General features: G+C 64.3%; 112 protein-coding genes and 1 riboswitch (1 of these 113 only partly in view). Of the genes, 60 read left to right on the plus strand and 52 right to left on the minus strand.

Annotated features, from left to right (window positions below):
- Positions 1–229: 229 nt before the first annotated feature.
- A complete protein-coding gene (locus P9236_RS19945; protein ID WP_278076204.1) occupies positions 230–706 on the minus strand; it encodes a DUF1772 domain-containing protein in 477 nt (158 codons plus the stop codon).
- Positions 707–830: 124 nt separating this feature from the next.
- Here P9236_RS19945 and P9236_RS19950 point away from each other — a divergent pair, with 124 nt between their 5' ends.
- Complete coding sequence (locus tag P9236_RS19950) at positions 831–1,472, plus strand: TetR/AcrR family transcriptional regulator (RefSeq protein ID WP_278076205.1); 642 nt, start codon at positions 831–833, stop codon at positions 1,470–1,472.
- A 182-nt stretch (positions 1,473–1,654) separates the two neighbouring features.
- Here P9236_RS19950 and rpmE read toward each other — a convergent pair whose 3' ends face one another.
- Entirely contained in the window at positions 1,655–1,876 is a 222-nt protein-coding gene (rpmE, locus tag P9236_RS19955) for a 50S ribosomal protein L31 (protein ID WP_040974396.1), read from the minus strand.
- Positions 1,877–2,082: 206 nt separating this feature from the next.
- Here rpmE and P9236_RS19960 point away from each other — a divergent pair, with 206 nt between their 5' ends.
- Entirely contained in the window at positions 2,083–3,885 is a 1,803-nt protein-coding gene (locus P9236_RS19960) for an ABC transporter transmembrane domain-containing protein (RefSeq protein WP_278076206.1), read from the plus strand.
- A 36-nt stretch (positions 3,886–3,921) separates the two neighbouring features.
- On the opposite strand, the gene P9236_RS19965 is transcribed toward P9236_RS19960, so the two are convergent.
- Positions 3,922–5,406 (minus strand): carboxypeptidase M32, encoded by a 1,485-nt coding sequence (locus P9236_RS19965; protein WP_278076208.1) that lies wholly within the window; start codon positions 5,404–5,406, stop codon positions 3,922–3,924.
- Between the two features lie 146 nt (positions 5,407–5,552).
- On the opposite strand from P9236_RS19965, the gene P9236_RS19970 reads away from it, so the two are divergent.
- Positions 5,553–5,906, plus strand: coding sequence for a DUF1304 domain-containing protein (locus P9236_RS19970; RefSeq protein WP_278076209.1), 354 nt, complete (start codon positions 5,553–5,555; stop codon positions 5,904–5,906).
- A 229-nt stretch (positions 5,907–6,135) separates the two neighbouring features.
- Here P9236_RS19970 and P9236_RS19975 read toward each other — a convergent pair whose 3' ends face one another.
- The 9 genes from P9236_RS19975 to P9236_RS20015 form a co-directional block, all read right to left on the minus strand.
- Positions 6,136–6,528, minus strand: coding sequence for a hypothetical protein (locus P9236_RS19975; protein ID WP_278076210.1), 393 nt, complete (start codon positions 6,526–6,528; stop codon positions 6,136–6,138).
- A 256-nt stretch (positions 6,529–6,784) separates the two neighbouring features.
- Complete coding sequence (locus tag P9236_RS19980; protein WP_278076211.1) at positions 6,785–7,813, minus strand: peptidoglycan -binding protein; 1,029 nt, start codon at positions 7,811–7,813, stop codon at positions 6,785–6,787.
- Position 7,814: 1 nt separating this feature from the next.
- Entirely contained in the window at positions 7,815–8,834 is a 1,020-nt protein-coding gene (locus P9236_RS19985; protein WP_278076212.1) for a MotA/TolQ/ExbB proton channel family protein, read from the minus strand.
- A gap of 185 nt (positions 8,835–9,019) precedes the next feature.
- Positions 9,020–9,712, minus strand: coding sequence for a hemolysin III family protein (locus tag P9236_RS19990; RefSeq protein WP_278076213.1), 693 nt, complete (start codon positions 9,710–9,712; stop codon positions 9,020–9,022).
- Between the two features lie 163 nt (positions 9,713–9,875).
- Positions 9,876–10,676, minus strand: a complete 801-nt coding sequence (locus P9236_RS19995) for an inositol monophosphatase family protein (RefSeq protein WP_278076214.1) — start codon at positions 10,674–10,676, stop codon at positions 9,876–9,878.
- A gap of 25 nt (positions 10,677–10,701) precedes the next feature.
- Complete coding sequence (gene efp / locus P9236_RS20000; RefSeq protein ID WP_278076216.1) at positions 10,702–11,268, minus strand: elongation factor P; 567 nt, start codon at positions 11,266–11,268, stop codon at positions 10,702–10,704.
- Positions 11,269–11,396: 128 nt separating this feature from the next.
- On the minus strand, positions 11,397–12,554 hold the full coding sequence (locus P9236_RS20005; protein WP_278076217.1) for a sel1 repeat family protein: 1,158 nt from the start codon (positions 12,552–12,554) through the stop codon (positions 11,397–11,399).
- Position 12,555: 1 nt separating this feature from the next.
- Complete coding sequence (locus P9236_RS20010) at positions 12,556–13,203, minus strand: thiamine phosphate synthase (protein ID WP_278076218.1); 648 nt, start codon at positions 13,201–13,203, stop codon at positions 12,556–12,558.
- 347 nt (positions 13,204–13,550) lie between these two features.
- A complete protein-coding gene (locus P9236_RS20015) occupies positions 13,551–14,009 on the minus strand; it encodes a GNAT family N-acetyltransferase (RefSeq protein ID WP_278076219.1) in 459 nt (152 codons plus the stop codon).
- 191 nt (positions 14,010–14,200) lie between these two features.
- Here P9236_RS20015 and P9236_RS20020 point away from each other — a divergent pair, with 191 nt between their 5' ends.
- Positions 14,201–14,971 carry a sulfite exporter TauE/SafE family protein gene (locus P9236_RS20020; RefSeq protein WP_278076220.1) on the plus strand — a complete coding sequence of 257 codons (771 nt, stop codon included), beginning with the start codon at positions 14,201–14,203 and terminating at the stop codon, positions 14,969–14,971.
- A gap of 41 nt (positions 14,972–15,012) precedes the next feature.
- On the opposite strand, the gene P9236_RS20025 is transcribed toward P9236_RS20020, so the two are convergent.
- Positions 15,013–15,564, minus strand: a complete 552-nt coding sequence (locus tag P9236_RS20025) for a DUF2269 family protein (protein ID WP_347405197.1) — start codon at positions 15,562–15,564, stop codon at positions 15,013–15,015.
- Between the two features lie 254 nt (positions 15,565–15,818).
- Here P9236_RS20025 and P9236_RS20030 point away from each other — a divergent pair, with 254 nt between their 5' ends.
- The 8 genes from P9236_RS20030 to P9236_RS20065 all read left to right on the plus strand — a co-directional run bounded on the left by P9236_RS20030 (position 15,819) and on the right by P9236_RS20065 (position 21,168).
- Positions 15,819–16,196 (plus strand): hypothetical protein, encoded by a 378-nt coding sequence (locus P9236_RS20030; RefSeq protein ID WP_278076222.1) that lies wholly within the window; start codon positions 15,819–15,821, stop codon positions 16,194–16,196.
- Between the two features lie 369 nt (positions 16,197–16,565).
- Entirely contained in the window at positions 16,566–17,096 is a 531-nt protein-coding gene (locus P9236_RS20035) for a DUF1465 family protein (protein ID WP_278076223.1), read from the plus strand.
- 97 nt (positions 17,097–17,193) lie between these two features.
- Positions 17,194–17,703 carry a crossover junction endodeoxyribonuclease RuvC gene (gene ruvC / locus P9236_RS20040; RefSeq protein WP_278076224.1) on the plus strand — a complete coding sequence of 170 codons (510 nt, stop codon included), beginning with the start codon at positions 17,194–17,196 and terminating at the stop codon, positions 17,701–17,703.
- A gap of 55 nt (positions 17,704–17,758) precedes the next feature.
- Positions 17,759–18,028 carry an AbrB/MazE/SpoVT family DNA-binding domain-containing protein gene (locus tag P9236_RS20045; RefSeq protein WP_278076225.1) on the plus strand — a complete coding sequence of 90 codons (270 nt, stop codon included), beginning with the start codon at positions 17,759–17,761 and terminating at the stop codon, positions 18,026–18,028.
- Positions 18,006–18,425 (plus strand): type II toxin-antitoxin system VapC family toxin, encoded by a 420-nt coding sequence (locus P9236_RS20050; RefSeq protein ID WP_278076226.1) that lies wholly within the window; start codon positions 18,006–18,008, stop codon positions 18,423–18,425. The genes P9236_RS20045 and P9236_RS20050 overlap by 23 nt, the downstream gene beginning before the upstream one ends.
- 10 nt (positions 18,426–18,435) lie before the next feature.
- Positions 18,436–19,056: a Holliday junction branch migration protein RuvA gene (gene ruvA / locus P9236_RS20055; protein WP_278076228.1), complete on the plus strand. Its 621-nt coding sequence runs from the start codon at positions 18,436–18,438 to the stop codon at positions 19,054–19,056.
- A 43-nt stretch (positions 19,057–19,099) separates the two neighbouring features.
- Positions 19,100–20,137, plus strand: a complete 1,038-nt coding sequence (gene ruvB / locus P9236_RS20060) for a Holliday junction branch migration DNA helicase RuvB (RefSeq protein WP_278076229.1) — start codon at positions 19,100–19,102, stop codon at positions 20,135–20,137.
- A 128-nt stretch (positions 20,138–20,265) separates the two neighbouring features.
- On the plus strand, positions 20,266–21,168 hold the full coding sequence (locus P9236_RS20065) for a metallophosphoesterase (protein ID WP_278076230.1): 903 nt from the start codon (positions 20,266–20,268) through the stop codon (positions 21,166–21,168).
- A 56-nt stretch (positions 21,169–21,224) separates the two neighbouring features.
- On the opposite strand, the gene P9236_RS20070 is transcribed toward P9236_RS20065, so the two are convergent.
- Positions 21,225–21,578: a hypothetical protein gene (locus P9236_RS20070; protein WP_278076231.1), complete on the minus strand. Its 354-nt coding sequence runs from the start codon at positions 21,576–21,578 to the stop codon at positions 21,225–21,227.
- A gap of 100 nt (positions 21,579–21,678) precedes the next feature.
- Between P9236_RS20070 and ybgC the strand changes: the two genes are divergently transcribed.
- From ybgC to ftsH, 10 genes are all read left to right on the plus strand, one after another.
- Positions 21,679–22,152 (plus strand): tol-pal system-associated acyl-CoA thioesterase, encoded by a 474-nt coding sequence (gene ybgC, locus P9236_RS20075; protein ID WP_278076232.1) that lies wholly within the window; start codon positions 21,679–21,681, stop codon positions 22,150–22,152.
- 308 nt (positions 22,153–22,460) lie between these two features.
- Positions 22,461–23,171 carry a protein TolQ gene (gene tolQ / locus P9236_RS20080; protein ID WP_278076233.1) on the plus strand — a complete coding sequence of 237 codons (711 nt, stop codon included), beginning with the start codon at positions 22,461–22,463 and terminating at the stop codon, positions 23,169–23,171.
- A 9-nt stretch (positions 23,172–23,180) separates the two neighbouring features.
- A complete protein-coding gene (gene tolR, locus P9236_RS20085; protein WP_278076234.1) occupies positions 23,181–23,642 on the plus strand; it encodes a protein TolR in 462 nt (153 codons plus the stop codon).
- Positions 23,643–23,650: 8 nt separating this feature from the next.
- Entirely contained in the window at positions 23,651–24,805 is a 1,155-nt protein-coding gene (locus P9236_RS20090; protein ID WP_278076235.1) for a cell envelope integrity protein TolA, read from the plus strand.
- A gap of 79 nt (positions 24,806–24,884) precedes the next feature.
- Positions 24,885–26,165, plus strand: a complete 1,281-nt coding sequence (tolB, locus tag P9236_RS20095) for a Tol-Pal system beta propeller repeat protein TolB (RefSeq protein WP_278076395.1) — start codon at positions 24,885–24,887, stop codon at positions 26,163–26,165.
- Between the two features lie 37 nt (positions 26,166–26,202).
- The gene (locus tag P9236_RS20100) at positions 26,203–26,580 is read left to right on the plus strand and encodes a four helix bundle protein (RefSeq protein ID WP_278076236.1); all 378 of its coding nucleotides are present in this window, start codon (positions 26,203–26,205) and stop codon (positions 26,578–26,580) included.
- A gap of 223 nt (positions 26,581–26,803) precedes the next feature.
- Positions 26,804–27,310: a peptidoglycan-associated lipoprotein Pal gene (gene pal, locus P9236_RS20105; protein ID WP_095804685.1), complete on the plus strand. Its 507-nt coding sequence runs from the start codon at positions 26,804–26,806 to the stop codon at positions 27,308–27,310.
- A 190-nt stretch (positions 27,311–27,500) separates the two neighbouring features.
- Positions 27,501–28,652 (plus strand): tol-pal system protein YbgF, encoded by a 1,152-nt coding sequence (gene ybgF, locus P9236_RS20110; protein WP_278076237.1) that lies wholly within the window; start codon positions 27,501–27,503, stop codon positions 28,650–28,652.
- Between the two features lie 52 nt (positions 28,653–28,704).
- Entirely contained in the window at positions 28,705–30,084 is a 1,380-nt protein-coding gene (gene tilS / locus P9236_RS20115) for a tRNA lysidine(34) synthetase TilS (protein ID WP_278076238.1), read from the plus strand.
- 105 nt (positions 30,085–30,189) lie between these two features.
- Positions 30,190–32,124, plus strand: a complete 1,935-nt coding sequence (gene ftsH / locus P9236_RS20120; RefSeq protein WP_278076239.1) for an ATP-dependent zinc metalloprotease FtsH — start codon at positions 30,190–30,192, stop codon at positions 32,122–32,124.
- 555 nt (positions 32,125–32,679) lie between these two features.
- On the opposite strand, the gene P9236_RS20125 is transcribed toward ftsH, so the two are convergent.
- Positions 32,680–33,528 carry a hypothetical protein gene (locus tag P9236_RS20125; protein ID WP_278076240.1) on the minus strand — a complete coding sequence of 283 codons (849 nt, stop codon included), beginning with the start codon at positions 33,526–33,528 and terminating at the stop codon, positions 32,680–32,682.
- Positions 33,529–33,895: 367 nt separating this feature from the next.
- Here P9236_RS20125 and glmM point away from each other — a divergent pair, with 367 nt between their 5' ends.
- From glmM to serA, 5 genes are all read left to right on the plus strand, one after another.
- Positions 33,896–35,248 carry a phosphoglucosamine mutase gene (gene glmM, locus P9236_RS20130; protein WP_278076241.1) on the plus strand — a complete coding sequence of 451 codons (1,353 nt, stop codon included), beginning with the start codon at positions 33,896–33,898 and terminating at the stop codon, positions 35,246–35,248.
- Positions 35,249–35,457: 209 nt separating this feature from the next.
- Positions 35,458–36,276, plus strand: a complete 819-nt coding sequence (locus P9236_RS20135) for an outer membrane protein (protein WP_278076243.1) — start codon at positions 35,458–35,460, stop codon at positions 36,274–36,276.
- Positions 36,277–36,484: 208 nt separating this feature from the next.
- Entirely contained in the window at positions 36,485–37,360 is an 876-nt protein-coding gene (locus P9236_RS20140; RefSeq protein ID WP_278076244.1) for an outer membrane beta-barrel protein, read from the plus strand.
- 195 nt (positions 37,361–37,555) lie between these two features.
- Positions 37,556–38,731 (plus strand): phosphoserine transaminase, encoded by a 1,176-nt coding sequence (locus P9236_RS20145; protein WP_278076245.1) that lies wholly within the window; start codon positions 37,556–37,558, stop codon positions 38,729–38,731.
- Between the two features lie 66 nt (positions 38,732–38,797).
- Entirely contained in the window at positions 38,798–40,399 is a 1,602-nt protein-coding gene (gene serA, locus P9236_RS20150; RefSeq protein WP_278076246.1) for a phosphoglycerate dehydrogenase, read from the plus strand.
- Positions 40,400–40,605: 206 nt separating this feature from the next.
- Here serA and P9236_RS20155 read toward each other — a convergent pair whose 3' ends face one another.
- The gene (locus P9236_RS20155) at positions 40,606–41,538 is read right to left on the minus strand and encodes a DMT family transporter (protein ID WP_278076247.1); all 933 of its coding nucleotides are present in this window, start codon (positions 41,536–41,538) and stop codon (positions 40,606–40,608) included.
- 261 nt (positions 41,539–41,799) lie between these two features.
- Between P9236_RS20155 and P9236_RS20160 the strand changes: the two genes are divergently transcribed.
- Positions 41,800–43,098 (plus strand): adenylosuccinate synthase, encoded by a 1,299-nt coding sequence (locus tag P9236_RS20160; protein WP_278076248.1) that lies wholly within the window; start codon positions 41,800–41,802, stop codon positions 43,096–43,098.
- A 68-nt stretch (positions 43,099–43,166) separates the two neighbouring features.
- Complete coding sequence (locus tag P9236_RS20165; protein WP_278076249.1) at positions 43,167–44,975, plus strand: hypothetical protein; 1,809 nt, start codon at positions 43,167–43,169, stop codon at positions 44,973–44,975.
- A gap of 17 nt (positions 44,976–44,992) precedes the next feature.
- On the opposite strand, the gene P9236_RS20170 is transcribed toward P9236_RS20165, so the two are convergent.
- The 4 genes from P9236_RS20170 to P9236_RS20185 form a co-directional block, all read right to left on the minus strand.
- Positions 44,993–45,295: a CcdB family protein gene (locus P9236_RS20170; protein ID WP_278076250.1), complete on the minus strand. Its 303-nt coding sequence runs from the start codon at positions 45,293–45,295 to the stop codon at positions 44,993–44,995.
- A complete protein-coding gene (locus P9236_RS20175; RefSeq protein ID WP_278076251.1) occupies positions 45,295–45,537 on the minus strand; it encodes a type II toxin-antitoxin system CcdA family antitoxin in 243 nt (80 codons plus the stop codon). Before P9236_RS20175 ends, P9236_RS20170 begins: the two co-directional genes overlap by 1 nt.
- Before the next feature lie 72 nt (positions 45,538–45,609).
- Entirely contained in the window at positions 45,610–47,430 is a 1,821-nt protein-coding gene (locus P9236_RS20180) for an ABC-F family ATP-binding cassette domain-containing protein (protein WP_278076252.1), read from the minus strand.
- 1 nt (position 47,431) lies between these two features.
- Complete coding sequence (locus tag P9236_RS20185; RefSeq protein WP_278076253.1) at positions 47,432–48,076, minus strand: thiamine diphosphokinase; 645 nt, start codon at positions 48,074–48,076, stop codon at positions 47,432–47,434.
- A gap of 134 nt (positions 48,077–48,210) precedes the next feature.
- Positions 48,211–48,325: riboswitch (TPP riboswitch) on the plus strand.
- 43 nt (positions 48,326–48,368) lie between these two features.
- On the opposite strand from P9236_RS20185, the gene thiB reads away from it, so the two are divergent.
- From thiB to P9236_RS20205, 4 genes are all read left to right on the plus strand, one after another.
- Positions 48,369–49,379 (plus strand): thiamine ABC transporter substrate binding subunit, encoded by a 1,011-nt coding sequence (gene thiB, locus P9236_RS20190; RefSeq protein ID WP_278076254.1) that lies wholly within the window; start codon positions 48,369–48,371, stop codon positions 49,377–49,379.
- A 291-nt stretch (positions 49,380–49,670) separates the two neighbouring features.
- Entirely contained in the window at positions 49,671–51,248 is a 1,578-nt protein-coding gene (gene thiP, locus P9236_RS20195; protein WP_278076396.1) for a thiamine/thiamine pyrophosphate ABC transporter permease, read from the plus strand.
- A complete protein-coding gene (gene thiQ, locus P9236_RS20200; protein WP_278076255.1) occupies positions 51,245–52,030 on the plus strand; it encodes a thiamine ABC transporter ATP-binding protein in 786 nt (261 codons plus the stop codon). Before thiP ends, thiQ begins: the two co-directional genes overlap by 4 nt.
- Positions 52,031–52,183: 153 nt before the next feature.
- Positions 52,184–53,653 carry a M48 family metalloprotease gene (locus P9236_RS20205; RefSeq protein ID WP_278076256.1) on the plus strand — a complete coding sequence of 490 codons (1,470 nt, stop codon included), beginning with the start codon at positions 52,184–52,186 and terminating at the stop codon, positions 53,651–53,653.
- Positions 53,654–53,751: 98 nt separating this feature from the next.
- Here P9236_RS20205 and P9236_RS20210 read toward each other — a convergent pair whose 3' ends face one another.
- Positions 53,752–56,064, minus strand: coding sequence for a caspase family protein (locus tag P9236_RS20210; RefSeq protein WP_278076257.1), 2,313 nt, complete (start codon positions 56,062–56,064; stop codon positions 53,752–53,754).
- Positions 56,065–56,234: 170 nt separating this feature from the next.
- Positions 56,235–57,098, minus strand: a complete 864-nt coding sequence (locus tag P9236_RS20215) for an RNA polymerase factor sigma-32 (protein ID WP_278076258.1) — start codon at positions 57,096–57,098, stop codon at positions 56,235–56,237.
- A 307-nt stretch (positions 57,099–57,405) separates the two neighbouring features.
- Here P9236_RS20215 and P9236_RS20220 point away from each other — a divergent pair, with 307 nt between their 5' ends.
- From P9236_RS20220 to P9236_RS20230, 3 genes are all read left to right on the plus strand, one after another.
- Positions 57,406–58,179: an amino acid ABC transporter substrate-binding protein gene (locus tag P9236_RS20220; protein WP_278076259.1), complete on the plus strand. Its 774-nt coding sequence runs from the start codon at positions 57,406–57,408 to the stop codon at positions 58,177–58,179.
- A 122-nt stretch (positions 58,180–58,301) separates the two neighbouring features.
- Entirely contained in the window at positions 58,302–58,982 is a 681-nt protein-coding gene (locus P9236_RS20225) for an ABC transporter permease subunit (protein ID WP_278076260.1), read from the plus strand.
- Positions 58,979–59,773 carry an amino acid ABC transporter ATP-binding protein gene (locus tag P9236_RS20230; protein WP_278076261.1) on the plus strand — a complete coding sequence of 265 codons (795 nt, stop codon included), beginning with the start codon at positions 58,979–58,981 and terminating at the stop codon, positions 59,771–59,773. The genes P9236_RS20225 and P9236_RS20230 overlap by 4 nt, the downstream gene beginning before the upstream one ends.
- Before the next feature lie 260 nt (positions 59,774–60,033).
- Here P9236_RS20230 and P9236_RS20235 read toward each other — a convergent pair whose 3' ends face one another.
- The 6 genes from P9236_RS20235 to P9236_RS20260 form a co-directional block, all read right to left on the minus strand.
- On the minus strand, positions 60,034–60,615 hold the full coding sequence (locus tag P9236_RS20235) for a CarD family transcriptional regulator (protein WP_040974338.1): 582 nt from the start codon (positions 60,613–60,615) through the stop codon (positions 60,034–60,036).
- A 371-nt stretch (positions 60,616–60,986) separates the two neighbouring features.
- Positions 60,987–61,325: a ferredoxin FdxA gene (gene fdxA, locus P9236_RS20240; RefSeq protein ID WP_278076262.1), complete on the minus strand. Its 339-nt coding sequence runs from the start codon at positions 61,323–61,325 to the stop codon at positions 60,987–60,989.
- Positions 61,326–61,474: 149 nt separating this feature from the next.
- Complete coding sequence (locus P9236_RS20245) at positions 61,475–61,861, minus strand: RNA-binding S4 domain-containing protein (protein WP_278076263.1); 387 nt, start codon at positions 61,859–61,861, stop codon at positions 61,475–61,477.
- 70 nt (positions 61,862–61,931) lie between these two features.
- Positions 61,932–65,285, minus strand: coding sequence for a helicase-related protein (locus tag P9236_RS20250; protein ID WP_278076264.1), 3,354 nt, complete (start codon positions 65,283–65,285; stop codon positions 61,932–61,934).
- Positions 65,286–65,987: 702 nt separating this feature from the next.
- On the minus strand, positions 65,988–66,710 hold the full coding sequence (locus P9236_RS20255; RefSeq protein WP_278076265.1) for a beta-ketoacyl-ACP reductase: 723 nt from the start codon (positions 66,708–66,710) through the stop codon (positions 65,988–65,990).
- A gap of 94 nt (positions 66,711–66,804) precedes the next feature.
- On the minus strand, positions 66,805–67,992 hold the full coding sequence (locus tag P9236_RS20260) for an acetyl-CoA C-acetyltransferase (RefSeq protein ID WP_278076266.1): 1,188 nt from the start codon (positions 67,990–67,992) through the stop codon (positions 66,805–66,807).
- Between the two features lie 305 nt (positions 67,993–68,297).
- On the opposite strand from P9236_RS20260, the gene phaR reads away from it, so the two are divergent.
- Positions 68,298–68,891, plus strand: a complete 594-nt coding sequence (phaR, locus tag P9236_RS20265; protein WP_278076267.1) for a polyhydroxyalkanoate synthesis repressor PhaR — start codon at positions 68,298–68,300, stop codon at positions 68,889–68,891.
- Positions 68,892–68,902: 11 nt separating this feature from the next.
- Here phaR and P9236_RS20270 read toward each other — a convergent pair whose 3' ends face one another.
- Entirely contained in the window at positions 68,903–70,048 is a 1,146-nt protein-coding gene (locus P9236_RS20270) for a citrate synthase (protein ID WP_278076268.1), read from the minus strand.
- An 89-nt stretch (positions 70,049–70,137) separates the two neighbouring features.
- Between P9236_RS20270 and P9236_RS20275 the strand changes: the two genes are divergently transcribed.
- The 6 genes from P9236_RS20275 to P9236_RS20300 all read left to right on the plus strand — a co-directional run bounded on the left by P9236_RS20275 (position 70,138) and on the right by P9236_RS20300 (position 79,142).
- On the plus strand, positions 70,138–71,223 hold the full coding sequence (locus tag P9236_RS20275) for a citrate synthase/methylcitrate synthase (protein ID WP_278076269.1): 1,086 nt from the start codon (positions 70,138–70,140) through the stop codon (positions 71,221–71,223).
- A gap of 201 nt (positions 71,224–71,424) precedes the next feature.
- Positions 71,425–72,555 (plus strand): patatin-like phospholipase family protein, encoded by a 1,131-nt coding sequence (locus P9236_RS20280; RefSeq protein WP_278076270.1) that lies wholly within the window; start codon positions 71,425–71,427, stop codon positions 72,553–72,555.
- A gap of 123 nt (positions 72,556–72,678) precedes the next feature.
- Positions 72,679–74,094, plus strand: a complete 1,416-nt coding sequence (locus P9236_RS20285; protein WP_278076271.1) for a coniferyl aldehyde dehydrogenase — start codon at positions 72,679–72,681, stop codon at positions 74,092–74,094.
- A gap of 366 nt (positions 74,095–74,460) precedes the next feature.
- Positions 74,461–75,633: an efflux RND transporter periplasmic adaptor subunit gene (locus P9236_RS20290; protein ID WP_278076272.1), complete on the plus strand. Its 1,173-nt coding sequence runs from the start codon at positions 74,461–74,463 to the stop codon at positions 75,631–75,633.
- Positions 75,634–75,711: 78 nt separating this feature from the next.
- A complete protein-coding gene (locus P9236_RS20295; RefSeq protein WP_278076273.1) occupies positions 75,712–78,888 on the plus strand; it encodes an efflux RND transporter permease subunit in 3,177 nt (1,058 codons plus the stop codon).
- Between the two features lie 95 nt (positions 78,889–78,983).
- Positions 78,984–79,142: a DUF3309 family protein gene (locus P9236_RS20300; protein WP_071094864.1), complete on the plus strand. Its 159-nt coding sequence runs from the start codon at positions 78,984–78,986 to the stop codon at positions 79,140–79,142.
- Between the two features lie 62 nt (positions 79,143–79,204).
- On the opposite strand, the gene P9236_RS20305 is transcribed toward P9236_RS20300, so the two are convergent.
- Complete coding sequence (locus P9236_RS20305; RefSeq protein WP_278076274.1) at positions 79,205–80,161, minus strand: SDR family oxidoreductase; 957 nt, start codon at positions 80,159–80,161, stop codon at positions 79,205–79,207.
- 96 nt (positions 80,162–80,257) lie between these two features.
- On the opposite strand from P9236_RS20305, the gene P9236_RS20310 reads away from it, so the two are divergent.
- Positions 80,258–81,151, plus strand: a complete 894-nt coding sequence (locus tag P9236_RS20310) for a LysR family transcriptional regulator (protein ID WP_278076275.1) — start codon at positions 80,258–80,260, stop codon at positions 81,149–81,151.
- A gap of 61 nt (positions 81,152–81,212) precedes the next feature.
- Here the strand turns inward: P9236_RS20310 and P9236_RS20315 are convergent, their stop codons facing one another.
- The gene (locus P9236_RS20315; protein ID WP_278076276.1) at positions 81,213–82,421 is read right to left on the minus strand and encodes an MFS transporter; all 1,209 of its coding nucleotides are present in this window, start codon (positions 82,419–82,421) and stop codon (positions 81,213–81,215) included.
- 175 nt (positions 82,422–82,596) lie between these two features.
- Between P9236_RS20315 and P9236_RS20320 the strand changes: the two genes are divergently transcribed.
- A complete protein-coding gene (locus tag P9236_RS20320; RefSeq protein WP_278076277.1) occupies positions 82,597–83,190 on the plus strand; it encodes a hypothetical protein in 594 nt (197 codons plus the stop codon).
- Between the two features lie 28 nt (positions 83,191–83,218).
- Here the strand turns inward: P9236_RS20320 and P9236_RS20325 are convergent, their stop codons facing one another.
- Complete coding sequence (locus tag P9236_RS20325) at positions 83,219–83,527, minus strand: DUF1244 domain-containing protein (protein ID WP_278076278.1); 309 nt, start codon at positions 83,525–83,527, stop codon at positions 83,219–83,221.
- Between the two features lie 134 nt (positions 83,528–83,661).
- Positions 83,662–84,459 carry an N-formylglutamate amidohydrolase gene (locus tag P9236_RS20330; protein ID WP_278076279.1) on the minus strand — a complete coding sequence of 266 codons (798 nt, stop codon included), beginning with the start codon at positions 84,457–84,459 and terminating at the stop codon, positions 83,662–83,664.
- 247 nt (positions 84,460–84,706) lie between these two features.
- On the opposite strand from P9236_RS20330, the gene P9236_RS20335 reads away from it, so the two are divergent.
- Both P9236_RS20335 and pyk read left to right on the plus strand, forming a co-directional pair.
- On the plus strand, positions 84,707–85,195 hold the full coding sequence (locus P9236_RS20335) for a DUF1036 domain-containing protein (protein WP_278076397.1): 489 nt from the start codon (positions 84,707–84,709) through the stop codon (positions 85,193–85,195).
- On the plus strand, positions 85,192–86,619 hold the full coding sequence (pyk, locus tag P9236_RS20340) for a pyruvate kinase (protein WP_278076280.1): 1,428 nt from the start codon (positions 85,192–85,194) through the stop codon (positions 86,617–86,619). The genes P9236_RS20335 and pyk overlap by 4 nt, the downstream gene beginning before the upstream one ends.
- Positions 86,620–86,644: 25 nt before the next feature.
- On the opposite strand, the gene P9236_RS20345 is transcribed toward pyk, so the two are convergent.
- From P9236_RS20345 to ykgO, 3 genes are all read right to left on the minus strand, one after another.
- A complete protein-coding gene (locus P9236_RS20345; RefSeq protein WP_278076281.1) occupies positions 86,645–87,712 on the minus strand; it encodes an alpha/beta hydrolase in 1,068 nt (355 codons plus the stop codon).
- A gap of 81 nt (positions 87,713–87,793) precedes the next feature.
- Positions 87,794–88,426, minus strand: a complete 633-nt coding sequence (locus P9236_RS20350) for a hypothetical protein (protein ID WP_278076282.1) — start codon at positions 88,424–88,426, stop codon at positions 87,794–87,796.
- A gap of 123 nt (positions 88,427–88,549) precedes the next feature.
- On the minus strand, positions 88,550–88,675 hold the full coding sequence (ykgO, locus tag P9236_RS20355) for a type B 50S ribosomal protein L36 (protein WP_040974291.1): 126 nt from the start codon (positions 88,673–88,675) through the stop codon (positions 88,550–88,552).
- Between the two features lie 243 nt (positions 88,676–88,918).
- On the opposite strand from ykgO, the gene P9236_RS20360 reads away from it, so the two are divergent.
- Positions 88,919–89,341, plus strand: a complete 423-nt coding sequence (locus tag P9236_RS20360; RefSeq protein WP_278076283.1) for a lysozyme inhibitor LprI family protein — start codon at positions 88,919–88,921, stop codon at positions 89,339–89,341.
- Positions 89,342–89,527: 186 nt separating this feature from the next.
- Here the strand turns inward: P9236_RS20360 and P9236_RS20365 are convergent, their stop codons facing one another.
- The 8 genes from P9236_RS20365 to P9236_RS20400 all read right to left on the minus strand — a co-directional run bounded on the left by P9236_RS20365 (position 89,528) and on the right by P9236_RS20400 (position 96,005).
- Positions 89,528–90,598, minus strand: a complete 1,071-nt coding sequence (locus P9236_RS20365; protein ID WP_278076284.1) for a 5-(carboxyamino)imidazole ribonucleotide synthase — start codon at positions 90,596–90,598, stop codon at positions 89,528–89,530.
- The gene (gene purE / locus P9236_RS20370; RefSeq protein WP_278076285.1) at positions 90,595–91,092 is read right to left on the minus strand and encodes a 5-(carboxyamino)imidazole ribonucleotide mutase; all 498 of its coding nucleotides are present in this window, start codon (positions 91,090–91,092) and stop codon (positions 90,595–90,597) included. Before purE ends, P9236_RS20365 begins: the two co-directional genes overlap by 4 nt.
- 91 nt (positions 91,093–91,183) lie before the next feature.
- Positions 91,184–92,389: an aminotransferase class V-fold PLP-dependent enzyme gene (locus P9236_RS20375; RefSeq protein ID WP_278076287.1), complete on the minus strand. Its 1,206-nt coding sequence runs from the start codon at positions 92,387–92,389 to the stop codon at positions 91,184–91,186.
- Between the two features lie 17 nt (positions 92,390–92,406).
- Positions 92,407–92,868: a RidA family protein gene (locus P9236_RS20380; RefSeq protein ID WP_278076288.1), complete on the minus strand. Its 462-nt coding sequence runs from the start codon at positions 92,866–92,868 to the stop codon at positions 92,407–92,409.
- A gap of 68 nt (positions 92,869–92,936) precedes the next feature.
- Positions 92,937–93,731, minus strand: coding sequence for an amino acid ABC transporter ATP-binding protein (locus P9236_RS20385; protein ID WP_278076289.1), 795 nt, complete (start codon positions 93,729–93,731; stop codon positions 92,937–92,939).
- A 4-nt stretch (positions 93,732–93,735) separates the two neighbouring features.
- Entirely contained in the window at positions 93,736–94,386 is a 651-nt protein-coding gene (locus P9236_RS20390) for an amino acid ABC transporter permease (RefSeq protein WP_278076290.1), read from the minus strand.
- Positions 94,386–95,051 carry an amino acid ABC transporter permease gene (locus tag P9236_RS20395; RefSeq protein ID WP_278076292.1) on the minus strand — a complete coding sequence of 222 codons (666 nt, stop codon included), beginning with the start codon at positions 95,049–95,051 and terminating at the stop codon, positions 94,386–94,388. Before P9236_RS20395 ends, P9236_RS20390 begins: the two co-directional genes overlap by 1 nt.
- Positions 95,052–95,174: 123 nt before the next feature.
- Positions 95,175–96,005 carry a transporter substrate-binding domain-containing protein gene (locus P9236_RS20400; protein WP_278076293.1) on the minus strand — a complete coding sequence of 277 codons (831 nt, stop codon included), beginning with the start codon at positions 96,003–96,005 and terminating at the stop codon, positions 95,175–95,177.
- Between the two features lie 164 nt (positions 96,006–96,169).
- Here P9236_RS20400 and P9236_RS20405 point away from each other — a divergent pair, with 164 nt between their 5' ends.
- A complete protein-coding gene (locus P9236_RS20405) occupies positions 96,170–96,970 on the plus strand; it encodes an IclR family transcriptional regulator (RefSeq protein ID WP_278076294.1) in 801 nt (266 codons plus the stop codon).
- Positions 96,971–97,096: 126 nt separating this feature from the next.
- Here P9236_RS20405 and P9236_RS20410 read toward each other — a convergent pair whose 3' ends face one another.
- Positions 97,097–97,300 carry a DUF465 domain-containing protein gene (locus P9236_RS20410; protein ID WP_040974304.1) on the minus strand — a complete coding sequence of 68 codons (204 nt, stop codon included), beginning with the start codon at positions 97,298–97,300 and terminating at the stop codon, positions 97,097–97,099.
- Positions 97,301–97,536: 236 nt separating this feature from the next.
- Here P9236_RS20410 and P9236_RS20415 point away from each other — a divergent pair, with 236 nt between their 5' ends.
- The 3 genes from P9236_RS20415 (at position 97,537) to P9236_RS20425 (ending at position 100,088) form a co-directional block, all read left to right on the plus strand.
- Entirely contained in the window at positions 97,537–97,716 is a 180-nt protein-coding gene (locus P9236_RS20415; protein WP_126087177.1) for a YdcH family protein, read from the plus strand.
- A gap of 256 nt (positions 97,717–97,972) precedes the next feature.
- Positions 97,973–99,223, plus strand: coding sequence for a flavodoxin-dependent (E)-4-hydroxy-3-methylbut-2-enyl-diphosphate synthase (gene ispG / locus P9236_RS20420; RefSeq protein ID WP_278076295.1), 1,251 nt, complete (start codon positions 97,973–97,975; stop codon positions 99,221–99,223).
- 4 nt (positions 99,224–99,227) lie between these two features.
- Positions 99,228–100,088, plus strand: a complete 861-nt coding sequence (locus P9236_RS20425; protein WP_278076296.1) for a lytic transglycosylase domain-containing protein — start codon at positions 99,228–99,230, stop codon at positions 100,086–100,088.
- An 82-nt stretch (positions 100,089–100,170) separates the two neighbouring features.
- Here P9236_RS20425 and P9236_RS20430 read toward each other — a convergent pair whose 3' ends face one another.
- Together P9236_RS20430 and P9236_RS20435 are read right to left on the minus strand one after the other, a co-directional pair.
- On the minus strand, positions 100,171–102,504 hold the full coding sequence (locus tag P9236_RS20430) for a response regulator (protein ID WP_278076297.1): 2,334 nt from the start codon (positions 102,502–102,504) through the stop codon (positions 100,171–100,173).
- 100 nt (positions 102,505–102,604) lie between these two features.
- On the minus strand, positions 102,605–103,270 hold the full coding sequence (locus P9236_RS20435) for an HXXEE domain-containing protein (protein ID WP_278076298.1): 666 nt from the start codon (positions 103,268–103,270) through the stop codon (positions 102,605–102,607).
- Between the two features lie 171 nt (positions 103,271–103,441).
- Here P9236_RS20435 and P9236_RS20440 point away from each other — a divergent pair, with 171 nt between their 5' ends.
- On the plus strand, positions 103,442–104,416 hold the full coding sequence (locus P9236_RS20440; protein ID WP_278076299.1) for an alpha/beta hydrolase: 975 nt from the start codon (positions 103,442–103,444) through the stop codon (positions 104,414–104,416).
- A 75-nt stretch (positions 104,417–104,491) separates the two neighbouring features.
- Here the strand turns inward: P9236_RS20440 and P9236_RS20445 are convergent, their stop codons facing one another.
- Both P9236_RS20445 and P9236_RS20450 read right to left on the minus strand, forming a co-directional pair.
- Complete coding sequence (locus tag P9236_RS20445) at positions 104,492–104,710, minus strand: 4-oxalocrotonate tautomerase family protein (protein ID WP_278076300.1); 219 nt, start codon at positions 104,708–104,710, stop codon at positions 104,492–104,494.
- Positions 104,711–104,917: 207 nt separating this feature from the next.
- Complete coding sequence (locus P9236_RS20450) at positions 104,918–105,835, minus strand: polyprenyl synthetase family protein (RefSeq protein ID WP_278076301.1); 918 nt, start codon at positions 105,833–105,835, stop codon at positions 104,918–104,920.
- 128 nt (positions 105,836–105,963) lie between these two features.
- Here P9236_RS20450 and P9236_RS20455 point away from each other — a divergent pair, with 128 nt between their 5' ends.
- From P9236_RS20455 to P9236_RS20465, 3 genes are all read left to right on the plus strand, one after another.
- Positions 105,964–106,671 carry a transglycosylase domain-containing protein gene (locus P9236_RS20455; RefSeq protein ID WP_278076398.1) on the plus strand — a complete coding sequence of 236 codons (708 nt, stop codon included), beginning with the start codon at positions 105,964–105,966 and terminating at the stop codon, positions 106,669–106,671.
- Between the two features lie 154 nt (positions 106,672–106,825).
- On the plus strand, positions 106,826–107,008 hold the full coding sequence (rpmF, locus tag P9236_RS20460; RefSeq protein ID WP_006203806.1) for a 50S ribosomal protein L32: 183 nt from the start codon (positions 106,826–106,828) through the stop codon (positions 107,006–107,008).
- A 237-nt stretch (positions 107,009–107,245) separates the two neighbouring features.
- A complete protein-coding gene (locus tag P9236_RS20465) occupies positions 107,246–107,647 on the plus strand; it encodes a hypothetical protein (protein WP_278076302.1) in 402 nt (133 codons plus the stop codon).
- 124 nt (positions 107,648–107,771) lie between these two features.
- Here P9236_RS20465 and P9236_RS20470 read toward each other — a convergent pair whose 3' ends face one another.
- Complete coding sequence (locus tag P9236_RS20470) at positions 107,772–108,290, minus strand: helix-turn-helix domain-containing protein (RefSeq protein ID WP_278076303.1); 519 nt, start codon at positions 108,288–108,290, stop codon at positions 107,772–107,774.
- 99 nt (positions 108,291–108,389) lie between these two features.
- Between P9236_RS20470 and P9236_RS20475 the strand changes: the two genes are divergently transcribed.
- The 4 genes from P9236_RS20475 (at position 108,390) to P9236_RS20490 (ending at position 110,919) form a co-directional block, all read left to right on the plus strand.
- Complete coding sequence (locus P9236_RS20475) at positions 108,390–109,214, plus strand: alpha/beta hydrolase (protein WP_278076304.1); 825 nt, start codon at positions 108,390–108,392, stop codon at positions 109,212–109,214.
- Positions 109,215–109,429: 215 nt separating this feature from the next.
- Positions 109,430–110,101 (plus strand): glutathione S-transferase family protein, encoded by a 672-nt coding sequence (locus P9236_RS20480; RefSeq protein ID WP_278076305.1) that lies wholly within the window; start codon positions 109,430–109,432, stop codon positions 110,099–110,101.
- 6 nt (positions 110,102–110,107) lie between these two features.
- The gene (locus tag P9236_RS20485; protein ID WP_278076306.1) at positions 110,108–110,443 is read left to right on the plus strand and encodes a metalloregulator ArsR/SmtB family transcription factor; all 336 of its coding nucleotides are present in this window, start codon (positions 110,108–110,110) and stop codon (positions 110,441–110,443) included.
- 11 nt (positions 110,444–110,454) lie between these two features.
- On the plus strand, positions 110,455–110,919 hold the full coding sequence (locus P9236_RS20490) for an SRPBCC family protein (RefSeq protein ID WP_278076307.1): 465 nt from the start codon (positions 110,455–110,457) through the stop codon (positions 110,917–110,919).
- Between the two features lie 228 nt (positions 110,920–111,147).
- On the opposite strand, the gene P9236_RS20495 is transcribed toward P9236_RS20490, so the two are convergent.
- Positions 111,148–111,435 (minus strand): metalloregulator ArsR/SmtB family transcription factor, encoded by a 288-nt coding sequence (locus P9236_RS20495; RefSeq protein WP_278076308.1) that lies wholly within the window; start codon positions 111,433–111,435, stop codon positions 111,148–111,150.
- Between the two features lie 31 nt (positions 111,436–111,466).
- Positions 111,467–112,599, minus strand: the 3' portion of a protein-coding gene (locus P9236_RS20500) for an MFS transporter (protein ID WP_278076309.1). Its footprint extends 115 nt past the window's final position; only the last 1,133 of its 1,248 coding nucleotides appear in the window; its start codon lies beyond the right edge, outside the window; it ends in the stop codon at positions 111,467–111,469.

Consider the following 112,599-nt stretch of genomic DNA (forward strand, 5'->3'; position numbering starts at 1 on the left):
TCGCAGCCGCCGCCCAGAACATGAAAAAGATCGCTATCAGCCTCTGGCCGAAGCCCAAACCAGCCCTCGCATGAGGCGCTATCTGCCTCGGCAGCCTCCTGACATCTAATCCCGACACCGATTTGCCAAGCTCAATCAACCCCCAAAACAAAACCCCGCCGAAAATCGACGGGGTTCGTCAACAGTCTGACCCCGCCTGAGGCGGGGTTTTTGCATTTGGGGGCTACGTTCAAAGCATTGCCAAAATGAAGCAAGCCATCGCCACGATCGCGGTGACCGTGCGGACATGGTTCCACATCACCCATTGGCTCAGATGGTTCGCCCACACGGCGGCGCCGTTGGCGTTTTCCGGATCGACGGCAGCGAGCGCATCGTTGAGCGGCACGTTGAAGACCATGGTCACGATCGGGTTGCCGACGAGATAGATCACGGCGCCGGCAAGCAGCCAGTACGAGCCGGACTGGCTCCAGCCCAAGAACACGGCGGCAATCAACACCAGGCAGATGAAGCCGGTGCCGAACAGTGCCGTCATGAAGGTCGGCGTGATCACCGTGACGTTGATCGAATTCATCGCGGCGATGCCGCTTGGGACTGGCAGCCGGGCAAGCGCCGCCATGACGAAATTCGAGAATGCGAAGAAGACGCCGCCAACAACGCCGGATCCGATCGCGGCAATGAAGGTGAGGGTGGGAAGAAATTTCATCATGTCGGTTGCTCCAGATTTGTCGAGGGTTGCGATAAAACATGAGTAATTCTCACATTTGCAAAATGTGATAAACCCTCATATCTTGCGCGTCAAGCCAGTTTCGAAAAACCGTCCGGAGTGAGTCATGGATGACAAAGTCGCCGCGAAGACCGACCAGGGTGCCATCGCTTCGCCGCGCCGGTCGCCGAGCCAGCAGCGCAGTCGCGAGCGGGTCGAGCGCATGCTTGCCGCCGCCTCGGCGCTGATCGCCGAGCAGGGCAGCGACGCCATGCGCATGGGTGAGGTGGCGGAAAGGGCGGGAGTGTCGATCGGCTCGCTCTACCAGTTCTTTCCGGACAAGCGGGCGATCGTCTGGGCGCTTGCCGAGCGCTACACCGCCGAAAGCCAGGCCTGCATCGCGGCGGCGCTGAAGGATGTCGGCGACGCCGAAGGGCTCAGCCAAGCGTTTTCGAAACTGGTCGACATTTACTACCGCCTGTTCCTGGCCGAGCCGGTGATGCGCGACATCTGGTCGGGCACGCAGGCCGACAAGGCGCTGCGCGAGCTCGAGCTCGCCGACAGCCGCGCCAATGCCGAATTTTTGGTGGCGGTGCTGAAGCGGCTCAGGCCCAATGCCGATCCGGTCGAGCTGGAGACGACCGCCTTCCTCGTCTGGCAAATGGGCGAAACCGCCATGCGGCTGGCGATCTCCGTCGATCGGGAAGAAGGCGACAGGCTGGTTGCGGCCTACAAGCGCATGGCGCTGAGGGAACTGTTGGCTGAATAGGATCTTCCCACTCTCCCCCTCGTGGGGAGAGTCGCTGTGAAACAGCGGGGAGGGGGCGGGCGCCAGACCCCCACCCGGACCTTCGGTCCTACCTCTCCACAAGGGGAAGGTAGGGCAGGCGAATGCAACAAAAAACCCGCCGCGAAGGCGGGTTTTTGATCTGCGACAAAGCGGAGATGAGCTTAGAGGCCGAAACCTTCGAAGCGCTTCTTGAACTTGGACAGGCGGCCGCCGCGGTCGAGCAGGGTCTGCTGGCCGCCGGTCCAAGCCGGATGCGTGGTCGGGTCGATGTCGAGGTTCATCGTGTCACCTTCCTTGCCCCAGGTCGAACGGGTCAGGTATTCGGTGCCATCGGTCATGACGACCTTTATGGTGTGGTAGTCGGGATGGATATCGGCCTTCATTGTCGTGTTTCCTGGCTGCCGGCGCTGGTGACGGGCCTATGGCCTGCGTCGATGCGCCCCCTTTCAAAACTCGAAGCCGCAGCTAATGAAAAGCCACGGCTTCTAAAACGGTCGGCGAGCCTATACATCAGCCGGAATTGAATCACAAGGCCGCGGCAAGCGCATATATTGAAGCGATGGCCGGCAAGTGGCCAGAGGAAACGCTCATGGCGGATATCGGTGTCAGTGGAGACGAGCGCAGGCGCTCGATCCGGCCGCTCAGAAGCCTTTTTCCCTATGTCGCCCGCTACAGGAAACTGGCGATCGGCGCCATCATCTCGCTGATCGTAGCGGCAGCGACGACGCTGGCGCTGCCGATGGCCGTGCGGCGCATGATCGATCACGGCTTCCAGGCGGCCGGCTCCACCTTCATCGCCGAGTATTTCGCGGCGCTGGTTCTTATGGCGGCGCTGCTCGCGGCAGCCTCGGCCAGTCGCTACTATTTCGTCATCACGCTCGGCGAGCGCGTCGTCGCCGACATCCGCCGCGACGTCTTTTCCCATGTGACCACGCTTTCGCCGGCCTTTTTCGATCGCGCCCAGTCGGGCGAGATCGTGTCGCGGCTTGCCGCCGACACGACACAAGTAAAGTCGGCGGTCGGCGCCACGGCTTCCGTGGCGCTGCGCAACCTCATCCTTGGCCTCGGCGCCGTGGCGATGATGGTGTTCACCAGCCCAAAACTCTCCGGCCTCGTCATCGCCGCCATTCCGCTGATCGTGCTGCCGCTGGTCGCCTTCGGCCGTTCGGTGCGGCGCAAGTCGCGGCTGGCGCAGGATACGCTGGCCGAAGCCACCGCCTATGCCAGCGAGCAGATCGGCGCCGTGCGCACGCTGCAGGCCTTCACCAACGAGAAGCTGGTCACCGGACGCTTCTCGGCCGCCGTGGAGGCTGCCTTCGAGGCGGCGCGCACCTCGGTCTTCGCGCGCTCCTTCCTAACCTTCTTCGCCATCTTCATGATCTTTTCCTCGGTGGTGGCGGTGCTCTGGTTCGGCTCGCGCGACGTGCTTGCCGGCACGATGTCGGCCGGCACGCTCGGCCAGTTCCTGCTCTATTCGGTGTTCGCCGCCGGCGCGCTCGGCGCGCTGTCGGAAGTGTGGAGCGAGTTGTCGCAGGCGGCGGGCGCCGCCGAGCGGCTGACGGAGATCCTCGCCGAGAAACCTGCGATCCTGCCGCCCGTCGATCCGCAGCCGCTGCCTGCCAAGGCCAAGGGCGCGATCAGCTTCGACGACGTCTTCTTCTCCTATCCGGCGCGGCCGGACCGGGCAGCGGTGCATGGCCTGAGCTTCCAGGTGAAGCCGGGCGAAACGGTTGCGATCGTCGGACCGTCGGGCGCGGGAAAAAGCACCGTCTTCTCGCTGATCCTGCGCTTCTACGATCCCGAAAGCGGCCGCATCGTCATCGACGGCGTCGACGTGCGCGAGGCCGATCCGGCAGCAATCCGCGAGCGGATCGCCATCGTGCCGCAGGACGTCACCATCTTCGCGGCAAGTGCGGGCGACAATATCGGCTTCGGCCGGCCGGGCGCCAGCGTCGCCGAGATCGAGGCGGCTGCAAAAGCCGCCCTTGCCGACGAATTCATCGGCAAGCTCGAAAGGGGCTATGACAGCCAGGTCGGCGAGCGCGGCGTGACCTTGTCGGGCGGCCAGCGCCAGCGCATCGCGATCGCCCGCGCCATCCTGCGCGACGCGCCGATCCTCCTGCTCGACGAGGCGACCTCGGCGCTCGACGCCGAAAGCGAGACGCTGGTGCAGACGGCGCTCGAGCGGCTGATGCGCGGCCGCACCACCATCGTCATCGCCCACCGGCTGGCGACGGTGCTCAAGGCCGATCGGATCCTCGTCATGGAAGGCGGACGCATCGTCGAGGAAGGCACGCACCAAAGCCTCGTCGCCAAGGGCGGCACCTATGCGCGGCTCGCCAAGCTGCAGTTCGAGACCGGAGCCAGCGCTTTCAGGGGCGCGGCGGAGTAGCCACGCCCAAAGTCGCCGCTTGCAAGCCGGTGCGCGTCAGTCGCCGTAGCGCCTGCGCAGATGCTCGCTGAAGTAGGCGGCGTTGAGCCTCTCGCCGGTGGCGCGCTCGAGCAGTTCCGGCGTCGACCAGCGCGAGCCCTGCGACCAGATCCTGTCCCGCCGCCACTCGTTGATCGCGCTGAAGTCGCCTTTGGCGAGATCCTGGTCCGCGGACGGGCGCTCCCTGGTCAGAGCCGCCCATTGCTGCGCCGCCATCATGGCGCCAAGCGTGTAGGATGGGAAATAGCCGAAGGCTGCACCAGGCCAGTGGACGTCCTGCATCGGTCCGTCGGCCGGGTTATCGATGGTCGACAGTCCGAGATAGTCGCGCATCTTGGCGTCCCATGCCTCGGGCAGGTCGGCGGCTTCCAGCCGGCCGGAAACAAGCTCCTGCTCGAGCTCGTAGCGCAGGATGACATGCAGCGGATAGGTGACCTCGTCGGCGTCGACGCGTATCAGGCCGCGTTCGACATGGTGGACATGCGGCAGGATGTCGTCGAGCGACCAGGCTTCGCCGAGATGCTTTTCGACCACCGGCAAGGCCCAGCGCCAGAAGGCGGGATTGCGGCCGATCTGCTTCTCGACGAACAGGCTCTGGCTCTCGTGCACGGCCATGCCGCGCGCCTTGCCGAGCGGCCAGTGCGACCAGGTCTTCGGCAGGTTCTGCTCATAGAGGGCGTGGCCGGTCTCGTGCAGCACACCCATCAGCGCCGACAGGAAATCCGAGGTCTTGTAGCGGGTGGTGATGCGCACATCGGTCGGCACGCCGCCACAGAAGGGATGGTGCGACACCGACAGCGAGCCGTGGGTGAGGTCGAAGCCGACCGCCGCCATCATAGCAAGGCCGAGCTCGCGCTGCCGCTCGACGGCGTAGCTGCCGGAGAGCGGTTTTAGCGGATGCTTCGCCAGCCGCGCGTCCTGCACGGCCAGCGCATGCGGCAGGAAGTCCCGCAGGAAGGCCTTCAGCTCGGCAAACACCGGCGTGATGTCGGCGGCGCGATTGCCGGGGTCGTACTGCTCCATCAGCGCATCATAGGGGGCGAGGCCGAGCGCGTCGGCGCGTAGCGCCGCCTCTTCCCGCACCAGCGCCACCACCCCTTCCAGCGCCGGCAGGAAGCCTGCCCAGTCGTTCTTGGCGCGCAGGTCGCGCCAGAGCTGCTCGGAGCGCATGCGCGCCGTCGTCTGGCGCTCGACGAATTCGACCGGCAGGCAGGTGAGATTGGTGTATTGCCGGCGCAGCTCCCGCACCGCCGCGTGCTGCTCGTCGTTCAGCGGCTCGGCTTCGGCGGCGGCGATCCAGTCGCCGATCTCCGGCGCGGTCGCCTGGGCATGCAGCATGCCGGCAAGCGCCGACATGGCCTCGGCGCGCTTCTCACCGCCGCCGACCGCCATGTGGGTCGCCTCGTCGGCGCCGAGGATGGCCAGCGCATGCTCCAGCGCTTCGAGCTTGTGGCCGAGTTGATCGAGTTTTTGGAAGGACATGATGGATTCCGGCTCAGATTGGCTGGCGCGAAAAGATACCAACGCGTCGAGCTTGGCAACCCTGGTCGGCCGGCGGCTGAGCCGCCGGTCTTGTCTTGGGACGGCGCTGCGTGATCAATGCCGGGAATAAACGACTGGAGGGGACAATGGCCGGCAATATACTGACCGGGCTGGTAGCGCTGATCCACTGCTATATCGTCTATCTGGAGATGGTGCTGTGGGATACGCCGCGCGGCCACAAGACTTTCAAGCTGACGCCTGAATTCGCCAGCGCGTCCAAGGTGCTTGCCGCCAACCAGGGCCTCTATAACGGTTTTCTCGCGGCCGGCCTGATCTGGGGCCTCTATCTCGGCGTCGCCGGGTTTCCGATCAAGATCTTCTTCCTGCTTTGCGTCGCCATAGCCGGCCTTTACGGCGCGGCGACCGTCGGCCGGAAGATCCTGCTCATCCAGACGGTGCCGGCGGTGCTTGCCATCATGGCGCTTTGGCTAGGCCTCTGATCAACAAAGGACGTGAGCCAAAAAAGCGCCCTCGGGGCCAGGTCCCTCGGGCGCCAGATGGTCCCTTCCTCGAATGCTTGCCCCGTGTTCTGGCGCAATTCCGGACGTAAAACCGCTTTGCAATTTTTCCGGAATTGCTCAGCCGTTCAGATGGTGGCCGCCGTCGGCGCCCCGGGCGCCGAAAGACGCCCGGGGCCTTGAGCCGGAACTCACCGCAAATGGATGGAATTCACCCGTTCGGATAGTAGCCGCCGTCCGCGCCGTCGCCAATAAGCGGGCTGCTGCCGGTGGCGTTGCGCAGGCTCTGGCTCACGTCATCGAGTTGCGCCGCCAGTTGCTGGTACTGCGTGGCCGGTATCGCGCCATGTCCCGCGGCAGCCTCTCTTTGGGCGACGCGGCTGATGTGAGCGGCACGCATGTGAAGGCTGCGCGCCTCTGCCGGCTTGATCTTGTCCATCTGCCTCGCCGCCGTGATGCCTTGATCCACGCTCTGCGCCTGGTCGATGAGGCCCGCCGTGCGGGGGGTGTAGAAGCCGGCCGATGCGGCATAAGCGCCGGCAAACGGAACAGCGACGAGAAGTGCGGCGAGCGCCGCGGTCCTGGGTATCTTGAAAGAGCGCATGGCTGCGTCTCCCTCTAGCTTGGGGAAGGCAGCGCCGGAACGACCTGCCTTCCGGCCCGGGCCGTCCGGTTCCGTCGCGTCGCGATGTGGGAGGCACCGCCGGCGGTCCCCGGCCCCATAGCATACCTAGGAGCGGCACCTGGCAAAGTGGAATTAAAAAACGGTAATCTTTTGCGGGCTTGTCATGCCTGCACCTTACCCTAAAAAGTCGCATTCAGGCGCAACGTCCGGCGCGGACGGATTGCGAGCGAGCGCTTCAGCGTTCGGTGAGCTTCAGCTCGATACGGCGGTTCTTGCTGCGTGCCTCGTCCGTATCGGAGGGATCGAGCGGCTGGAATTCGCCGAAGCCGGCGGCGACCAGCCGGTTGGCCGGAACGCCGTTCTCGATCAGGAACTTCACCACCGAGGTCGCGCGCGCCGTCGAGAGCTCCCAGTTATCGTGATAGCGGCCGGTGCCGGACAGCGGCTTGTTGTCGGTATGGCCGTCGACGCGCAGCACCCAGCTGATCTCGGGCGGGATTTCCTTCTGCAGTTCGATGATTGCGTCTGCGAGCTTCTTCATCTCGACCTTGCCGGCATCGTTGATCACGTCGGAGCCGGTGGGAAACAGCACCTCCGACTGGAAGACGAAGCGGTCGCCGACGATGCGGATGTTCTCGCGGTCGGCGAGGATCTCGCGCAGCCGGCCGAAGAAATCGGAGCGGTAGCGATTGAGCTCTTGGACGCGCTGCGCAAGCGCCACGTTCAGGCGGCGGCCGAGATCGGCGATCTTGGTGTTGGACTCGCGGTCGCGCTGCTCGGAGACGTTGAGCGCGTCCTCGAGCGCTGCGATCTGCTTGCGCAGCGCTGCGATCTGCTGGTTGAGGATCTCGACCTGGCTCAGCGCCTGCTGGCTGATCTGGCGCTGGTTGCTGAGCTCGCCGGACAATGCTTCCGCGCGCTTGTTGGCGGCGTCACCGGCGCCGGCGCCTTGGTCCAGCAATTGCTGAAGCCGGCTCTTTTCCGCTTCCGCCGCCGACAGCGAGGCCTGCAGGTTGGCGAGCGTGTCTTCCTTGTCCTGGCTGTTCGAGCGCTCCAGCGCGAGCAACTGCGTCAGCTCGTTAATCTGCGAGTTGAGGCGGTTGAGCACCGTGTCCTTGCCGGAAATCTCGCGACTGAGCAGGAACTGCGCCAGCACGAACACCGTGAGCAGGAACATGATCGCCAGCAGCAGCGTCGACAGAGCGTCGACGAAACCCGGCCAATAGTCGATGCGGCGATCGGCGCGCCGTCTTGCCAGCGCCACGTCAGTGGACCCCTTGCTTCTTCAGCGCGTCGGCGATCTTTTCCAGCGTGTTGCGCATGGCCTTCTGCTCGTCGGACTGCGCCTCGACCCAGTCGCGCATGATCTGCTGCTCGGAGCGCATGTTCTTGACCAGGCCGGAAATGCCGTCGGCGAGGTTGGCCATCGCGGTGGCGACGCGCGGGTTGGAACCGCCGCCATTCTCCTGCAGGCTGCGCAGCCTTTCCGACAGCAGCCTGATTTCTTCCGACGGCTCGGCGCGGGCCTGATCGGAGACGACGATGTCGGACGACAGGTCGGTGACCGACGAGAGCCAGTTCTCGAGCTCGGTGTAGAAGCGGGTCTGGGCGCGGCCGGCCTGCAGGTCGAGGAAGCCGAGCACCAGCGAGCCGGAGAGGCCGAACAGCGAGGACGAGAAGGCCGTGCCCATGCCCGCAAGCGGCGCCGACAAGCCCTGCTTCAGCGCATCGAGCACGGCAGCGGCGTCGCCGCTGCCGGGGTCGAGCGCCTCGATGGTTTCGCGGATCGAGGCAATTGTGTTGAGCAGGCCCCAGAAGGTGCCGAGCAGGCCGAGGAACACCAACAGGCCGACGAGATAGCGCGATGTGTCGCGGCTTTCGTCGAGGCGGGTGGCGATGGAATCGAGCATGGTGCGCATCGAGCTCGTCGAGAAGGCGATCGTCGACGAGCGGCCGATCATCGCTTTCATCGGCGCCAAAAGCACCGGCTCGGTGGTCTCGGAGCCAGCGCGGAAGGAATTGACCCAGCGCACTTCACGGAACAGCCGACCGACCTGGACGAAGGCAAGCAGAATGCCGACGGCAAGCACGCCGATGATCAGGCCGTTGAGGCCGGGATTGCTGGAGAAGGCGGTCGAGATCTGGCGGGTGAGGATGGCGGCGATGAAGGCGACGATGATCAGGAAGATCACCATGGTGAGCAGGAAGACCTGCGGGCTCGATAGCTTGTGCGGATCGTAGACCAGGACATCCGAGCGCCTGCCGAAGGATCTGAGAAAAGCCATCCGTGCCCCGTTTCCGATGCCACCGCCGCAAATTTGTCGCGACTCTAAACGGAATTGTGACCAAATTGAATGGCGCTTGGCAATATCGCCGCCGCCGCCTCGTTTTGGCGCAATTCCGGACGGAAGGCCACGGCGAAGGCGCCGGACCTAACCGCTTCACACTTTTCCTGGAATTGCTCTTGTTCTCAGAACCGGCTGATGACCAGGCAGTCGACCATGGCGGCCAGGTGCAGCCCGGCGCCGGTGACGACGAAGCCGTGCCAGACGGCATTGTGGAAGCGCAGGCCTTTCCAGGCGAAGAAGATGACGCCCAGGGAATAGACGATGCCGCCGGCAACCAGCAACACGATGGAGGCCGTCGGCAGCGTCGCGACCAGCGGCCTGGCGAGCACGACGCCGCTCCAGCCGATGGCGAGATAGAAGACGATCGCCAGCCGGTCGTAGCGGCCCGGCAGGAACATCTTGATGGCGATGCCCATCGCCGCCGCGGCCCAGACAACGACAATCATCGGCAGGGCGAGCGACGTGGCTTTGAGCTGGGCGAGGAAAGGCGTGTAGGTGGCGGCGATCAAGAGATAGATCGCGGCGTGATCGAAGCGGCGCAATATCCATTTCGCCGGCCACGATATCGGCCACAGATTGTAGGCCAGCGACACCGAAAGCACGGTAAGCAGGGACACCACATAGAAGATCGCGGCGACATATTCCCCAGGACCGGAGTGAAAGGCGGCTAAAGCCAGGAAGGCCGAGCCGGCAGCGATCGCCAGCACGATGCCGACGGCATGGACGATGCCGTCGGCGATCATCTCGGCGCGCGAGTAGTGCCAGCGGCCCACGAAGGGGATTTCGATCTGGGTTTGTGGCCGCGCGTCGTTCATGAATGATCCCGGAGCCCCTCATCTGGGCGATCGCGGATCAGTATTTCAAGGTTCGGTGGCGGTTTTGCGACTACTGCGCCGCGCGTCGTTTCGACGCGCAAAGGACGCTGTACACCTGATTTCGAACGTAGGCGCTTCGCCCCGCAGCGCCTTTCGCCACCCATCAACGCGCTGGGAGCGGCTTCTTCACCGTCTTGAGCAGAGTGCGCTGGATGAGCTCGTTGCCGGCGACGATTCCGCCGGTGTCGAGCATGTCCTGTCCGCCGTCCATGTCGGAGACGAACCCGCCTGCCTCGCGCACCAGCAGCATGCCGGCGGCGATGTCCCAGGACGAGAGGCCGGTCTCCCAGAAGCCGTCCATGCGGCCGGCCGCGACATAGGCGAGGTCGAGCGCGGCTGAGCCGAGCCGGCGGACGCCGGAGACTTCGGCCATGACGTTGCGCAGCTCAATCAGGAAATTGCCGTGCTGGCCGCGCCCGAGATGCGGCACGCCGCAGCCGATCACGGCATCGGTGAGCTTGGCACGCCCGGCGACGCGCAGCCGGCGGTCGTTCATGAAGGCGCCGCCGCCGCGCTCGGCGGTATAGAGCTCGTCCATCGCCGGGTTGTAGACGACGCCGGCGACGATCTGGCCCTGGCGCTCCAGCGCGATCGACACCGAGAAAAGCGGGATGCCGTGCAGGAAATTGGTGGTGCCGTCGAGCGGGTCGACGATCCAGCGATGCTGGCCGTCCTCGCCCTCGATGGCGCCGCGCTCCTCCATCAGGAAGGCATAGCCCGGCCTCGCCTTGGACAGCTCGGCAAAGACGATCTCTTCCGCCTTGCGGTCGGCCTGGCTGACATAATCGCCGGGTCCCTTCATCGAGACCTGCAGGTTCTGCACCTCGCCGAAATCGCGCGACAGGGACCGGCCGGCCTTCATCGCGGCCTGGACCATGACATTGAGGAGAGCGGAACGCGCCATTCTTTATCTTCCTGTATTGACCGTTTTACTCCGCGCGGCGCACGTAAGTGATTTCGTTGGTGTCGACGATGATGCGCTCGCCGGCCGAGATGAAAGGCGGCACCAGCACGCGGACGCCGTTTTCCAGCACCGCCGGCTTGTAGGAGGAGGCAGCCGTCTGGCCCTTCACCACCGGGTCGGCTTCGGTGATGGTCAGCGTCACCTGGTCGGGTAGCGAGATGCCGATCGGCCGTTCCTCATAGAGCTGCACCGTCACCATCATTCCGTCCTGCAGGAAGGCGGCACGCTCGCCGACGAAATCCTTCGCCAGTTCGAGCTGCTCGTAGCTCTCGGTATCCATGAACACCAGCGCGTCGCCCTGCTCGTAGAGGAAGGAGAAATCCTTCAGATCGAGCCGGATCTGCTCGACGGTCTCGGCCGAGCGGAAGCGCTCGTTGAGCTTGGTGCCGTTGATCAGGTTCTTCAGCTCGACCTGGTTGTAGGCGCCGCCCTTGCCCGGCTTGACGGTGTTGGTCTTGACCGCGACCCACAGGCCGCCATCATGCTCGATGACATAGCCGGGACGGATTTCGCTGCCACTGATCTTGGCCATGATGAACTGATCCGGAATGAGATTTTTTCGCGCGGAGCGCGCTTTGGCGCCTCCAAGACCACAAATCGTCCGGAGAGGCAAGGGAGAGCGGAAAGCGGGGTACGGAGCCGGCTGCGGCGATAAAGGCCTCAGGGGAGCCGATTTGCCTTCTGCAGCGCCTGCTTGGTCTGATCGTCGTCGAGGCCTTGCAGGAAATCGTCCATCTCAGGGTCGATCAGCCCGGCGCGGCGGGCGACGATATACCAGGCGCCGGCCAGGATCAGGTCCGGGTCGGTACCGATGCCGCCCATGTAGAGCTTGGCGAGGCGGTTCTGGGCGGCGACGTTGCCGCCCTCGGCCGCGCGCTTCATCCAGGCAAAGCCCGACTTCAGGTCGCGCTCGCCGCCGCGCCCCTGGATCATCCAGGCGGCGAGATCGAGTTGCGCGGTGTCGTAGTTCTGCCGGGCGGCCTGAGCCAAAAGGATGCGTGCCTTCGCGTCGTCGCGCGGTTTGCCGCCGGCACCGTTGGCGTAGATTTGCGCCATCGCATATTCGGCGTCGGCAAGGCCGGTGCTTGCGGCGCGCTCATAATAGACGGCGGCCTTGGCGATGCCGGCATCGCCCGGGTCCTGCTGGATGAGCAATTGCGCGAAGTTGAACTGCGCCAGGCGGTTGCCTGCCTCGGCGGCAGCCTGCATCAGCGCATAGGCTTCCTTGACGTCCTTCTTCACATAGCGGCCGTCGAGAAGCATCAGCGCATACTGGAACTGCGCCTCCGGCACGCCCTGCTCGGCGGCAAGCCCATACCATTTCGCGGCCTCGGCGGCGTTGAGCGGCACGCCCAGCCCGCGCGACAGGATTTCGGCGACCAGCGTCTGGGCCGCGGGGTCGCCGTTCTTGGCCCGGACCATGGCGAGGTTGTAGGCGGTCTTGTACAGCCCGCGCTGGAAGGCGCCGTAGGCGGCATCCGGCGGCTTTGCGCCGAAGCGATCGGGATTGACGCTGTCGGCCGACGGCGGTTGAAGCGTCGCCGGCTGCGGCAGTGGCGTTTCGATCGGCTTGCCGGTATGGGCCGTATTCGGTGCGCTTGTGTTGGGCACGCCTATGTTAGGGGCGTCTGCATTGGGAACGCCTGCACTGGGAGCGCTTGTATTCGGCGTGCCCGTGTCCGGTTTGCTTGTCTGCGGCGTGCTCGTGTCCGGTCTGGGCTGCGGCACCGGCACGGTCTCGGCGCCTGCCGCCGCGGCCGCCTGGACCGTCAGCGCGGCGGCAGCCAAAGCCGCGAAGGGAAGCCGAGACCAGCGCACGTCAATCCTCGAAGCGCGGCGCGGTTTCGTCGAGCAGCGCGTTGGCGGCGGCGACCGCCGCGCGCGGATCGAGCCCGTCGGCAAAGACGGCGCTGGAGAGCGCCACGAACTCGGCCCCGGTGGCCGCTACCGTTTCCACCGAGGCGAGCTTGGACCCTGCCATCACGATGCAGGGGATCTGGATCATCTGCGCCCACCATTCGCCGAGCGAAAGATTGCGCGGATGCGGCTCCGGCTTGTTGTCGTAACCGAAGCGGCCGAAAAACATGTAGTCGGGCCGCTCCTCGCCGAGCTCCAGCGCCTCGTCGCGGGTCTTGGCGCCGCCGGCGCCAACCATCATCTTGTCCGCCAAGCGCTCGATCGTCTCGGCGAGCTCCCGGCGGTTTGTCTCGACATGGATGCCATCTGCGTGAACGCGGCCGGCGATGCGGCTGTCGCCGGCGATGACAACCGCAATGCCGGCGGCTTGGGCGACCGGCACGATCTTCTCGGCGAGGGCCTGGAAGGTGGCATCGTCCATGCCGTTGTCGGGCAGGATCAGCGAGGCGATATCGCCGCCGTCGAAGGCCGCGCAGATGTGCTCGGCCGTCGCGAGCGGCGGCGCGATGAGCACGATACGGCAGCGGTTGGGCGGCGTTAAATCGTTCATTGGTCTTCGATCCCGGTTTTCGCCTATGCCGGGCGAAGATGGTTGCATTGCGGCATAAAGCAATGCGTCCGGCTTGAACAGGAGGCGGGCGAATATAGCCGCCGAAATGCATCGGCGCGGCGGCGGCTTGCGCCAGTCTTCGGGGACTCACGTAGGCTGCCACGATTTCAGATGTAGCCGAGTTTCTCGGCCGCGAAATCACCCTGCGACGGCTCTTCGCCGATGTGTGCGTCGTCGACGCAAGCAGCAGGAGCAAGCGACAATGGTGCTGGCTAATCCGGATATCAGCATCACGCGATTCTCCGCGCCGCCTGTTCAGGCGCGGCGATGACAGGCTTTGCGGCGGATTAGAGGTCCAGCTTGTAGCCGATGTGGCTCGCCTTGAAGCCGAGCCGTTCGTAGAAGCGATGAGCGTCGAGCCGGCTCTTGTTGGTCGTCAGCTGGACGACCCTGCAGCCGCGTTCGCGACATTTCTGGATCGCCCATTCCAGCAGGCGCTGCCCGAGCCTTTCGCCGCGTCGGTTCGCCGAGACGCGCACCGCCTCGATCTGGCCGCGCCAGGCGCCCTGCGACGACAGCCCTGCGAGAAAGCTGATCTGCAGCGTGCCGACGACATCGGCGCCGTCCGTCATCACCGCGAGCAGCTGGTTCGGGTCGCTGTCGACCGCCGCGAAGGCATCCTGATAGGCTTGCGCCAAGGGCATGCCGGTGTCCTCCCGAGCGCGGCCAAGCATGTCATCGGCAAGCAAGGCGACGATCGCCGGGAGGTCGGCTTGCTGTGCGCGGCGGATCCGGACTTCGCTCATCGTCAAACCTCGTGCTGGACCGGCGACCTTATGCATGGCTTCGAGCTTCCCGCAAACTGGAAGGACCGGGTTACGGACAGGTGATCGTGCTGATCGGCTGCCGCGGGGCGCATCGGCTATCGCGATCTCCCGCATTGTGGTCTATTGCGGTCTCTCGCCATCTTCCAGCCGCCCTCGTCTCCGGTCATCCCATGTCAGGCCTGCTCAGCGATCCCTGGTTCTATGCCGCCGCCATTCCGGCGGTCATCCTCGTCGGCCTGTCGAAGGGCGGCTTCGGCGGCGCCGTGGGTTTCGTCGGCGTGCCTTTGATGGCGCTGACCATGCCGCCGGTGCAGGCCGCGGCCATCCTATTGCCGATCCTTTGCCTGATGGACGTCGTCTCGGTATGGACATGGTGGGGCGTTTACGACCGCAAGATGCTGGTCGACATGATGCCGGGCGCCGTCATCGGCATCGGCGTCGGCTGGCTGACGGCGGCCCTGGTCACCGAGGAGATGGTGCGGCTGATCGTCGGCGCGGTCGCGCTGATCTTCGTCCTGCGCTGGCTCTATCTGCAGTTCCGCCACGGCGCCGATCACGCGGCCGAGCCGAACCGGATCGCCGCGGCCTTCTGGGGCACCGTCGCCGGCTTCACCAGCTTCGTCGCTCATGTCGGCGGCCCGCCCTTCCAGGTCTATGCGCTGCCGATTCGGCTCGATCCGAAGGTGCTGTCGGGGACGGCGGCGATCTTCTTCGCCGCCACCAACGCACTGAAGCTCATCCCTTATTTCGCGCTCGGCCAGTTCGACAGCACCAACCTCATCGCCTCTTTTGTGCTGATGCCGCTGGCGCCGCTCGCCACCATCGCCGGTGCATGGCTGGTGCGCCGCATGCGCCCTGAGGTGTTTTATCCGTTCACCTATGCGACGGTGGCCGTGGTGGCGGTCAAGCTGCTCTGGGACGGTATCGCCGGCCTGATGTGAGATGGACGGGGCGGCTGATCAGCCGCTCCGCCATAGCTATGTCAGGCCGCGCTCGGCACCAATTGGCGGCTGCCGCCAAGGGCGAGCGCTGCGCCGGCCGCTACCACCACCGCCATGCCGGCGAGGATGCCGATGTCGTGCAGCGTAGGCTTCAGCACCATGTCGGCGATGATCACCAGCATCACCGCATAATCGAAACGCGCCCAGTTCATCATGCGCTGGCCGATGGCGAGAACCGCCGGCGTCACGCCTTCCTTGGCGACCATGGCGCCCATCCGCTCGCCGGTCGGCTTGAAGATCAGCATGCCGATCGAAAAGGTCGTGGCGTAGCCGGCAAGGCCGATGATGATCCACAGATCGGAAAAGCCGACCCAGAAGCCGCACATGACGAGGCCGAAGATCAAAGTGAGCATCGACATCGGCGCGAAGAAGCGGCCGCCGAGTTCACCGCTGGCCCGCATCGCCTGCAGCTTGTCCTCGGTGTTGCCGGCACGCTCGGCAAGCATGCCGAGCAGGAACAGAACGAAGCCGCCGCCGACCCACAAAATGGCCGAGACGACGTGGAGGAATTTGACGATCGAGTACCAGTCCATGATGTGCTCCTGGATGTCTTTCTTGATTTGCGACGGCATCGGTTTTGCGCCGGCCGTCCAGAGGAGCGCGGGTTTTGCGCGGGGAGTGTTTCGGAACGATGTCGCGAAAAACGGACATCTGTATCATCTGGAACTTGGAGCGGTTGGCCGCGACATCATCCGGAAACATCGCCAGGGCATCGACGCCGGGACCGGCGCGGAATCGTCTGACGATCGATTCGGTTCAGCACCGCAACAGCCATTGGAGAGGATCAATGCAAGGGGTAGCCCGAAACTTCTTTACGCTCGCCATCATCTATTCGCTTTGCGGAATGGCGCTTGGCATCCACATGGCGATCAGCCAGGACCATGGCCAGATGCCGACCCATGCTCACACGATGGTGGCCGGCTGGCTCATGTCGGCAGTGTTCGCGTTCTTCTATCACCTGTTCCCGGCCGTCGCGCATAAGAGGCTCGCGGCGATCCATTTCTGGCTGACCGCGATCAGCGGCATCGGCCTGCTCGTCGGCCTTTACACCCTGCTTGCCGGCAATCCGGCGATCGAACCGTTGCTCGGCATATCCTCGCTCGCGTTCTACGCCGGCATGCTGCTGTTCGCCTTCATAGCGTTGCCCGCGATCTGGAGAAGCTGAGGAGCCTGGCCCCGGGACGTCCCGTTCCGGCACAGGAGCGTCCGTTCGGTCAAAAAATCCGTCCGGCGTTAAGGCTTCATTAAGCTTTACAGGCGTTTACTGAGACCATCCAGTTTTTCTGGATTCTTACCGAGTGGTTGGAGCCACTTTGTTTGACGCCTCCCTGTTAAACTCCTGAGAGCCGCCTTATCCGCGGCTCTTTTTTTGTCCGCCGGTGGCCGGCGGGGCGTGGTCCGGCGTTAACCGTTTGTTAAACATGCGCTTGCCTTCACGGGCATCGAAGCGCATTTTCAAGCCTCAGTCGTTTAAGGGTGCAGGACGTATCGGCAAGGATGCCGAATCGGCTTGCGGCAGTGCAGGGGCGTATCGATGACCGAGCCTTCGAAGGGCAGCGCGAAAACCATAAAGCTCGCGGAACGCCGGGTTTTCTCCCAATCTTTCAAGCCGCTTTACCAGGAGGGCATGGGCCTGGTCGAACAGGCGGCCGAATATCTCGACGGCAAGGGCAGGCTCGAAGCCAAGAAGCTGTCGCGCACGGCGGCAACGCTCTACGCGGCCGAATCGATGCGTCTCACCACAAGGCTGATGCAGGTCGCATCCTGGCTGCTTCTGCAGCGGGCGGCGAATTCGGGCGAGATGACCCGCGACCAGGTCGCCTCGGAGAAATCCAAGGTGCGGCTCGACACCGCTTCGGCGCATGACGAGGCGCTGGGCTGGAACGAGCTGCCCAAGGAATTCTTGGACCTGGTGAGCCGATCGCTTCGTCTGCAGGCGCTGGTAAAGCGCATGGACGAGGAGATCTACGGCGGCGCCATGAACGACACGCCGGCCGCGGGCCGCCGCGCCAACCCCGTCTCCGATCAGATCAGTCTGCTCAACACGGCCTTCGCCCGCGGCTGACAGGCCGCTTTGATAGTTCGACCTGTCCCTGCACAGGCTGTTTCTGGTTTGTTCACAATTCGCTGGCATCGCCCTACGCCGAGGTTAGACTTGGCGCATGGGGGAAGCGATTCGCATCATCGGCATCGATCCGGGACTGAGGCGCACCGGCTGGGGCATCGTCGAAAGCCTCGGCAATTGCTTGCGCTTCGTCGCATCCGGCACCGTGCGCTCCGACGACAAGGCGCCGCTCGCGACAAGGCTCTGCCAGTTGCATGACGGGCTGGCCGAGGTGCTGCATCAGGCCATGCCGCACGAGGCCGCGGTCGAGCAGACTTTCGTCAACAAGGATGCGACGGCGACGCTGAAGCTCGGCCAGGCGCGCGGCATCGCCATGCTGGTGCCGGCGCGCGCCGGGCTGGTGGTCGCCGAATATGCTCCCAATGCGGTGAAGAAGGCGGTGATCGGCGTCGGCCACGGCGAAAAGAAGCAGATCCACATGATGGTCAAGGTGCTGATGCCCAAGGCTGTGTTCGAAACCGACGACGCCGCCGATGCTTTGGCCATCGCCATATGCCATGCTCACCACCGCCAGAGCGTCGCCTATCGGATGGCGATTGCCGGATAGCGTGTTCTTGACTTGTTCTCGTCGGCGTAGTAAGTAATACCTGAGAGGTATTACCATGCGCGTGACCACCAAGGGACAAGTCACAATTCCGAAGCAGATCAGGGATCACCTGGGTATTGGCCCTGGCTCCGAAGTGGAATTCGTCGCCACGGACGACGGGGCCTGGCTCGTCGCCGTCAATGAAAACCTGTCCGAGGAGGAAGCCTCCCGCAAATTCAGGGAGGTTCTCGATAGAATGGAAGGGACCCTGGATCTGGGCGGTATGACGACCGACGAATACATGGAATGGTTGAGGGGTCCGCGTGAAAATCTCGACGTTGGTTGACACCAATGTGCTGATCGATGTCTGGGGGCCAGGCGGACCCTCGACGGAATGGTCGGCCAAGGCCATCGCCTCCTGTCGGCGCGTGGGAGCATTGGTGGTCAACACGATCGTCTGGTCCGAGCTTGCCCCGCTGATCACGACGGAGGCGCAGCTTAAAAGAGCGACCGACATGCTTGAGATCGACCGCGAGCCTGTATCGTGGGAAGCGGCTTTTGCGGCCGGTGTCGCGCATTTCCGTTACCGCCGAGCAGGCGGTGTTCGGGAACGGACGCTGCCCGACTTTTTCATTGGCGCTCATGCGGCTGTTGCCGGGCACCGTCTTTTGACACGCGACCCCGCTCGTTACCGCAGCTATTTTCCTGATCTCGAAATCATCTCTCCGGAAACGCACCCATGAAAGCCAGGACATGATCGGCAAGCTGAAAGGCACGCTCGATGAGATCGACGAGGACTCCTGCCTCGTCGACGTTCATGGCGTTGGCTATGTCGCCCATTGCTCGGCGCGCACGCTGGCATCGCTACCGTCGCCCGGCGAGGCGGTGGTGCTGTTCATCGAGACCTATGTGCGCGAGGACATGATCCGGCTCTATGGCTTCCAGACCGCGCTGGAGCGCGAATGGTTCCGCCTCCTGATGAACAATGTGCAGGGCGTCGGCGCCAAGGTGGCGCTTGCGGTGCTGTCGACGCTGGCGCCGGCCGACCTCGCCAACGCGATCGCGCTGCGCGACATCGCCATGGTCTCCCGTGCGCCCGGAGTCGGCAAGAAGGTCGCCGAGCGCATCGTCACCGAATTGCGCACCAAGGCCCCGGCCTATGCCGGCGCCGCGACCGGCACGATCGGCCTCAAGCAGGAGCTCGGCGAAGGTGTCGCGGCGGCGCCGATCACGGATGCCGTCTCGGCGCTGGTCAATCTCGGCTATTCGCGCGACATCGCCGCCAATGCGGTTTCGGCGGCGCTGAAGTCTGCCGGCGAGGGGGCGGACGCCTCGAAGCTCATCCGCTTCGGATTGAAGGAGCTGGCGCGGTGAGGGAGTGCTTGTCCCGCCTGCGGCCATATGCAAGGAAGGCGGCATGAGCCTCTCGCCCCGCCTCATTGCCCCGGACAAGCGCGGCGAGGATGCCGACCAGACCCTGCGGCCGCAGTCGCTGGACGAATTCGTCGGCCAGGCGGCGGTGCGCGCCAACCTCAAAGTCTTCGTCGATGCCGCCAAGAGCCGGGGCGAGGCGCTCGACCATGTACTATTCGTCGGCCCGCCCGGCCTCGGCAAGACGACGCTGGCGCAGATCATGGCGCGCGAGCTCGGCGTCAATTTCCGCTCGACCTCGGGTCCGGTCATTGCCAAGGCCGGGGATCTCGCGGCGCTGCTCACCAATCTCGAGGAGCGCGACGTGCTCTTCATCGACGAGATCCATCGGCTCAACCCGGCAGTGGAGGAAATCCTCTATCCGGCGATGGAGGATTTCCAGCTCGACCTGATCATCGGCGAAGGGCCTGCCGCGCGCTCGGTCAAGATCGACCTCGCCCGCTTCACGCTGGTCGCCGCCACAACCCGGCTCGGGCTTTTGACCAACCCGCTGCGCGATCGTTTCGGCATCCCGGTCAGGCTCAATTTCTACACGGTCGAGGAACTCGAGCAGATCGTGCGTCGCGGTGCCCGCATTCTCTCGATGCCGCTCGGCGACGATGGCGCGCTGGAGATCGCGCGCCGCGCCCGCGGCACGCCGCGCATTGCCGGACGGCTCCTGCGCCGGGTGCGCGATTTCGCCTCCGTCGCCGGAAACGGCCATGTCGACAAACGCATCGCCGACGAGGCACTGACCAGGCTCGAAGTCGACGGGCTCGGGCTCGACGCGCTCGATCGCCGGTATCTTTCGATGATCGCCCGCAACTTCGGCGGCGGGCCGGTCGGGATCGAGACGATCGCCGCCGGGCTCTCCGAGCCGCGCGACGCCATCGAGGACATCATCGAGCCCTATCTCATCCAGCAGGGCTTCATCCAGCGAACGCCGCGCGGCCGCGTGCTGACCGCCAATGCCTGGCGGCATCTCGGCCTCGAAGCACCCAAGGACCTCGCGCAGCAGCAGATCAGCCTGTTCCAGGAAGAGTAACGGAGATTTGTTTGGCCGGGCGTTTGTGCGGGCTTGTCTGCGCGAAAACTGCTCGCTTCGGCCAAGCTGAAGGCGCAATCGCCGGCTCTAACGCCACTCCTGTTCAACGGAACGGGCACCGCCAGTCGATGATCACCAGACGTGGCTTCCTGCGGCTTGTCGGCGGCTCGTTCCTGTCGATGGTGTCGCTCAGCGCCTATGCGGTCGGCATCGAGCCGATCCTGCTTACCCATGTGAAGTGCTATGCCCTGACACCGGCACATTGGCCGGCGGGGCTCAAGCTTCGCGTGGTGGCTTTGGCCGACATCCATGCCTGCCGGCCCTGGATGACGCCGGAGCGGATCGCCGCGCTCGCGGCGGAGGCCAATGCGCTGCAGCCCGATCTCATCGTGCTGCTCGGCGACTATACGGCCGGAACCCGCCTGGTGACTGGCTGGGTTCGAGTTGCGGAATGGGCTGAGGCTTTGTCCGGGCTCGAGGCGCCGCTCGGCGTGTTCTCAATCCTCGGCAATCATGACTGGTGGACGGATATCCGGGCGCAACGTCCGGAAGCCGGTCCAACTCAGTCGCGCCAGGCGCTCGAACATGTCGGCATTCCCGTGCTGGAGAACGATGTCGTGCGGCTGGAGAAAGACGGGCAGGGCTTTTGGATCGCAGGGCTCGCCGATCAGCTTGCGCTGCTGCCGAACAAAGCCAAGGCCCGCTACGGCTTCCAAGGCTTCGACGATCTCGATGGCACCTTGGCCAAGGTGGGAAACAGCGAGCCGATCATACTGCTTGCGCACGAACCCGACATTTTCACCAAGGTGCCATGGCGGGTTTCGCTGACGCTGTCGGGCCACACCCATGGCGGGCAGGTGCGGCTGTTCGGCTATTCGCCTGTCGTGCCCTCCGCCTATGGCAACCGCTTCGCCTACGGCCACGTCGTGGAAAACGATCGCAACCTGATCGTGTCGGGCGGGCTCGGCTTCAGCATCATGCCGGTGCGTTTCGGCGTGCGGCCGGAGATCCTGCAGATCGATTTGGGTTAGTGCCAGATTTTCGCAATTCCGGGCGGAAAACCGCCGCGCACTTTTCCTGGAATTGCTCAGCGAAGCGATCTGACCGCGTCCATCACATTAGGCTCGGCCTTGTCGCCGTCGAAGGCGTCGACGATGCCGAAGGCGCCGCCATAGCCCCATACCGACCAGGAAAAGCCATGCGCCTCGGCGCGCGCAATCAGCGTCTTGAGGTCATCCGCTTTCAGGAACTTGCGCCATTCCGGATAGGACAGGATGGCGCTCGGGTCGTTCCATTTCTCCTCGCCGGTCCAGGTCGTCCACTGGTCGAGGTTGAGGCCGCGCTTCATGGAGAACGTCGCCGCCTCGGCGGGCATCGCCAGGGTGGCAAGCGCCAGCAGCACCGCCATCAAGGTCTTGATCATCGCGCCCAACAGTGCCATCCGGTTTCCCGCGCCATGCGCGCCGCCCTGAGCCGCCAAGCAGTCCGGGATGGGCGCGCGAACGAACAGGTGCCCGTTCGGGCCTGAAAGGGAAAGCGCGATGGACGATCATGGTGAATCGGCGGCACTCAGCGCCGGCCTTTCAGGGGCGCTGACGGAATCCGGCCATCGCCTGATGGCCCGGGTCTACTATGCCGACACCGACTTCTCCGGCGTCGTCTACCATGCGCGCTACCTCGAGTTCCTCGAACGGGGCCGTTCGGATTATCTCAGGCTCGCCGGTGTCCATCACACCGAGCTTTTGGACGGCAAGCATGGCGAACGCATCGTCTGGGTGGTGCGGCGCATGGAGATCGACTTCCGCTCGCCGGCCCGCATGGACGACATCCTCACCATCGAGACGCGCACCGAGGACATTTCCGGAGCCCGCATCTTCATGGCGCAGCAACTGAAGCGCGGCGGCCAGGTGCTGGTCGAGGCAAAGGTCGAAGCGGCGATCATCGGCGAGAACGGCCGACCGCGCAGATTTCCGAAGGAATGGATTGCCGCCTTTATGCCGAAAGCGAGCGATTGACCTCACCTCGCGCCGGCCTCGCCTTGGGGCATAGCCGGCCGCGTCCAGGCATGGCGCCGGCCGGTCAGGCGCGGCAATGCGCCGCGCTTCATATCCTAACCCATCCTTAACCATAACGGTTCATGAAGGAATTGGTGAAGTTTGGCGCAATTCGTGCGCCTTCCTTTCACCAATATTTGCCCTGAAAAGGCCGCGAAACGGTGCATTCGGGGCTTGTCCCGCAAGCTTCAAGCTTCGCGCGATCGGACCAAAGGGATGCCCATGGGCCAGCCGCCAGCGATGCCCGGAAAATTCTTAAGGACGTAGCCATGGAAAACATCGCACTCGCCGACCCGGGCGCGCATTTGTCGATATGGGCCCTGTTCATGCAGGCCAGTTGGGTGGTCAAGCTGGTCATGATCGGCTTGCTCTGCGCCTCGATCTGGACCTGGGCAATCATCATCGACAAGCTCGTCGCCTACAGCCGCATGCGGCTGGCGCTCAACCGCTTCGAACAGGTGTTCTGGTCGGGACAGTCGCTCGAAGAGCTCTATCGCACGCTCGCCGATCGCAAGACCACCGGCATGGGCGCGATCTTCGTCGCCGCCATGCGCGAATGGAAGAAGAGCTTCGAGAAGGGCGCGAAATCGCCGCTGGCGCTGCAGACCCGCATCGACAAGGCGATGGACCTGGCGCTGACCCGCGAAATGGAAAGGCTGGAGGGCCGGCTCGGCTTCCTCGCCACGACGGGCTCGGCCGCGCCCTTCATCGGCCTGTTCGGCACCGTCATCGGCATCATGACCTCGTTCCAGGCGATCGCAGCTTCGAAGAACACCAGCTTGTCGGTCGTGGCGCCTGGTATCGCTGAGGCGCTGCTGGCGACGGCCATTGGCCTGCTCGCGGCCATTCCCGCCGTCATCGCCTACAACAAGCTGTCATCGGATGCGAACAAGCTCGCGGTGCGCATGGAAGGGTTCTCGGACGAGTTCTCTGCCATACTCTCGCGCCAAATCGATGAAAAAGTCGCGCAGAAGGCCTGAGGAACGATCATGGGGATGTCTACTGCTAGCGCAGGTGGCATAGGGCGAGGCGGACGCGGCCACAGGCGGCGTGGACGCCATCATGGCCTGATGTCGGAAATCAACGTCACGCCGATGGTCGACGTGATGCTGGTGCTTTTGATCATCTTCATGGTCGCGGCGCCGCTGTTGACCGTCGGCGTTCCGATCGACCTGCCCGACACGCAGGCCAAGGCGCTGAATGTCGACACGCAGCCGATCACCGTGTCGATCAACGCGACCGGCCAGATCTACCTGCAGGAAACCGAGATCCCGATCGAGGAACTGGTGGCGAAGCTGCAGGCGATCTCGAAGACCGGCTACGACGAGCGCATCTTCATCCGCGGCGACAAGTCGACCGACTACGGCACCGCAATGAAGGTCATGGCCCGCATTTCGGCGGCCGGCTACAAGAACATCGGCCTGGTTTCGCTGCAGGAACAGGACCAATAGACACGAAGATGAGGACCGGCCTCACCACATCGGTCATCTTGCATGCCGTGGCGCTAGCCTTCGGGCTGTTCACGCTGTCCTCGCCGCCCGCCATGCCGGCCGCCGACGTGGAGTCGGTGGCGGTCGACATCGTGCCGATGGAAGCTGTCGCTCAGACGCTGCAGGGCGACAAGAAAGCGGTCATGCATGAGAAGCCGGCGCCGCTGCCGACCAAGCGCCCCGACATCGTCCCCGATGCCCAGAAGGTCGGCGAAAACACCGTCGACACCGAAAAACCGGTGACCGACGAGGCCAAGCCGAAGCCGGTCGAGAAAACGTCCGCACCGCCGCCGGCGCCGACGCCGACCGAGAAGCCGGCCGCCGAGGACGTGCCGAAGCCGCAGGAGAAGCCGAAGCCGGTGCCGGCGACCGAAGTGGCGCCGACCCCGGCCCCCAAGCAAGAGGTCAAGCCCGAGCCGGTCAAGCAGCCGGATCCCAAGCCGACGCCGGCCAAGGAACCCACGCCTTCGCCGCCGAAGGAAACGACCGCCGCCATCCAGAAGGAAGAGGTGAAGCCCGACGCCGTCGCCGAAGCGATCGCCAAGGAACAGCCGGCCGACGAGGCCAAGCTTCCGGACTCTGCCCCGGCACCGGAAGCGCGACCGAAGCCGCAGCCAGCTCCCGCCGAGAGCGCCAAGGCGCCGGAACGCAAGGATGCGGAAAAGCCGGTCAAGGAGGCCTCCTCCAAGCCGAAGTCTGATGAGAAGCAATTCAACGCTGACGAGATTTCCGCGCTGCTCGACAAGCAGAAGCCGTCCGGCGGCGGCGCCAAGCGCTCGACACAGCAGTCATCGCTCGGCGGCGAAAAGGACCAGGGCCAGAAGCTCTCCAAGTCGGAGCAGGGGGCCTTGGAATCTCAGCTCGGCGGCTGTTGGACATTGCCCGTGGGCTTGGAGGGCTCGGAGAACTTTGTCGTCGTGGTTAGGTTCAATCTCGACACCAACGGCAAGCTCGACGGCCGTCCATCGGTCGAAAAGTCGAGCGGTAACCGGCAGTTCGACGAAAGCGCCGTTCGCGCGGTTCAAAAATGCGACGTGGCCGGCCTGCAGGTTCCCGCCGGCAAGCAGGACATCTGGAACGACATCCGGGTCACGTTCGATCCACGGGAGATGCTCGGCCTCTAGGCCTTGCGTCTGAACCATCAAAGAAGAGAAGCGAGAAGACATGAGATCTTTCCTCAAGCCGCTCCTGACGATTGCAGCCATGGCGCTGGGCATGACGGCCGCCGCCACCTTGCCGGCCTGGGCCCTCGTCGAGCTCAACGTCAACAAGGGCAATGTCGAGCCGCTGCCGATCGCCATCACGGATTTCCAGTCCAACGATGCGCTCGGAGCCCAGATCACGGAAATCGTCACCGCCGACCTGAAGCGCTCCGGCCTGTTCGCGCCGATCGACAAGAGCGCCTTCATCGAGAAAATCTCGGGTCCGGACGCCACGCCGCGCTTCGACGACTGGAAGGTGATCAATGCGCAGGCGCTGGTCACCGGCAGCGTCGGCAAGGAGGCCGACGGCCGCATCCGCGCCCAATACCGGCTTTGGGACACTTTTGCCGGCCAGCAGATGGCCGGCGAACAGTTCTTCGCCAATGACGCCAACACCAGGCGGGTCGCCCATATCATCGCCGACGCGATCTATGAACGGTTGACCGGCGAAAAGGGCTATTTCGATACCCGCGTGGTCTTCGTCGACGAATCCGGCGCCAAGAACGCGCGCAAGAAGCGTCTCGCCATCATGGACCAGGACGGCGCCAACGTGCGCTATTTGTCGGACGGTCGCTCCATCGTGCTGACGCCGCGCTTCTCGCCGAACCGGCAGGAAATCACCTACATGTCCTACGAGAGTGGGCAGCCGAAGGTCTATCTGCTGCAGATCGAGACCGGGCAGCGCGAGCTGGTCGGTAACTTCCCCGGCATGACGTTCGCGCCGCGCTTCTCGCCGGACGGCCAAAAGGTGATCATGAGCCTGCTGCGCGACGACGGCAACTCCAATATCTTCGCCATGGATCTGAGAAGCCGCACGACGACGCGGCTCACCAATTCGGTCGCCATCGACACTTCGCCGTCCTATTCGCCGGACGGCTCGCAGATCGTCTTCACCTCCGACCGCGGCGGCGGCAGCGGCCGGTCGCAGATCTACGTCATGGGCGCGGACGGCTCCAACCCGCACCGCATCTCGTTCGGCGACGGGGTCTATTCCACGCCGGTATGGTCGCCGCGCGGCGATCTCATCGCTTTCACCAAGCAGAGCGGCGGCGAGTTCCAGATCGGCGTCATGAAGACCGACGGTTCGGGCGAGCGCATCCTTTCCTCCGGCTTCCAGCAGGAAGGGCCGACCTGGGCGCCGAACGGCCGCGTGCTGATGTTCTTCCGCGACTCGGCCGGCGGGCCGAAGCTGGTTACGGTCGATCTCACCGGCCGCAACGAACAGCAGATTCCGACGTCGAACTTCGCCTCGGATCCGGCGTGGTCGCCGCTTCTCGAGTAGGGGAACTGAGGAATTGAGGAACTGAAGAACTGGGGAAATGGAGAAGCCGGAGCGTTACATCGAGCGCGCGAGGGACCTAGAGGTCTACAAGCGCGCCTACGCCGTTTCTCTTGAAGTGCATAGAGCGACGCTTGCGTTTCCGAAAATCGAACAGTACGCGCTAGCCGATCAATTGCGTCGGTCGAGCAAAGCGATCTGCGCGAATCTAGCTGAGGGATTTGCCAAGCAGAGTCACTCCAAGGCTGAATTTGCTCGCTTTGTTTCGATGGCGATTGGATCGTGCAGCGAAGTGGAGACGTGGATATCATACGCGTTCGACCTTCAATACATCACGCAGGTCCAGCTCGACTCGTGGCGGCAATCCTACGCCAAGGTGCACGGGATGCTTGTGAACCTCAGAGAGAAGCTGACCTAATTTCTTTTCGTCAGTTCCTCAGTTCTTCAGTTCCTCAATTCCCCGTTTTTTCATGTTTTGGCCAAATTTCCGCCTACGGTGCGCGCGCATCGTGGCGCCGCCAAAAAACGGCCGAGGACGGCGGCCGAAACCAAATATTAACCGTGTTTCTTGAATGCCGGTTAACCCAAACGTGGTTACTGGGTGATCAACGAAATCACTCGAATGCTAAGGAGAGGGCGGCATGGGCCGTATCGCAGCACTTACCAGAAATCCGGCGATGATCGCGTTGGTGGCGGCTCTCGCCATCACCGGTTGCGCCTCGAAGAAGACCCCGAATAGCGCGGCCGATCTCGGCCTGAACGGCGCCGGCGCGGCCACGCCCGGCTCGGCGCAGGACTTCACCGTCAACATCGGCGACCGCATCTTCTTCGACACCGACTCCTCGTCGATCCGCGCCGACGCGCAGACGACGCTTTCGCGCCAGGCGCAGTGGCTCAACCAGTACAGGCAGTATGCCATCGTCATCGAAGGCCATGCCGACGAGCGCGGCACGCGCGAATACAATCTGGCGCTGGGCGCCCGCCGCGCCGCGGCCACCCGCGATTTCCTGGTTTCCAAGGGCGTCGCGGCCAATCGCCTGAAGACGATTTCCTACGGCAAGGAACGCCCCGTCGCCGTCTGCGACGACATCTCCTGCTGGTCGCAGAACCGCCGCGCCGTCACCACCCTTTCGGGCGCCGGCTCCTGAGGCGCCGCCGGGCGGCAAAAATACAACATCGGGAAACGAAAGGCGGCCCCAGGGCCGCCTTTTTCATATGCGACAGCCTGAAACAAAATTTGGCCGAAGTCTCGCGTCCTGCTATGAGCGCGAGGGCGCTTCCTCCCATCCCGATTTGGAAAGGCGCATCAGGCCAACAGATTTCACGGCGAGAGACATAATGCATTTCAGAACGGTCCTGAGCGGCACGCTTGCGCTGCTGCTTGTATCAAGCATTCCAGGCGTCGCCGCCCCGGCAGACAGCGGGCAATCCTCCGATAGCGGGTTCACCTTCCACCTGCCGACGCTCGGCATCTTCGGCGACAAGAAGAAGCCTGAGCAGGCGCAGATGGCGCAGCAGGACAGCGCCGGCATGACCGGCCTGGAAGATCAGCTGCGTCAGATGAACGGCAAGATCGAGGAGCTCAATTTTCAGATCCTGCAAATGCAGGAGCAGATGCGTAAGCAGCAGGAAGACAACGAGTTTCGCTTCCAGCAGCTCGAAGGCGGCTCGCAGGGCGCCAAGCCCACGGGCCAGAAAAAGTCCGAGGCCACGCCGCAGGACGGCAACACCGGCAACGGCAACACGAATATGGGCGATGCGGGTACCGGCAACGGTGGCGCCGATACCGGCGTCGCCACGGCCCCGGCGACGCAGGCTCCGGCCGACACGGCTGCGCAAGGCGGCAGCGGCAAGAGTGTCGGCGAGGTCATCGTCGAGTCGCAAACCGGCGACCCGGGCAAGGTGATCACCGGCGCGCCGCCGAAGACCTTCGGCACCATCACGGTCGACAAGAACGGCAATGTCGTCAACGCCGAATCCGACCCGCAGGCGGGCTCGCAAACGGCAGCTCCTCCAGCCACGGCAAACGCGCCCTCCGCGGAGGCCGGCACCAAGAGCGGCAAGGGCAAGTCCGGCGGCATGGTGATGGCATCACTGCCCTCGACCAACGATCCGGACGAGCTCTACCGCAACTCCTACCAATTCATCCTGTCGGGCGACTATCCCACCGCCGAGCAGGGTTTCCGCGATCATATTTCCCGCTTCCCCAAGGACGCCAAGGCGGCGGATGCGCATTACTGGCTGGGCGAATCCCTGCTTGGCCAGCAGAAATACCGCGACGCGGCGGAGGTCTTCCTTGGCGCCAGCAAGGAATATCCGAAGGCCAAGAAGGCGCCCGACATGCTGCTGAAGCTCGGCGTGTCGCTGGTCGGCCTCAAGCAGAACGATGTGGCCTGCGCCACCTTCAACGAGATCGGCAAACGCTATCCGGATGTTTCGGGCACGCTCAAGGAGCGCATCAAGCAGGAGAAGGCACTGGCGTCGTGCTAGCTGTTCTCCTACACGTCCCAAACTCGGGACTGGTTCTGGGCGACATGCACTGATGCTCGATATCGAGCCTGATCTTTCGGACCGCCTTTTCTCAGACTTCGACTTTTCCAACGGCGCCGTTGCAGCCGTGTCCGGCGGCAGCGACTCGACCGCCCTTCTCCTTCTCCTCAAGCACCATCTCGGGCGAACCCTTCCCGCGGCAAAGTTGCTGGCGGTGACGATCGATCATGCGTTGAGACCAAATTCGGCGGCGGAAGCGCAAGCCGTGGCCCGGCTCTGCGCCGAGCACGGGATCGCGCATCGCACGCTCGTCTGGTCCGGCCGCAAGCCGTCGACCGGCCTGCCCGCCGCCGCGCGCGAGGCGCGCTACCGACTGCTGGCGGAGGCGGCCAAAGCGGAAGGCATCCGCGTGGTGGTAACCGGCCACACCGCCGACGACCAGGCAGAGACCGTGCTGATGCGGCAAGTTCGCGATCGAGGGACGCACGACGACCGCGGCCTCGCCGGCATGGCGCCCGCCACGCTCTACGACTGGCGCATATGGATCGCCCGCCCGCTGCTCGGCACGCGTCGCGCGGCATTGCGCGAGATGCTGAAGCGTCGCGGCATCGGCTGGACCGAGGATCCGACCAATGCCGACCAGCGTTTCGAGCGGCCGCGCATGCGCATCTCGCTTGCAGGCGGCGATGGCGAGGTGCGCTTCGAGCAGGCGATAGCAAAAGCCGGGCAGGCGGCCGCCGAACGCGCGGAACTCGGCCGCCGCGCCGCCGTGCTGATCGGGGCCTTTGCCAGCAGGCCGGCTTCAGGGCTCATCCGTCTCGACCGCGCTTTCGCCGATGACGAAGACGGCGAAGCGGCCCACTATGCGCTGCGCATCCTGCTCGCCACGGTCGGCGGCGTCTCGTTCCTCGCCGACGAGGCGCGTTGCCGGGCGCTTTTCGAGCGTCTGCGGTCCGGGACGCTTTGCGCCACATTGTCGCGGACTGTGGTCGATGCGCGCCGCACCGGCATTTTCCTTCACCGCGAGGCGCGCAATCTGCCCGCCGCCGTTCCTGCGCAAGACCAGGCCCTCTGGGACGGCCGGCGCAGGATCACATTGAGCGACAGACCGGGCGGGTTGGTGATCGCGCCCGTGGGGGCCGTCGCCGCCAGACGATCAGCCCCGGAAGGCGACGTTCCGGCAAGCCTGATGCGCAGGGCGTTGGCGGCAGAACCCGCGCTCTGGCGCGACGGCGAACGCCTTGATTCCGCTGGCGGCGGTGGCGCGCCGCCGCCGATGGCAACCGTCCCCGTGGTGTCGCCTTTCGCCAGCTTCCTGCCGTCCTTCGATCTCAAGCCCGCCGCGGTGGTCGCCAAGCTCATCGGCGCGCCGCCGCTGCCGCCATTGCCTTTTCGCGGCCAAGATCGCGACGCAGCATGGGCGAAAGCTTAACCGAGGCATGCTGTTATGCTTGGCAAGGGGAGGCGCTCTCCCTATGTTAGGCCCAAGCTTCCTTCACCATCGTGGGTCCGCATGCGGACGCCAACAGGACAATAGATGAATCCGAATTATCGCAACCTCGCGCTCTGGGCGATCATAGCGGTCCTGCTCATCGCTTTGTTCAATCTTTTCCAGACGCCGCAGACGCGCGGCGCCTCGAGCGAGATTGCCTATTCGCAGTTCCTGCAGGATGTCTCGGCTGGCCGGGTCAAGAGCGTGACCATCGCCGGCGCCCGCATCTCGGGCAACTACACGGACAACGCCAACGGCTTCCAGACCTATTCGCCGGGCGATCCGTCGCTGGTCTCGAGGCTGCAGGACAAGAACGTCACCATCAACGCGCGGCCTGAAACCGACGGCTCCAACTCGCTGTTCGGCTATCTGATCTCGTGGCTGCCGATGATCCTGATCCTCGGCGTGTGGATCTTCTTCATGCGCCAGATGCAGTCCGGTTCCGGCCGCGCCATGGGCTTCGGCAAGTCGAAGGCGAAGCTTCTGACCGAGGCACATGGCCGCGTCACCTTCCAGGACGTCGCCGGCGTCGACGAGGCCAAGGAGGATCTGGAGGAGATCGTCGAGTTCCTGCGCGATCCGCAGAAGTTCCAGCGGCTCGGCGGCAAGATCCCGCGCGGCGTGCTTCTGGTCGGCCCGCCCGGCACCGGCAAGACGCTGCTCGCCCGCTCGGTTGCCGGCGAAGCCAACGTGCCGTTCTTCACCATCTCCGGCTCGGACTTCGTCGAGATGTTCGTCGGCGTCGGCGCATCCCGTGTGCGCGACATGTTCGACCAGGCCAAGAAGAACGCGCCCTGCATCATCTTCATCGACGAAATCGACGCGGTCGGCCGTCATCGCGGCGCCGGCCTCGGCGGCGGCAATGACGAGCGCGAGCAGACGCTGAACCAGCTGCTGGTCGAGATGGACGGCTTCGAGTCCAACGAAAGCATCATCCTGATCGCTGCCACCAACCGGCCCGACGTGCTCGACCCGGCGCTGCTCAGGCCAGGCCGCTTCGATCGCCAGGTGGTGGTGCCCAACCCCGACATCGTCGGGCGCGAGAAGATCCTCAAGGTGCATGTGCGCAACGTTCCGCTGGCGCCCAACGTCGATCTCAAGGTCATCGCGCGCGGCACGCCGGGCTTCTCCGGCGCCGACCTGATGAACCTCGTCAACGAATCCGCGCTGATGGCGGCGCGCCGCAACAAGCGGCTCGTCACCATGGCCGAGTTCGAGGACGCCAAGGACAAGATCATGATGGGCGCCGAGCGCCGCTCGTCGGCCATGACGCAGGCCGAGAAGGAGCTGACCGCCTATCACGAGGCCGGTCACGCCATCCTGGCCCTCAACGTGCCGACGGCCGATCCGCTGCACAAGGCGACCATCATCCCGCGTGGTCGCGCGCTGGGCATGGTCATGCAGCTGCCGGAAGGCGACCGCTACTCGATGAGCTACAAATACATGATCTCCAGGCTGGCGATCATGATGGGCGGCCGCGTCGCCGAGGAGTTCAAGTTCGGCAAGGAGAACATTACCTCCGGTGCCTCCTCCGACATCGAGCAGGCGACCAAGCTGGCGCGCGCCATGGTCACGCGCTGGGGCTTCTCCGACAAGCTCGGCCATGTCGCCTATGGCGACAACCAGGAAGAGGTCTTCCTCGGCCATTCCGTGGCGCGCCAGCAAAACATCTCGGAAGAGACGGCGCAGATCATCGACGCCGAGGTGCGCCGGCTGATCGACGACGCCTACTCCACCGCCAAGACCGTGCTGACCAAGAAGAAGAAGGACTGGATCGCGCTCGCCGAAGGGCTGCTCGAATACGAGACGCTGACCGGCGACGAGATCAAGCAGCTGATCGCCGGCCACAAGCCCGCCCGCGACCTTGGCGACGACACCCCGCCCAGCCGCGGCTCGGCCGTGCCGAAGGCCGGTACCGGCGGCCGCCGCAAGAAGGGCCCAGAGCCCGAGGGCGGCATGGAGCCGCAGCCGCAGGGGTGAGGTTCGGAAGGACAAAAACACTTCAAAACGCCGCGGATCTCCGCGGCGTTTTGCTTTTGGGGAATCCAGGCGGGTTGCCGACCTTCCCACGACCTGAAGGTACAACGTTGGCGATTGGCGAAAGTCGGCGTCACGGCCGATCTCCCCCCCTTGTGGGCCTTGTGGGGGAGATGCCCGGCAGGGCAGAGGGGGGCGCTGTCCCGCGGCCTGTCAAGTCTTGAGTTCCTCGCCTGCTGAAGCGCGGGGAGGGGTGCCGCGAAGGGACCGGAGAGGGGCCGTGCGGTAATTCCCTTCTCGGTCTGTGCTTCACAATTGGAGGCGTAAGGAAGTCAGCGTCGAGTTCCTTCGCGCCCCCCTCCGTCCTGCCAGACATCTCCCCGACGAGGGGGGAGATTGGCTGTCGCGCCGGCCTTCGCCAATCACTGGCGTTCCCTGGAGTCCCAAGGGGAGATTGGCAGTGTCGCCGACGGCGCTGCCTTCTGAAGTCATCCAAAGAAAAAAGCCCGCGCATCTTGCGATGCGCGAGCCTTTGTTCGGAGAATATGGGTCGAGAAATCAGCTCTTCAGCTTGGCGTTGCAGAGGCTGTAGAAGCCGCCGCCCTTCTGGATCCACTTCAGGCCGTTCAGCGTGTTGGCGTCCTTGTTGGCGTAGTACTGCTCGAGGCAGGTATGCATGCGGCCCTTGGCCGGGGTCTCGGTGGCGAATTTCGGCGAGATGGCGGTCGGGAAGGTCACGCCCTTCGGCGCAGCGGCGGTCGGCTTCGCCGGCTCCTTGGTGAAGGTCGCCTCGGTCGGCGCGGGCACGGTGTCGTCGTCGGCAGCGGCAGCGCCGCATTCGGCCTTGCGGAAGTCGTTCCACTTCATGCCGTTCAGTTTGTTGGCGGTCTTCGCTGCCTGATACTTGGTGCTGCATTCGGCCATGCTCAGGCCCTTGCCGCCGTCGGCTGCCGCCGCCGTCGAGGTCGCCGTCTTGGCAGGCTTCGTGTCGGTCGCCGCCGCGGTGGCGCCGGCCGCGCATTCGGTCTTGCGGAAGTCGTTCCACTTCATGCCGTTCAGCGTGCCGGCGGCTTTCGCGGCCTGGTACTTGGCGCTGCACTCCTTGGCGGTCAGGCCCTTGGCCGAACTGTCGGCGGCTGCGGCGGTGGTGTCCTTTGCCTTCTTGGCAGGCTTGGTCTCGGCCGCCTTGGTGTCGGTCGCGGCCTTCGTGTCGGTCGCGGCAGAGGCATCGCTGCCGCACTGCGCCTTGCGGAACTGGTTCCAGGTCTGGCCATTGAGCGTGCCAGCGTCCTTGGCCGCGTTGTACTTGGTACTACACTCGGCCATGGTCAGCGCGTTGGCCGGCGCCGCCACGAAAAAGGCTGCGACGGCGAGCCCCGTCAATGTTGCAAGTCTATGAATAAGCATGGCGTTTTCTCCCTTGCTGCCGCCAGGTGGTGTCCCTATACCAAATCAATAGCTCGCAACTTCGGGCTGCGCCAGATGCTTCCGGCGTGGATGCCCTCACAAAGTGTGTTGCTCCCGATAAGGTGATGAATTGCTTGCGGTTGGTCGCGCAAACAAGGTTTTTCCAAGCCGCATCCGGCGAAAAAGCTCGCCGCGGCCGGTATATTGCCGCTACAGTAAGAGGTCGTGGTAGGCTGCCGAATCACTTAAACCGCCCGCGACAATCATTTTCTAAGGAATGGTAATATATAATCACGAAATGTGATGATCGGATGCGGCCCAATTGTGGCAATACGGGCGGTTGAAACCGACGGGGACATTGGCAGGCATGGCAGGGCAGTATTTCGGCACGGACGGCATCCGCGGACGCGCCAACAAGTTTCCGATGACGGCCGAGGTTGCCATGAGGGTCGGGATGGCCGCCGGGCTTTCGTTCCAGCGCGGCAATCATCGGCACCGCGTCGTGCTCGGCAAGGACACACGGCTTTCCGGCTACATGATCGAGAATGCGATGGTGTCGGGCCTGTGCGCCGCCGGCATGGACGTGTTCCTGCTCGGACCCATTCCGACACCGGCGGTCGCCATGCTGGTGCGCTCGCTGCGCGCCGACATCGGCGTGATGATCTCGGCCTCGCACAACCCCTACTACGACAACGGCATCAAGCTGTTCGGCCCCGACGGCTACAAGCTCTCCGACGAGATCGAGGAGCGCATCGAAGGCATGCTCGACAAGGACATCGACCTGGCACTTGCCGATTCCGACGGGCTGGGTCGCGCCAAGCGCGTCGATGGCGTGCATGATCGCTACATCGAATTCGCCAAACGCACGCTGCCGCGCTCGATGTCGCTTTCCGGGCTTCGTATCGTCGTCGATTGCGCGAACGGCGCCTCCTACAAGGTGGCGCCGGAGGCGCTGTGGGAGCTTGGCGCCGAAGTGGTCGCCATCAATGTCGAGCCGAACGGCTTCAACATCAACAAAGAGTGCGGCTCGACCCATCCGGCCGGCCTGCAGAAGAAGGTGCACGAGGTACGTGCCGACATCGGTATCGCGCTCGACGGCGACGCCGACCGCGTGGTCATAGTCGACGAGAACGGCGCCATTGTCGATGGCGACCAGATCATGGCGCTGATCGCCGAGTCCTGGCACCAGAGCGGGCGGCTGGCCGGCGGCGGCATCGTCTCGACCGTGATGTCCAATCTCGGCCTCGAACGGTTCCTCGGCGACATGAAGCTGCAACTGCACCGCACCAAGGTCGGCGACCGCTATGTCGTCGAGCATATGCGCGCGCACGGCCTCAATGTCGGCGGCGAGCAGTCCGGCCATATCGTGCTCTCCGATTTCTCGACCACCGGCGACGGCCTGGTTTCGGCGTTGCAGGTGCTGGCCTGCATCAAGCGGCAGAACCGGCCGGTCAGCGAGCTGTCGAAGAAGTTCGAGCCGGTGCCGCAGCTTCTCAAGAACGTCCGCATCTCCGGCGGCAAACCGCTGGAGGAGGCGCCGGTCAAGGCGGCGATCGAAGAGGCGCGCAACCGTCTCGGCAGGTCCGGCCGCCTCGTCATCCGACCCTCCGGCACCGAGCCGCTCATCCGCGTCATGGCCGAAGGCGACGATCCGCAGTTGGTCGAAACCGTCGTCAACGACATCGTCGGCATCCTTTCGGAAACACGCAGCGCCGCCTGACAGGCGTCGCGGCCGAGCCTAGCCACATCCAAAGCCCGCCGCCAAGCGGGCTTTTTGGTGTGCCGGCCGGACAACGGCATACCCTCTAAGATTGCATGGATTCGTGGTTAATCGGTACGGTTAAACGGCCTTTAACCTTTGCAATTCATTATCCACGCCGAGGTTCAACCTCGGGCGGCGTCGTCCCGAGGCTTCTTAGGGGTGACAGCATGTTCGATACAGCAAGAATGGCATTTTTTGCCGCGCTGCTCGCGGGGGTAGCCGGACCGGCGCTCGCCGCCGACCTCGCGGCACCACCACCGGTCGAGGAGGCGGCGCCGCCAGTCGTCGAGGCTCAGCCGGTTGACGTCGGTGGCTGGTACATCCGCGGCGACATCGACTATCACAAGTCGACTTTGCGCGGCATCGACTACATTACATACGGCCCACCGCCCGGCACCAACGATTTCGATTTCGGCAAGCTCAAGGGCGGCTTTTCGCTCGGCGGCGGCGTCGGCTACAAGGTCAACGATTACTTCCGTACCGATCTGACCGCCGACTACTGGTTCAAGTCGAACTTCAACGGCCAGACCTCTGACCTCACCACGACATCGACCGAGGTGTCGAGGATGAGCGCCCTGCTGCTGCTGGCCAATGCCTATGTCGATATCGGCACCTATCACGGCATCACGCCTTACGTCGGCGCCGGCATCGGCGGCGCGCACATCAAGTGGGACACGGTCCACGATCCGAACACCACCGAGACCAATCCGGGGTCGTCCAACTGGCGCTTCGCCTACGCGCTCATGGCCGGCGCTTCCTACTGCCTGACCGACAAGCTCATCCTCGACGCAGGCTACCGCTTCACCCATATCCAGGGCGGGCGCATGTTCGAGTTCGATACGAGCAGCTCCGGGCCGGGGTTCGACCACGGCATCAACACGCATGAGGTGCGCGGAGGCCTGCGCTACCAGTTCGGCGGCAACAACGGCTGCGCCGCACCGGTGGTCGCCTACCAGCCGGAGCCGGAGCCGATCTACACCAAGTAATCGCTTCGAAGATCCTGAAATTCGTCAACCGCCCGGCATTTTGCCGGGCGGTTTCGTTTTGTGCGCGGCTGGTTAAATCACATCGAAATCAATTCGGTAACCGCCTGTTATCCTTAACCGGCACTTAACCACTATGGTTAACAATACTCGTTGAAACGGCAGCTGTGCTCGCGTTCGCGACTGGCGCCAACTTCAGGAGCCGGGGACCATGACATCAAAATCGCGTATCGCACTGGCGCTCGCCGCAATCGTGCTGATGCCGGCGACACAGGCGGTGTCGGCCGACTACGATCCGCCAATCTATGTCGACCAGGCGCCGGACTATCAGCCAGTCGAGGTCGGCTCAGGCTGGTACCTGCGCGGCGACGTCGGCTACGCCTTCAGCCATCCTTACAACAACGAGGAAACTGCGGCGGGCTTCACATCCAAGAACAGCCTGTTCGATGGCAGCATCGGCATGGGCTACCACTTCAACGACTATCTGCGCGGCGATTTGAATTTCGGCATTCTGCCCTCCAACAGATTCGGCGACAACTTCGTCACCACTTGCGACGGTTCGATCACCACGACGATCTCGGACGTCAACACGGGCACCGTCGTCAATCAAACCACCGCCCCGGCTTCGGCGCCTTGCAGAGGCTCCAACCTGGCCAACAACAAAGCCTACAGCCTGATGGCGAACGGGTATGTCGATCTCGGCACATATGTCGGTCTGACGCCGTATATCGGCGCGGGCCTTGGTGTGGTCTACAGCAAATACAGCAGGGCGATCGGCAAGCGTGACTGCGTCGAGACGACATCGACCACGACCGCTGGCGGGTTCCAGACCGTCGACCAATTCAACTGCGACGATCCCGCCGGCTACGATGGCGCGGTGACTTCGAAAGCCAGCTACGATTTCGCCTACTCGCTCGCCGCCGGTTTGTCCTACCAGGTCACCAAGAATGTCTCCGTCGACCTCGGTTACGAGTATTTCGCGGTGCCCAGCGCGAAGTATGTCGCCTATGACGGCGGAGCCTTCAATATCCACAAGGGCGTCGATTATCAGAGCGTCAAACTCGGGCTGCGCTACGATCTTTGGTAAAACGGCGTCTTCTCATATGCGGACGGCGGATCCTGCGATCCGCCGTCTTCGTTTTTCGCCTTGTGATGAAAAACCTGACATATGTCCCGCCAGCGACAAAAACTTTGCTCTTGACGCCGGAAGGCTGAAAGCATATCGCCGTCCGTGGGCCACCCCTCCCCAACGAGGGGCCACTATCTGGAAGGATAGACCACGATGACGACGCTCACCAAGCCCGGACTCCGTCCGGCAAATCCCAATTTTTCCTCAGGTCCCTGCGCAAAACGCCCCGGCTGGTCGGCCGAGGCGCTGAAAGCCGCCGCGGTTGGACGTTCCCATCGGGCCAAGATCGGCAAGGCGAAGCTCGAACAGGCGATCGAGCTGACGCGCGAGATCCTCAAGGTTCCCGCCAACTATCGCATCGGCATCGTGCCGGCGTCCGATACCGGCGCGGTGGAGATGGCGCTGTGGTCGCTGCTCGGCGAGCGCGGCGTCGACATGGTCGCCTGGGAAAGTTTCGGTTCCGGCTGGGTGACCGATGTCGTCAAGCAGCTCAAGCTTGCCGACGTGCGCAAGTTCGAGGCCGGCTACGGTGTCTTGCCGGACCTGACACAGATCGATTTCGACCGCGACGTGGTCTTCACCTGGAACGGCACGACTTCCGGCGTGCGCGTGCCGAACGGCGATTTCATTCCGGCTGCGCGCCGCGGCCTCACCATTTGCGACGCGACTTCGGCCGCCTTCGCCCAGAGGCTCGACTTCGAAAAACTCGATGTCGTGACCTTCTCCTGGCAGAAGGTGCTGGGCGGCGAGGGCGCGCACGGCATGCTGATCCTCAGCCCACGCGCCGTCGAGCGGCTGGAAACCTACAAGCCGGCCTGGCCGCTGCCGAAGATCTTCCGCCTGACCTCGGGCGGCAAGCTGATCGAGGGCATTTTCAAGGGCGAGACCATCAACACGCCGTCGATGCTGTGCGTCGAGGACTATCTCGATGCCCTTCAATGGGCGAAGTCGATCGGCGGCCTGGAAACGCTCATTGCCCGCGCCGACGCCAATGCCGCGGTGCTCGACCGGTTCGTGGACAAGTCATCGTGGCTCGGCCATCTGGCCGTCGATCCGGCGACGCGCTCGAACACCTCGGTCTGCCTGTCCTTCACCGACGTGCAAGTGGCGGGGCTCGACGCCGATGGTCAGGCGGCGTTCGCCAAGGGCATCGTCTCGGCGCTCGACAAGGAAGGCGTCGCCTATGACATCGGCTCCTATCGCGACGCGCCGCCCGGCCTGCGCATCTGGTGCGGCGCGACCGTCGAGACCTCCGATCTCGAAGCGCTGCTGCCATGGCTCGACTGGGCCTTCGCCTCGCAGAAGGCGTCGCTCAAAGCAGCGGCCTGAAATTCGTGGCGGCCTGTGGGCCGCCACCATTTCCCAACACGCTCAATTCCCTTCAAGGAGGCCGTTATGGCGCCCCGCGTTCTCGTATCGGATAAACTTTCAACGACCGCCGTGCAGATTTTCAAGGATCGCGGCATCGAGGTCGACTACTTGCCCGATCTCGGCAAGGACAAGGAAAAGCTGCTCGAAGTGATCGGCCAGTATGACGGCCTCGCCATCCGCTCGGCGACCAAGGTCACCGAGAAGCTGATCAATGCCGCCACCAGGCTGAAGGTCGTCGGTCGCGCCGGCATCGGCGTCGACAATGTCGACATCCCCGCGGCGAGCCGCAGGGGCATCATCGTGATGAACACGCCCTTCGGCAACTCGATCACCACGGCAGAGCACGCCGTGGCGATGATCTTCGCGCTGGCGCGCCAGATCCCGGAGGCCAACGCCTCGACCCATGCCGGCAAGTGGGAGAAGAACCGCTTCATGGGTATCGAGATCACCGGCAAGACGCTGGGCGTGATCGGTTGCGGCAATATCGGCTCGATCGTCGCGACGCGCGGTGTCGGCCTGAAGATGCATGTGATTGCCTTCGATCCGTTCCTGTCGGACAGCCGCGCCGAAGAGCTCGGCGTCGAGAAGGTCGAGCTCGACGATCTCTTCGCCCGCGCCGACTTCATCACCTTGCACACGCCGCTGACCGACAAGACGCGCAACATCATCGACGCGGCCGCGATCGCCAAGATGAAGGACGGCGTGCGCATCATCAATTGCGCGCGCGGCGGGCTGGTCGTCGAGGCCGACCTGGTCGCGGCGCTGAAGAGCGGCAAGGTTGCCGGCGCCGGCGTCGACGTCTTCGAGGTGGAGCCGGCCGAGCAGAACGCGCTGTTCGGCCTGGAGAATGTCGTTGCCACGCCGCATCTCGGCGCCTCGACCACCGAGGCGCAGGAGAACGTCGCCCTTCAGATCGCCGAGCAGATGTCCGACTACCTGATCAAGGGCGCCGTCTCCAATGCCATCAACATGCCCTCGATCACCGCCGAGGAAGCGCCGAGGCTGAAACCCTTCGTCAAGCTCGCCGAGGTGCTCGGCGCCTTTGTCGGCCAGGTCACCGAGGATCCGATCAAGGAGGTCGAGATCCTGTTCGACGGCTCGACCGCGACGATGAACACGCGAGCGCTGGTGAGTGCCGCTCTTGCCGGCCTGATCCGGCCGCAGGTCTCGGACGTTAACATGGTGTCGGCGCCGATCATGGTGAAGGAGCGCGGCATCATCGTTGCCGAGGTCAAGCGCGACAAATCGGGCGTCTTCGACGGCTATATCAAGCTCACCGTCACCACCGAGCACATGACGCGTTCGATCGCCGGCACCTGTTTCTCCGACCACAAGCCGCGCTTCATCCAGATCAAGGGCATCAACCTCGACGCCGAGGTCGGCCAGCACATGCTCTACACGACCAATGCGGACGCGCCCGGCATCATCGGCCTGCTCGGCACCGTCTGCGGCGAGAACGGCGTCAACATCGCCAACTTCCAGCTCGGCCGCAACCGGCCGGGCGGCGATGCGATCGCGCTGCTCTATCTCGACGCGCCCTTCCCGGAAAGCGTGCTGGACCAGCTGCGGGCGCACAAGTCTATCGACTCGGCCAAACGGCTGCGCTTCGACGTCGGCAGCGATTGATAAGTCGTCAAAAAGGCTTCGCATGCCGCGGCATGCGGGGCCTTACTCTTAAAGCGCGTCGCGATCTTTCAGGTTCGCTCCGTGCACTTTAGGTTTTGATTTTGCGCATGTCTTTGTCCCGAAACCGGTTCCCACTTTCGGGAGACATGCTTTAAGCCAACACCTGACCGGCAAGGGGAGCCCGGTGCCTCCTTGCATCGCCATCGTCAATCACCGCCTTGCGTATCCAGCAAAGGCTGTCGCGATGCCTGCAGAATTGCCATTCTGCCACTGTATTCGGCGAGCGCGATGCCTCCGAGCACGAGCGCGAGCGCAAGACCCTGATAGAGCTCGAACTGTTCGCCGACGATCAGCACCGAAAGCAGCGTGCCGAAGATCGGCACCAGATTGATGAACAGCCCAGCGCGATTGGCGCCGATCAGTTCATTGCCCCTGATATAGAAGATCTGCGACACGACGGACGCGCCGAGCGCGGTGTAGAACGCGACCGCCCATCCGCGCGCGTCCGGGACGATAACGCGGCCTGCCGCCACTTCCCAGACAAAGAAGGGCAACGAGGTCAAAAGCGCGGCGAACGACAAAGCCAGCATGAAGCTTTGCCAGCGAATGGCCGGCTTCAGACGCAGCCCCACCGAATAGAGGCTGTAGCAGAGAACCGCGACCAGCATGATCGCATCGCCGAAATTGAGATCGAGCTTCAGCAACTGGCTGAGATCGCCATGTCTGGCGGTAAGGGTGACGCCGACGATGGTCAGCGCCACGCCGACGATCTGCAGGCGCTGCACATGCAGGCGGAACAGCACGAAGTTGGCAAGGATGATGACGATCGGTATGGCGGCCTGCTCGATCGAGACATTGATGGCGGTCGTGTAGTTGAGCGCGGTGTAGAAGATGACGTTGAAGATCGTGAAGCCGCAGGCGCCGAGTCCGGCGAGCAGCAGCCAATGCCGGCGCAGCTCGGGCCAGTCCTCGCGAAACGCCCGCCAGCCGACGGGCAGCATGATCAGAACCGCCAACACCCAGCGCAGGAAAACCAATGTCATCGGCGACACATGGCCGACGGCAAGCTTGCCGGCCACGGAATTGCCGCCCCATAGCAGCATGGTTGAGAGAAGGAACAGATAGGCAGCTCGATGCATCGCTCAGTCCGGCGCGGGTTCGAAGACCAAAGCCGGCCTATTGCGACGACCACGGCAAGTAAATGATGCGAAAGCCGGAATTTGTTGTGCCTGGTTTGTTGTACGTTGGTTGGAGAATGATCTCTTCCGAAAACCGTCCCCACTTTTTCGGATCATGCACTGGGGTTTCGGCGGCAAAGAAAGGGTCGCATCGGCCTGCACATGAGTCTATAGAGGCCTGTCGTTTCAAGCCGCCAAGGCGGCATCTCAAGGGAAAAGAACATGGCCAATGTGGTGGTCGTCGGCTCGCAGTGGGGCGACGAAGGCAAGGGCAAGATCGTCGACTGGCTGTCGGAACGTGCCGACGTGGTCGTGCGCTTCCAGGGCGGCCACAATGCAGGTCATACGCTGGTCGTCGACGGCAAGGTCTACAAGCTGTCGCTCCTGCCGTCCGGCGTGGTCAGGCAAGGCAAGCTGTCGATCATCGGCAACGGCGTGGTCTTCGATCCGCATGCCTTCGTCGCGGAGGTGGCGAAGCTCAAGGAGCAGGGTGTCGACGTGACGCCGGAGCGCCTGAAAATAGCCGAAAACACCGCGCTTATCCTGTCGTTGCACCGGGAACTGGACGGATTCCGCGAAGACGCCGCCTCGAATTCCGGAACCAAGATTGGCACGACCCGCCGCGGCATCGGCCCCGCCTACGAGGACAAGGTAGGCCGGCGCGCGGTGCGGGTGATGGATTTGGCGGATTTGGAGACACTCCCCCTGAAGGTCGACCGGCTACTCACGCACCACAATGCGCTGCGCCGAGGGCTCGGCCATGCCGAGGCGACGCATGAGGCGATCATGCAGGAGCTGACCTCTGTTGCCGGCGAGATCCTGCCTTACATGGACCGCGTCTGGAAAGTGCTCGACGACAAGCGGCGGGCGGGCGAGCGCATCCTGTTCGAGGGCGCGCAAGGCACGCTGCTCGACATCGACCACGGCACCTACCCTTTCGTCACCTCGTCCAATACGGTGGCGGGACAGGCGGCCGCAGGCTCCGGCACCGGCCCCGGCGCCATCGGCTACGTGCTCGGCATCACCAAGGCCTATACGACGCGTGTCGGCGAAGGTCCGTTCCCGACCGAACAGAAGAACGAGATCGGCGAGTTCCTCGGCACGCGCGGCCACGAGTTCGGCGTCGTCACCGGCCGCAAGCGCCGCTGCGGCTGGTTCGACGCCGTGCTGGTGCGCCAGGCCGTCGCCGTCAACGGCATCAAGGGCATCGCCCTCACCAAGCTCGACGTGCTCGACGGGCTGGACGAGATCAAGGTCTGCACCGGCTATCGCCTCGATGGCGAGCCGATCGACTACCTGCCGGCCAGCCAAGGCGCCCAGGCGCGCGTCGAGCCGGTCTATGAGACGCTCGAAGGCTGGAGGGGAACGACGGCCGGCGCCAGGAGCTGGAACGATCTGCCGGCGCAAGCGGTCAAATATGTCCGCTACATCGAAGAGCTGATCGGCGCCCCGGTTGCGCTGCTTTCCACCAGCCCGGAGCGGGACGACACGATACTTGTGACCGACCCGTTTCAAGACTAGTTTCACAGCCCTTCCCGGCGCTACGGCTGATTTGCAGGCCGGGGAAAGAATGCAGGTCCGACTGACGCATGGCAGATTTCGTTGGTGTTCTGAAAAAGCAGCTTGAGAAGCACGGCGAGCCCTCGTCCGAGCTGCGCAAGCGGATTTACGAGAATGCGCGTGCGGCACTGGCGAAGAAGCTCGCCGATTATTCTCCGCCTCTGTCCGCCGAGGTCGTCAGCAAGCAGAAGCGCTCGCTGGAAGATGCCATTTCCAGCGTCGAGCGGGAATACGCCAAGCCTGCTCCGGCGCCCAAGCCGGCGCCAGCAGAAGATCCGCTGGCGGAACTCGAACACATCTTCTCATCGATCGACCGCAACAAGAACCAAACGAGCCACGTCCGGCAACCGGCGGTGACGAAGCTCGAGCCTGCTAGGCCTGAGCCTACCAAACCCGAGCCTTTCAAGCCGGCGCCGGCACCCGTCAAGACGGAACCAAGCTGGCAAAGCGCCCCAAAGATGGAGCCAAGCTGGCAAGGCGCGACGAAGACCGAACCTGCAGGCTGGCACAAAGTGCCTGCGGCACCGCCGCCAATGCCCTCGCCGCGCGAGGACGATGTCAACCTTCCTAGCATGAATGCCGCCGAGCCGGACGATGGCAGCGATGTCTTCGCCAATGACGAACAGCCGGCGGCGGACACGTTTCAGCGGCTGCGGCCGCCGCGCAAGCGCAGCTATGGCGGGTTGATCGCGACGGTCATTGCGCTTCTGGTGCTGGCCGGCGGCGGTTACGGGGTCTGGCTGAACAAGGATGCGTTCAGCTCGATGCTCGGCCTGAAAGGCGGCGGCAGCAAGACGGTCTCGACCGAGCCTCTGGTCAAGCCTGCCCCGGCAAAGCCGGCGCCCGAGACGGCGGCCGCGCCTGCCGCCGGGGGCGCCAATGCAGCCGCCCCTAACGCAGCCGCCCCCAGCGAGCCGGCCGAAGCAAAGTTCACTCAGCGCCTGACCCCTGAAGGCAAGGAGACAGACCCCGGCCCGGCCGGCGGGCAGAGCACCATCGGCGAGGGCGAATCCGTCGCAGCGCTGACCACGCCGCCGCCGGCTGCTCCCGCTACGACGAACCCGCCAGCCGCCGCCGGCACGCCGCCGGCTGCGCAAACGCCAGGTGCGGCCCCGCCTGCCGCCGGAGCGACGCCGCCGGCGCCTACCGGTGCTGCCGCCAATCCGCCTGCGCCGGCCGCCGGGACCACACCTCCGGCCGCGGCGACGACACCGCCCGCGGCTGGCGCGACGCCACCCGCGGCGGGAACCACGTCCGCGCCGGCGACGGCCGAGGCGACCGTGCCGGTCGGCCAGAAGGCGATCTTCTATGAGGAGCGCACCAGCACGCAGCAAGGCACCGCCGAGCCCGGCAGCATCGTATGGTCGCTGGTGCAGGAATCGCCAGGCGGCGACCTGCCGCCGGAGCCGGCGATCCGCGCCGAGGCGACGATTCCCGGCAAGGACATCCAGCTGCGCATGACCATCCGGCGCAACACCGACCAGACCCTGCCAGCCAGCCATATCATCGAGATGATCTTCCTGACGCCGGAAGGGTTCGACGGCGGCGGCGTCGACAACATCCTGCGCATAGCCATGAAGAGCTCGGAACAGGATGCCGGCAGCCCGCTGATCGGCATCCCGGCCAAGATCGCCGACGGCTTCTTCCTCGTCGCGCTCAACGACACCAAGGCCGACGAGGACGCCAATTTGACACTGCTCAGGGGACAGGACTGGATCGACGTGCCGGTGGTCTACAAGACCGGACGGCGTGCGCTGCTCACCATGGAAAAAGGCATTCCCGGCGAGAAGATCTTCGACGAGGCGCTGAAGGCCTGGGCCACGAAGACCTCGGGGTGAGCGCGGCTTTTCGCCGCCTAAAAACCCTGGAACAGCATCTCGAGCGCCGCGGCGATCTCGTCGTGATGGTTGGCGAGATTGGTTCTATTCTCCGCGAGTTCTGTCGCCGCCACTGTGGCGATCAGATGGGTGGCCATGACCAGCTTTCGCCCATTGATTTCGAAAACGGGGTGCAACTTCCGCATTGGCGGCGGAGCCGATGAGAGTGGCAGAAGCGGAACGACCACTCTTGTCTTGAAGTTATCGAGCAGATCGGACTGAACGTCGAGAAGGTAGCCGCCTTCTATGCCGCCGGCGGCGAAGACGTCATAACGCGCCATCAGAACTGCCGATGTTCTTTGAGCGGAATGCCATGCTTCTCGACATAGTCATTCCAGGAGTCCATCGTGGCGCGGTTTTCAAGCTTCCAAAGTCGTGTTTTCTCGGCAGCTACCGCTTCGGCAATGCCGGCCTCAGCGGCTCGCGAGACATTCACGTTGAGTCCCTTTGCTTCCGTCATGAGCTGTGAATCGATCGACAGATTTGCCGGCTGACGGACCGCGTTTGCAGCTATCTTGCGCATAATGGCCTCCGCAACATGCGTATACTATATGCGCATTTCCTTGTTGCGACAACGAGCAGGTCCTGTCGGGGCTCAGCCCTCCACCTCCTCGCGCAGCATCTCCAGCTCCAGCCATTCTTCCTCGAGTGCCGCCAGCGTCGTGCGCTCCTTGTCGAGCGCTGCAATCGTCTTCTGGAACGAGACCGGGTCACGCTCGTAGAAGGACGGATCGGCGATGTTGTTCTCCAGCCGCGAGATCGAGGCGGCGACCGCCTCGATCTTCTTCGGCAGGGATTCCAGCGCGAATTTCTGCTTGAACGAGAGTTTCTTCGCCGGGCCTTTCGAGGTGGCCTGATCAGTCTTCGGCGCAGCGCTTGCGTCCGCCGTTTCGGCTTTCGGCCTTGCCTTGCGGTCCTCGAGCTTTGAGCCGCCGCGCTGCGCCAGCATGTCGGAATAGCCGCCGGCATATTCGATCCAGCGTCCGCCGCCGTCCGGCGCGATCACGCTAGTGACGGTGCGGTCGAGGAAATCGCGGTCGTGGCTTACCAGGATCACTGTCCCGGCAAAGCCGGCGACCAGCTCCTGCAGCAGCTCAAGCGTCTCCATGTCGAGGTCGTTGGTCGGCTCGTCGAGCACCAGGAGATTCGCCGGCCGCGCCAGCACCCGGGCCAGCAGCAGCCGCGCGCGCTCACCGCCCGAAAGCTCCCGCACCGGCGTGCGCGCCTGCTCCGGCTTGAATAGAAAATCCTTCATGTAGGAGACGACGTGGCGCTGCTCGCCGTTGACCACGAGGTTCTCGCCGCGTCCGTCGGTCAGGTAATGCGCCAGCGTCTCCTGCGGGTCGACGGCCTCGCGCTTCTGGTCGAGCGTCGCGATCTCAAGATTGACGCCGAGCCGCACTGAGCCCGCGTCCGGCGTCAGCTCGCCGGTCAGCATTTTCAGAAGAGTCGTCTTGCCGGCGCCGTTCGGCCCGACCAGGCCGACACGATCGCCGCGCTGGATGCGGGTCGAGAACCCTTTGACCACGGTCAAGTCGCCAAAGCTCTTGTCGATCCCCTTGGCCTCGATCACCAACTTGCCGGATTCGGCGGCGTCGCTCGCCACCATGGTCGCCGTGCCTTCGGCGCCGCGATGGCTGCGAAAGCGCTGGCGCATGGCCTGCAGCTCGCCGAGGCGGCGCATGTTGCGCTTGCGCCTGGCGGTCACGCCATAGCGCAGCCAGTGCTCTTCGCGCACGATCTGGCGGCCGAGCTTGTGCTGTTCGCGCTCCTCCTCTTCCAGCACCTGGTCGCGCCATTCCTCGAAATGCGCGAAGCCCTTGTCCAGCCGCCGGGTCTGGCCGCGGTCGAGCCAGACCGTGGCGCGCGAGACGCGCTCGAGAAAGCGGCGATCGTGCGAGATCAGGATCACGGCCGAAGAGGTGCGGGCAAGCTCCTCTTCCAGCCATTCGATGACCGACAGGTCGAGGTGGTTGGTCGGCTCGTCGAGCAGCAGGATGTCGGGTTCGGGCGCCATGACGCGGGCGAGCGCGGCGCGGCGCGCCTCGCCGCCCGAAAGGTCGCTCGGCCGTTCCTCGCCGGTGAGGCCGAGATGGTCCATCAAATAGGTGGCGCGATGCGGGTCGTCGGCCGGCCCGAGACCAGCCTCGACATAGGCGCGCACGCTGGCGAAGCCATCCATATCGGGCATCTGCGGCAAATAGCGGACCGTTGCCGATGGCTGGCGGAACACCTCGCCGTCCTGCGGCTCGACCAGCCCGGCGGCGATCTTGAGCAGCGTCGACTTGCCCGAACCGTTGCGGCCGACAAGCGCGATCTTCTCGCCGGCGGAAGCGCTCAGCGACGCGCCGTCGAGCAGCGGCGTGCCGCCAAAGGTCAATTTTATGCCGTCGAGATTGAGAAGAGGCGGAGCCATGTCAGCTTTCGGCAAGAGGATAGGGGTGGGCGAGCAGCAGCGCCCGGCCACTCTCGAGCGCGATCTCGAGCCGGCCCTTGACCTCGTTCGATATAGTGAGCGAGGAGCCGAACGCCACCTCGACACGGTCGAGCGGCCATTTGGCGCCGGAGACCGTCAGGCCGGCGAGTTCGGAGAAGCCAAGCACCGAGAACAGCGTTCCGTCGGCGTAATCGAAGGCGGCTTTGCCCGGCAGGATGGGGACGCCCTCCTGCGCGCCGCTGGTCAGCAGTACCGTCGTGCCCGCCTCGGCCAGCCGATGCCCAAGCGCCTGATGCAGGAAGGCATGGTCGGCGCGCTTGCCGCCGAAGGCGCCGGCCAGCACCAAGCTGGTGGCGCCGCGCGCGAGCGCTTCGGCGATGGCGAGCTCGCCGTCGGTCATGTCCTTTTCGGCCGGAAAGATCTTGCGCGGCACGGCGGCGAGATCCTCCGGCAGGTTCGGCGGCACCGAGTCGAAGTCGCCGACCCATAGCTCCGGCACGAGGCCCAGCATGCGGGCATGACCGATGCCGGCGTCGGCGGCGATGACGCGGGAGCCTTCGATCTGGCGATCGAGCCGAGGCGTGCGGACGAGCTCGCCGCCAAGCAGGATGGTGAATGTTCCCATGGGCGTCGCCCTTACCAGCCCCGCCCGCGAAACGGAAGCCAGGCGCATCCAAACGGATAGCGCTGCGTTCCGAAGTCATCGGATGCCCGGCAAACTTCCGCTTGCGCGCCGCATCGGCCGGGCCTATGTCTCGAGGCGCTCTAACGGGGTGCCGGACGCTGACTTCGCGAACCGGCTGAGAGGCGACAATGCCAACCCGCCGAACCTGATCCGGTTTGTACCGGCGGAGGGATTAGACGTTTCGGACCATCCGACGCCTCAATTCCTTGTCACGCGAACAAAGGAGGCGCCGATGCGCTCACTATTGTCCCAGCTTATTCTCGCAACAGGCCTCGTTTCGCTTTTGGCAGCCGCCGGGCCTGCCGAGGCGAAGGACAAGCTCACCGTCTATACCTATGAAAGCTTCACCGCCGACTGGGGTCCGGGACCCGCGGTGAAGAAGGAATTCGAGGCCGAATGCGGCTGCGATCTCGAATTCGTCTCGGTCGCCGACGGCGTGGCGCTGCTCAACCGCGTCAAGCTGGAGGGCGCCGGCACCAAGGCTGACATCGTGCTCGGCCTCGACACCAACCTGACCGCAGACGCCAAGGCGAGCGGCCTTTTCGCGCCGCATGGCGCCGTTGCAGATTTGAATGTGCCCGAAGGCTGGAAGGACGACACATTCGTGCCCTTCGATTACGGCTATTTCGCCGTCGTCTACGACACCGAGAAGCTGAAGACCCCGCCGAAAAGCCTGAAGGAGCTGGTCGAGGGTGGCGCCGCCGACAAGATCGTCATTCAGGATCCGCGCACCTCGACGCCGGGCCTCGGTCTGCTGCTCTGGGTGAAGTCGGTCTATGGCGACAAGGCGCCGGAGGCCTGGGCCAAGCTCAAATCCAAGGTGCTTACGGTGACGCCGGGCTGGAGCGAGGCCTACGGCCTGTTCACCAAGGGCGAGGCGCCGATGGTGCTGTCCTACACCACCTCACCGGCTTACCACATGGTCGCCGAGAACACTGAACGCTACCAGGCCGCGTCCTTCGAGGAGGGCGAGTATCTGCAGATCGAGGTCGCCGGCATCACGACGACCGGCGCGAAGAACCCGCTGGCGGAAAAGTTCATCGCCTTCATGACCGGGCCGAAATTCCAGGACGTCATCCCGGAGACCAACTGGATGTTCCCGGCCGGCAAGACCGACAAGCCGCTCAACCCGGCCTTCGACAAACTGGTGAAGCCGACCAAGACCCTGCTGTTCAGCCCGGAAGAGGTCGCGGCCAACCGCAAAGCCTGGGTGGACGAGTGGCTGGCGGCGATGAGCAAGTAGCCGGCTTTGGTTATCTGTCGAAGATGATCGCTCTACGGCGCCTCCCTCTGTCCTGCCGGACATCTCCCCCACTTGGGGGGAGATTGACTGCCATTGGCGATTTCGCCAATTGGCAACGTTGCAGGAATGAGCAGGGCGCCGACGCTGCTGATCTCCCCCCTTGTGGGGGAGATGTCCGGCAGGACAGAGGGGGGCGCGAAGGAACACGGCGTTCGCTGGTTTCCAAACCTGCCCCGGTGGTGCAGCGTGCAATCTTCGCCGCGCCCTGACTCCCGCGTCACCGCCGGCATCATGGCCCTTGCGGCAATCGCCGTGCTCATCGGCGTCGCCTTCGTCGGGCTCATCCTAGAAGGCGCGAGCGACCCGTCCGGCGCTCTCGTCGCCTTCGACGGCTATCTCCTCCGTGTCGCCCGCTTCACGCTTTGGCAGGCGCTGCTTTCGACATTGCTGTCGGTCGCGCCGGCGCTGCTGGTGGCGCGTGCCCTGTCCCGGCACCCGAAGTTTCCCGGGCGTCGCCTGATCCTGCAGTTCTTCGCCGTGCCGCTGGCGCTGCCGGCCATCGTTGCCGCCCTCGGCGTGTTGGCGCTCTACGGCCATGCCGGCTATTTTGCCGGCGCTCTCGGCAGCCTTGACGGCAGCGAATGGCCCGGCATCTACGGATTGTCCGGCATACTGATCGCGCATGTCTTCTTCAATTTGCCCTTGGCCACGCGTCTTTTTCTGGAGGTGCTCGGCACGGTGCCCGCCGACCAGTGGCGGCTGGCGAGCCAGCTCGGCATGGGGGCCTGGCCGGCGTTGCGGCTGATCGAATGGCCGGCGCTGCGCGCGGCACTGCCGGGCGTCGCCGGACTGGTGTTCATGCTCTGCATCACCTCCTTCACCATCGTGCTGACGCTGGGCGGCGGGCCGGCCGCCACGACGCTGGAGGTCGCGATCTACCAGGCGTTGCGCTTCGATTTTGATCCGGCTAGGGCCGTGGTGCTGACGCTGCTGCAAATCGGTCTGACCTTCGTCGTGGTGACGGCACTGATGCGGCTTGGCGCCAATACGGTCGGCGACGCCAATCTGCCGGTGGCGCCACGCCGCTATCTTTCGGCGGGCAAGGCTGAAACGATGGTGAACGCCGGTTTGATCGCACTTACCTTGCTGTTCGTCGCCGGGCCGATGGCGGCGACCGTGCTGGCCGGCCTGGAAGCCGATCTCGGACGGCTGGCCGGCGAGGAGGCCGTGCGCCGTGCGACGCTCACCAGCGCCGCGCTCTCTTTCCTCTCGGCGCTGCTCTCGGTGGCGCTGTCACTCTCGCTCATCGCGGCCCGGCGCGCACTGGCCTTGCGGCGCCGCGCGGGCGGCGCCATGTCGCTGCTCGAACATGCCACCGACACCGGCGCCGGTTTCGTGCTGGTCGTACCGCCGATCGTGGTCGGCGCCGGCTGGTTCCTGGCCTTGCGTGGGGTCACGGATGTCTTTGCCGTCGCGCCCGTCATGGTCGTCGCCGTCAATGCAGTGATGGCGATGCCCTTTGCCATCCGCGCCGTTCGCCCTGCCTATGACGCGGCGAGCGAGCGTCACGAGCGGCTCTGCCTGGCGCTCGGCATTTGCGGCTGGAACCGGCTGCGCCTGGTCGACTGGCCGTCGCTCCGGCGGCCTTTGGCCACCGGTTTTGCCTTCGCCATGGCGCTGTCGCTTGGCGATCTCGGCGTGATCGCGCTGTTCGGCAGCGATTCGGTGCAGACCTTGCCCTATCTCCTGCTCGCGCGCATGGGCAGTTACCGGACCGCCGACGCCGCGGGGCTTGCCTTGCTGCTCGGCTTCGTTTGCCTGATGCTGGTTGTCGCCGCCGACTGGCTCGGGCGGGAAGCAAAGGCATGACGACGAACAATGGCATAGCGACGGAGAAGGCACTGGCCGTCACGCTGGACGATGTTTCGTTCAGCTATGGCGAGGCATCGTTCCGCTTCGATGCCGAATTCGCCGCCGGCAAGATCACCGCCATCATGGGGCCTAGCGGTTCAGGCAAGTCGACGCTGCTCAATCTGGTCGCCGGCTTCGAGCTGCCCGGCGCCGGCAAGGTGCTGATCGGCGGGATCGATGTCGGCGACACGCCGCCCTCGGCGCGGCCGGTGTCGATGGTGTTCCAGGAAAACAATCTGTTTGCCCATCTTTCGGTCGAAGGCAATGTCGGGCTCGGCCGCTCGCCGTCGCTCGACCTCACTGCCGCCGACCGCCAGGCGGTCGCGGATGCGCTGGCGCGGGTTGGCCTTGCCGGCAAGGAGAAGCGGCTGCCGCGCGAACTCTCCGGCGGCGAGCGGCAGCGCGTCGCGCTGGCAAGGGTGCTCCTACGCGATCGTCCGGTGCTTCTGCTCGACGAGCCTTTCGCTTCGCTCGGTCCGGCGCTGCGCGACGACATGCTCGATCTCGTGGCCGGCATCCACGCCGAACGGCAGATGACCGTGCTTTTCGTCACGCACCAGCCGGAAGATGCCCGCCGCATCGGCGAGAACATGGCGTTTCTGGACGAAGGCATGATCGCCGCGACCGGCCCCGCCGCGGATTTCTTCGATCGCCCTGGACCGGACGCCTTCCGGCGCTATATCGGCGATCAAGGCGGCAGCGTTGCCCTATCACAACATATTGCCCGGAAGCGGACATAATTTACGCCCAAACCGGCAACGGGTGATCCGGCGTTTGCTTGCCTTGTCCGGGGGAGTGTGGCTAGGTCCGGCCATACTGGTCCGGGTGGGCCGTGATTTGCCGAAAGATTTCGAAAGGAAGCCGATCTGACGACCGGCGCGGAGAAAGTGTGGATGAAGCCGCTGGCGCGATTCTTTGCGTTGGTTGGCTTTGCCGTGGCGCTGGCGAGCTGCCAGATGTTCACGCCGCCCGATGTCCAGGAATCCGGCTTCCAGCCCTCGGACAAGCCGATCACGGTCGACAACGTCGTCGCCAACGCCAAACTCGCCGACATGGCGAAGGCGCAGCATCCGCGGATTCTCGCCACCTATGGCGGCGAATATTCCGATCCGAAGCTCGAGCGCATGGTGGCCAAGGTCGTCGGCAACCTGACCGTGGTGTCGGCAAACCCGACCCAGACCTATCGCATCACCATCCTCAATTCGCCCAACGTCAACGCCTTCGCGCTGCCCGGCGGCTACCTCTACGTGACGCGTGGACTGCTGGCCCTGGCCAACGACTCCTCCGAGCTTGCCGCCGTCATCGCGCATGAGATGGGCCACGTCACCGCGAATCACGGGTTGCAGCGGCAGCAGCTCGAGGCCGAAGAAGGGCTGGCGACCAAGGTCGTCTCCGATGTGCTCGGCGACAGCCCGACCGCCAAGGCAGCACTCATCCGCGGCAAGCTGAGGCTGGCGCAGTTTTCGCGCAACCAGGAACTGCAGGCCGACGCCATCGGCATCAAGTCGATCGGCGAGGCGGGCTATGATCCGTATGCGGCCGGCCGCTTCCTGCAGTCGATGTCGGCCTACACCGACTTCCGCTCGGTCAGCGGCGCCACCGATGCCAGCCTCGACTTCCTGGCCACGCACCCGAACACGCCGCAGCGCATTGATCTGGCGCAGCGCCTTGCCCGCAACTTCGGCCCGCCGGGCGTCGGCACGCGTGATCGCGATGCCTTCCTCGCCGGCATAGACGGCCTGCTTTACGGCGACACGCCGGAAGAGGGCTATGTGCGCGGCCAGACCTTCATGCATCCCGGCCTCGGCGTCTCGTTCGCGGTGCCGGACGGCTTCGTCATCGACAATTCGGCGGCCGCCGTCACCGCGACCGGACCAGGCGACATCGCCATCCGCTTCGATGGCGTTGCAATCGACAAATCGGTGTCGCTGACAGATTACATCCGCAGCGGCTGGGTCGCCGGGCTGGACGACACCAGCGTGCGCCAGGACACGGTCAACGGCAACGAAGCGGCGATGGCACATGCCAGCGCGCAGGGGTGGCAGTTCGATATCGCGGTGATCCGCGCCGGCGGGCAGGTCTACCGGCTGCTGACCGCAGCGCCTTCGGCCAGCACCGCGCTGGAGCCGGTCGCGCGTTCGGTCAGCGGTTCCTTCCGCACGCTGAGCGCGGCCGAGAAGGCGGCGCTGAAGCCGCTGCATATCCGGGTGGTCACCGTGCAGCCCGGCCAGAACATGGGCACGCTCGCGGCGCAGATGGTCGGCGTCGACCGCAAGCTCGATCTCTTCCGCGTGCTGAACGCGATGTCGCCCGGCGCGACGGTGTCGGCCGGCGACAAGGTCAAGATCGTCACCGACCGGTAGGAACCGCATGGCAGGCGATAGTCTGCCGGCGGCCGGTGAAGAACCCTTTGTGGTCCCGGTCAGCCACCACAGCTGCCGCCGCCGGACGAGTGGCGCCTTCAGCCTGGGCTGCCGCCGCTTTGCCCGCCGCTGCCGCCATAGCTGCCATTGCCGCCACCACCGCTACCGCCGCCACGCCAAGGCGGAACGAATGGATCGGGCTCGCTCGGTACCGGTCCGAGCAGCTTCGGGAGGGGCTCTCTTTCCGGCGCCGCGGCCTTCGGCGGTTTCGTGCGGATGACCTTTATCTTGGTGATTGTTTTCGTTTCGGGCCTGCAGGCTGCGATCGCCAGTGCATTGCGCCCGGCAGGACCGAGGATGCTCATCGCATAGATGTTCTGCCGTTCGATGCCGGCCCTGAGGAATGCCAAGGCGCGGTCGGGATCGGCGGGCACGCCATTGCGGCCCTCCTTGAAGATCACGGCCAGATCGTTCATGGCATTGACCTGGCCCATCGCCGCTGCCTTGAGCAGCAGATCCAACCCCTTGCGGGTGTCGCTCTGGACGCCGAGACCGTTGAACAGGGCGCGTCCCCAGGCGGCCATGGCATAAGGGTCTCCCTTGTCTGAGGCTTCCGAGTAGAAGCCGTTTGCTTTCGTGAAATCCACGGCCGTTCCCATTCCGGAAAAGGCGATATAGCCGAGCTCGAAGACGGCCCGGACATGTCCCTTGTCAGCGGCATCCTGAATGGCTTTCCTTGCCTCGTCGACCTTGCCGGCTGCAAGAAGCGCCCGCCCGAGCGCGTATTGGAAGCGGGCAACATCAGGGTAGGTCTTCACCGCCGCTTCGCATGCCTCCACCGCTCCGCCGCCGATCTCGTTCGTCAGCCTGCCGGCGGCGACGCCTTGCAGGTCAAGAGGCTCGCCGGCTGCCTGGTCGCAGGGGTCGACGGTTGGCGACAGCTTCAACGTCGCCGGCTTGGATGCGTTGCCGGCGCGGATTTCGAAGCCGACCTCGACGGGAGCCGCCGAGCCGATCTGCGGCTCGTAGCGCAAATGGTCGACTTCATCGGCCATCAGGCTCGATTGAGGTGACAGGGTGCGATCCGGCAGGGACAGCGTTCCGGTCGCCGGGTAGCTCGCGAGTTTCAGGCTGACGGCAGGGTCCTTAGTGGGGAAGTCCAGCTTCAGCGGAACCGGGCCGACGCCGACAGGGACGCTGAGATCGCGGTTCTCGATCGCCTCTGCGGCGCCGGCGATGTGGAGGCCTCGCTCCTGCAACTGTTGCTTCTGCTCGGCCTTGAGCGAGGCCATGATCTGCTGGCCGTCGGCACCCTCGCCGTTCTTGACCCGCAGCAACAGGATGCCCTGGGACTCGCCGCCCCAGTCGTTACGGGTGATGTAGGCCAGTGTGTCCACTTGCTCCTGCTGGCCGGGCGCCTTGGGCGCGTCCATCTTCAGGCGAGGCAAATCCTTGCCTTGGATGGGCTCACCGATAGCGATCGGCTTGCCGTCCAGCATCAATCGTCCGGACGCCGGCGCTTTCTCGATGCTGACGGTGACCGCGCCGCCGTCGACATCGACCGGCTCGGGCAGATCCAGCGCGACGGGGCCGACGCCCGAGGGCACGACTTTCTCAAGCACCGGCGGCAGCGCCGGCTTGTTCGCACGGTGCATCAGCACCACCTCGTCGATCAGCGAGGAATTCTCCCAGGGAACCTGCTTGCCTTTGGTGGCCGCGACCACGTCGCGGCGCACTGCGGCCATGACCGCGCGTATCTCCTGGTTCGGCGTCAGCGCGCGGCGGGAAAAGGCGGACGAGAAGGGGCTGCCGTTGCCTGTCCCGTCATAGGCGATCGCATCGGGCCCAGTGGCAAAGGCAATCAGCGTGTTTTGCGAGCTTTTCACCTCGGCAAGGCCTGTGCCGCTGGCGGTGATCAACTGATCCCGCAGCCAATAGTCCTTGCGCGGAAACGGGTTGTTGCGGCAGGCATCGAGGATGATGATCTGGATCTTCGATTTCGAGCGCAATTGCTCCAGCACATCGTCGAGCTTAATCGCCTGGATCTCGATGTCGGCCGCATCCTTCAGCGAGGCATCTACGGGTATGAGAAAATTCTCGCCGCCGATCTGAAAGCCGTGGCCGGAATAGTAGACGACGGCGAGATCGGCGCCGTCCGCAGCGGCGAGGTAGTTGCGGAACTGCTCCTCGAACTGAAGCTTGGTGACGTCCTTGGCGACGAACACCTGGAAACCGGCCAGCCGGAATGTCTTCGAGACGTCCTCGGCGTCCGTGTCCGGGTTCTTGAGGGCCGGAATATTGCGGTATTCCGAATTGCCGATCACAAAGGCAACCCTGCGATCGGCGTGAGCTTCGAACGCCGTGAAGCCCACGAGAATCAAGGCTGCAAGCAAGGCGCAGCATCGCAGCATGGCAAATCCCCCATCCGCTATGGTCTGTCGGATTCACCAAAGGCCAGTCGCGGCGCGCGGGTCTGTTAAAGAATTCACAATACGCTGATACAGTAAGAAGAAAAGGTTTGCCGCAACGGCCATGTATTTTATTTGATAAGTGTCCCGCTATAGCAACGTCAGGTTGCCGCTCAGGCTGCTTCCGCCAGGAATTCCGGGTTCTGTTTGAGCAGTGCCGCCCGCAGTTTCTCCATGGCGCGCGCTTCGATCTGACGGACGCGTTCCTTGGAGATGCCCAGCGCCTCGCCGAGCGATTCCAGGGTGGCGCCGTCGTCGCTCAGCCGGCGTTCCTCGATGATCCGGAGCTCGCGCGCATTGAGTGCGCCGAGCGCGCTCTTCAGCCAGATCGCGCGGCGCTCGACATCGATCGTTTCGCCCACCACCTCGTCGGGAAGCGGGTCCTCCGAGACCAGGAAATCCATCCGCTCGGCGGCGCCGTTCTCGTCGGCTAATGGGGTGTTGAGGGAACTGTCGGGGGCTGAAAGGCGCGAATCCATCATCGCCACATCGGCTTCGGGCACGCCGAGCGCCGCCGAGACCTCGCGATAGAGCGAGGCATTGGAGATCGGCTCGGCGCCATTGGCGAGCCGGGCGCGCAACCGTCTCAGATTGAAGAACAGCGCCTTCTGCGCCGAGCTGGTGCCGCCGCGCACGATCGACCAGTTGCGTAGGATATAGTCCTGCATCGAAGCGCGGATCCACCAGGTGGCGTAGGTCGAGAAGCGTACCTCGCGGGCGGGCTCAAAGCGGGCCGCGGCTTCCAGCAGGCCGACATGGCCTTCCTGGATCAGGTCGCCGAGCGGCAGGCCGTAGTGGCGGAATTTCGACGCCATGGAAATCACCAGGCGCATATGGGCGACGGTGATCAGATGCAGCGCGTCCTGATCGTTCTTTTCCTTCCAGCGTATGGCCAGGAGATGTTCCTCGTCGCGCTCGAGATAGGGAGCCTTCATTGCCGCCCGGACCAATGTCCGTCCTGCCACGTCCTCGATCATGCCGGCTCCTTTTGGCGGTCGTTACGCTGATGACGGTTGAAAAGACGCTGCCGCGCCCTACAACAGCCTGCAACGTGTCAGGCGCATGGAAGGTTCCGTGGCGGCAGAGGCGCACGTGCAGTGCGCCGGGTGCCGTTTTGTTATCGACCCGGGACGCTTGCTTGCCGTGGTTTGCATCGATTTTGAGGATCAGATTTCTGGCTGGGCCAATTTTTGAAATCTGGTTCCTTATTTCGCGGACATCTATCTGTCAGTTTGCGGCTCTCACAATGCGCCGGGGCACCGGTCAAAACGGGATCACAGAAAAATGAAATGGCTCAAATCGCTCCTCGTCGCCGGAACGCTGCAGGTTCTGGCGGTCACAGCCGGTCAGGCCGGCGCCAATCTCGACCAGATCAAGCAGGCGGGGGTCATCAAGGTCGGCACGGAAGGCACCTACGCGCCGTTCACCTATCATGACGAATCCGGAGCGCTGGTCGGCTTCGATGTCGAGATCGCCAAGGCGGTCGCCGAGAAGCTCGGCGTCAAGGCCCAGTTCCTCGAAGGCAAGTGGGACGGCCTGATCGCCGGCCTCGACGCCAACCGCTACGACGCCGTCATCAACGAGGTCGGCATCACCGATGCACGCAAGGCCAAGTATGATTTCTCCGATCCCTACATCGCGTCCAAGGCGGTTTTGATCGTTCGCGGCGACGACAGCGAGATCAAGACCTTCGCCGATCTCAAGGGCAAGAAGGCCGCGCAGTCGCTGACCTCGAATTTCGGCAAGCTCGCCGAGAAGAACGGCGCCGAGCTGGTCGGCACCGACGGATTCGACCAGTCGATCCAGCTGCTGCTCACCGGACGCGCCGACGCCACCATCAACGACAGCCTGTCCTTCCTCGACTTCAAGAAGCACAAGCCGGACGCCAATGTGAAGATCGCCGCCCAGGAAGAGAACGCCGATTATTCCGGCGTCATCGTGCGCAAGGGCGATCCGGAACTGGTCGCGGCGATCAACAAGGCGCTGGCAGACATCAAAGCCGACGGCACCTACAAGAAGATCGCCGACACCTATTTCGGCCAAGACGTCTCGCAGTAAGCTTAGTCCGCCTTTGCCTGAATTCTGGCGGGCCGTCTTTGACGGCCCGCCAGCTTTTGCATGATAGTCGTTCGGCAATGCCGGCCAGAGGTGGTCGCGGCATCCGGAAAGGAAAAGGCTCCGTGCCGCACTGGTTGCAACTGATGCTGGAATCGCTGCCGACGCTGCTGTGGGCGGCGCTGATCTTCACCGTGCCGCTGACATTGCTGTCCTTCGCCTTCGGGCTCCTCGCCGGGCTGGTCACGGCACTGATCCGGCTGTTCGGCCCGAAGCCGCTGGTCGCGCTCGTTCGTTTCTATGTGTGGATATTTCGCGGCACGCCTCTGCTCGTGCAGCTCTTCCTGATCTTCTACGGCCTGCCGTCGGTCGGCATCCTGCTTGATGCCTTTCCCGCCGCGCTGATCGGCTTCACGCTCAACATCGGCGCCTACACGTCGGAGATCATCCGCGCCGTCATCGGTTCGGTGCCGAAGGGGCAGTGGGAGGCCTCCTATTCGATAGGCATGACCTGGAGCCAGGCGATGCGGCGCACGATCCTTCCGCAAGCGGGCCGTGTCGCAGTGCCGCCGCTTTCCAACACCTTCATCTCTCTGGTCAAGGATACCTCGCTCGCGGCGGCGATAACGGTACCCGAGATGTTCCAGGCCGCGCAGCGCATCGTCGCCACCACCTACGAGCCGCTGATCCTCTATGTCGAGGCGGCGGCGCTGTACCTCGCGATGAGCTCGGTACTGTCGGCGCTGCAGGCGCGGCTGGAGGTGCGGCTCAACCGCTATGGCGGGTTCCTGGAGGCCAATGCATGATCGGCCTCACCAATATCGAGAAGCGCTTCGGCGACAATCTTGTGCTCAAGGGCGTCACCGTCAATCTGGACGAAGGCAGCGTCACGGCACTGGTCGGCCCTTCGGGCGGGGGAAAAAGCACGCTTTTGCGCTGCATCAACCTGTTGGAGGTGCCGACCTCCGGCATCTTGCGCATCGGCGACGAGACGCTGGAATTCCGGCCTGGCGGCAAGGTGCCGGCGGCGGATGTGCAGCGCGTTCGCCTGCAGACGGGCATGGTGTTCCAGAACTTCCAGCTCTTTCCGCACCGCACCGCGATCGAGAATGTCATGGAAGGCTTGGTGACGGTGCTGAAATGGCCGGCCGACCGGGCTCGCGAGCGGGCGATGGCGCTGCTCGAGAAGGTCGGCATGGCGCATAAGGCCGATGCCTGGCCGGCGACGCTGTCTGGCGGCCAGCAGCAGCGCGTGGCGATCGCCCGGGCCTTGGCGCCGTCGCCGCGCGTGCTGCTTTGCGACGAGCCGACCTCGGCGCTCGATCCGGAACTGGCGCAGGAGGTGGTCGACGTGCTGGGTCAGCTCGCCCGCGAGGGCACGACAATGGTGATGGCCACGCACGATCTCAGGCTCGCCTCCAAGATCGCGCAAGAGGTGGTGTTCCTCGACGCCGGCTCAATTGTGGAGAAGGGCCCGGCCGCGGTCGTTTTCGACAATCCCGAGCGCGAGCGGACCAAGCGATTCATCGCCTCTCTGCGGCAGGAGGAAGCGCAGAGGGAAGCCGGAGGCGAGGGATCAGGTACGATTTCTTCGTAGGTCTGCGCCGCCCCTCATTGCCCTGCCGGGCATTTCTCCCCGTATAGTGACGGGGAGAAAGACGCTTTCATTAAGTGATTTCGCCAATTTTCACCGTTGCAAGATGAGCACCAGCGTTGCGCCATCTCCCTTCTCCCCGTCACTATACGGGGAGAAGGTGCCGGCAGGCGGATGAGGGGCGGCGCCGACTTTGCCAGCATTGCCCGCAACAAAAAACCCGGCGCGAGGCCGGATTCTTCGTAACTTAAAGGCGAAAAAGCTCAGGCAGCTTCTTCCTGCTCGGCTTCCTCGTTGTCGGCCTTGGCGCCGCGCTTCGGACCCTTGTTGAGGTTGACCTCGATGAGGCGCACCGCCTCGGTCTCCGACATGCGGTTGACGGCGGCGATCTCGCGAGCCATGCGGTCAAGCGCGGCTTCATAGAGCTGGCGCTCGGAATAGGACTGCTCCGGCTGGTTGTCGGCGCGGTAGAGGTCGCGCACCACTTCCGAGATCGAGATCAGGTCGCCGGAATTGATCTTGGCGTCATACTCCTGCGCGCGGCGCGACCACATGGTGCGCTTGATGCGGGCGCGGCCCTGCACGACCTTCAGCGCGCGATCGACATAATCCTCTTCCGACAGCTTGCGCATACCGATCGAGGTCGCCTTGGCGACCGGCACCTTGAGCCGCATCTTGTCCTTCTGGAAATCGATGACGAACAGTTCCAGCTTGTGACCCGCGACTTCCTGCTCGTCTATCGCCACGATCTGGCCGACGCCATGCGCCGGATAGACGATGAACTCGCCGGTCTTGAACCCGTGGCGGGCCGCGGTGGACTTCTTCTGCGGGGTTATCGTTGCCATTACGCCCTGAACTCCTTAGTTGTGTCACCGGCATCATGCCGGCCAAACCCGTGGGATCGGCAAAAGCCGACCGTTAGCCGCGCAACATGATGACCCACCGGATAAGCCGAGGCCGGCTAACCGCACGAATGCGACCCGCCTGCCCCAGATCGCTCTGGTCCGGATTGAGAAGCTCACCTTTCAGTGATTTGGGGCGTTAGCGCCATAAATCGACGTTGTGTCACCGGCATGTTCCGCTCATGTAACACAAAAAGTCGGAAGAATCAAGGTTTTGCTGCGTCCGCTAACGCCAAGCGCCGTCGCTGCCTGTCAAGACAGTAATTATATCGGCCCCGTTACGTCACGTCATGCCGGCTTGGCCGATCCGGCTGTCAGTCGCCTTCGCCAGGCTCCGGCGAGAAATATTTCTCGAACTTTCCGGCCTCGCCGTCGAAGGCTTTAGCATCCGCCGGCGGCTCTTTCTTGGCGGTGATGTTGGGCCATTTCTCGGCATATTCGGAATTGATCTGCAACCATTTGTCGAGCCCCGGCTCAGTGTCCGGCTTGATCGCGTCGGCCGGGCATTCCGGCTCGCAGACGCCGCAGTCGATGCACTCATCCGGGTGGATGACCAGCATGTTCTCGCCTTCGTAGAAACAGTCGACCGGACAGACCTCGATGCAGTCCATGTATTTGCATTTTATGCAATTGTCGGTCACGACATAGGTCATTGCAGGCTCCGGGACGTCCCTTTTTTGCTGGGCTTTTCAAGGTGAGGTAACGCCTTTGCCCGCCGCTGGCAAGGGTAGGGCTTGCTGCCTGAGCCGGCGCTGCGGAATGGAATTCCATGCGGGTGCCGCGACGAAGTCAGGTTGTATCTTCAGTCGTCGCCGAGCAGCCGGTCCGTCTGCCGCCGCTCCCGCTTGGTCGGGCGGCCGCTGCCGGCCTCGCGCAACCCCGGAATGGCGTCGGGAACGGCCCCACCCCTTGGCGTCGGGGCCGGCGACATGTCCTCGTAGAGCAGGCGCGCCTCATCGGCAGGACCCCGCCGAATTCCGCAGTTGAGCACTTTCCAGACCAGGATCCGGCCCTCGAGCGTGATGGTCAGCACGTCACCGGCCTTGACCAGATCGGAGGCCTGCGCTGCTTTGTCGCGATTGATGCGAACGCGCCCGGCAACAACGAGCTTTGCCGCCAGCGACCGCGATTTCACCGCGCGTGAGAAGAACAGCCATTTGTCGATGCGCTGGCGGCCTTCTCCAACCATCGCTGCTAGCTTTGTTGGAACATGATCTCATCCGAAAACCGGTTCCCACTTTTCGGCATCATGCTCTAGCCTATTTCTTCAGCTGGTCGCGCAGGGCGGCGAGCTTGGCGAAGGGCGAATCCGGATCGAAGCGCTGCGGGCGCTCCTCGCGCGGCTTGCCTTGGAAGGCCGGCTTGCCGGCGGAAGCATTGCCCTTGCCGTCCTGCCTGTTGCCCTTCCAGTCCTGCCTACCCTCACGGCGATCGGGACGCTCGCCCTGCGGCCGGCCTTCGCGTTCGCCGCCTTCGCGTTCCGGCCTCGGCTTGAATTTCGAGCGGTCGAAGCGCGGTTTGCCGGCACCGTCGCGCTGATCGCGGCGGCCCTCATGGGCTGGCCGATCTCTGGGCTCGCCACTCGCGGCGCCCGCCTGACCCTCATGCGGGGCCTGCCCGCCGCGCTGGCGGTTGTCGCGACGGCCGTCATGGCGATGGCGCGCACGCTGATGGTCGAAGCGCGCCTGCCGCCACAGCAGGATCGGCTTCGGCTCTTCCTGCTCGGCCGCCGCTTCGCCGCTCGCGGTGGTTTCCGGTGTCGGGGTCTCAGCCGACCGGGCCTCGCTTGCAGGTGCGGCCTCGACCGGGGTAGCGGATACGCCACCCTCCGTCACGACCTCGCCGATTGACTCATCGCTTTGTGCCGCCGGCTCGCCTGTTGCAGCGGGCTCCGCATGCGTTTCCGCTTCTTCAGCGTGCTGTCGCGCATCATCCCGCTCGACTGTTTCGACAATAGGCTCCGCCATGCTTTGGGCCGGAGCCTCAGCCGTGGGCGCATCGGCGGCGGCCGCTTCCGATCTCTCGGCGGCGCCGTCGCCGGCCGGCGCCTCAGCCGCCTGCGCGGCGCGCGCGGCCTCTTCCGCTGCAAGCTTCGCGGCTGCCGCCTCACGGGCGGCGCTATCCAGCGCGTCCAGCTTCGCCTTGACCTCGGCGGCCGGCTTCGGTTCGGAACGATAGCCGAGACCCTTAAGGATTTCTTCCATATCGTCGGCGGTGGCGCCGAGGATCGACATCATCGGCGGCGTCACCATGAAGGCATGGCCGTCATAGGCGCCATCGGGCCGCTGGCCGAGGCCGGGCTTCCAGTTGGTCGCCGGGCGGATGAGGTCGGCCAGCCGCTCGAGGATATCGACGCGCACGGCGCGACGGCCGAGATTGCGATAGCCGGCAAGCTTGTAGAAGGTCTTGTCGAAAGCCGGATCGATTACCACGGAGGTACGGCCCGACGCCAGCGCGTGGACGACATCGCCGAAGCCGGGCTTGTCTTTGCCGTCGTTCTGCAGCGCCCAGAGCAGCGTGACCAGCCCGGCCGGCGCGGGTTTGATCAGCGCCGGCACGAAGACGTGATAGGCGCCGAAGCGCACGCCAAGGCGACGCAGCGCCGCGCGGCCCTCCTGGTCGAGCGATTTCATTTCCTCGGCAATGTCGCGGCGGTTGACGAGGCCGAAATGCTCGACGAGCTGGAAGGCGATGCCGCGCGCGATGCCGGTGAGCTGCTCGGCATTCTTCAGATCGACGAGGGGCTTCAGCAGCGTTTCAATCTGGAAATTGACGAAACGCTCGGCGCGCGCCGCGACCTTGTCGCGGGCAGGCCCGGTGAGCTGCTCGTCGGCAAGCAGCACAAGCCGCGGCTTCAGCGCCTCGTCGCCGGCGACCAGCGTGCCGATCGGCGCGCCGATCCAGCGCAATATACCGTCCGAGCCCAATGCCAGATCTCCGTTGGCGCAGGCGGCAAAACGCTCGGCGCGCGCCTCGAATTCGGCCGCGAGCGCCTTCTGGGCAGCGGTGCGCACCGCCTTGGCATCCTCGCCGCCGGCGCTCTGGTCGGCGGTGAAGCGGAATCCCTGCAGCTCGCCGACGTGATGGCCTTCGACGAGGACGGTTCCGGTTGGGCTGATTTCAGCTTCAGGCATGGTATTTTCTCTAAGGCGCCGCATGAGGACGGAAGTCCTGCGGTCTACGAAGCGTTTCGTCAACCGCTCATGCAGCGCATCCGACAATCTGTCTTCGATTTCGCGCGTCTTTTCCTGCCAGTGTAGCTGATCGGCCAGCCAGCCCGGTCGGTTGGAGACGAAGGTCCAGGTGCGGATCTGGGCGATCCGGTGCGACAGCGTGTCGATATCGCCGTCCGTCGTGTCGGCTCGCCGCACCTGCTCGGCCATGTAATTCTCGTCAACATGGCCATGGCGCGCAAGATCCATGTAGATCGAGGCGATGAGGTCGGCGTGCTGGGCGGGCGCGATCTTGCGGTAATCCGGCAGCGCGCAAGCTTCCCAGAGCAGCGCCACGCGGTTCCTGCCGGTGGCGAGCGCCCTGATGTCGGGGTCGCGCGACAGATGGTCGAGCGCCTGAGCGTCCACCGCCGGCAGCGCGCGCGTCAATCCTTCGACCGGCGCGTTGGTCTCGGTCGAGCGCTTCAAGGCATCGAGGCTGGTAAAATCGAAATCGGCCGTACGCCACTGCAGCACCTTCACCGGATCGAAATCGTGTCCTTCGATCTTCTTGACCAGATCCTCCTCGAACGGGTCGACCTGGCCGGTGACGCCGAACGTGCCGTCGCGCAGATGCCGTCCGGCGCGTCCGGCGATCTGGCCGAGCTCGGCGGCGGTGAGGTTGCGGTACTGGTAGCCGTCGAACTTGCGGTTCTGGGCGAAGGCGACGTGCTCGAGGTCGAGGTTCAGCCCCATGCCGATGGCGTCGGTGGCGACGAGATAGTCGACGTCGCCGGACTGGAATATCTCCACCTGGGCATTTCGGGTGCGGGGGCTGAGCGCGCCGAGCACGACGGCGGCACCGCCCTGCTGGCGGCGGATCAGCTCGGCGATCGCATAGACCTCGTCCGCCGAGAAGGCGACGATCGCCGTGCGCCGCGGCAGGCGGGTAAGCTTCTTGGAGCCGGCATAGGCAAGGTGCGAGAGCCGCGGCCGCGTCACCACCGAGACGCCCTTCAGCAGGCGCTGCAGGATGCCATGCATGGTGGCGGCGCCCAGAAGCAGCGTCTCCTGGCGGCCGCGCAGATGCAGGATGCGGTCGGTGAAGATGTGGCCGCGCTCGAGGTCGCCCGCGAGCTGCACCTCGTCAATGGCGACGAAGGCGGCATCGGTCTCGCGCGGCATCGCTTCGACGGTGCAGACCGAATATTTCGCGCCCACCGGAACGATTTTCTCCTCGCCCGTGATCAACGCCACCTTGTTGGCGCCGACCTTTTCGCAGACGCGGGCATAGACCTCGCGGGCAAGAAGTCTCAGCGGCAGGCCGATGATGCCGGTCTCGTGCGCCACCATGCGCTCGATGGCGAGATGGGTCTTGCCGGTGTTGGTGGGACCGAGCACGGCCGTCACGTCACGGCCCGAAAGGATCAGCGGCTGAGTGTGTGTCGGCTGGATATTCATCGGCTCGGAAATTTGAGTCTTTCTGCCGCTTCTTGTCTGATACGCAGCGCTGCCGCCGCATGTGACAGGCGACACATAGGGATTTCAGACGCGAAGCGAAAGCGGAATGTTCCCTCAAAAGAGATGGTGCGCCCACCGGTAAGGTCAAAATCCGCCGTCGATTAACCGGTGGAACGAGTCTGGAACGAATCGGCGACGAATCACTGACTCGTTCTGATTCAGGTTTTGTTCACGGCTATATGTGGATTTTTTGACGACGAGTCTCACCACATGCTGAATCCGGAAACTGGCCCGTTTCATGCTTGGCCAGGGTAGGGTCCGGAGGGCCGTTAACCTTTGCCGGCGATCGATCCTGGTCGACTCGAGCGCAGCCGCCAAGATTATGAAATGGTTGATCTTTCCTAATCGTCGTTAATCTTTTCGGCGCCGTTTCCGGCTCCGCGCGTTAACTTTTCGGCCAAAGCCGGAACGAATCGGCGACGAATCAGCGATCTACGAATTTTCCCGGTTTGTTCACCCCAAGATATGGTGTTGTCCACAGCTTGTGCACCGAAAATTCACAGCTTGTGAACGGGGTTTCGCACAAGGGACGCCGGGGGCCGTTAACTTTTGCGTGCCGTATTGAGGCACGCGCGGTGGAGGCGTCGACAAAAACAGGCGGTCCGGCTGTTCCGGACCGCCTGCCGCCGCTGTCAAAAGACCTCAAACGAAATACTGGCCGCCATTGGCGGTGATCGTCGAGCCGGTGATGAAGCCGGCCTCGTCGGACGCCAGGAAGACGACGCAGCGCGCGATCTCTTCCGGCTCGCCGAGACGGCCGACCGGAATCTGGGCGATGATCGATTCCCGCACTTTTTCCGGCACTGCCATGACCATGTCGGTGGCGATGTAGCCGGGGCAGACGACATTGACGGTGATGCCCGCGCGAGCCCCCTCTTGAGCCAGCGCTTTGGTGAAGCCGATGTCGCCGGCTTTCGAGGCCGAGTAGTTGACCTGGCCCATCTGGCCCTTCTGGCCGTTGATAGAAGAAATGGTGATGACGCGGCCGAACTTGCGGTCGCGCATGCCGTTCCACAGCGGATGCGTCATGTTGAAGACGCCAGAGAGGTTGGTGTCGATGACCTCCTTCCACTGTTCGCGCGTCATCTTGTGGAACATGGTGTCGCGGGTGATGCCGGCATTGTTGACCAGCACCGAGACCGGGCCGAGATCGGCCTCGACCTGGGCGATGCCTGCGGCGCAGGCGTCGTAGTCGGCGACCGACCATTTGTAGACGGGGATGCCCGTCTCGGCCTTGAATTTTTGGGCCGCTTCGTCATTGCCGGCATAGTTCGCGGCGACCGAATAGCCGGCATTTTTCAAGGCTACCGATATCGCCGCACCGATGCCACGCGATCCGCCCGTGACGATTGCTACCTTGGTCATATGTGCTCCTCCCAGAGTGAATGGTGAATAGTGAATGGTGAATGGTCATCACGGAAGCCTCTCGGCCTCCATTCACCATTCACCATTTTTCCATTCACCCCATTGCTTCCACGCACATGGCGACGCCCATGCCGCCGCCGATGCAAAGCGTCGCGAGACCCCTCTTGGCACCGCGGCGGCGCATCTCATGGACCAGTGTGTTGAAGATGCGGGCACCCGAAGCGCCGATCGGATGGCCGATGGCGATGGCGCCGCCATTGACGTTGACGATCGAGGGATCCCAGCCCAAGCCCTTGTTGACGGCGCAGGCCTGCGCGGCGAAGGCCTCGTTGGCCTCCACGAGGTCGAGGTCCTTGACGGACCAGCCGGCCTTCTCCAGGGCCCGCTTCGAGGCCGGGATAGGGCCGGTTCCCATGATTGCCGGATCGACGCCGGCGGTCGCCCAGGATGCGATGCGGACCAGCGGGGTGATGCCGCGCCGGGTAGCCTCGGCCTCCGTCATCAGCAGCGCGCCGGCGGCGCCGTCATTGATGCCGGAAGCGTTGGCGGCGGTGACGGTGCCTTCCTTGTCGAAGGCCGGCTTCAGCTTGGTCATCGCATCCAGCGTGGCGCCGTGGCGGATATATTCGTCCTGGTCGACGACGGTGTCGCCCTTCTTGCCCTTGATGGTGAAGGCGACGATCTCGTCCTTGAACTTGCCGGCCTTCTGCGCGGCTTCGGCCTTGTTCTGCGAGGCGAGCGCGAACTCATCCTGGTCCTCGCGGGTGATCTGGAACTGACGGGCGACGTTCTCGGCGGTGTTGCCCATGTGGTAGCCGTTGAAGGCATCCCATAGGCCGTCCTTGATCATGGTGTCGATCATCTTGTAGTCGCCCATCTTGACGCCGGCGCGCAGGTGCTGGGCGTGGGGCGAGAGCGACATCGATTCCTGGCCGCCGGCTACGATCACCTTGGCGTCGCCGGTGGCGATCTGCTGCATGCCGAGCGCGATCGCCCTGAGGCCCGAACCGCAAACCTGGTTGAGGCCCCAGGCCGTGGTCTCCTTGGGTAGGCCGGCGATGATCGAGGCCTGGCGAGCCGGGTTTTGGCCTTGAGCGGCGGTCAGCACCTGGCCCAGGATGACCTCGTCGACTTCCGCCGCCTCGACGCCGGCCCGCGCTAGCAATTCCTTAATGACCACGGCGCCGAGCTCATGCGCCGGCGTTGCGGCGAAACTGCCGTTGAAGGAGCCGACCGCCGTGCGGGCGGCGCTGGCGACGACGATTGAGTTGGAAGCGGCCATTTTCTTCTCCAGACTTCGAGTTGTCGTGTTTTAGGCTGTCATTGAAGACTTTTCTTGCCCGTTCAAGGACCTGAGTCAAACCGGAAATGGGCATGGCCGCCATGCACGGCAAGCACGTCGGGCGCTTATCGTGACGGCGCAGCGATCGCCGCGCGGCACAATTTGCTCCGCCCATTCCGCATTAAATGATGCCGCACTGCACAAAGCACTTGGAATTGTGAGGCTTTTGCGCATATCCTCGACAAATGGCGCAATCGTTACCGGCCGCTTACTGTGAACGCGCCGGTATCCTGGGGAGGATACGGATGGCCGCAAAAGACGACCCGATTGTCATCAAGAAATATGCCAACCGCCGGCTCTACAACACCGGCACCAGCACCTATGTGACGCTCGAGGATCTGGCCGAGATGGTCAAGAAGGGCGAGGAGTTCACCGTGCAGGACGCCAAGACAGGCGACGATATCACGCATCCGGTGCTGACCCAGATCATCTTCGAGCTGGAGAACAAGGATGGGCAGAATATGCTGCCGATCCCGTTTCTGCGCCAGCTGATCTCGTTCTATGGCGACCAGATGCAGATGATCGTGCCGAGCTTCCTCGAACAGTCGATGATCGCTTTTTCCAAGGAGCAGGAGCGCTTCCGCGAGCAGATGAAGGGCGCCTTCGGCAAGACGCCGATTGACATGATGAAGACGCCGATGAAGGCGCTGGAAGAGCAGACGCGCCGGAACGTCGAGATGTTCCAGAACGCAATGCGCATGTTCACGCCGTTCCCATCGGCGGGAACCAGTTCCTCCGCACCGGCCGAGCCGCCGAAGAAGGAAGAGAAGTCCGACGATCTGCAGGAGCTCAAGGCGCAGATCGCCGCGATGCAGCGCAAGCTCGACACAATGTCCTGACGGCTTGGCCGTCAGTCGGTGCCGGCCGGCCCGTCGTAACGGGCGCGCGGCCTGATCGGCCTGTTGCTCGTCACCTGCTCGATTGCGTGCGCCGTCCAGCCGACGCTGCGGCCGAGCGCGAACAGGCGGAAGGGCGCATCGGCAGGGAGATGCAGACTCCTCGTCAGCGCGGCAAGCGCGAAATCGACATTCGGGTGCTGGCCGGTCGCGGCAAGCACCGCGTCGCGCAAGCGCAGCAACCCGTCGTCGATCGTGACATCAGAGAGCAAGGCCTCCGCGCGCGGATCACCTTCGGGATAGAGCTGGTGGCCGAAGCCGGGCAGTGGCCGATCGTGGGCGAGCCAGCGCGCGATCGCCTCGTTCGGCCTCAGCCGCTCGGCGTCCTCGACCAGCGCGATCGCCGCGGCGCCGGCCCCGCCATGGCGCGGACCGGTCAGCGTTGCAAGGCCGGCAAGCAGGCAGGCCGCGATCGGCGCTCCGGTCGAGGCGGCGACGCGCGCGGCGAAAGTCGAGGCGTTGAGCTCGTGATCGGCGAGCAGCACCAGCGCCTTGCGGATGAGATCGGCGCCGGCGGCGTCGACCGACCAGCCGCGCGCCAGCCTTTCATGCACCGGCTCCGCCCCCGGACTTGAGCCGAGGGATGTCGCAAGCACGCTCGTGGCGCTGGCGCCGTCCTGCTGCAGCATGGCCGGCCTGCGACCAAGCGAAGGCCAGCCGGCGGCCGCAAGCGCCGAGAGCCGCGCAAAGGCCGTCGGGGTGCCGCTCTCCCGAACCGTCGAAGGGGTCAGCGACGCGAAAGACACCGGGGCGCCGGATGCCCAAAGCAGCCCTGCCGTCTCCTCCAGCGTCGCCGTCGTCGCAAGCGCCACGGCATCCTTGCCGCGATAGACGAGGCGGCCATGCAGCACGGTCGAGATGGCGGTGGCGATCGCCGGCTCGCCCCAGGCGATGGCGCTTTCGGCTATTGCCTGCGGGCTGCGTCCGCGTGCCCGGCGGGTGGCAATCGCCGCGATGTCGTCGGCGCGATACTGGCTGCGGCGCGGGTCGGCCCCATCCGGCCGCATGCCGATGCGGCCGCGGCTGACATAGGCATAGAGCGTCTGCGGCCGGACGTTGAGCCGCGCCAACGCTTCCTCCCGCGTCAGCCATTCCGTCATTTGCCGCCTTACATTGATTATCTTGATCAAGATTGATGCGTTGATTGAGCAGCATTAATTGCGTTGCATGAAAGGTCAAGGAGACAGTCATGGCGAACGGGCTCGATGATGTGGTTGCGGCGGACACGGTGCTTTCCGATGTCGACGGCGCGGGCGGCCATCTCACCGTCCGAGGCCACTCGTTGACGGAACTCGCCGGCCGTTGGCGCTTCGGCCAGGTGGTCCACCTGCTGTTCGACGGCTTTTTCAACGAGCTTCCCGGCGACAGCGAACTGGAGCAGGCAAGCGGCAAAGCGCGCGTCGAGGTGTTCGAACGGCTGCAACCGATACTTGGCCAGCTCGCGCCGCTCGATATCTACAGCGCCATGCGTGCCGGCATAGCGCTTTTGCCAGACGGCGAGGCGCTTGCCGACGCGCTCAGGCTGATCGCGGCGCCGGCGGTGCTGACGCCAGCCTTGCTGCGGCTCGGCCGCGGCGAGAAGCCTCTTCCTCCGGATGCAAGCGCCGATCATGCCGCCGATATGCTGAGGATGCTCGGCGGCACCGCATCGCCGGTGCTTGCCAAGGCGCTCGATACCTATCTGGTGACGGTCTGCGATCACGGGCTCAACGCCTCGACCTTCGCGACGCGCGTCGTGGCGTCGACGCAGGCGGGCTTGACCTCGGCGATCCTGGCCGGGCTCGGCGCGCTCAAGGGACCGCTGCATGGCGGCGCGCCGGGGCCGGTGATCGAAATGCTCGACGCGATCGAGGCGAGCGGCGACGCCGCAGCCTGGCTGCGCGACGAGATCGCACGCGGCGAACGGATCATGGGCTTCGGGCATCGCATTTACCGCGTGCGCGATCCGCGCGCCGACGTGCTGAAGGCGGTCGTGCGTCAGCTCGGTTCCAGCAATCAGACCGGCAGCCGGCTGGCCTTCGCCGAAAAGGTGGAGCAGGTGGCGCTCGACGTGCTGAGAATCGCCAAGCCGCAGCGTTCGATCCAGACCAATGTCGAATTCTACACGGCATTGCTGCTCGAAGCGTCGGGCTTCCCCAAGGAAGCGTTCTCCAACGTCTTTGCCGCCGGCCGCGTCGCTGGCTGGATCGCGCACGCACGCGAGCAGCAGGCGACCGGACGGCTGATCCGGCCGCAGTCGCGCTATGTCGGACCGGTACCCGATCTCGTCGCCTGACATTTGGACCAAGCCCGGATGCAATCCGTCCGCTTCTGGCGGCGGAGACGTCTTTCATGACCGAAATTTCAACCGATCACGCTTGTGTGTTCGTGTTCTTGCCTTGGTTCACCCTTATATGCTGCGCTGCAACATAAGCTGACGGCAACTGCTCCGTGCGATGACGCCGGGGCATGCCGGGGTATCGAGACAAGGAACGCCATGGCGAAGAACGGCAAGGCGGAGGAAAAGAAAAAGATCAACATCGCGCTCCAGGGCGGCGGTTCGCACGGCGCCTTCTCCTGGGGCGTGCTCGATCGCCTGCTCGAAGACGGGCGGCTGGAAATCGCGGCGGTGTCCGGCACCAGCGCCGGCGCCATGAACGCGGTGGCGCTGGCCGACGGCTTCGTGCGCGGCGGCGTCGAGGGCGCGCGCAGGACGCTCGACGATTTCTGGCGCGCCGTGGCCTCGAAGGGCCGCTTCAGCCCGGTGCAGCGCATGCCGTGGGACGTGGTGTGGGGCAACTGGTCGATCGAGAACACGCCCGGCTATTTCTTCTTCGACACCATGTCGCGGGTCTTCTCGCCCTACGTCGCCAACCCGCTCGGCCTCAACCCGCTGCGCGACGTGGTCGAAAAACAAATCGACTTCGGTAATGTGCGCGCCTGCAAGTCGATGGAGCTGTTCATCTCGGCGACCAATGTCGAAACCGGACAACTGCGCGTCTTCTCGGATGGCGAGATCGACGTCGACACGGTGATGGCCTCCGCCTGCCTGCCGCAACTGTTCCGCGCCGTCGAGATCAAGGGGGTGCCCTATTGGGATGGCGGCTATGGCGGCAATCCGGCGCTCTATCCCTTCTTCAAGACGGCGGCGACCGAGGACGTGCTTCTCGTGCAGATCAATCCGGTGGTGCGCGAGGGCACGCCAAAGAGCGCCAACGAAATCCAGAACCGCATCGACGAGATAACCTTCAACGCCGGACTGTTGCGCGAATTCCGCTCGATCGCTTTCGTCAAGGAGCTGATCGCGGCAGGCCGGCTGCCGCATGGCGAATACCGCGACATCCGCATGCACAGGATCGATGCCGACGAGGCCTTCAAGGACCTCTCTGCATCGTCCAAGGTCAATGCCGAATGGGCCTTCCTCGCCTACCTGCGCGACCTCGGCCGAAGCGCGGCCAGCGACTGGCTGGAGGAGAACTACGACGCTGTCGGCAAACGCGCGACGCTCGACCTGTCGGGTGAGCTCGACGACGGCTTCAAGCCGATGCGCGGACCGGCACCGGGCCGAAGAGTCAAGGAATTCCTCGCCGCGCACATGAAGCCGGAGGCGACGCGCCGCCGGGCGTAGGTCGCTTCCGGACTCCTCCTGAACGTTTTAGTTCGTGCTGAAGCTTCCCTTGCGGAAGCGGCGACGCGCTGGATTCACCCCCGCTGCGCGAGTAGTTTACCTCGACGTAAACGGGAGGTGGCGATGCTGCAGACCAGACAGATCGGGGTCAGGTTTGAAGCGCAGTGCAGGGCCTTCGAGAAGGAGCCCTTCCCGAGCCTCGAGATGCGCAAGGACCGGCTGAAGCGCCTGCTGGCGCTGACCGACAAGCATGAGGCTGAGATCTGCGCGGCTATCGACAGCGATTTTTCCGGCCGCGCGGCGCAGGAAACACGGCTTGCGGAACTGTTCGTCGTTCGCGCCGGCATCAGGCACGCCCTCCGGCATCTGCGCGGCTGGATGCGCGAGCGCGGTGTCGCCACCAGCCTGCCGTTCCTGCCCGGACGCAACCGCCTTCTGCCGCAACCTTTGGGTGTCGTCGGTATCGTCTCGCCGTGGAATTATCCGTTCCAGCTCGCCATCGCGCCGGCGACCGCCGCTTTGGCCGCCGGCAATCGCGTGCTGCTCAAGCCGTCCGAGCTGACGCCGAAGTTTTCCGACCTGCTTGCCCGGCTGGTCGAAGAGCATTTTTCTCCCGACGAGATGAGCGTGGTGGTCGGCGATGCCGACGTCGGCAAGACATTCGTGTCGATGCCTTTCGATCATCTCCTGTTCACCGGCTCCACCGCCGTCGGCCGCCAGGTGGCGATGGCCGCGGCCGCCAATCTGACGCCGGTGACGCTCGAGCTCGGCGGCAAGTCGCCGGCGATCTTCGACGCGTCCTGCGACCTCGACACGGCCGTCGCGAGCGTCGCGTATGGCAAGCTCTTAAATGCCGGCCAGACCTGCATCGCGCCCGACTATCTGATGGTCCCGCAAGGGCAAGGTGCAGCGATTGCCGCGAAACTCGCCGCCGCGATGGCGCGGCTCTATCCGCGCCTTCGCGACAATCCCGACTACACGGCGATCGTCAGCGAGCGGCACCATCGGCGCCTGAGCGACATGATCGCGGAGGCGCGCGAAGCTGGCGCCGATCTCACCGAGGTCAACCCGGCCAATGAAAAGCTTGGCGTGGGCGACCGCAAGATGGCGCCCGTCCTGGTCAGGAATGCCGGCGAGAACCTGCGGCTGATGCGCGAGGAAATCTTCGGGCCGGTGCTGCCTATCCTCGAATACGGCACGGTCGATGACGCCATTGAGCATGTGAACCGCGGCGAGCGTCCGCTCGCGCTTTATTGGTTCGGCAAGGACAGCGCCAATCGCCAAAGGATGATGCGGGAAACCGTCGCCGGCGGCGTGACGGTCAACGACTGCATGATGCATCTGGTGCAGGAGCGGCAGCCATTCGGCGGCGTCGGCGAGAGCGGCATGGGCGCCTATCACGGCGAATGGGGTTTTCGGACCTTCAGCAAGGAAAAGCCGATCTTCGTCCAGTCCAGGCTGAGCGCCGGCGGCCTGCTCAGGCCACCCTATGGCAGGACGTTCGAGCGGCTGTTCCGGTTGCTGAACCAGATCACCTGACAGCATTTATTTTCGAAGTGGGCGCGTCCTTTGCGTGTCTCGTGCCAATGCTGCAAGTCATGGCGCGAAAAAATTCCGCATCATGCTGACGCCTACTGCCATTGGATGTTCGAGCACGTGAAAAATCTGGCTGGACTGGGAAAAGCCGGCCAGTCGAGTGTCGAAAACTGGAAAAAAGCCTGTCCGCCACGGCTGGAGGCGCAATGATGCTGCAATTTTTCTCACTATATTGCGCCGCAACTTTGAGGTAGAAGCGCGCTTCGCCGATCACGGCAAATTGAAGACGGCTTTGCGCGCACCCATATCGGCCGCGCGCCCGGGAGTCGAAAGCGCCGACCTCGCCAAGCCTGCAACGGAAAAATGACGATGCCGAAAATCAGGTTTCACAAGCTTGCAGCCATTGCTGTGCTCATCGGATTCGCTGCCTGGATGGCAACGGGCGAGTTCTCGTCCGTGGGCAGCGCCGCCGACCACCAGAAGGCGGGGGAAGCAGGTAAAGCCGCGCAAAACGGGGCCGACAAGCCGAAGACGGCGGAGGCCGAGCCGAAGGCCGCGCCACGCACCGTCGCGGTGGTGACGCCGCCGCGCAAGACCTACGCGCGCGCCATCCGCATTTCCGGACTGACCGAAGCCGACAAGCGGGCGGTGCTCGCCACGCGGGTCGGCGGCGTCATCGACAAGCTGCCGGTCAAGCAGGGCGATCACGTCAAGACCGGCGACCTGGTGCTGATGCTCGCCGCCGAGGAGAAGATCTCGAACGTCGACAACGCCAGGCAGCTCCTGGCGCAGCGCAAGGCCGAGCTCGATGCCGCCGAGCGGCTGGCCAAGACCGGCAATTTGCCGAAACTGCAGCTCGACACCGCCCGCTCGAACCTGACGGCGGCGCAGTCGATGCTGGAGACGGCGCAGGCCGAACTCGACCGCAACGAAGTGAAGGCGCCGTTCGACGGCGTCATCGACCGCGTGCCGGTCGAGCTCGGCAGCTCGGTCATGCAGGGCGGCGAGGTGGCCACGATCCTCAAGCTCGACCCGGTGATCGCGCGCGGCGAGATCAGCGAGCGCGACCTGCGCTACATCAAGATCGGCGACGAGGCCAATGTGCGCCTGGTCAACGACCAGAAGGTCACCGGCACGGTGCGCTATATCAGCCGCGATGCCTCGTCGCAGACCCGTACCTTTCGTGTGGAGGTGGCGATTCCCAACGGGGATGGCTCCATCCCCGCCGGCATGACGGCCGAGATCACGCTCAGCGCAGAGCCGACCGACGCGGTGCTCTTGCCGCGTTCGGTGGTCACCCTGGGCGACAAGGGCGACCTCGGCATCCGCGCCGTCGGCAAGGACGGCAAGGTCGCGTTCTTCCCGATCGACCTCGTCGACGACACCCCGACGGGACTGGTGCTCGGCGGCATCCCGCAGGACGCCCGCATCATTGTCGCCGGCCAGGAGTTGGTGAAGGAAGGCGATCTGGTGAAGCCCGTCGAGGCCGACCAGGCGATCATCAACAAGCTGATCAGCGAAGCCGCCGCCGGCACGCAGTAGCGCGACCGCGCGGCGCCGGCTCGACCGGCACCGCGCTGGCCCATGCCGCAGCTCCCCAGGAAACAGCAGGCATAAGTCATGGACATCGTCAGACTCGCCATCCACAACGCCCGCCTCACAATATCCGCGTTGATGTTCCTGCTCGTCGCGGGTTGGGTCGCCTATCAGTCGACGCCGAAGGAAGCGGAGCCGGATGTTCCGATTCCGATGATGTATGTCAGCCTGGTCTACCAAGGCATCTCGCCGGAGGATTCGGAGCGGCTCTTGCTCAGGCCGATGGAAACCAAGCTGAAGAGCCTCAAGGGGCTCAAGGAAATGCGTTCCGCCGCCTTCCAGGGCGGCGGCTACGTGCTGGTCGAATTCCAGCCGCAGACCAATCTGGCCACCGCGCTGCAGGATACGCGCAGCAAAGTGCAGGATGCCAAGGCCGACCTGCCGCAGGCGGCCGAGGAGCCGACCGTCACCGAGGTCAATGTCTCCGAATTCCCGGTTCTGGTCGTGACGCTCTCGGGCGATGTGCCCGAGCGCGTGCTGACCGCCGCGGCGCGTGAATTGCGTGACCGCATCGAGGAGGTGCCCGGCGTGCTCGAAGGCTCGCTGCAGGGCTCCCGCGACGATCTCGTGGAGGTCGTCGTGGACCCGGTGAAACTTTCCTCCTATGGGCTGCAGCTCGACCAGGTGATGCAAGGCGTCGGCGCCTCCAACAGCCTTGTCGCCGCCGGCAATCTCGAAGGCTCCGAAGGCAAATACGCGGTCAAGGTGCCGTCGCTGATCGAGACGCCGGAGGATGTCGCGAATCTGCCGGTCGTCGCCACGCCGAATGCCGTGGTGCAGGCCAAGGACATCGCCACCGTACGTTCGACTTTCAAGGACGCCGAGACGGTGACCCGCCTCGACGGCAAGCCGGCGATCGCCATCGAGGTGAAGAAGCGCATCGGCGCCAACCTGATCGACACGCTGAACCATGTCCGGGAGGTGTCGGACAATTTCATCAAGACGATGCCCGAAGGCATGCATGTCACCTACACGCAGGACAAGTCGGTCTTCGTCAACCAGCTGCTCGGCGACCTGCAGAACCACGTGATGATCGCGGTGATCCTGGTGTTCATCGTCATCCTCTACGCGCTGTCGGGACGCGCCTCGCTGCTGATCGGGCTTGCCATTCCCTCATCCTTCCTGATCGGCATCCTTCTGCTCGCGATGATGGGCTACACGATCAACATGATCGTGCTGTTCAGCCTCATCCTGGCGGTCGGCATGCTGGTGGACGATGCCATTATCGTCACCGAATTCGCGGAACGGCGCATGAGCGAGGGCATGCCGAAGGCGGACGCCTTCGCTTTAGCCGCCAAGCGCATGGCCGGTCCGGTGATCGCGGCGACGATGACGCGCATCGCCGCCTTCTCGCCACTGCTCTTCTGGCCCGGCATCATCGGCGACTTCATGAAATATATGCCGATCACGTTGATCGTTACGCTGTCGGCCTCGATGCTCTATGCGTTGGTCTTCGCGCCGACGCTGGGCGCCATCTTCGCCAAGGCGCCGGCGCATCACGAGGACGATCATCGTGACGGCTGGTACATGGCCGTGGTCAAGCAGGCGGTGCGCTTCCCGATCACCGTTATCCTGCTCACCGTCGGCCTGCTGGTGGGAGTCGGTTTCGCCTATTCGAAATACGGCGCCGGCGTCGAGTTCTTCCCCAGCGTCGAGCCGGATTACGGCCTGCTCTACGTGCATGCCCGCGGCAATCTCTCGCTGGCCGAAATGGATGCCGCCACCAAGACGGCGGAAAACCGGCTGCTCGGCTGGCCGGGCGTGAAGTCGGTCTATACGCGCGTCGGCAAGACGCAAGGCGGCGGCCAGGACATACCGGAAGACGTCGTCGGCGTGATCCAGTACGAGTTCGTCGACTGGCGCGAGCGCAAGTCCGCCAACCAGATCCTCGACGACCTGCGCGGCGTCATGGCCGGCATTCCCGGCGTCGATGTCGAGGTCCGCGTTCCGGAAGCCGGTCCGCCGACCGGCAAGCCGATCCAGATCAGGCTTTCGGCCGCCGACCCGGCCGGCCTCGACGACAAGGCGCGCGCGGTGGCGGCGCGCATCGCCAAGATACCCAACGTCATCGATATCTCGGACGGCCTGCCGCCGCCCGGCGTCGACTGGGCGCTCGAGGTCGATCGCGCCAAGGCGGCGCAATACGGCATCAGCCCGACCTCGGTCGGAACCGTGGTGCAGCTTGTGACCAACGGGCTCAAGCTCTCGGAGTACCGGCCGGCCGGTGCCGACAAGGCGGTCGATATCCGGCTGCGCCTGCCGGAGGACCGGCGCACGCTGTCGACGCTCGACGAGCTTCGGGTACAGACCTCGCAAGGGGCGGTGCCGATCTCGAACTTCGTCATCCGCAAGGCCAAGCCCAGCGTCGGCATCCTCAACCGCATCGATGGCGCGCGCACCGTGGTCGTCCAGGCCAATGTCAGCGCCGGCGCGCAGGTGGCGGCCGTGCAGGCGGAAGTCACCAAGGCGGTTGCCGATATGAACCTCGGCAGCGGCATCCGCTGGAAGCTTGCCGGCTCCAACGAGGACAGCGCGGAAGCGAGCGCCTTCCTCGGCAAGGCCTTCGGCGCCGCGATCTTCCTGATCTTCCTGGTGCTCTTGGCGCAGTTCAACAAGTTCACCAGCGTGTGGCTTGTCTTGTCCTGCGTGGTCATGGCGACGATCGGCGTGTTCCTCGGATTGCTGCTGACGGGCGAGGCCTTCGGCATCGTCATGTCGGGCATCGGCGTCATCGCGCTGGCCGGTGTGGTGGTGAACAACAACATCGTTCTTATCGACACCTACGACCGGTTGCGCGAGGAAGGCTGGGACAAGATGGACGCGGTGCTGCAGACCTGCCGCGAGCGCGCCAGGCCGGTGGTGCTCACGGCGGTTTCGGCCATCCTCGGCGTGCTGCCGATCGCCTTCGGCCTCGGCCTCGAAATCTTCCATCACGAGACGACGATCAACGCCCCGTCGACGCAATGGTGGATTTCGCTGTCCTCGGCGATCGTCTTCGGCCTGTCCTTCGCCACCATCCTGACGCTGGTGGTGACGCCCTCGATGCTGATGGTGTTCACCCGTGCCAAGGTGAAGCCCGGCGCCCGGCGCGGCTGGTTCAGCCGGCTGTTCCGCCGCGGCAAGGGTGAGGTGTCGACCGATGAACCGGCCGCGGAGGCCGGCGCCGAACCGGCGATCGCCTTCCCCAAAGCTGCGGAATAGCGCGCTTTTCGAAGCCCGATGACAAAAGCCGCCCGGGAACAACCGGGCGGCTTTTTCATTGTCTGTTATATTCAACCATACGGCGAGGGCTTTTCATGACGATCAGCACGCTTCTCATCATCATCCTGATTCTGATCTTGATCGGCGCGGTCCCGGCTTGGCCCTATTCGCGCGCCTGGGGCTATGGCCCGTCGGGAATCGTCGGCGTTCTTTTGATCGTTCTGCTGATCCTGTTGCTAATGGGTCGGATTTGATCGATTTGCGGCCGGGTTCCCGCAGCCCGGCCGCTTCGTTTGCAGGATGTTCCTTGCTTTGATCAGGCGGCCTGACGCGAGGATACGACGGCGATGCCGATATCCTGCATGGCCTGCGCCACCGCCTGGTTGAGCGGGGTATGTGGAATCTCGCCGATGACCTCTTCGAGCCGCGTCGAGGCCAGCCGGTGCGCCTCGAAACGCAGATAGGACATCGAGACGATCTCGCGCCACATGGCCACGAACGGGCTGCCAGCGCGCAGCACCCACCAGGGCATGAAGGTGAGCTTCAGCTTGCGGCCGAGCGCGTTCTCGGCCGCCGCCTTGATCTCGAGGTCGGTGACGGCGTGGCCCGGGAAGTTCAGCGCCTCGTAGAAACCGAGCTTGTCGAGATTGCGCGCCAGCCCGACAAAGGCGACCGCAAAGTCCGGCAGATAGGCCCATTCGTGCACGAGGTCGGCCGGACCGGGAGCGGTATAGACGCCCTTCTCCATCTTGGCGGCGACGACGAGGTCGAACCAGGAACCGCTGCCGGTGCCGCCGAAGAAGTCGCCGGCCCTCAAAAGAATGGTGCGTACGCGGCCGGCATCGGCCTCGCGCCGGAACAGCTCCTCCATAGCGCAGCGGATGCGGCCCTTCTCGGTGGTCGGATGGAACGGCGTTTCCTCGGTGATCACCCGCGGCATCGGCGAGCCGTAATTGTAGACCGTGCCGGGAAAGAGGTGCAGCGCGCCATTCGCATGACAGGCGGCCATGACGTTCTCGGCCATCGGCAGGCACTTGCCCCAGTCGGTGTAGATCGGGTTCAGGCCGTTGAAGATGATGTCGACGCCTTGCGTTGCGCGGATCAGCGACTGGCGGTCCAGCGCGTCGCCGGCGACAGCGGTTGCGCCCTTGAGCTCGGCCGGCTCCTTGCCGGTGCGGGTGATGGTGCGGACGTCGAAACCGGCGTCGATGAAGGCCTTGGCGACTACGCGGCCGAGCCGGCCATTGGCGCCTAGAATTGCGATCTTGGTCATTGTTCGTCTCCGTTGCTTGCGTTTGCCTCGCTAACTTGATGCCTCCATCATTGAATGAAAATTGACTAAGATCGGCGATCTGTTATTCATAAATGAATGATGGAATTCGACTGGAACCTGATCAAGAGCTTCGTCGCGGTTGCCGAGACCGGCAGCCTTTCGGCCGCCGCCCGCAGGCTGGAGGCCAGCCAGCCGACGCTCGGCCGTCACATCGCCGAGCTGGAGCAGGCGCTGGGCGTGACGCTGTTCCGGCGCGGCCGGCGCGGCTACGAGCTGACGGAAGCCGGCAGCACGCTCTATGAGCGCGGACGGGCGGTCAGCGAGCAGGCCAACGCCTTCTCGCTGCTGGCGCTGGGATCGGTCGAGGCGATCGAGGGCACGGTGCGCATCGCCGCCTCGGAGGTGGTCGCGGCCTGCGTGCTGCCTCGGATGACGGCGCGCCTTGGCAAGGAGGAGCCGGGCATCGAGATCGAGATCGTCGCCTCGAACCAGGTCGAAAACCTGCTGCGGCGCGATGCCGACATCGCCATCCGCATGGTCAGACCGGCGCAGAACGAATTGGTGGCGCGCAAGGTCACCGACATTCCGCTCTGCCTGTGCGCGGCGAAATCCTATCTCGACCGGCGCGGCCGCCCGACAAAGCCTGGGGACCTCGCTAACCATTCACTGATCGGCTTCGACCGCAGCGACGAGATCATTCGCGGCTTCACCGCCCACGGCATTCCGGTCGGCCGCAGCCATTTCCGCTTCAGGACCGACAACCAGATCGTCCTTTGGGAAGCCGTGCGGGCGGGAAACGGCATCGGCATCGGCCAGGAGCCGCTCGCGAACCGCAATCCGGACCTGGAAAAGCTGCTGCCGGACGTGCCCTTGCCGACCCTGCCGGTGTGGCTTGCCATGCATCGCGATGTGCGCACCAGCATGCGCATCCGCCGGGTGGCGGATTTCCTGCACGAGGAGCTGAAGCGCTACTCGGCCGGCGCCGGCTAGAGCATGATGCCGAAAAGTGTGAAGCGGTTTTCGGACGACATCATGCTCTACTTCTCTGATCCTAGAGCCGGATGATTTCAGGTCGATCCGACCTGAAATCATCCGGCTCGGCTGCGAATTCGGCGCGGTGAGCGAGGCTCGCCATCAGCAGCACGATGACCAGCAGGCCGGAGAGCGCGATGAAGATCGGGCTGAAGCTGAACCGTTCGGCGACGAAGCCGATCGCCGAGGGCGCCACCAGGATGCCTGAATAGCCCATCGTGGTGACCACGCTCATGCCGGTGCCAGACGACATGCCTTCCTGGTTGCCGCCGGCCGAAAACAGAATCGGCACCATGTTGGCGATGCCGAAGCCGCAGAAGGCGAAAGCGGCAATGGCAAGATAAGGCGAGGGCGAGAGGCCAGCCACGAACATGCCGGTGGCGGCGACAAGCGCCGAACCGCGCAGCGTCGCCACCGCGCCGAAGCGGTTGCGCACGCCGTCGCCCAGGAAGCGCATGAGCGCCATGACGCCGGAGAAGGCGGCGTAGGCGAGGCCGGCAACGGCAAGGTCGGCGCCGAGCTCCTGATGGAGGTAGAGCGCCGCCCAGTCGAGCACCGCGCCTTCGGAAACCATGGTGAGCAGCGCCATCAGCCCCACCAGATAGACGATTGTGTGCCTCGGCAGGGTGAATTTCTGGTGTTCGGCGACCTGCGATCTGTCCTCGGCGACGAGATAGCGAATGGCAAAGGCGACGAGCGCCAAGGCAATCGCCGTCACCGCAATCGCGTGCGCGAGATGACCGTAACTCTGGATGGTGTAGCCGCCAAGCGCTCCGCCGGCGAAGCCGCCGAGACTCCAAAAGCCATGCGAGGACGACATGATGGCGCGCGACAGCCTCCGTTCGACGACCACGGCATTGGAGTTCATGGCGACATCCATGCCGCCGATCGAGCCGCCGAAGATGAGCATGGCGATGGCCGCAAGCGACACGTTGGGGGCGAGCGCGACGACTAGCAGGCCGAAGCTGCCGCAGAGGGCGAACCAGAGCAGCACAGCGCGCGAGCCATGCCTGGAAATGAGGTGGCCGCACCAGGTCATGGCCATCACCGCGCCAACGCCGAACAGCAGGATCAGCAGGCCGAGCGTGAATTTCGAGATGCCCAGCCGGGTGAGGAAAACCGGGATCTGCGGCGCCCAACTGCCAGTCAAAAAACCGTTGGCCAGGAATATGCCGGCAACGGCCCAGCGGCCGCGCGTCGCGGCTGGCATCGTGGTCTGCAGGCTCATGCTCTGAAATCCGGTGCGCCGGTGGATTTTTGCGGGCAAATTAGATCGATTCAATCAGCAGTCAAGCGCTGCCGGCCGAAAGTGCTTGGGCCAAGCCGCCTCGGCGATGCGGTGCTTCCCGCACGCATCAGAACGCGGCACAGTCGCAGTGCCAATTCCCAGACACAGGACCCGCATGACCGCCCTGCTCCCCGCCGAACTCGCCTGGTATGCTACCGGCCGCTTCTATCGCGCCAATGATGGCGCGGTGGCCGACTACGGATATTTCCTGCATCTACCTTTCCTCGACGTGCCGCTGTTCGACGGCAAACGCGCGGAGACGGCCGCGCATTTCACCTTCGCCGCAAAGCCATTCAAGGCCCAGGAGATCGACAACGGCGCACTGTCGCTCGGGCTCGATCCGGTGGGGGAGTTCTCCCTTTACCTGCAGCGCCGGCCGATGGGGACCTTCGACGATCCGGCTTCGTTCGCGCAGGGCGAATGCATCGCCACCTTCCGCCGCACCAGCCTGGTGGCGGGCACGACGGTCTCGGTTTCCGCCGGTACGACGATGGTGCAACTGATCGGCACCAACGTGTTCTCCGCGCGCATGGTCGCCAGCAGCACATTTGAGTTCGGCGGCGGCCGCCACGATCTCGCGCATCATCTCGGGGAGGGCGTCACCCAGTTCGGCACCTCCGCGGCCACGCCGATCGCGCCGCCGCCGACCGGTTATGATCTGGTGCTGCCGTTCACGGGATCCGCCATAGCGCTGGGCCGATCTGGGTAGGCGCGCTCAAGCAGGATCGAGGCCTCCGTTAGTGATCCCTGGGGCGCTTGGCCTCGAACTCGGCCTTCTTGCCCTCGGAGGCCTCGGTCTGATTGAGCGCCTGCCATTCGGCATAGGGCATGCCGTAGATGATCTCGCGCGACTCATCCTTCGACAACGTCACGCCGTCCGCCTCGGCGGCCTCGCGATACCAGTTCGACAGGCAGTTGCGGCAGAAGCCGGCGAGGTTCATCAAGTCGATGTTCTGGACGTCGCCGCGCTCGCGCAGGTGCTCGACCAACCGGCGAAAGGCGGCGGCTTCGAAATCGCGTTTCTGCTCGTTGCTGAGTTCGGCCATTGCATGGAACTCCGTGGGGCTTAAAGCGCGTCGCAATCTTTCAGATTCGCTCCATGCGCTTAGGTTTTCGATTTTTGTGCATGTCTTTATCCCGAAACCGGTACCCCCTTTCGGGAGACATGCACTGACGCCCGTCACACTGGGCCGGTGCGCGAGCCGAACATCTTCACCTCGTGTATATCGGCACGGCGGTCGATGGCGTCAACGATCGGGGCCAACCGCTCCGCCCATGCAACGGCGCCGGCGCGATCGGCGATCAGGTCCTGGCGGATCTCGATCAGCGCATGCGCATAACCGTTGACGATGGCGTGCCGGAACATGGTGTCGCCGCGCAGCGCGCCGTCATAGGGCTCGTTGTCGCCGACGACAAGCGCCTTGTCCTCGGCCAGCATGTCGATCAGCGGCCGCGCCGCGCGGTCGTCGCGGTCCCACAGGATGCCGACATGCCACGGGCGAATGAAGCCTTGCATGCGAGGGGTGAAGGAATGCACCGAGAAGATGAACGGCGCTTTGCCGGAGGCATGCGCCACCGAGGAAATCATCGCGCCGACGGCGTCGTGATAAGGCCGGTAGAAGCGGTCGAGCCTTTTCTCCCGCTCCTGGGCGGCCATCGGATAATTCCCTGTCACGACGGTGCCGTCATAAAGCTGGCGGATCAGCGTCGGGTCGTCCTCGCCCCGGTTGGGGTCGATCAGAAGCCGCGAGAAGCCGGCGAGCACGGCCGGCGCGTCGAGCGCCGCCGCCAGCTCGCGCGTCACCGTCTCGACGCCGATGTCATAGGCGATGTGGCGCTCGAACTCCTCCGCCGGCAGGCCGAGGCTGCCATATTCGTCCGGTACATCCCGGCGGGCGTGATCGGCCAGAAGCACGATGCCTTTCTTGCGATCGCCTTCGACAATGTCGAAAGGCGCGAAAACTGTGGATCGGGTCATCGGCTGAAAAACGGTCTGTTCGCGGGCTTCCAGGCGGGGTGGTATCGTCATTCCACGAAGAGGACTGAGGCGCAATGCCGTTGTTTGGCCACGGTTTCTGCAAAAGAATCCCTGACGGGACGACTTACCGCGCGCTGAACCCTTCTAAATCGATTGGAATTGAACAAAACGGCGCGTTGACATGCGCCCGGAGTTTGCTGAAAAGGGGCTTCGAGAGATGCAGATGTGGTTCGCGAAGGGATTTGGAATGGGTTTCGCCGGCAGGCCGCGCAAGCGCCTGACCCTGCCGCTCCTGATCTTTGGCGCGGGCCTCGGCGCGCTTTGCGCGACCTCGTCGGCGCGCGCCGACTTCCGCGTCTGCAACGCGACACAGAATCTGGTGGGCGTCGGAATCGGCTATCGGGCGAAGGCCGGCTGGATCACCGAAGGCTGGTGGCACATCGAAGGCTCGACCTGCAAGACGCTGATCGAGGGGCCTCTGTCATCAAGGTTTTACTATCTTTATGCGGAAGACGCCGAGCGTGGCGGGCGTTGGGACGGCCCGATCAACATGTGCGTCGCCGAAAAAGAGTTCAAGATCGCCGGCGTGAATGATTGCGTCGCCCGGGGCTTTCAGCGCGCCGGATTTCAGGAATATGACACGGGCGAGCAGGCAAGCTGGATGGTCCAGCTGACCGACGAGCCCGCACCGGGAGGCGCGCCAGCGGCCCCCGCTCCGGGAACAAACAATCAATGAGACGTAACCGCAAGGTCAAGATCCTCGCCACCATCGGTCCGGCTTCCTCGTCCGAGGAGATGCTCAAGAAGCTGTTCGAAGCGGGCGCCGATGTCTTCCGCATCAATATGAGCCATACCGACCACGAGCTGATGCGCACGCTCGTCGGCCGCATCCGCGCCGTCGAGGCGGCCGTCGGCCGGCCGATCGGCATTCTCGCCGATTTGCAAGGACCGAAGCTCAGGGTCGGCAAGTTCGCCAACGGCAAGGAAGCGCTGACCGTCGGCCAGACCTTCACGCTCGACGACAGTCCGGAACCCGGCACGTCCAGCCGTGTCTACCTGCCGCATCCGGAAATCCTGAGCTCGGTCGAAGCCGGTCACCGTCTCTTGATCGACGACGGCAAGCTGGAGCTCAGGGCGGTGAAGAGCGACGGCAAGTCGATCGTCTGCACGGTCGTCGCCGGCACCTCGATCTCCGACAAGAAGGGCGTCAGCCTGCCCGACACCGACCTGCCGGTCGGCGCGCTGACCGAAAAGGATCGCGCCGATCTCGACGCGGTGCTCGCGGCCAGCGTCGACTGGGTGGCGTTGTCCTTCGTGCAGCGGCCCGAGGATCTGGCCGAAGCGCGCAAGATCGCGCGCGGCAGGGCGCTGATCATGGCCAAGATCGAAAAGCCGCAGGCGGTGGCTCGCCTTGCCGAGATCATCGAGCTCTCGGACGCGCTGATGGTCGCGCGCGGCGATCTCGGCGTCGAGATGCCGCTCGAGGCCGTGCCCGGCATACAGAAGCAGATCACCCGCGCCGCGCGTCGCGCCGGCAAGCCGGTGGTGATCGCGACCCAGATGCTGGAATCGATGATCACCGCGCCGGTGCCGACCCGCGCCGAGGTGTCCGACGTGTCGATCGCCGTGTTCGAAGGCGCGGACGCGATCATGCTTTCGGCCGAATCCGCGGCCGGCGCCTATCCGGTCGAAGCGGTCGCCATGATGAACCGCATCGCCACCAAGGTCGAAGCCGACCCGACCTATGCCGGCATCATCAACGCGCAGCGCTCGGAGCCGGAAGCGACCGGGGCGGATGCGATCTCGCTCGCCGCGCGCGAGATCGCCGAGACGCTGAAACTGTCGGCGATCATCTCCTACACGGCTTCCGGCACCACGGGCCTGCGCGCCGCGCGCGAGCGCCCGCAGGTGCCGATCGTGGCGCTGTCGCCGATCGTCAACACGGCGCGCCGGCTGTCGCTCCTGTGGGGCACGCATTGCGTGGTTTCTGAGGACGCCACCGACCTCGACGACATGGTCGACCGCGCCTGCCGCATTGCGCTGGAAGAGGGCTTCGGCAAGCCGGGCGACCGCGTCATCATCACCGCGGGCGTGCCGCTGAGGACGCCAGGCTCGACCAATATGCTGCGCATTGCCTATGTCGGGTCGGAGACGCACTGATCTGCAGCATCAGTGATCCGTACCATCAGCCCGGCGCCAGTTCGGCGTCCGGCACCTTGAGTTCCGGATATCTGCCGGCGCCTTGCGCGTCACCAGCGATGCGGCTTTCCACGGCGCTCGCCATCGCCTGCAAGTCGACGGACGCGCCGGCAGCCCTTTCGACGGCGCCGACGACGAGGTCGGGAGCGGTCCAGTCGGGCTTGTGGCCGAGATTGCGGACCCAGACCAGCTCGGCGCCGGGGATGTCGCGTCCGAGGCCGACGGAATGGATGGTGGCGTAGACCACCTTGTCGCGATCGCCCGAGATGACGACCGTCGGCGCCTTGATCTCGCGGTAGCCCGGCGAAGCCGCGCGCACATAATCGTAGAGCTGTGCCACATCACGGGCGTTGGCGCGGAACGCGCGCGGCCTCAGCACCAATGGGATCGCGGCCTTGCCGATATAATCGCCCGGCACATGGTTTGGCGAAAAGACACAGGCCGTCGCGCTGCCGATCTGCAGCATGCCGGCGGGGTAGGCAACCGTCTCGGAAAACAGCCAGCCGACCGCCGGAACGGCCGTCAGCCTATAGTACCAAGCGGTCGCGCCGCCCGGCCAGGGATGACTGACGGGCGCAAGAAAAACGAGGCCGAGCGTCTTTTCCGGATGCTCGCGGGCAAAGGCGGTGGTGATCGCGCCGCCGAAGGAATGGCCGACGATAATCGCTCCGGTGATGCCAAGGCGATCCATCAGCGCGGCGACGGTGTCCGCCTGTGCCGCCAGCGTTTCGTTGCGGCCCGATCCGCGCTCGGACCAGCCGAGGCCGGGCCGATCGAGGAACAGCAGCTCGGCACGGCCCTCGAGCAGCGGCCTCAGCGGCAGCATCTGATCCTTCAGATTGGCGCTGGCGCCATGGATGAAGACGACCGGCGGCAGGTCGGCGCCGGCAGGCGCCGGAATGTGGACATAGTGGATGCGGGTGCCGTCGATGTCGGCGAATTCACCGACCGGAGGGTTGCGGCGCTCGATCAGCCGGACACCGGCACGGGTGATGCCGGCAAGGGCGAACAGGAGCGCAATGAGGAAGAGAAAGGCAGCGCAGATGAGGTTCATGCGGGGAGATACGGGTGGGGAGGGAGTTTAGGTTCAGGCAGTAGGGAATAGGGCAAGGAAAGAAAGCCCTCTGCCTACTGCCTAAATTCCCTCACCTGCCAGTTCCTCCGACAGCGTCGAAACCTGGTCCTGGGCGCTGCGCATCATCGGATAGATGGCGAGCACCTTCTGCCAGGCTTCCAGCGCGGACTGCTTGTGGCCGGTTTCGGCCATGATTTGCGCCAAGCCGGAAAGGGCGCCGAAATGGCGGGGTTCGAGCTGCAGCGTGTGGTCGATGTCCGACATCGACTTCCCGTAATTCTTCATCAGGAAATGCACTGTGGCGCGGCGATTCCAGCCTTCGGCATAGCCGGGCTGCAAGGTCACCACCTGGTCGAGGAAGTCGAGCGCGACGTCGAATTTCTGGTCTTCCGTCGCCTTCTGCGCCCACTGCATCATCAGGTCGATGGAGGCGCTGCCGGACTGGTTCCACTCATTCCAGATGCGGCCGGCGATGCGTTCGGCGGCCTTTTCGTTGCGCTCGCGCTTGAGATCGACAAAGAGCTGGTCGAGTCGTCCTTGCCTGGTCGAGGCGACCGGCGGCGGCGTGATGGCGGGCGGCGGCGAATTGGTGGGCGGTTGGGCGGCGGGCGGCGAGGCGGGCTCCTGAGTCCATGCGGGCATGGCTGTGCCGAGGAGGAGCAGGGCGGTGAAAGAAGCAAAAAGAGTCCGCATCGCCGGAATCTAATGCCGGACGGCGGATCGTCAAAATGATTTTAGCGTGAGAAGGCCGGCGAACCGGCAATCGACATCAGCGGGCGCGGCGCTTGGTTCGCTTGGTTGCGCCGCGCGCAAGCGTCAGCCCTGGCGCGCCTTGTAGCGCGGAGCGGTCTTGTTGATGATGTAGATGCGGCCCTTGCGGCGAACCAGCCGGTTGTCGCGGTGACGCGCCTTGAGCGCCTTGAGCGAATTCTTGATCTTCATGGTCTTGCCTGTTCGGTCGGGGGCCCGGTCCCGGGCCGAATTTTAAAGGCGCGCCGAAAAAGCGCGCCTTTTGAACTTGCGTGGCTCATAAACGAGGAGCCTTGCCCCTGTCAACCGCAAGCGCGCAACTCGGACGCCGCGAACGACGCACCTCATCAAATATTCGCCATCGGGTCGCGCCGCATTGCGCGACTCGGGAGCGGCTGGAATGCTGGCGCGACGCAAAGCGATTGGAGATCCAGCATGCGCCGTCTCTTTCTGCCCGCCTGCCTTATCCTTCTCGCAACGGCTTCGGCTGCGTGGGCCGAGGACTGCGACCGCAGCGACGACAGTCAGTCGATGATGAATATCTGCGCCGATGCCGATTATCAGGCGGCCGACGCCAAGCTCAACGCCACCTACAAGGATATCGTCGGCCGCAACGACGAGAAGGCCAACAAGCTACTGCAGACGTCGCAGCGCGCCTGGATCGCCTTCCGCGACGCCGAATGCGCCTATTCGACCGCCGACAGCGAGGGCGGCTCCATCCACCCGATGGAGGTTTCGCAGTGCCTGACCGAGCTCACCAACGAGCGCATCAAGCAGCTCACCTCGGGTCCCAACTGCCAAGAAGGCGATCCGAGCTGCGCCAGCCCGGACGAGGACGAAGACCAGGACGTGCAGTAGGCGCGGAGCTAAAGCATGTCTCCCGAAAGTGGGAACCGGTTTCGGGACAAAGACATGCGCAAAATCAAAAGCCTAAAGCGTACGGAGCGAATCCGAAGGATCGCGACGCGCTTTAAGGTCTGTTCGTCGCAATTCCGGACGGAAAACCGCGATGTACTTTTCCTGGGCACTTTTCCTGGAATTGCTTCAGCGCCTGATCCGGGTGAAATGGCCCATCTTGCGGCCGGGGCGGGACTCCGCCTTGCCGTAGAGATGCAGCATCACATCGGGCTCCGCGAGCAGCGCCGGTACCTTCAGCATGTCGTCGCCAACGAGGTTTTCCATCACGCAGTCGCAATGCCTGGCAGGCGAGCCCAGCGGCAGGCCGGCTACGGCGCGGATATGCTGCTCGAACTGCGAGACGACGCAGGCCGCTTCCGTCCAGTGGCCGGAATTGTGGACGCGCGGCGCCAGCTCGTTGGCCAGCAGTGAGCCGTCGGCAAGGACGAAGAACTCGACGCCGATGATGCCGACATAGTCGAGCGCCGCGAGGATTTTTGCCGCCGCATCCTTGGCTGCCGCGGCGGTTTCCGGACCGATGCCGGCCGGTATCGTCGATATGCGCAAGATACCGTCGCGATGCACATTCTCGGCCGGATCGTAAGCGGCGACAGAACCGTCCAGCCCGCGCGCGGCGATCACCGAAATCTCGCGCTCGAAGGCGACGAGCGATTCGAGGATCAGCGGCACATTGCCCATCGCCTCGCAGGTGCCGGCAAAGCCGCCTGTCTCCATGTTGCGGAAGACGCGCTGGCCCTTGCCGTCATAACCCAGGCGGCGCGTCTTCAGCACGCCGCTGCCGTTGAATTTCTTCAGCGCCAGCGTCAGCTGGTCGTCATTGTCGACGGGGCAGAATTCCGCCGTCGGAATGCCGATGCCGTTCAGAAAACTCTTCTCGGTCACGCGATCCTGCGCAACTTCGAGCGCGCGGGGCGGCGGATAGACCGGGACACGCGCGGCGAGCGCCTCCGCCGCTGCGACCGGGACATTCTCGAATTCGTAGGTGACGACGGCGCTGGCGGCAGCCAGCTCGGCAAGCGCCGCCGGATCGTCGTAGTCCGCGGTGATCTGCCGGTTGGCGACCTGTGCCGCCGGGCAGTCGGCCTGCGGCTCCAGCACGATCGTGCGATAGCCGAGGCGGGCGGCCGCCATTGCCAGCATGCGGCCGAGTTGGCCACCACCGTTGATGCCGATGGTCGATCCCGGAGCCAGGCTCACGGCGTATCCGCCGGCTCGCTGGCGACCTTGGCGGTCTGGGCGGCGCGCCAGGCGTCGAGCCGCGCGGCGAGCTTGTCATCGTTGAGCGCCAGCACAGCCGCGGCAAGAAGCGCCGCGTTGGCGGCGCCCGCCTTGCCGATGGCTAAAGTGCCGACCGGAATGCCGGCCGGCATCTGCACGATCGAGAGCAGCGAATCCTGCCCGGACAATGCCTTGGATTCGACCGGAACGCCAAAGACGGGCAGCGGCGTCATCGCCGCCGTCATGCCTGGCAAGTGCGCGGCGCCGCCGGCGCCGGCGATGATCACCTTGTAGCCGGCAGCCTTGGCGCCCTTGGCGAATTCATAGAGGCGGTCGGGCGTGCGGTGCGCCGAGACGATCAGCCTTTTGTGCGGGATGCCAAGCGCATCCAGCGTTTCGGCCGCCTGGCGCATCGTCGCCCAGTCGGACTGGCTGCCCATGATGATGGCGACGTCGGCACGCTGATCGGTCAAGGTTTTCGCTCCGCGGCGGCAAAGGCGCGCCTTAGCGGAATTTGCCGACAGCCGCAAGGATTGTCGCGGCTGCCTGCATAGCCGATAGAGCCTAGTCCGGCCAGCGCAGCGCGCCGGCCGAATCCTTGCGCGCGGCTTTCATCGCATCGGCCGGACGCTCCTTCGCCGTCAGCACGGCGCGCAATCGTTCGGCGACGATCTCGGCCTCGCCGGGATGCAGGTTGCAGGGGTCGAGGAAGAAGTGGCCGCGTTCGACCTCGTGGTTGCGCACGATGACGGGGGGCGAACCGGCGGCGAGCGCGGAGGCAAGGCCGGCGGCGGTGAAGCGGCTTTCCGGTCGCACGAACACCTGCAGGCGGTCGAGCGGATTGCCGGTCGGGTCGGGCGCGATCTGGGCGCCAATGCCGGGAATGCCCTGCAGCGCATCCTTCCAAAGATTGAGCGCCGCCTCCTCGCGCCGGCGGATGCCGGCATGGTCGCGCTTCTCCCAGGCTTCGAGCGCCGCCATGGTGCCGGCGATGCTCTCCTTGCCGACTTTCATGGCCCGCGCGACACCGCGGTTCTGCAGATAGGCCGCGCGCACCAGGTCCTTGCGGCCGGTGACGATGCCGCTGGTCGGGCCGCTCAGGAATTTATGGCCGCTATAGACGACGATGTCGGCGCCGCGCGCCAGGAAACTGCGCAGATCATATTCCGAGGCCGCGTCGACGATCACCGGAATGTTTTTGGCGTGACAAATCTCGCAGAACTCCTCCAGCGAAAGCATGCCGTATTGCACCGTATGGTGCGCGACGACGTACAGTGCCGCCGCCGTGCGCTCGTTGATCGCCTCGCGCACATGATAGTCCTGCGTGACGCTGACGGTGCCGGCGGGAATAACCTTGGCGCCGGCGACGCGGATCGACTGGTCGATCGGCGCGCCGTAATTGACGATATGGCCGAGCTGAATCACGACCTCCGACTTCAGGCCTTCGGTGTCGTCCGGCAGCCGTTCGATCGCCAAGAGGTTCGTGCCCGTCATCGCGCCGGCGATCGCCATGGTGATGCCCGAGGCGCAGCAGGCGGTGATGAAGCCGGCCTCACCGCCGGTCAGGCGCGCGACGATGGTGCTCGCGGCGCGCTGCAAATCGTCCATCTCCACCCATTGCGAGGCGATCTCGGCCATGGCGCTGATCGCCTCGGGAACAATGATCGAGGCACCGAGCGTGGTCATCGTGCCGGAGACATTGATGATGGGCCTGAGCCCCAAGCGTTCGCGGATCGTGGCGTTGGAGCCGGTGTCGGAATAGGTTTTCATGGCAGTAGATCCTAATGTCAGGCGGCGATCTCGACGACCGCTTCGATTTCGACGGTGATGTTTCCGGGCAGCGAGCCGACGCCGATAGCAGAGCGCGCATGGCCGCCGATCTTGTCGAAGACGTCGGCGAAGAGATCGGAACAGCCGTTGACCACTTTCGGGTGGTCGCTGAAGGTCGGCGTGGCGTTGACGAAGCCGAGCAGCTTGACGACGCGCACGATGCGGCCGAGGTCGCCCGCCGCCGCATGCATGACGGCAAGCAGGTTGAGGCCGGTGAGGCGGGCATGCTCGTAGGCCTGCTCGACGGTCACGTCCTCGCCGACCTTGCCGGTGCAAAGCGTGCCGTCGGCGCGCAACGGCCCCTGGCCGGACAGGAAGATCAGCCGGCCGCTCTCGGCATGGGTGACGAAGTTGGCAATGGGCGTCGGCGGCACGGGCAACGTCAGGCCGAGTTCGGCGAGCCGGGTGTAAGGCGTCATGGAAGAAGGCTCCTTGGATGGCTTTCGCCATCCGATGTCAAAGGTGAATGGCCAAAGGCCATCCGATGTCAGAAATGCGAGGCGCGGAAGCGCGCCAGAAAGGTGCGGAGGCGTTCGTTGGTGGTTTCAGCGGCAAGCACCTCCTTTGGCGGCCCGACGGCGCTGACGCCGCCATCGGCCATGAAGACGATGCGGCTGGAGGCGTCGCGGGCAAAGGCCATTTCATGCGTCACCATCACCATGGTCATGCCGTCCTCGGCCAGGCTGCGCACGACGGCCAGCACCTCGCCGACGAGCTCGGGATCGAGCGCCGAGGTGATCTCGTCGAGCAGCAGGATTTTCGGTTCCATGGCGACGGCTCGGGCGATGCCGACGCGCTGCTGTTGGCCGCCGGAAAGTTCCGCCGGCAGGCTGTCGGCCTTGTGGGCGAGGCCGACGCGGCCCAGCCAATGCTCGGCTATCGAACGCGCCTCCGTCTTGCTCTTGCCGCGCACCTTGGTGAGGCCGAGCATGATGTTGCCGGCCGCCGTCAGATGCGGGAACAGATTGAAGCCCTGGAACACCATACCGGTCTCGGCGCGCATGGCCGCCAAGTCGCGCTCGCTGCGTCGCTGGCGCGCGCCGCCGTCGCGAAAACCGACCTCCTTGCCATCGATGCGGATCGAGCCGCTGTCGTAGCTTTCGAGAAAGTTGACGCAGCGCAGCAGCGTGGTCTTGCCGCTGCCGGACGGGCCGATGACGGTGACCACCTCGCCCTTCGCCACCGTGAGGCTGACGGAGCGCAGCACCTCGACGGAGCCGAAGGATTTCGAGACCTTGGCTATGTCGAGAAGCGCTGGACTGTCGGTGGAACTGGTGGCCATCGTGCTATTCCCGGATGAAGGCGAAGCGCCGCTCGAGCCGTCGGCTGGCGAGCGAAAGCGCGTAGTTGACGGCGAAATAGAGGAGGGCGCCGAGGATATAGAGCGGCATCGCCTCATAGGTGCGGCCGATGACCTGGTTGATGGCCTGCATCAAGTCGGTGATGCCGAGCAGCGAGACCAGCGCGCTGCCTTTCACCGCGTCGGTGACGCCGTTGATCCAAGGCGGCAGGAAGCGGCGGAAAGCCTGCGGAAAGATGACGTAGGCAAGTCGCTGACGGAAGGTCAGGCCGATCGCCATCGCCGCTTCGGACTGGCCCTTCGGAATGGAAGCGACAGCGCCGCGCAGATATTCGACGACCTGAGCGGTCTTGAACAAGGTCAGCGCAAGCACCGCGGCCCAGAAGGACTGCAGGTGAACGCCGACCGCCGGCAGACCGTAATAGACGAAGAAGATCAGCACCAGGATCGGGATGCCGCGAATGGTGTCGCTGAAGATGCGCACCGCCCAGCGCAGCGGCGCGGGTCCGTAGACGAGGCCGACGCCGAGGATGATGCCGGCGACCAGCGACAGCACCACGACCAGCAAGGACACCCAAAGCGTCAGCGCGAAGCCTTCGGCGAGGAACGGCAGGGCGTAGGCGATCTGGCCGAACATCAGCGCGCCGTCCTGTACCAGCGCTCGACCAGGCGCAGCGCGAAGAGCAGGGCGTAGCCCGTCAATAGATACATCGCCGTCACCACCAGATAGACCTCGACGATGCGGAAGGTGTTGAAGTTGATCCACTGCGCGCCATAGGTCAGCTCCGGCACCGAGATGACGGAAGCGACGGAGGTGTCCTTGAACAGCGAGATGAAAGTGTTGGAGAGCGCCGGCAGCGTGATGCGCATCATCGTCGGCAAGCGCACATGAACAAGCCGCTGCCAGGGCGTGAGCCCGATCGCCTTGCCGGCGTCGATCTGGCCCCGCGGCACGGCCTCCAGGCCGGAGCGAAACACCTCGACCAGATAGGCGCCGCTGTAGAGGGAAAGTGTCGCGACGAAGGAGGTCTGCGCGCTGTAGACGAGGTCGACGACGGTCGGCAGGCCGTAGAAGACCAGATAGACCAGCAGGATCAGCGGCACGTTGCGAATGAATTCGACGTAAGCCGCGATGACGCCGCGCACGACGCGGCCGGCCGAGACATACCAGACCGCCAGCACCAGCCCGATGACGATGCCGATGGCGATCGAGATCACGGCCAGCTCGAGACTGAGCAGAAGCCCGCCCCACAGCTTGTCGAAATGCCGCCAGATCAGATTGAAATTGAGCGTGTAGCCCATGCGTTCGTCTCAATGGCCTGCGTGACGAACAAAGGATTCATCCTCCGCATGGCCCGTGTCGAGGAGAAACAGGCGGAAGAGCATTTGCCGCGCCCTTCCGCCGACTTTGTCCGACGGGCTTGGTCAAATGACCGGGAAGCCGGGGTGACGCGGCGGTGGCTCCTGGCCGAAATATTCCTTGAAGGCGGCGTCGTAGAGCGCCGTCTCGTGGCCGAACATGGCGATGGTGAAGGTCTGGTTGACATAGGTCAGCCAGTCGAGATCGCCTTGGCGGACCGCCGCGCCGTAAAGCATCGAATACCAGCTCTTGCCGGCATCGAAATATTTGTCCGGATTGCGCGAGGCTAGCCAGCGCACGGTGGAGAGGTCGACCGCGGCGGCGTCGACGCGCTTCGATTCCAGCGCCTGGAGCACGTTGGCCTGGGTGTCGATCTGCATCACCTGCGCCTGCGGCAGGGCAAAGTGCACCGAGCTTTCGGCATCGACATTCTGCAGGATCGAGACGCGGGTGGCGGAGCCTCCCGCGAGCAGCTTGTCGAAGGTCTTGTTCTCCGAGCCGGGCAGCGTCAGCAGGGCGACGCCCTCAACATAGTAGGGCCGCGAGAAGTGGATCAGCTGCGAGCGCTGCGCGGTCATAGTCATGAACTGGATGGTGATGTCGACCTTGTTGGTGGTCACGTTCGGAATGCGCTGCGCCGGGTCCTGCATGACGAACTCAACCTTGGTCGGATCGTCGAAGAGGCCCTTGGCGAGGATGCGGCCCATGGTGATGTCCATGCCGACCAGCTCGCCGGCATCGTTCTCGAAATGCCAGGGCGCATTGGTGCTGCCGGTGCCGACGATGAGCTTGCCGCGATCGAGCGCGGTGCGCAGCACGCTGTCGGATGCGGCCTGCGCGGCTGCCTTTTCGGCGCTGATCGCGGTGAGCGCGCCGGCGGTGGCAAGTCCCGCCATTCCCAATTTCAGAAAATCACGTCTTCCGGATGTGTCGTTCACAGCGACCTCCTTTCGTGGTGTGTTCCCCAATGAAGCAGCGATACTTGCGTCCGTGATCGGTTGTCTCTTACAAGAGACGCATGTATCCTGTACAAGACAGATACTAGCATTAGGAATTTGCAATGCAAGATGGCGAGACGCTGACCGGGTGGCCGCCCGCTGGCATGGACGAGGAGAGGCCCACGAATTCGCGCGAGAAGGGCCTCAACCGGGTGCTTCACATTCTGGAATTCCTGCACGCCAACCAGCGCGCGATCGGCATCGGTGAGCTGGCGAAAGGCCTCAACGCGCCGCGCTCGACGACCTACACGCTGGTGCGCGAGCTGGTCGAGGCTGGGCTGCTGGAGATGGAAGGCGACGGCAACCGCGTCTATTTCGGCAAGAAGCTCTACCTCTATGGAATGGCCTATATGCGCGGCAACGACTTGCTCAGGCGCGGTCGGCAGGAGGTCGACACGCTGTCGCGCGAGACGGGCGAAACCTCGGAACTGTGCATGCTGCAGAGCGGCCGCTACACGATCGTCCATTCGAGCCCAGGCACCAGGCCGTTCCGCATCAGCTCGGCCACCGGCCTACAGATCCCACTTCCCTGGACCGCTTCCGGCCGGCTGCTGCTTGCCGGCCTGGAACGGAGCCGGATCGAAGCCATGATCTCGCGGGACGATCTCATGCTGCCGGACGGCCGCAAGATCGAGCTCGACGATTTCATCGACGACATCGGAAAAGCCCGCGTAACCGGCTATTGCGTGACGTCGGGCCTCGTCGACGCCTACACCAAATGCCTGGCGGCGCCGGTCTTTTCGGCGCCCGGCAAGGTCGAGGCGACGATGTGCCTGGTGGTTCCGATCGATACCTCGGAAGAGCGGACAGGCGAACTGGTCGCGCTGCTGCGCGAGCGCGCCGCACGGCTGTCGATTTCTTAGAGCAGTTCATCGCTTCACAGAAACGCTGAACTGCTCTAACTATTTGTTTTTACGCAATTCCGAACGGAAAACCGTTACACACTTTTCCTGGAATTGCTCTAGCCGTCGAGCGAAGGAAGCGGCCGGTCAGGCGATGATGTCGGGGATGATGCGATCTTCCAGCGCCATCAGCCGGTCCTTCAGCATCAGCTTCTTCTTCTTCATGCGCTGGATCTGAAGCGGGTCGCAACCCATGGCAACCATCGCGTTGATGGCGGCGTCGAAATCGGCGTGTTCCTGTTTGAGCCGGGAATATTCTAGGCGTATCTCAGCCTGTTCCTGTTCGGACATTATCTACCGTCTGCGCATGCGTCGCCCAGGGATGGGCCTTTGGGCGGGGCCGGTGGGGTTTATGACCGGCGCGCCGCTGATATCACATTTCACATTGTCGTGGAATGCTACCACGCTGCATTCGACATCGGGATTGGTTGGTGGCAAACTGTCATTATGCCGTCACAGTAGCGACCTGCGGTGGAACGTGCTTGCGACGGCTGCAATCGAGGAAACCATGAAAGGGAGAACCAATCATGTCTCTTGCATCCCATCTTGATGAGCTGCAGCGGAAGCACGGCGACATCGAGCGTGAGCTTATCGATGCGATGAATCATCCTTCGGTAGACGACCTCGAGATCGCCAGTCTCAAGCGGCGCAAGTTGGCAATCAAGGACGAGATTGAAAAGCTGAAGGCGAAACCGACGGCACACTGAAGCTCTCTAGGCAACATCACCCGCGCCCGTCGTGGTGCAACCCACCGGTGGCAAGAAATGCCACCGGCCCGGTGTCCTACAACAAAATCTGCTGGACCGTTCCGGCGCACATCTCGCAGCCCGACCTGTTCGTTTGAGCCGCGGGGGCCGCCGCTCAAGGACAGCCGATTTGCGGACAATGGCCGGCACTGGCCATTGACAAGCCATCTTTGCTCCGCCACCTCATGCCCGGAACTTCCAGATGAAGGCGGCCGGCATGACCGGATATTTTTCCTCTCCTTTCCCACGCCGCGCATCGGTCGGCGTCGATGTCGGCGGCGTGATGGTCGGCGGCGGCGCGCCGGTCGTGGTGCAGTCGATGACCAATACCGACACCGCCGATGTCGACCAGACCGTCGCCCAGGTGGCGGCGCTCAATCGCGCTGGCTCGGAGATCGTGCGCATCACCGTCGACCGCGACGAAAGCGCCGCCGCCGTGCCGCGCATCCAGGAGAGGCTGCTGCGGCTCGGCGTCAACGTGCCCTTGGTCGGCGATTTCCACTATATCGGCCACAAGCTGCTCGCCGATCACCCGGCCTGCGCCGAGGCGCTGGCGAAATACCGCATCAATCCCGGCAATGTCGGCTTCAAGGAGAAGAAGGACCGCCAGTTCGCGGCGATCGTCGAAATGGCGATCAAGTACGACAAGCCGGTGCGCATCGGCGTCAACTGGGGCTCGCTCGACCAGGAGCTTCTGACCCGGCTGATGGACGAGAACCAAGCCCAGGGTTCGCCGCTCACCGCACAGGAGGTTACGCGCGAGGCGATCGTGCAGTCGGCGATCCTGTCGGCCGAGATGGCGGAAGAGATCGGGCTCGGCCGCGACAAGATCATCCTGTCGGCCAAGGTCAGCGGCGTGCAGGACCTGATCGCCGTCTATACCGAGCTCGCGACCCGCTCCAACCATGCGCTGCATCTCGGCCTCACCGAGGCCGGCATGGGCACCAAGGGCATCGTCGCCTCTTCCGCGGCGATGGGCATCCTCCTGCAGCAGGGCATCGGCGACACGATCCGCATCTCGCTGACGCCGGAGCCGAATGGCGACCGCACGCGCGAGGTGCAGGTCTCGCAGGAACTTTTGCAGACCATGGGCTTCCGGCAGTTCGTGCCGATCGTCGCTGCCTGCCCCGGCTGCGGCCGCACGACGTCCACCGTGTTCCAGGAGCTGGCGCAGAGCATCCAGGCCGACATCCGCAAGAACATGCCGGTGTGGCGCGAGAAGTATCCCGGCGTCGAGAACCTCAAGGTCGCGGTGATGGGCTGCATCGTCAACGGCCCCGGCGAATCCAAGCATGCCGATATCGGCATATCGCTGCCTGGCACCGGCGAGACGCCGACGGCGCCGGTGTTCATCGATGGCAAGAAGGCGGCGACGCTGCGCGGTCCTTCGATCGCGCAGGATTTCGAGAAGATGGTCGCCGACTATATCGAGCAGCGCTACGGGCACGGCAAGGCCGCGGCCGAATAGGCCGATGCGGCGATTGCTCAAAGCCGCGCTGATCCTGCTCTGCTGGCTCGGCTGCGCCGGGCAGGCGCTCGCCGATCCGCCGCAGTCGCGATCCGCGGCCAAACGGCTGATTTCCCGTGTCTGCGACCTGATCGAGATCCAGGCCGACAAGAACAGCCTGCCCAAGGATTTCTTCGCCCGGCTGATCTGGAAGGAGAGCCGCTTCGATCCCAATGCGGTCAGTCGCGTCGGCGCCGAAGGCATCGCGCAGTTCATGCCGGGCACGGCCAAGCTGCGCGGGCTTGCCGACCCCTTCGACATCGAGCAGGCTATCCCCGCGTCGGCGAAATATCTTGCCGAGATGAAGGCGGGCTACGGCAATCTCGGCCTCGCGGCGGCCGCCTACAATGCCGGCGAGAACCGCGTGTCGCGCTGGCTGGATTCGGGCGGCTTCCTGCCAATGGAAACCGAGAGCTATGTCTTCGACATCATGGGCGAGCCGGTCGACAAGTTCTCGGACACCGCTTACGGCGGCACCATCCAGCCGCTCGATCCGAAGACGAGCTTCGCGGTTGCCTGCCGCAGGCTGCCGGTGATCATGTCCGAGACCGTCGCCATGGCCTCGATCGACGTCAAGCCGTGGGGCGTGCAGGTGGCCGGCAATTTCCGCCGCTCCGCCGCGATCGGCCAGTGGCTGCGAGTGCGCGGCCGGTTCCCGGCCCTGCTCGCCAGCCACGATCCCGTGGTGAGCCGGGTGCGCACGCCGATCGGCCGGCGCGGCATCTACGCGGTCAGGATCGGCGCCGACTCACGCGCCGAGGCGGACGGCATCTGCGGCAAGCTGCACAGCGTCGGCGGGGCGTGCGTGGTTATGCGCAACCGGTAGCTTTCAGGACCTGTGATATTTGGAGACGCCCGACAGGACAGAGGGGGGCGCGAAGGAACGCTGCGCTTGGTCGTTGAAGCAATTACGCCCTCTTCGCCGCCACCGTTTCGCTGAGCCAGGTGCCGATCTTGGCGCCGAGGCGGTCGGGGGAGACCGGCTTCGGCAGGTAGTCATCCATGCCGGCCTCGATGCATTTTTCGCGGTCGCCCTTCAGCGCATGCGCGGTGACGCCGATGATCGGCGTGTGGCCGCCGTTTCGCTCTTCAATCGCGCGGATGGCGCGCGTCGCCTCATAGCCGTTCATCTCCGGCATGGAGACATCCATCAGCACCAGCCGCGGCCGCAGCGAGCGGTACATCTCGACCGCGGTACGGCCATTGCCGGCAATGCGGTAACTGAGGCCCAGGCCGTTGAGGATCTGGCCGAAGACCAACTGGTTCACATCATTGTCCTCGGCGATCAGGATATCGATCGGCCCGCTCGGCGCGGCGGTGGACTCCGGCGCCGCTGGTACCGGAACGGCAGGGCCGCGAATGACGGTGAAGGCCGGTGGAGCCGCCTGGGCGACGATCGGCTCGCGCACGAAATGCGCCTTGGCGCCTTGTGTGCGCGCTTTCTGGATGGCGGAGATCACGGTGCCGAGCAGCACCGCCGAGCGCGCCGGCTTGGTGAGATGGGCGACGATACCGAAATCGATCACCATCCTGCCGAAATCGACCTGATCGACGGAGGTGAGCAGCACGACCGGAATGGAAGACAGACGGCTGTCGGCGGCGATCGCCCTCGCGACGTCGGCGCCGTTCATGCCGGGCATCTGGTAGTCGAGGATGATGCAGTCGACCGAGGCGCCGAGCTGGCAGGCACGGTCGAGGAAGGCGAGGCCGATCGCGCCGCTTTCGGCCGCGGCGCAATCGAAGCTCCAGCTGCGCAACTGCTCCAGCAGGATCTCGCGATTAACGGGGTTGTCGTCGATGACCAGCACACGGGCGCCGGTGACGTCGACCGGCACGATCTCGTCGCGCGCTTCCTGGCGGTGCATCGGCAGCGGCACGGCGAACCAGAAGACCGAGCCGCGGCCGATCTCGCTTTCGACGCCGATCTTGCCGCCCATCAGGTCGACGAGGCGGGCCGAGATGGCCAGCCCAAGGCCAGTGCCTTCGTGGCGACGGGTGGACGAGCCGTCGACCTGGGCGAATTTCTCGAACACGCTCTGCAGCTTCTCGGCGGGAATGCCGATGCCGGTGTCCTCGACGCGGACCTTGAGCTGGACCGTGCCATCGGCGACATCGCCGCCGACATCGATCAGCACATGCCCCTTCTCGGTGAATTTCACCGCATTGCCGAGCAGGTTGGTGACGATCTGGCGGAAGCGTCCGGCGTCGCCGACGACGAAAGCCGGCAAACGCGGATCGACGCGCACGATGAGCTCGAGGTTCTTTTCGGCAACGCGGGCCGATACCAAAGTGGCCACATCCTCGACCGCTTCCGCCAGGCGGAAAGGAGCGGGGTCGAGCGTCAGCTGGCCGGCATTGATCTTCGAGAAATCGAGGATGTCATTGATAATGGTGAGTAGCGCGTTGCCGGATTTGACGATGACGTCGGTGAAGGTCTTCTGGCGCGGCGTCAGTTCGGTCTTGGCGAGAAGCTCGGCCATGCCGAGCACGCCGTTCATCGGCGTGCGGATCTCGTGGCTCATGTTGGCGAGGAATTCGGACTTGGCGCGATCGGCCGCCTCCGCCTTGAACAAGGAGGCGGCGGTTTCGGCGAAGGCGCGGCGGATCGCGTTCTCCATCGGCCGGAAGATCAGAACCGCCGCGATGGCGATCACGGCGATCAGCAGGCCACTCGCCCACATGAGCAGCCGGTCGTTGGAGGCGTCGGCGAGGCGCCGTTCGTTATCGAGCGCGGTGCGCACGCGCACAAGCATCGGCTGGGCGAAAAGATCGTTCTGGTTGCGGATCTCGCGATAGCTCCATTCGTCGACCTTCTGGGCCACCGACATCAGGTTGAAGTTGCGCACTATGTCGCGCGCCGACCAGAACAAATCGCCGTTCACCGAGGCGGATTCGAGCGCGTTGAGGGTGTCGTTCGACAGGCGCGGCCTGATCGCCGCAAGCTGCGCGTTCAGGATATCGATCTCGCCCATCAGCCGTTCGGAATGGCCACGCGCGGCGGTGGTCAGTGCTTCGCGGGTCTCGGCCCGCCAGGCCGTTCCGGTCGTCTCGGCAAAATTGGTGGCGTTGCGCAGGTCGCGGGAGAAGATGACGAAGTTGCCGCTGAGGGCGTCGACCTCGTGACGGTACGAATTCACGCGGTTGAGCGCGAACATGACGGCGGCCGAGGCCAGTGCGAAGACGAGCAATCCCGAAAAGTAGCGAATCCGGATCGACCGGATGAAGGAGGAGTACTCCGGCATGCGCAACCCCAAACCCATACGCACAATTTTAACGGTCGGGATTACGCTTGATTTACATTAAGATTTCGTTGGTGCCGGGCGGGTGGCTTCGCCGGAGATGCTACGGGTTGACGACGAGAGAGCGGTATCGAGCAGCCACCACCGCAATGATCGCCAGGTGGAGCAGGATCGCGAGAGCTGCAGCGATCAATTGCGGGGCAAGACCTCCCGTCCGGCCAATCATCCAGATCGTGGCGACGCTCAGCGGCAAAAACAAAGTGACGCTGGTGACGAGGCCGGGATTGTATTTGCGGAGCCGCGCCGATGTGACGAGGTGCGCGAGCGCGTTCACGACCATGACATAAGGGGCAAGCAGGCCCCAGGCAGGCCCCCATAGGAATGCCGCGTAAAGAGCCAGCAGGTTGATGCCCCAGACGAAAGGTAGATTGATGACGAGAACCGAGGCGACGGTAAGAGCGTCGCGGCCGCCGAAAACATTCTCGTCCGCGAATTTGCGGAACCGGTCGCCGGTGTGCTCTTCGACCTGATGGATCATGTAAGACGGGCTGTGCAAGAAGATCAGGAACACCGGCAACGAAAGCGATACCACTGGCGCAACCGCGATAAGCGATGCCGCCATGAACCCGGTGCCAATGACCCAATAATCGGCCAGCCAGCCTTGCAGTTTAAGCATTGGTTCCCGCCTCCTCGCATTTGTCGGTTGGTGATCCTGCACGAATGGACGCGGATCACCAGAACCAATCGAATGCGTGGGCGCCTTGCCCAATGGGACCGACGCTCCGTGACGGTGTCGGACATTGACTGCCGCGACAGGCCCTGAGACAGTCAATAAAGAAGCGTCCTCCGAAACATGGCACTCCGTCGGCTCAGCCACCCGTTGCGGCGCCGGCCGCCTGTCATCGATCAGAGATGGAAACACCGAGCACGAGAAGCGGCCGTGAGTGAACCTACGCAGCGGGTAGTCGAAACCAACGGCATCCACCTCAACATCGCGGAGCAGGGAGATGGACCCCTGGTGCTTTTGTGCCACGGCTTTCCCGAGTCGTGGTATTCTTGGCGTCATCAGTTGGCCGCGCTTGCGGCGGCGGGCTTTCGCGCCGTCGCCCCCGACATGCGGGGCTATGGCAAGAGCGATCGGCCGGAAGCGATCGACCAATATACGCTCTTTCATCTGGTCGGCGACATGGTGGGCCTTCTCGACGCCCTTGAAGCCCCCACCTCCGTCATCGTCGGCCACGACTGGGGCGCGGTCGTCGCCTGGTATGCGGCGTTGCTGCGACCGGACCGCTTCCACGCCGTCATCGGCCTCAGCGTGCCGTTTCGGCCACGCGGCAATGCGCGCCCGACCAGCCTCATGCCGCGAACCGCGGATTCCCAATTCTACCAACTCTATTTCCAACAACCCGGCGTTGCCGAGGCAGAGTTGGAACGAGACCCGCGGGCCACGGTGCGCACCATGCTTTACGCGGTGTCGGGAGACGCTTCGGGCAGCAGCGCCGGAATTGCGATGGTCCCGCACGGCGGAGGCCTCCTGCAAGCCGTCGAGGCGCCTGCAGGCCTGCCGCACTGGCTCAGCGAAAGCGACATCGATTTCTATGCCGGCGAGTTCCAGCGCACCGGCTTTGCGGGGGGTCTCAACTGGTACCGCAACATCGACCGGAACTGGGAGCTGATGGCGCCCTTTGCCGGCGCGCGGATCAAGATTCCCGCGCTCTACATAGCAGGTGACCGCGACTTGGTGGTCGCTTTCCCCGGCATGGATCAACTGTTGGCCAATCTCAGGAACTTCGTCCCGCAAATCCGCGGTACGCTGATGCTGCCCGGCTGTGGGCATTGGACCCAGCAGGAGCGCCCGGACGAAGTCAACGCCGCGATGATCGATTTCCTCCGGAGCCTGCCGAACCGGGGCTGATCCGAGGGAAAGCGAGTATCGGCTCCGGCACGGAAAGTTGGCGAGCCGCTCGGCAAGCGACTCGCCCGGTTCAAATCAGACACTATCCTTGGCCCGGTAGGCCTCGGGAAGAATGAAGACCTCGTCGGCGCGGCCATAGCCTCCATCTGGAACTTCTTCGATCAGCACCATGGTATGGGGGCGCACGCCTTCGCCGAAATAGTCGACGAACATCTGCGTGGTCTTGTGGACGAGGTCTTCCTTCTGCGCCTTCGTGAGCGCGGCCTCGGGTATCTTGAAGTTGGCAAAGGGCATTCCGGCTTCCTTCCGGGTTGGATGTCGCGGGCGCTGGACGGACGAAGTCGGCGAGGCTGTCGATGATAGTCGCGCCCGCTCCATTCGTTGTCCCGGAGCGGATATAGATTGCTGGATGCGCCGGATAATCGCGCTGCCATGGACAGCAGTATTCGGAAAAGGCGAACAATCAGGGCCGTTGTCGGCGCTCCGCCCGCGCGCCACGGCTCAGCTGCTCCGCGTCGCCACGAAGGTCGCCGCTTGCTTGAGCAGATCGGCCGCATCGCCGTAGGGATCGAGCAGCGCGTGCGCCTGGTCGATCAGGCCATGAAGCTGCTCGCGCGCCCAGTCGGGGCCGTGCAGCGCGGCGAGCGTCGCCTTGCCGGCGGCGGCGTCCTTCTTCGTCGCCTTGCCCATCTGCTTTGCGTCGGCCGTGAGGTCGAGCAGGTCGTCGGCGAGCTGGAAGGCAAGGCCGATGGCCGAGCCGAATTCCGCCAGTCTTTCACGATCGGCGGCGGGCGCGCCGGCGACGATGGCGCCGGCCTCGCAGGCGAAGCGGATCAGCGCGCCGGTCTTCATCGCCTGCAGCCTGATGATGCCGGCCTCGTCCGGCCGCTTGCGCGCGGCCTCGAGGTCGAGCGTCTGGCCGCCGACCATGCCGCCGGCTCCCGCGGCGCGGGCGAGCGCCAATACGAGCGCCATCCGGCGCTCGGCCGGCAGCACGGTCGCCTGATCGGCGATGATGTCGAAAGCCAGCGTCAGCAGCGCATCGCCGGCAAGGATCGCGGTCGCCTCGTCAAAGGCCTTGTGCACGGTCGGCTGGCCGCGGCGCAAATCATCGTCGTCCATGGCCGGCAAATCGTCATGGATCAGCGAATAGCAATGCACGCATTCCAGCGCTGCCGCGACGCGCAGCGCCGCTTCATTATCTGCTGAAAAGAGCGCCGCGCTTTCCATGACCAGAAAAGGGCGGAGCCGCTTGCCTCCGTTGAGCGCGCCATGGCGCATCGCCGCCATCAGGCGTTCCGGCCGGGCGATTTCGCCAGAGAGCAGGGGTGCATCGAGGATTTGCCGCAGCAGGTCCTCGCTTGCTGCGGCGCGCGCAAAAAGCGCGGTTTCGAAGGCCGTCTGGTCGTCTTTCATCATGGCCGGGACCGGTAGCCGACACTCAGACATTGCGCAAGAAGCCTGGCACCTTTATGCCGTTGAGCGCGTGGCACGGGTGGGGCGGCTTGACGGAACCGATCGTCGAACATGAAAGCGAAGGGCTGGACATGGCGCGACCGCGGCGCCTGAATCGCGCCGGTCTCAAGCGCTTTGGCCGGCGCTGCCTGATCACGGCGATCGTGCTGGCGGCTATCCCGGTCGTGCTTACCTTCCTCTATCTGCCGCCCTTCGTGCATCCCGTCTCGACGCTGATGCTGAAGGATCTCGCGACCTTCTCCGGCTACGACCGGCGCTGGGTGTCGATCGACGACGTGGCGCCGGTGCTGGCGCATTCGGTGATCATGTCGGAGGATGGGCAGTTCTGTTTCCATCGCGGCGTCGATCTCGGCGAGTTGCGCGGCGTGGTCGACGATGCGCTTGCCGGCGAGGCGACGCGCGGCGCCTCCACCATCACCATGCAGACGGTGAAGAACCTGTTTTTGTGGTCGCGGCCGCTGGGCAGCGTGCGCAAGGTGGTCGAGCTGCCCTTGGCCGTCTATTTCGACGCGGTGATGTCGAAGCGGCGCATCATGGAGATCTATCTCAACATCGCGGAGTGGGGGCCGGGCATCTACGGCATCGAGGCCGCCGCGCAGCATCATTTCGGCGTCTCGGCCAGGCAATTGTCGCGGCGGCAGGCGGCCCTGCTTGCCGTCACCTTGCCCAACCCGATCGCGCGCAATCCGGCCAGGCCCGGCCCGGGTTTGAGGCGGCTCGCCAATCTGATCGAACGGCGGGCCGGCAGGTCGGGCGCGTATGTGGGCTGCTTGGATTGACGCGCACAGGCGCCGGCTCAAAAAAATTCGCGGGCAGTGCTGGCCAAAACGGCGCAAGGCGTGTATAGGCACCCGACTTTCTCAGATTATGGCCTCGATGCGGCCCTTTCGCGAGGGTTGCCGGGGCATTTTGACCATGTAGTGGAGCATATCCATGGCCGTTCCAAAAAGAAAAACCTCTCCGTCGAAGCGCGGCATGCGCCGCTCGGCCGACGCGCTCAAGGCCCCGACCTATGTCGAGGACAAGAATTCCGGCGAAATGCGCCGCCCGCATCACATCGACCTGAAGACCGGCATGTATCGCGGCCGCCAGGTGCTGGAGCCGAAGGAAAGCTGAGAAGCCTCCACGGTTGGTGACGTTTCAAAGGACCGGCCTCTGGCCGGTCTTTTGCGTTTAGCATCGGGGATATTTGGGTTTCGGGCGAGATTGGTGCGGTTGCTCGAAGCAGAAGACAACCGGCTGACATCGTTATTTCATTAGGTCTTACAGCGTGTTCGGCGCCGCTGCCGAAAAACCTTGACGGCGCGCTGGCCGCGGATTTTACAAAAGGGGTGCCTCATTGGAGACGCCCAGATGTTCGGTGCCATCCCGCTGCTGATCGTGCCCTTCGTCCTCTACAATCTCGGACTGCTCGGGTTGTTCGGCGGCGGCGACGATCCATGGATGACCGAGATGTTCTCGTTCCGCATGATGTCGGGCGGCGTCTTCTCGATGACGCTCGGCGATCTGATGGTGCTGATCGGGCTGATCTTCCTATTCGTCGAGATCTCGAAATCGGTGCGCACCACCAATGCATCGATCCTGGATCATCTTTTGTCGACGCTGGTCTTCATCGCCTTCCTGGTCGAGTTCCTGCTGGTGAAGGGCGCGGCGCATTCGGTGTTCTTCACGCTGACGATCATCGCGCTGTTCGATGTGCTTGCCGGGTTCTCGGTGTCGATGCGGTCGGCCAGCCGCGATATCAATCTCAACTAGAGCATGTCTCCCGAAAGTGGGAACCGGTTTCGGGATAAAGACATGCGTAAAATCAAAAACCTAAAGCGCATGGAGCGAATCTGAAAGATCGCGACGCGCTTTTTAGGCCTGCTCGACGGCCGCCTCACGCTGTGGCTGCTTCGGCCTTGCGCGTGACCACCGCTTGATAGCCTGCCTGCAGCTGCTGGCGCACGGTCGGGGTGCCAGGCGGCGTCTTTGCCGGCGCGCCGAGATGTTCGTGGCGAAGCTCGTCCATGAACTGCTCCCATAGCGGCGGGCCGCCCTTTTCGAGAAGCTCGGCGCGGATCGAAAGCTCCTCGCTGACCGGAAGCCACACGCGCCCCCAGGCGCCGAGATGCGCCATGATCGGCACCAGCGTGATCGCCATCTCGGTCAGGCTGTAGATCGCCTTCTGCTTGTGACTGGGATCGTCGGCCTTGGTCAGCAGGCCGAGCTCCATCAGCCGTTTCAGCCGGTCGGCCAGGATATTGGAGGCGATGCCTTCCAGCGATCCGTTGAGCAACTCGCGGAAATGGCGCCTGCCGCCGAAGATCATGTCGCGCAGGATGATCAGGCTCCAGCGGTCGCCAAAAACCTCGAGCGACAGATTGATCGGGCAGCCGGACCGGCGGTCGATGCTCATGACAGTCTCCAAAAAACCAGTTGCATTATGATATCGGTCTGATTATCGTGCAACTGATTGCAAAATGCAATCGGATTGGAACGCAGAGGAGAGAAAAGAATGACCGCTTTGCCTCGTCCTGAAATCGTCTCGGAGACCTTTGGCAATCCGGCCGATCCGGCGATCCTTCTGATCATGGGCGCCATGGCCTCGATGCTCTGGTGGCCGGAAGCCTTCTGCCGGCAGCTCGCCGAACGCGGCCGCTTCGTCATCCGCTACGACAATCGCGACACCGGCCGGTCAACCAAATACAAGCCTGGCCAGCCGTCCTATGCGTTCGAGGACATGGTGGACGACGCCATCCGCGTGCTCGACGACCACAATGTCCGCAAGGCGCATGTCGTCGGCATGTCGATGGGCGGCATGATCGCGCAGATCGTGGCGCTGAAATATCCTCAGCGTGTGGGCGCGCTGACCGTGATCTCCAGCTCGCCGCTCGGCGTCGATACCTCCGGGTTGCCGGGGACGAGCCGGGCCTACGAGGAGCATTCCGCCGAAGGCGCCGGTGTCGACTGGTCGAACCGGGATCGGGTGCTCGACTACATGGTCAAAGACGTGCGGGCGCTTGGCAGCACTCTGCATCCGTTCGACGAGAAACGTACGCGGGCGATGATCGAGGAAGACTACGACCGTTCCGGCGGTCTCGGCAGCGCGGGCAACCACTTCCTGCTAAAGGGTGGCGGGCAGGAGCGACGGATAAACGATCTGACGGTGCCGCTGCTCGTCATCCATGGCACCACCGATCCGATCTTCCCGATCGAGCATGGCGAGGCGCTAGCCGGCGCGGTTCCCGGCGCCAGGCTGGTGCGGATCGAAGGCGGCGGCCACGAACTGCACCGCAACGACTGGTCGCAAATCGTCGAAGCCATCGCGACGCATCGCTAGAGCGTTTCACCGTTTCATTGAAACGGCGAACCGCTCTATCTCTTTGTTTTGACGCAATTCCGGACGGAAGGCTACGGCGAAGTCGCCGAGCCCGACCGTTTCACACTTTTCCTGGAATTGCTCTAACCGGCAGGGCAGCCTTGACTCTGGCGGCCCATGAAAATAGTTAAGTGATCACTTCAGTATTACGTCGACGCCCGACGACAGGAGAAAAAATGTCCCTGACGCTGCATTTCCATCCGCTCGCTTCCTTCTGCTGGAAGCCGCTGATCGCGTTCTACGAGAACGGCACGCCCTTCACGCCGGTGATCGTCGATCTCGGTGACGAGCAATCGCGCGCGGCCTTCCTGAAGGTTTCGCCAACGGGCAAGATGCCGGCTCTGCGCGACGACGCGCGGGACCGCACGGTGCTGGAATCGACCATCGTCATCGAATATCTCGCCGTCTATTATCCCGGGCCGGTCGAGCTCATCCCCGCCGACATCGACCTCGCCATCAAGGTTCGACAGGCCGACCGCTTCTACGACTTCTACGTGCAGGAGCCGATGCAGAAGATCGTCGGCGACCGGCTGCGGCCGAAGGACAAGACCGATCCATTCGGGGTCGAGCAGGCGCGCGAGCAGCTGCGCAATTCCTACGCCATCATCGAAGAGGAGATGAGAGGGAAGGAGATGCGGGGAAAGACTTGGGCGGTCGGCCAGACCTTCAGCATGGCAGACTGCGCGGCCTCGCCGGCGCTGTTCTACGCCAACAAGGTCGAGCCGTTCGGCGACAAATTCCCCGCCGCGAAGCGCTATCACGACCGCCTGCTCGAGCGCCCGAGCTTCGCCCGAGTGGTCGAGGAAGCGCAGCCCTATTTCAAGCTCTTTCCCTACAACAACGGCTAACCATTGATGCTGCACGATCCCGCCCAGCTCGACCTGATGTTCCAGGCGCTCGCGGATCCTGCGCGGCGCCAGATGGTGGACCGTCTATCGCGCGGGCGGGCCTCGGTCAGTCAGCTGGCCGAACCGCTGGCGATGTCGCTGTCGGCCGTCGTCCAACATCTCAACGTTCTCGAGGCGAGCGGCTTGGTGAGCACCGAGAAGCTTGGCCGGGTGCGCACCTGCCGGATCGAGCCGAAGGCGCTACGGGCCGCCGAGCACTGGATCAACGAGCGGCGGCTTGCCTGGGCACGCCGGCTCGACCGGCTCGGCGATTTTCTCGCTGAAACCAAAGACCAAAACTGAGGAACGCCGCCATGACCGAACGATCCGTCGTCCATTCCACCTTCGTCATCGAGCGCGTCTATCCGGCGGCGCCCGAAAAGGTCTATTTCGCGCTGAGCGATCCGGCGGCCAAGAAGCGTTGGTTCTTCGATCCCGACAATCCCATGCCGAGCCGGCATGAAATGGACTTTCGCGTTGGCGGCAAGGAGGTGAATGCCGGTTGCCCGAGCGACGGGCAGATGCATTTCTTCAACGCCGTCTATCAGGACATCGTGCCCAACCGGCGCATCGTCTACAGTTATGAACTGTTGTTCGGCGAAACCCGGGTCTCGGTTTCGCTCGCGACGATCGAGCTTGTCGCGGAAGGCAAGGGCACGCGACTTGTCTTGACGGAGCAGGGGGCCTTCTTCGACGGCATCGATACGCCCTCCACACGCGAGCATGGCACGGGCGAGCTGCTCGACGCGCTTGGCGCGGCACTGGCCGAGGGAATCTAGAGCGTTTCACCGTTTCACGGAAAACGGCGAACCGCTCTAAAGCGCGTCGCGATTTTTCGGATTCGCTCCGTACGCTTTAGACTTTTGATTTTACGCATGTCTTTGTCCCGAAACCGGTTCCCACTTTCGGGAGACATGCTTTAACTCTTTGTTTTTACGCAATTCCGGGCGGAAAATCGCTCACGCTTTTCCTGGAATTGCTCCAAGGGATCGGGACGGAAAGAGCGGTTAGCTGCCGGGCGTGCCGATCTCCTCGACATTCCAGAACTGATCGAGCCAGATGTTGAGTCGGAGGAAGCCGGCGGTGCTGACGGCGTAGACCCGTCTGGTGCCCTCCGCCTTGGCGTTGACCAAGCCGGCGTCGAGCAGGACTTTCAGGTGCTGGGAAACGGCCGGGCGCGAGACGGGCAACCCGGCTGCCAATTCGTTCACTGTCTTAGGACCGCGGCGGAGCTCTTCCAAGAGATAACGCCGGTTAGGATCGGCTATCGCCACGAAGGCGTCGGAAAACATCATGCCTTATTTGTGGGGCAAAGTTTTCCAAATCTCAACTATCGGTTTCAACCTTTCTGCGCGGATCGAGCCGTAAGGCTTCCGGCGTGACGGCACGGTCGGCCGGCTGCGTCTTGAAGGCGTCGCGGTTTTCGATCGGAACCGGCGCGCGGGCGCGGATGCGCAGCAGCGTGTAACCGGCAAGGCAGAGATGGGCGAGCGCGGTTGCAAGGAAGAGCGCTTCGGGGCGCAGCCAGCCCATCAAGGCGGCCGCAAGCAACGGTCCGATCATGGTGCCGAAGCCATAGAGCAGAAGCAGGCCGCCGGAAACCTTGACGAAATCCTCCGCCCGCGCGTGGTCGTTGGCGTGCGCGACGGCGATCGAATAGAGCGTGTAGGCGAAGGCGCCGTAGGCGGCGGTCATCACGATGACGAAGACACCCGAGTGCGGCGCGAAGAGGAAAATCAGCACCGCGACCAGCGCCGCGCCGAAGGCAGCGCCCGCCAGCACGAAGCGGCGGTCCGTCGTGTCGGAAAGCCGCCCCGCGGGCAGTTGCATGGCGGCACCGGCGATGACCACCAGGCTCATCATCAGCGCGATCTCGGCGGTGGAGATGCCGATGCGGGCGCCATAGACGGCGCCGAGCGTGCCCCAGGCGCCATTGGCGATGCCGATCAGAAGGCAGGCCACCGCCGAAACCGGCGAATTTGCATAAAGTCCTTTGACGTCTAGCTTGACGTCCTGCAGCGGCTTCGGATGCGACTGCGTCGACACCGCAGTCGGAATGAGCGACAGGCAGAACAGGATGCCGGTGATCATGAACAGCGAGGCCGATCTCACGTCGCCGCCAGCGACGATCATCTGGCCGCCCATGATCGAAGCGTAGGTCACCATCATATAGAGGCCGAAGACGGTGCCGCGGTTCTCGTTGGTGGCCTTCTCGTTCAGCCAGCTTTCGATGACCATGAAGGCGCCGGCCATGGTGAAGCCGGTGAAGGCGCGCAGCAGGATCCAGAAATATTCGTCGATGATGAGGCCGGTGAGCAGCGCGATGATCGCACCGGAGGCGGCGAAGGCGCCGAATGCCCTGACATGGCCGGCGCGGCGCACGAGGCGCGGCGCGAAGAAGCAGCCGGTGACGAAACCGCCGGCCCAGGCTGTGCCCATCAGGCCGAGCGAGGCGGTCG

The sequence above is a fragment of the Mesorhizobium sp. WSM4884 genome (assembly GCF_029625675.1).
In the GTDB taxonomy this organism is placed as follows: domain Bacteria; phylum Pseudomonadota; class Alphaproteobacteria; order Rhizobiales; family Rhizobiaceae; genus Mesorhizobium.

Coding starts and splice junctions, on each gene's coding strand:
- P9236_RS20145 (WP_278076245.1), top strand. CDS start 37,556: ATGACGACGCTCACCAAGCCCGGACTCCGTCCGGCAAATCCCAATTTT.
- P9236_RS20490 (WP_278076307.1), top strand. CDS start 110,455: ATGACCGAACGATCCGTCGTCCATTCCACCTTCGTCATCGAGCGCGTC.
- P9236_RS20410 (WP_040974304.1), bottom strand. CDS start 97,300: ATGTCCGAACAGGAACAGGCTGAGATACGCCTAGAATATTCCCGGCTC.
- efp (WP_278076216.1), bottom strand. CDS start 11,268: ATGGCCAAGATCAGTGGCAGCGAAATCCGTCCCGGCTATGTCATCGAG.
- ruvB (WP_278076229.1), top strand. CDS start 19,100: ATGAGCCTCTCGCCCCGCCTCATTGCCCCGGACAAGCGCGGCGAGGAT.
- P9236_RS19995 (WP_278076214.1), bottom strand. CDS start 10,676: ATGGCGCGTTCCGCTCTCCTCAATGTCATGGTCCAGGCCGCGATGAAG.
- P9236_RS20290 (WP_278076272.1), top strand. CDS start 74,461: ATGCCGAAAATCAGGTTTCACAAGCTTGCAGCCATTGCTGTGCTCATC.
- tolR (WP_278076234.1), top strand. CDS start 23,181: ATGGGGATGTCTACTGCTAGCGCAGGTGGCATAGGGCGAGGCGGACGC.
- P9236_RS20030 (WP_278076222.1), top strand. CDS start 15,819: ATGCAAGGGGTAGCCCGAAACTTCTTTACGCTCGCCATCATCTATTCG.
- P9236_RS20270 (WP_278076268.1), bottom strand. CDS start 70,048: ATGACGGAATGGCTGACGCGGGAGGAAGCGTTGGCGCGGCTCAACGTC.
- P9236_RS20235 (WP_040974338.1), bottom strand. CDS start 60,615: ATGGCAACGATAACCCCGCAGAAGAAGTCCACCGCGGCCCGCCACGGG.
- tolB (WP_278076395.1), top strand. CDS start 24,885: ATGGCGCTGGGCATGACGGCCGCCGCCACCTTGCCGGCCTGGGCCCTC.
- P9236_RS20280 (WP_278076270.1), top strand. CDS start 71,425: ATGGCGAAGAACGGCAAGGCGGAGGAAAAGAAAAAGATCAACATCGCG.
- serA (WP_278076246.1), top strand. CDS start 38,798: ATGGCGCCCCGCGTTCTCGTATCGGATAAACTTTCAACGACCGCCGTG.
- P9236_RS19945 (WP_278076204.1), bottom strand. CDS start 706: ATGATGAAATTTCTTCCCACCCTCACCTTCATTGCCGCGATCGGATCC.
- P9236_RS20255 (WP_278076265.1), bottom strand. CDS start 66,710: ATGACCAAGGTAGCAATCGTCACGGGCGGATCGCGTGGCATCGGTGCG.
- P9236_RS20455 (WP_278076398.1), top strand. CDS start 105,964: ATGGCGCGACCGCGGCGCCTGAATCGCGCCGGTCTCAAGCGCTTTGGC.
- rpmF (WP_006203806.1), top strand. CDS start 106,826: ATGGCCGTTCCAAAAAGAAAAACCTCTCCGTCGAAGCGCGGCATGCGC.
- P9236_RS20325 (WP_278076278.1), bottom strand. CDS start 83,527: ATGGCCGAACTCAGCAACGAGCAGAAACGCGATTTCGAAGCCGCCGCC.
- P9236_RS20175 (WP_278076251.1), bottom strand. CDS start 45,537: ATGCGCAAGATAGCTGCAAACGCGGTCCGTCAGCCGGCAAATCTGTCG.
- P9236_RS20025 (WP_347405197.1), bottom strand. CDS start 15,564: ATGGACTGGTACTCGATCGTCAAATTCCTCCACGTCGTCTCGGCCATT.
- P9236_RS20415 (WP_126087177.1), top strand. CDS start 97,537: ATGTCTCTTGCATCCCATCTTGATGAGCTGCAGCGGAAGCACGGCGAC.
- P9236_RS20180 (WP_278076252.1), bottom strand. CDS start 47,430: ATGGCTCCGCCTCTTCTCAATCTCGACGGCATAAAATTGACCTTTGGC.
- fdxA (WP_278076262.1), bottom strand. CDS start 61,325: ATGACCTATGTCGTGACCGACAATTGCATAAAATGCAAATACATGGAC.
- P9236_RS20140 (WP_278076244.1), top strand. CDS start 36,485: ATGACATCAAAATCGCGTATCGCACTGGCGCTCGCCGCAATCGTGCTG.
- P9236_RS19950 (WP_278076205.1), top strand. CDS start 831: ATGGATGACAAAGTCGCCGCGAAGACCGACCAGGGTGCCATCGCTTCG.
- P9236_RS20405 (WP_278076294.1), top strand. CDS start 96,170: ATGCAAGATGGCGAGACGCTGACCGGGTGGCCGCCCGCTGGCATGGAC.
- ybgC (WP_278076232.1), top strand. CDS start 21,679: ATGGACGATCATGGTGAATCGGCGGCACTCAGCGCCGGCCTTTCAGGG.
- P9236_RS20035 (WP_278076223.1), top strand. CDS start 16,566: ATGACCGAGCCTTCGAAGGGCAGCGCGAAAACCATAAAGCTCGCGGAA.
- P9236_RS20305 (WP_278076274.1), bottom strand. CDS start 80,161: ATGACCAAGATCGCAATTCTAGGCGCCAATGGCCGGCTCGGCCGCGTA.
- P9236_RS20450 (WP_278076301.1), bottom strand. CDS start 105,835: ATGATGAAAGACGACCAGACGGCCTTCGAAACCGCGCTTTTTGCGCGC.
- P9236_RS20350 (WP_278076282.1), bottom strand. CDS start 88,426: ATGCGGACTCTTTTTGCTTCTTTCACCGCCCTGCTCCTCCTCGGCACA.
- P9236_RS20335 (WP_278076397.1), top strand. CDS start 84,707: ATGGGTTTCGCCGGCAGGCCGCGCAAGCGCCTGACCCTGCCGCTCCTG.
- P9236_RS20425 (WP_278076296.1), top strand. CDS start 99,228: ATGCGGCGATTGCTCAAAGCCGCGCTGATCCTGCTCTGCTGGCTCGGC.
- P9236_RS20375 (WP_278076287.1), bottom strand. CDS start 92,389: ATGAAAACCTATTCCGACACCGGCTCCAACGCCACGATCCGCGAACGC.
- P9236_RS20495 (WP_278076308.1), bottom strand. CDS start 111,435: ATGATGTTTTCCGACGCCTTCGTGGCGATAGCCGATCCTAACCGGCGT.
- P9236_RS20135 (WP_278076243.1), top strand. CDS start 35,458: ATGTTCGATACAGCAAGAATGGCATTTTTTGCCGCGCTGCTCGCGGGG.
- P9236_RS20465 (WP_278076302.1), top strand. CDS start 107,246: ATGTTCGGTGCCATCCCGCTGCTGATCGTGCCCTTCGTCCTCTACAAT.
- P9236_RS19965 (WP_278076208.1), bottom strand. CDS start 5,406: ATGTCCTTCCAAAAACTCGATCAACTCGGCCACAAGCTCGAAGCGCTG.
- P9236_RS20275 (WP_278076269.1), top strand. CDS start 70,138: ATGGCGAACGGGCTCGATGATGTGGTTGCGGCGGACACGGTGCTTTCC.
- P9236_RS20010 (WP_278076218.1), bottom strand. CDS start 13,203: ATGAACGATTTAACGCCGCCCAACCGCTGCCGTATCGTGCTCATCGCG.
- P9236_RS20360 (WP_278076283.1), top strand. CDS start 88,919: ATGCGCCGTCTCTTTCTGCCCGCCTGCCTTATCCTTCTCGCAACGGCT.
- P9236_RS20285 (WP_278076271.1), top strand. CDS start 72,679: ATGCTGCAGACCAGACAGATCGGGGTCAGGTTTGAAGCGCAGTGCAGG.
- P9236_RS20320 (WP_278076277.1), top strand. CDS start 82,597: ATGACCGCCCTGCTCCCCGCCGAACTCGCCTGGTATGCTACCGGCCGC.
- P9236_RS20250 (WP_278076264.1), bottom strand. CDS start 65,285: ATGAATATCCAGCCGACACACACTCAGCCGCTGATCCTTTCGGGCCGT.
- pal (WP_095804685.1), top strand. CDS start 26,804: ATGGGCCGTATCGCAGCACTTACCAGAAATCCGGCGATGATCGCGTTG.
- P9236_RS20295 (WP_278076273.1), top strand. CDS start 75,712: ATGGACATCGTCAGACTCGCCATCCACAACGCCCGCCTCACAATATCC.
- glmM (WP_278076241.1), top strand. CDS start 33,896: ATGGCAGGGCAGTATTTCGGCACGGACGGCATCCGCGGACGCGCCAAC.
- pyk (WP_278076280.1), top strand. CDS start 85,192: ATGAGACGTAACCGCAAGGTCAAGATCCTCGCCACCATCGGTCCGGCT.
- P9236_RS20170 (WP_278076250.1), bottom strand. CDS start 45,295: ATGGCGCGTTATGACGTCTTCGCCGCCGGCGGCATAGAAGGCGGCTAC.
- P9236_RS19975 (WP_278076210.1), bottom strand. CDS start 6,528: ATGCGCTCTTTCAAGATACCCAGGACCGCGGCGCTCGCCGCACTTCTC.
- P9236_RS20315 (WP_278076276.1), bottom strand. CDS start 82,421: ATGAGCCTGCAGACCACGATGCCAGCCGCGACGCGCGGCCGCTGGGCC.
- ispG (WP_278076295.1), top strand. CDS start 97,973: ATGACCGGATATTTTTCCTCTCCTTTCCCACGCCGCGCATCGGTCGGC.
- P9236_RS20090 (WP_278076235.1), top strand. CDS start 23,651: ATGAGGACCGGCCTCACCACATCGGTCATCTTGCATGCCGTGGCGCTA.
- P9236_RS20065 (WP_278076230.1), top strand. CDS start 20,266: ATGATCACCAGACGTGGCTTCCTGCGGCTTGTCGGCGGCTCGTTCCTG.
- P9236_RS20480 (WP_278076305.1), top strand. CDS start 109,430: ATGTCCCTGACGCTGCATTTCCATCCGCTCGCTTCCTTCTGCTGGAAG.
- P9236_RS19990 (WP_278076213.1), bottom strand. CDS start 9,712: ATGAACGACGCGCGGCCACAAACCCAGATCGAAATCCCCTTCGTGGGC.
- thiB (WP_278076254.1), top strand. CDS start 48,369: ATGCGCTCACTATTGTCCCAGCTTATTCTCGCAACAGGCCTCGTTTCG.
- P9236_RS20100 (WP_278076236.1), top strand. CDS start 26,203: ATGGAGAAGCCGGAGCGTTACATCGAGCGCGCGAGGGACCTAGAGGTC.
- P9236_RS20385 (WP_278076289.1), bottom strand. CDS start 93,731: ATGGCCACCAGTTCCACCGACAGTCCAGCGCTTCTCGACATAGCCAAG.
- thiP (WP_278076396.1), top strand. CDS start 49,671: ATGGCCCTTGCGGCAATCGCCGTGCTCATCGGCGTCGCCTTCGTCGGG.
- P9236_RS20345 (WP_278076281.1), bottom strand. CDS start 87,712: ATGAACCTCATCTGCGCTGCCTTTCTCTTCCTCATTGCGCTCCTGTTC.
- P9236_RS20400 (WP_278076293.1), bottom strand. CDS start 96,005: ATGGCGGGACTTGCCACCGCCGGCGCGCTCACCGCGATCAGCGCCGAA.
- P9236_RS20125 (WP_278076240.1), bottom strand. CDS start 33,528: ATGCTTATTCATAGACTTGCAACATTGACGGGGCTCGCCGTCGCAGCC.
- P9236_RS20445 (WP_278076300.1), bottom strand. CDS start 104,710: ATGCCCTTTGCCAACTTCAAGATACCCGAGGCCGCGCTCACGAAGGCG.
- P9236_RS20260 (WP_278076266.1), bottom strand. CDS start 67,992: ATGGCCGCTTCCAACTCAATCGTCGTCGCCAGCGCCGCCCGCACGGCG.
- ykgO (WP_040974291.1), bottom strand. CDS start 88,675: ATGAAGATCAAGAATTCGCTCAAGGCGCTCAAGGCGCGTCACCGCGAC.
- P9236_RS20475 (WP_278076304.1), top strand. CDS start 108,390: ATGACCGCTTTGCCTCGTCCTGAAATCGTCTCGGAGACCTTTGGCAAT.
- P9236_RS20160 (WP_278076248.1), top strand. CDS start 41,800: ATGGCCAATGTGGTGGTCGTCGGCTCGCAGTGGGGCGACGAAGGCAAG.
- P9236_RS20430 (WP_278076297.1), bottom strand. CDS start 102,504: ATGCCGGAGTACTCCTCCTTCATCCGGTCGATCCGGATTCGCTACTTT.
- rpmE (WP_040974396.1), bottom strand. CDS start 1,876: ATGAAGGCCGATATCCATCCCGACTACCACACCATAAAGGTCGTCATG.
- P9236_RS20045 (WP_278076225.1), top strand. CDS start 17,759: ATGCGCGTGACCACCAAGGGACAAGTCACAATTCCGAAGCAGATCAGG.
- P9236_RS20210 (WP_278076257.1), bottom strand. CDS start 56,064: ATGCTGCGATGCTGCGCCTTGCTTGCAGCCTTGATTCTCGTGGGCTTC.
- P9236_RS20230 (WP_278076261.1), top strand. CDS start 58,979: ATGATCGGCCTCACCAATATCGAGAAGCGCTTCGGCGACAATCTTGTG.
- ftsH (WP_278076239.1), top strand. CDS start 30,190: ATGAATCCGAATTATCGCAACCTCGCGCTCTGGGCGATCATAGCGGTC.
- P9236_RS20155 (WP_278076247.1), bottom strand. CDS start 41,538: ATGCATCGAGCTGCCTATCTGTTCCTTCTCTCAACCATGCTGCTATGG.
- P9236_RS19970 (WP_278076209.1), top strand. CDS start 5,553: ATGGCCGGCAATATACTGACCGGGCTGGTAGCGCTGATCCACTGCTAT.
- tilS (WP_278076238.1), top strand. CDS start 28,705: ATGCTCGATATCGAGCCTGATCTTTCGGACCGCCTTTTCTCAGACTTC.
- ruvC (WP_278076224.1), top strand. CDS start 17,194: ATGGGGGAAGCGATTCGCATCATCGGCATCGATCCGGGACTGAGGCGC.
- tolQ (WP_278076233.1), top strand. CDS start 22,461: ATGGAAAACATCGCACTCGCCGACCCGGGCGCGCATTTGTCGATATGG.
- ybgF (WP_278076237.1), top strand. CDS start 27,501: ATGCATTTCAGAACGGTCCTGAGCGGCACGCTTGCGCTGCTGCTTGTA.
- P9236_RS20070 (WP_278076231.1), bottom strand. CDS start 21,578: ATGGCACTGTTGGGCGCGATGATCAAGACCTTGATGGCGGTGCTGCTG.
- P9236_RS20330 (WP_278076279.1), bottom strand. CDS start 84,459: ATGACCCGATCCACAGTTTTCGCGCCTTTCGACATTGTCGAAGGCGAT.
- P9236_RS20390 (WP_278076290.1), bottom strand. CDS start 94,386: ATGTTCGGCCAGATCGCCTACGCCCTGCCGTTCCTCGCCGAAGGCTTC.
- P9236_RS20205 (WP_278076256.1), top strand. CDS start 52,184: ATGAAGCCGCTGGCGCGATTCTTTGCGTTGGTTGGCTTTGCCGTGGCG.
- P9236_RS19960 (WP_278076206.1), top strand. CDS start 2,083: ATGGCGGATATCGGTGTCAGTGGAGACGAGCGCAGGCGCTCGATCCGG.
- P9236_RS20185 (WP_278076253.1), bottom strand. CDS start 48,076: ATGGGAACATTCACCATCCTGCTTGGCGGCGAGCTCGTCCGCACGCCT.
- P9236_RS20165 (WP_278076249.1), top strand. CDS start 43,167: ATGGCAGATTTCGTTGGTGTTCTGAAAAAGCAGCTTGAGAAGCACGGC.
- P9236_RS19985 (WP_278076212.1), bottom strand. CDS start 8,834: ATGGCTTTTCTCAGATCCTTCGGCAGGCGCTCGGATGTCCTGGTCTAC.
- P9236_RS20215 (WP_278076258.1), bottom strand. CDS start 57,098: ATGATCGAGGACGTGGCAGGACGGACATTGGTCCGGGCGGCAATGAAG.
- P9236_RS20485 (WP_278076306.1), top strand. CDS start 110,108: ATGCTGCACGATCCCGCCCAGCTCGACCTGATGTTCCAGGCGCTCGCG.
- P9236_RS20015 (WP_278076219.1), bottom strand. CDS start 14,009: ATGAGCGAAGTCCGGATCCGCCGCGCACAGCAAGCCGACCTCCCGGCG.
- P9236_RS20470 (WP_278076303.1), bottom strand. CDS start 108,290: ATGAGCATCGACCGCCGGTCCGGCTGCCCGATCAATCTGTCGCTCGAG.
- phaR (WP_278076267.1), top strand. CDS start 68,298: ATGGCCGCAAAAGACGACCCGATTGTCATCAAGAAATATGCCAACCGC.
- P9236_RS20310 (WP_278076275.1), top strand. CDS start 80,258: ATGATGGAATTCGACTGGAACCTGATCAAGAGCTTCGTCGCGGTTGCC.
- P9236_RS20395 (WP_278076292.1), bottom strand. CDS start 95,051: ATGGGCTACACGCTCAATTTCAATCTGATCTGGCGGCATTTCGACAAG.
- thiQ (WP_278076255.1), top strand. CDS start 51,245: ATGACGACGAACAATGGCATAGCGACGGAGAAGGCACTGGCCGTCACG.
- P9236_RS20245 (WP_278076263.1), bottom strand. CDS start 61,861: ATGGTTGGAGAAGGCCGCCAGCGCATCGACAAATGGCTGTTCTTCTCA.
- P9236_RS20380 (WP_278076288.1), bottom strand. CDS start 92,868: ATGACGCCTTACACCCGGCTCGCCGAACTCGGCCTGACGTTGCCCGTG.
- P9236_RS20020 (WP_278076220.1), top strand. CDS start 14,201: ATGTCAGGCCTGCTCAGCGATCCCTGGTTCTATGCCGCCGCCATTCCG.
- P9236_RS20300 (WP_071094864.1), top strand. CDS start 78,984: ATGACGATCAGCACGCTTCTCATCATCATCCTGATTCTGATCTTGATC.
- P9236_RS20220 (WP_278076259.1), top strand. CDS start 57,406: ATGAAATGGCTCAAATCGCTCCTCGTCGCCGGAACGCTGCAGGTTCTG.
- ruvA (WP_278076228.1), top strand. CDS start 18,436: ATGATCGGCAAGCTGAAAGGCACGCTCGATGAGATCGACGAGGACTCC.